General features: G+C 64.6%; 105 protein-coding genes (1 of these 105 running past the window's edge). 64 read left to right on the plus strand and 41 right to left on the minus strand.

Annotated features, from left to right (window positions below; translation table 11 throughout):
- Positions 1 to 148: 148 nt before the first annotated feature.
- From bfr to ACVJNE_RS16890, 3 genes are read right to left on the minus strand one after another with little or no spacing between them, the layout of a single operon-like run.
- Positions 149 to 634, minus strand: a complete 486-nt coding sequence (bfr, locus tag ACVJNE_RS16880; RefSeq protein ID WP_173187764.1) for a bacterioferritin — start codon at positions 632 to 634, stop codon at positions 149 to 151.
- Positions 600 to 911, minus strand: coding sequence for a (2Fe-2S)-binding protein (locus ACVJNE_RS16885; RefSeq protein WP_173187762.1), 312 nt, complete (start codon positions 909 to 911; stop codon positions 600 to 602). The genes bfr and ACVJNE_RS16885 overlap by 35 nt, the downstream gene beginning before the upstream one ends.
- Before the next feature lie 49 nt (positions 912 to 960).
- Positions 961 to 1,242 carry a hypothetical protein gene (locus tag ACVJNE_RS16890; RefSeq protein ID WP_499567424.1) on the minus strand — a complete coding sequence of 94 codons (282 nt, stop codon included), beginning with the start codon at positions 1,240 to 1,242 and terminating at the stop codon, positions 961 to 963.
- A gap of 330 nt (positions 1,243 to 1,572) precedes the next feature.
- Here ACVJNE_RS16890 and ACVJNE_RS16895 point away from each other — a divergent pair, with 330 nt between their 5' ends.
- The 4 genes from ACVJNE_RS16895 to ACVJNE_RS16910 all read left to right on the plus strand — a co-directional run bounded on the left by ACVJNE_RS16895 (position 1,573) and on the right by ACVJNE_RS16910 (position 7,276).
- Complete coding sequence (locus tag ACVJNE_RS16895) at positions 1,573 to 2,778, plus strand: OpgC family protein (RefSeq protein ID WP_499567426.1); 1,206 nt, start codon at positions 1,573 to 1,575, stop codon at positions 2,776 to 2,778.
- Positions 2,779 to 2,822: 44 nt separating this feature from the next.
- Positions 2,823 to 5,285, plus strand: a complete 2,463-nt coding sequence (hrpB, locus tag ACVJNE_RS16900) for an ATP-dependent helicase HrpB (protein ID WP_499567428.1) — start codon at positions 2,823 to 2,825, stop codon at positions 5,283 to 5,285.
- Positions 5,286 to 5,325: 40 nt separating this feature from the next.
- Complete coding sequence (locus ACVJNE_RS16905; RefSeq protein ID WP_499567430.1) at positions 5,326 to 6,642, plus strand: ActS/PrrB/RegB family redox-sensitive histidine kinase; 1,317 nt, start codon at positions 5,326 to 5,328, stop codon at positions 6,640 to 6,642.
- Positions 6,643 to 6,709: 67 nt separating this feature from the next.
- Positions 6,710 to 7,276, plus strand: coding sequence for an ActR/PrrA/RegA family redox response regulator transcription factor (locus ACVJNE_RS16910; protein WP_368801876.1), 567 nt, complete (start codon positions 6,710 to 6,712; stop codon positions 7,274 to 7,276).
- 272 nt (positions 7,277 to 7,548) lie between these two features.
- Here ACVJNE_RS16910 and ACVJNE_RS16915 read toward each other — a convergent pair whose 3' ends face one another.
- Positions 7,549 to 8,490 (minus strand): nucleoside hydrolase, encoded by a 942-nt coding sequence (locus ACVJNE_RS16915; RefSeq protein ID WP_499567432.1) that lies wholly within the window; start codon positions 8,488 to 8,490, stop codon positions 7,549 to 7,551.
- A gap of 119 nt (positions 8,491 to 8,609) precedes the next feature.
- Between ACVJNE_RS16915 and ACVJNE_RS16920 the strand changes: the two genes are divergently transcribed.
- Both ACVJNE_RS16920 and ACVJNE_RS16925 read left to right on the plus strand, forming a co-directional pair.
- Entirely contained in the window at positions 8,610 to 9,029 is a 420-nt protein-coding gene (locus ACVJNE_RS16920) for an Hsp20 family protein (RefSeq protein ID WP_499567434.1), read from the plus strand.
- A 78-nt stretch (positions 9,030 to 9,107) separates the two neighbouring features.
- The gene (locus ACVJNE_RS16925; protein ID WP_173187752.1) at positions 9,108 to 9,368 is read left to right on the plus strand and encodes a BQ00720 family protein; all 261 of its coding nucleotides are present in this window, start codon (positions 9,108 to 9,110) and stop codon (positions 9,366 to 9,368) included.
- A gap of 74 nt (positions 9,369 to 9,442) precedes the next feature.
- Here the strand turns inward: ACVJNE_RS16925 and ptsN are convergent, their stop codons facing one another.
- From ptsN to lptC, 6 genes are all read right to left on the minus strand, one after another.
- Positions 9,443 to 9,907: a PTS IIA-like nitrogen regulatory protein PtsN gene (ptsN, locus tag ACVJNE_RS16930; protein WP_173187750.1), complete on the minus strand. Its 465-nt coding sequence runs from the start codon at positions 9,905 to 9,907 to the stop codon at positions 9,443 to 9,445.
- Positions 9,908 to 9,982: 75 nt separating this feature from the next.
- Positions 9,983 to 10,564 (minus strand): ribosome hibernation-promoting factor, HPF/YfiA family, encoded by a 582-nt coding sequence (gene hpf, locus ACVJNE_RS16935; RefSeq protein WP_444728205.1) that lies wholly within the window; start codon positions 10,562 to 10,564, stop codon positions 9,983 to 9,985.
- Between the two features lie 239 nt (positions 10,565 to 10,803).
- A complete protein-coding gene (gene rpoN, locus ACVJNE_RS16940; RefSeq protein WP_499567435.1) occupies positions 10,804 to 12,333 on the minus strand; it encodes an RNA polymerase factor sigma-54 in 1,530 nt (509 codons plus the stop codon).
- 203 nt (positions 12,334 to 12,536) lie between these two features.
- Entirely contained in the window at positions 12,537 to 13,250 is a 714-nt protein-coding gene (gene lptB, locus ACVJNE_RS16945) for an LPS export ABC transporter ATP-binding protein (protein ID WP_244648782.1), read from the minus strand.
- Positions 13,251 to 13,375: 125 nt separating this feature from the next.
- Positions 13,376 to 13,930 (minus strand): LptA/OstA family protein, encoded by a 555-nt coding sequence (locus ACVJNE_RS16950; RefSeq protein ID WP_499567437.1) that lies wholly within the window; start codon positions 13,928 to 13,930, stop codon positions 13,376 to 13,378.
- Positions 13,920 to 14,654: an LPS export ABC transporter periplasmic protein LptC gene (lptC, locus tag ACVJNE_RS16955; RefSeq protein WP_499567439.1), complete on the minus strand. Its 735-nt coding sequence runs from the start codon at positions 14,652 to 14,654 to the stop codon at positions 13,920 to 13,922. The genes ACVJNE_RS16950 and lptC overlap by 11 nt, the downstream gene beginning before the upstream one ends.
- Before the next feature lie 326 nt (positions 14,655 to 14,980).
- Here lptC and sppA point away from each other — a divergent pair, with 326 nt between their 5' ends.
- The 4 genes from sppA (at position 14,981) to lhpI (ending at position 17,665) form a co-directional block, all read left to right on the plus strand.
- Entirely contained in the window at positions 14,981 to 15,955 is a 975-nt protein-coding gene (sppA, locus tag ACVJNE_RS16960; protein WP_499567441.1) for a signal peptide peptidase SppA, read from the plus strand.
- Positions 15,956 to 16,016: 61 nt separating this feature from the next.
- Positions 16,017 to 16,298, plus strand: coding sequence for an integration host factor subunit beta (locus tag ACVJNE_RS16965; RefSeq protein ID WP_173187741.1), 282 nt, complete (start codon positions 16,017 to 16,019; stop codon positions 16,296 to 16,298).
- A gap of 37 nt (positions 16,299 to 16,335) precedes the next feature.
- Positions 16,336 to 16,662 (plus strand): LapA family protein, encoded by a 327-nt coding sequence (locus ACVJNE_RS16970; RefSeq protein WP_499567778.1) that lies wholly within the window; start codon positions 16,336 to 16,338, stop codon positions 16,660 to 16,662.
- A gap of 37 nt (positions 16,663 to 16,699) precedes the next feature.
- Complete coding sequence (gene lhpI / locus ACVJNE_RS16975) at positions 16,700 to 17,665, plus strand: bifunctional Delta(1)-pyrroline-2-carboxylate/Delta(1)-piperideine-2-carboxylate reductase (protein ID WP_499567443.1); 966 nt, start codon at positions 16,700 to 16,702, stop codon at positions 17,663 to 17,665.
- Here lhpI and ACVJNE_RS16980 read toward each other — a convergent pair.
- Entirely contained in the window at positions 17,662 to 18,009 is a 348-nt protein-coding gene (locus ACVJNE_RS16980; protein ID WP_499567445.1) for a VOC family protein, read from the minus strand. The two genes, lhpI and ACVJNE_RS16980, sit on opposite strands and share 4 nt — an antisense overlap.
- A 138-nt stretch (positions 18,010 to 18,147) precedes the next feature.
- Between ACVJNE_RS16980 and ACVJNE_RS16985 the strand changes: the two genes are divergently transcribed.
- The 6 genes from ACVJNE_RS16985 (at position 18,148) to olsB (ending at position 24,922) form a co-directional block, all read left to right on the plus strand.
- On the plus strand, positions 18,148 to 19,173 hold the full coding sequence (locus ACVJNE_RS16985; RefSeq protein WP_499567447.1) for an RsmD family RNA methyltransferase: 1,026 nt from the start codon (positions 18,148 to 18,150) through the stop codon (positions 19,171 to 19,173).
- A complete protein-coding gene (locus tag ACVJNE_RS16990) occupies positions 19,170 to 20,018 on the plus strand; it encodes a TrmH family RNA methyltransferase (protein ID WP_499567449.1) in 849 nt (282 codons plus the stop codon). Before ACVJNE_RS16985 ends, ACVJNE_RS16990 begins: the two co-directional genes overlap by 4 nt.
- Complete coding sequence (lspA, locus tag ACVJNE_RS16995; RefSeq protein WP_499567451.1) at positions 20,015 to 20,503, plus strand: signal peptidase II; 489 nt, start codon at positions 20,015 to 20,017, stop codon at positions 20,501 to 20,503. The genes ACVJNE_RS16990 and lspA overlap by 4 nt, the downstream gene beginning before the upstream one ends.
- 69 nt (positions 20,504 to 20,572) lie before the next feature.
- Entirely contained in the window at positions 20,573 to 21,562 is a 990-nt protein-coding gene (gene acuI / locus ACVJNE_RS17000) for an acrylyl-CoA reductase (NADPH) (protein WP_499567453.1), read from the plus strand.
- A gap of 74 nt (positions 21,563 to 21,636) precedes the next feature.
- Positions 21,637 to 23,928 carry a response regulator gene (locus ACVJNE_RS17005; protein WP_499567455.1) on the plus strand — a complete coding sequence of 764 codons (2,292 nt, stop codon included), beginning with the start codon at positions 21,637 to 21,639 and terminating at the stop codon, positions 23,926 to 23,928.
- 115 nt (positions 23,929 to 24,043) lie between these two features.
- Positions 24,044 to 24,922: a l-ornithine N(alpha)-acyltransferase gene (olsB, locus tag ACVJNE_RS17010; RefSeq protein WP_499567457.1), complete on the plus strand. Its 879-nt coding sequence runs from the start codon at positions 24,044 to 24,046 to the stop codon at positions 24,920 to 24,922.
- A gap of 12 nt (positions 24,923 to 24,934) precedes the next feature.
- Here olsB and ACVJNE_RS17015 read toward each other — a convergent pair whose 3' ends face one another.
- Positions 24,935 to 26,017, minus strand: a complete 1,083-nt coding sequence (locus ACVJNE_RS17015) for an endonuclease/exonuclease/phosphatase family protein (RefSeq protein WP_499567459.1) — start codon at positions 26,015 to 26,017, stop codon at positions 24,935 to 24,937.
- Between the two features lie 78 nt (positions 26,018 to 26,095).
- On the minus strand, positions 26,096 to 28,381 hold the full coding sequence (locus tag ACVJNE_RS17020) for an NADP-dependent malic enzyme (protein ID WP_368801889.1): 2,286 nt from the start codon (positions 28,379 to 28,381) through the stop codon (positions 26,096 to 26,098).
- A 209-nt stretch (positions 28,382 to 28,590) separates the two neighbouring features.
- Here ACVJNE_RS17020 and mutS point away from each other — a divergent pair, with 209 nt between their 5' ends.
- From mutS to ACVJNE_RS17055, 7 genes are all read left to right on the plus strand, one after another.
- Entirely contained in the window at positions 28,591 to 31,260 is a 2,670-nt protein-coding gene (gene mutS / locus ACVJNE_RS17025; protein ID WP_499567780.1) for a DNA mismatch repair protein MutS, read from the plus strand.
- A gap of 107 nt (positions 31,261 to 31,367) precedes the next feature.
- Positions 31,368 to 32,987 carry an EAL domain-containing protein gene (locus ACVJNE_RS17030; RefSeq protein WP_499567461.1) on the plus strand — a complete coding sequence of 540 codons (1,620 nt, stop codon included), beginning with the start codon at positions 31,368 to 31,370 and terminating at the stop codon, positions 32,985 to 32,987.
- Positions 32,988 to 33,058: 71 nt separating this feature from the next.
- Positions 33,059 to 35,866: a [protein-PII] uridylyltransferase gene (locus ACVJNE_RS17035; RefSeq protein ID WP_499567463.1), complete on the plus strand. Its 2,808-nt coding sequence runs from the start codon at positions 33,059 to 33,061 to the stop codon at positions 35,864 to 35,866.
- A 58-nt stretch (positions 35,867 to 35,924) separates the two neighbouring features.
- Positions 35,925 to 37,523, plus strand: coding sequence for a murein biosynthesis integral membrane protein MurJ (gene murJ, locus ACVJNE_RS17040; protein ID WP_499567465.1), 1,599 nt, complete (start codon positions 35,925 to 35,927; stop codon positions 37,521 to 37,523).
- 78 nt (positions 37,524 to 37,601) lie between these two features.
- A complete protein-coding gene (gene trpS, locus ACVJNE_RS17045) occupies positions 37,602 to 38,669 on the plus strand; it encodes a tryptophan--tRNA ligase (RefSeq protein ID WP_499567467.1) in 1,068 nt (355 codons plus the stop codon).
- A 97-nt stretch (positions 38,670 to 38,766) separates the two neighbouring features.
- A complete protein-coding gene (locus ACVJNE_RS17050; RefSeq protein WP_379013604.1) occupies positions 38,767 to 39,258 on the plus strand; it encodes a universal stress protein in 492 nt (163 codons plus the stop codon).
- A 121-nt stretch (positions 39,259 to 39,379) separates the two neighbouring features.
- Positions 39,380 to 39,961, plus strand: a complete 582-nt coding sequence (locus ACVJNE_RS17055) for a NifU family protein (RefSeq protein ID WP_368801895.1) — start codon at positions 39,380 to 39,382, stop codon at positions 39,959 to 39,961.
- Between the two features lie 110 nt (positions 39,962 to 40,071).
- Here ACVJNE_RS17055 and ACVJNE_RS17060 read toward each other — a convergent pair whose 3' ends face one another.
- Positions 40,072 to 40,686: a L,D-transpeptidase gene (locus ACVJNE_RS17060; protein WP_173187718.1), complete on the minus strand. Its 615-nt coding sequence runs from the start codon at positions 40,684 to 40,686 to the stop codon at positions 40,072 to 40,074.
- A 236-nt stretch (positions 40,687 to 40,922) separates the two neighbouring features.
- On the opposite strand from ACVJNE_RS17060, the gene cueR reads away from it, so the two are divergent.
- Together cueR and ACVJNE_RS17070 are read left to right on the plus strand one after the other, a co-directional pair.
- The gene (gene cueR / locus ACVJNE_RS17065) at positions 40,923 to 41,327 is read left to right on the plus strand and encodes a Cu(I)-responsive transcriptional regulator (protein ID WP_499567470.1); all 405 of its coding nucleotides are present in this window, start codon (positions 40,923 to 40,925) and stop codon (positions 41,325 to 41,327) included.
- Positions 41,328 to 41,365: 38 nt separating this feature from the next.
- Positions 41,366 to 41,866 (plus strand): MmcB family DNA repair protein, encoded by a 501-nt coding sequence (locus tag ACVJNE_RS17070; RefSeq protein WP_499567472.1) that lies wholly within the window; start codon positions 41,366 to 41,368, stop codon positions 41,864 to 41,866.
- Positions 41,867 to 41,870: 4 nt separating this feature from the next.
- Here the strand turns inward: ACVJNE_RS17070 and ACVJNE_RS17075 are convergent, their stop codons facing one another.
- The 5 genes from ACVJNE_RS17075 to ACVJNE_RS17095 form a co-directional block, all read right to left on the minus strand.
- Positions 41,871 to 42,212 (minus strand): winged helix-turn-helix domain-containing protein, encoded by a 342-nt coding sequence (locus ACVJNE_RS17075; RefSeq protein ID WP_368801897.1) that lies wholly within the window; start codon positions 42,210 to 42,212, stop codon positions 41,871 to 41,873.
- Between the two features lie 20 nt (positions 42,213 to 42,232).
- On the minus strand, positions 42,233 to 42,847 hold the full coding sequence (locus ACVJNE_RS17080) for a LysE family translocator (protein WP_499567474.1): 615 nt from the start codon (positions 42,845 to 42,847) through the stop codon (positions 42,233 to 42,235).
- Between the two features lie 45 nt (positions 42,848 to 42,892).
- Positions 42,893 to 43,795 carry a ribokinase gene (locus ACVJNE_RS17085; RefSeq protein ID WP_499567476.1) on the minus strand — a complete coding sequence of 301 codons (903 nt, stop codon included), beginning with the start codon at positions 43,793 to 43,795 and terminating at the stop codon, positions 42,893 to 42,895.
- A 66-nt stretch (positions 43,796 to 43,861) separates the two neighbouring features.
- Positions 43,862 to 44,740: a methylated-DNA--[protein]-cysteine S-methyltransferase gene (locus tag ACVJNE_RS17090; protein WP_499567478.1), complete on the minus strand. Its 879-nt coding sequence runs from the start codon at positions 44,738 to 44,740 to the stop codon at positions 43,862 to 43,864.
- Between the two features lie 63 nt (positions 44,741 to 44,803).
- The gene (locus ACVJNE_RS17095) at positions 44,804 to 45,289 is read right to left on the minus strand and encodes a DUF2244 domain-containing protein (RefSeq protein WP_499567480.1); all 486 of its coding nucleotides are present in this window, start codon (positions 45,287 to 45,289) and stop codon (positions 44,804 to 44,806) included.
- A 21-nt stretch (positions 45,290 to 45,310) separates the two neighbouring features.
- Here ACVJNE_RS17095 and nth point away from each other — a divergent pair, with 21 nt between their 5' ends.
- On the plus strand, positions 45,311 to 46,078 hold the full coding sequence (nth, locus tag ACVJNE_RS17100) for an endonuclease III (RefSeq protein ID WP_499567482.1): 768 nt from the start codon (positions 45,311 to 45,313) through the stop codon (positions 46,076 to 46,078).
- Here the strand turns inward: nth and ACVJNE_RS17105 are convergent.
- On the minus strand, positions 46,072 to 46,521 hold the full coding sequence (locus ACVJNE_RS17105; protein ID WP_499567483.1) for a DUF2214 family protein: 450 nt from the start codon (positions 46,519 to 46,521) through the stop codon (positions 46,072 to 46,074). The two genes, nth and ACVJNE_RS17105, sit on opposite strands and share 7 nt — an antisense overlap.
- Before the next feature lie 152 nt (positions 46,522 to 46,673).
- Here ACVJNE_RS17105 and ACVJNE_RS17110 point away from each other — a divergent pair, with 152 nt between their 5' ends.
- Positions 46,674 to 46,910, plus strand: a complete 237-nt coding sequence (locus ACVJNE_RS17110) for a YdeI/OmpD-associated family protein (protein WP_499567485.1) — start codon at positions 46,674 to 46,676, stop codon at positions 46,908 to 46,910.
- A gap of 4 nt (positions 46,911 to 46,914) precedes the next feature.
- Here ACVJNE_RS17110 and ACVJNE_RS17115 read toward each other — a convergent pair whose 3' ends face one another.
- From ACVJNE_RS17115 to ACVJNE_RS17130, 4 genes are all read right to left on the minus strand, one after another.
- On the minus strand, positions 46,915 to 47,646 hold the full coding sequence (locus ACVJNE_RS17115) for a sulfate transporter family protein (RefSeq protein ID WP_499567487.1): 732 nt from the start codon (positions 47,644 to 47,646) through the stop codon (positions 46,915 to 46,917).
- A gap of 119 nt (positions 47,647 to 47,765) precedes the next feature.
- Complete coding sequence (locus tag ACVJNE_RS17120; RefSeq protein ID WP_499567489.1) at positions 47,766 to 48,251, minus strand: HAD family hydrolase; 486 nt, start codon at positions 48,249 to 48,251, stop codon at positions 47,766 to 47,768.
- 11 nt (positions 48,252 to 48,262) lie between these two features.
- Positions 48,263 to 48,622, minus strand: coding sequence for a hypothetical protein (locus ACVJNE_RS17125; protein WP_499567491.1), 360 nt, complete (start codon positions 48,620 to 48,622; stop codon positions 48,263 to 48,265).
- 392 nt (positions 48,623 to 49,014) lie between these two features.
- The gene (locus ACVJNE_RS17130; RefSeq protein ID WP_499567493.1) at positions 49,015 to 49,980 is read right to left on the minus strand and encodes a helix-turn-helix domain-containing protein; all 966 of its coding nucleotides are present in this window, start codon (positions 49,978 to 49,980) and stop codon (positions 49,015 to 49,017) included.
- Between the two features lie 161 nt (positions 49,981 to 50,141).
- Here ACVJNE_RS17130 and ACVJNE_RS17135 point away from each other — a divergent pair, with 161 nt between their 5' ends.
- Positions 50,142 to 51,134: an adenosine kinase gene (locus ACVJNE_RS17135; protein WP_499567495.1), complete on the plus strand. Its 993-nt coding sequence runs from the start codon at positions 50,142 to 50,144 to the stop codon at positions 51,132 to 51,134.
- 3 nt (positions 51,135 to 51,137) lie between these two features.
- Here ACVJNE_RS17135 and ACVJNE_RS17140 read toward each other — a convergent pair whose 3' ends face one another.
- The 4 genes from ACVJNE_RS17140 to hrcA form a co-directional block, all read right to left on the minus strand.
- The gene (locus ACVJNE_RS17140) at positions 51,138 to 51,770 is read right to left on the minus strand and encodes a trimeric intracellular cation channel family protein (RefSeq protein WP_499567499.1); all 633 of its coding nucleotides are present in this window, start codon (positions 51,768 to 51,770) and stop codon (positions 51,138 to 51,140) included.
- 127 nt (positions 51,771 to 51,897) lie between these two features.
- Entirely contained in the window at positions 51,898 to 52,575 is a 678-nt protein-coding gene (grpE, locus tag ACVJNE_RS17145) for a nucleotide exchange factor GrpE (RefSeq protein ID WP_368801908.1), read from the minus strand.
- A 102-nt stretch (positions 52,576 to 52,677) separates the two neighbouring features.
- Positions 52,678 to 52,974, minus strand: coding sequence for a putative quinol monooxygenase (locus tag ACVJNE_RS17150; RefSeq protein WP_499567501.1), 297 nt, complete (start codon positions 52,972 to 52,974; stop codon positions 52,678 to 52,680).
- Positions 52,975 to 52,987: 13 nt separating this feature from the next.
- The gene (gene hrcA / locus ACVJNE_RS17155) at positions 52,988 to 54,058 is read right to left on the minus strand and encodes a heat-inducible transcriptional repressor HrcA (RefSeq protein ID WP_499567503.1); all 1,071 of its coding nucleotides are present in this window, start codon (positions 54,056 to 54,058) and stop codon (positions 52,988 to 52,990) included.
- Positions 54,059 to 54,208: 150 nt separating this feature from the next.
- Between hrcA and rph the strand changes: the two genes are divergently transcribed.
- The 8 genes from rph to ACVJNE_RS17195 all read left to right on the plus strand — a co-directional run bounded on the left by rph (position 54,209) and on the right by ACVJNE_RS17195 (position 61,178).
- On the plus strand, positions 54,209 to 54,925 hold the full coding sequence (gene rph, locus ACVJNE_RS17160) for a ribonuclease PH (protein WP_499567505.1): 717 nt from the start codon (positions 54,209 to 54,211) through the stop codon (positions 54,923 to 54,925).
- 156 nt (positions 54,926 to 55,081) lie between these two features.
- Positions 55,082 to 55,492 carry a VOC family protein gene (locus ACVJNE_RS17165; RefSeq protein ID WP_499567507.1) on the plus strand — a complete coding sequence of 137 codons (411 nt, stop codon included), beginning with the start codon at positions 55,082 to 55,084 and terminating at the stop codon, positions 55,490 to 55,492.
- A complete protein-coding gene (locus ACVJNE_RS17170; RefSeq protein WP_499567509.1) occupies positions 55,493 to 56,140 on the plus strand; it encodes a non-canonical purine NTP pyrophosphatase in 648 nt (215 codons plus the stop codon).
- Positions 56,137 to 57,297, plus strand: coding sequence for a radical SAM family heme chaperone HemW (gene hemW / locus ACVJNE_RS17175; RefSeq protein WP_499567511.1), 1,161 nt, complete (start codon positions 56,137 to 56,139; stop codon positions 57,295 to 57,297). The genes ACVJNE_RS17170 and hemW overlap by 4 nt, the downstream gene beginning before the upstream one ends.
- Positions 57,298 to 57,301: 4 nt before the next feature.
- The gene (gene rsmI / locus ACVJNE_RS17180) at positions 57,302 to 58,198 is read left to right on the plus strand and encodes a 16S rRNA (cytidine(1402)-2'-O)-methyltransferase (protein ID WP_499567513.1); all 897 of its coding nucleotides are present in this window, start codon (positions 57,302 to 57,304) and stop codon (positions 58,196 to 58,198) included.
- Positions 58,191 to 58,565 (plus strand): YraN family protein, encoded by a 375-nt coding sequence (locus ACVJNE_RS17185; protein WP_499567515.1) that lies wholly within the window; start codon positions 58,191 to 58,193, stop codon positions 58,563 to 58,565. The genes rsmI and ACVJNE_RS17185 overlap by 8 nt, the downstream gene beginning before the upstream one ends.
- Before the next feature lie 87 nt (positions 58,566 to 58,652).
- Entirely contained in the window at positions 58,653 to 59,492 is an 840-nt protein-coding gene (locus ACVJNE_RS17190; RefSeq protein ID WP_499567782.1) for a cyclase family protein, read from the plus strand.
- 78 nt (positions 59,493 to 59,570) lie between these two features.
- Positions 59,571 to 61,178, plus strand: coding sequence for a GMC family oxidoreductase (locus tag ACVJNE_RS17195; protein WP_499567517.1), 1,608 nt, complete (start codon positions 59,571 to 59,573; stop codon positions 61,176 to 61,178).
- Positions 61,179 to 61,476: 298 nt separating this feature from the next.
- On the opposite strand, the gene ACVJNE_RS17200 is transcribed toward ACVJNE_RS17195, so the two are convergent.
- Positions 61,477 to 62,844 carry a cytochrome P450 gene (locus ACVJNE_RS17200; RefSeq protein WP_499567519.1) on the minus strand — a complete coding sequence of 456 codons (1,368 nt, stop codon included), beginning with the start codon at positions 62,842 to 62,844 and terminating at the stop codon, positions 61,477 to 61,479.
- Positions 62,845 to 63,165: 321 nt separating this feature from the next.
- On the opposite strand from ACVJNE_RS17200, the gene gyrB reads away from it, so the two are divergent.
- Positions 63,166 to 65,637, plus strand: a complete 2,472-nt coding sequence (gene gyrB, locus ACVJNE_RS17205; RefSeq protein ID WP_499567521.1) for a DNA topoisomerase (ATP-hydrolyzing) subunit B — start codon at positions 63,166 to 63,168, stop codon at positions 65,635 to 65,637.
- A gap of 683 nt (positions 65,638 to 66,320) precedes the next feature.
- On the opposite strand, the gene ACVJNE_RS17210 is transcribed toward gyrB, so the two are convergent.
- Positions 66,321 to 67,103 carry an IclR family transcriptional regulator gene (locus ACVJNE_RS17210; protein ID WP_499567523.1) on the minus strand — a complete coding sequence of 261 codons (783 nt, stop codon included), beginning with the start codon at positions 67,101 to 67,103 and terminating at the stop codon, positions 66,321 to 66,323.
- A 169-nt stretch (positions 67,104 to 67,272) separates the two neighbouring features.
- On the opposite strand from ACVJNE_RS17210, the gene ACVJNE_RS17215 reads away from it, so the two are divergent.
- From ACVJNE_RS17215 to ACVJNE_RS17245, 7 genes are all read left to right on the plus strand, one after another.
- Positions 67,273 to 68,784 carry a sugar ABC transporter ATP-binding protein gene (locus ACVJNE_RS17215; protein WP_499567525.1) on the plus strand — a complete coding sequence of 504 codons (1,512 nt, stop codon included), beginning with the start codon at positions 67,273 to 67,275 and terminating at the stop codon, positions 68,782 to 68,784.
- 243 nt (positions 68,785 to 69,027) lie between these two features.
- A complete protein-coding gene (locus tag ACVJNE_RS17220) occupies positions 69,028 to 70,029 on the plus strand; it encodes an ABC transporter permease (protein WP_499567527.1) in 1,002 nt (333 codons plus the stop codon).
- A 61-nt stretch (positions 70,030 to 70,090) separates the two neighbouring features.
- The gene (locus ACVJNE_RS17225) at positions 70,091 to 71,035 is read left to right on the plus strand and encodes an ABC transporter substrate-binding protein (RefSeq protein ID WP_499567529.1); all 945 of its coding nucleotides are present in this window, start codon (positions 70,091 to 70,093) and stop codon (positions 71,033 to 71,035) included.
- Positions 71,036 to 71,103: 68 nt separating this feature from the next.
- Entirely contained in the window at positions 71,104 to 72,378 is a 1,275-nt protein-coding gene (locus ACVJNE_RS17230; protein ID WP_499567530.1) for an L-fuconate dehydratase, read from the plus strand.
- Positions 72,379 to 72,757: 379 nt separating this feature from the next.
- The gene (locus ACVJNE_RS17235; protein ID WP_499567532.1) at positions 72,758 to 76,171 is read left to right on the plus strand and encodes a S8 family peptidase; all 3,414 of its coding nucleotides are present in this window, start codon (positions 72,758 to 72,760) and stop codon (positions 76,169 to 76,171) included.
- Positions 76,172 to 76,340: 169 nt separating this feature from the next.
- Positions 76,341 to 78,503 (plus strand): transglycosylase domain-containing protein, encoded by a 2,163-nt coding sequence (locus ACVJNE_RS17240; protein ID WP_499567534.1) that lies wholly within the window; start codon positions 76,341 to 76,343, stop codon positions 78,501 to 78,503.
- Between the two features lie 64 nt (positions 78,504 to 78,567).
- Positions 78,568 to 79,317 carry an SDR family NAD(P)-dependent oxidoreductase gene (locus ACVJNE_RS17245; protein WP_499567536.1) on the plus strand — a complete coding sequence of 250 codons (750 nt, stop codon included), beginning with the start codon at positions 78,568 to 78,570 and terminating at the stop codon, positions 79,315 to 79,317.
- A gap of 223 nt (positions 79,318 to 79,540) precedes the next feature.
- Here the strand turns inward: ACVJNE_RS17245 and ACVJNE_RS17250 are convergent, their stop codons facing one another.
- Complete coding sequence (locus ACVJNE_RS17250) at positions 79,541 to 80,098, minus strand: LuxR C-terminal-related transcriptional regulator (RefSeq protein ID WP_499567538.1); 558 nt, start codon at positions 80,096 to 80,098, stop codon at positions 79,541 to 79,543.
- Between the two features lie 124 nt (positions 80,099 to 80,222).
- Here ACVJNE_RS17250 and ACVJNE_RS17255 point away from each other — a divergent pair, with 124 nt between their 5' ends.
- The 6 genes from ACVJNE_RS17255 to ACVJNE_RS17280 all read left to right on the plus strand — a co-directional run bounded on the left by ACVJNE_RS17255 (position 80,223) and on the right by ACVJNE_RS17280 (position 86,017).
- On the plus strand, positions 80,223 to 81,419 hold the full coding sequence (locus ACVJNE_RS17255) for a substrate-binding domain-containing protein (protein ID WP_499567540.1): 1,197 nt from the start codon (positions 80,223 to 80,225) through the stop codon (positions 81,417 to 81,419).
- A gap of 169 nt (positions 81,420 to 81,588) precedes the next feature.
- The gene (locus ACVJNE_RS17260) at positions 81,589 to 82,353 is read left to right on the plus strand and encodes an ABC transporter ATP-binding protein (protein WP_499567542.1); all 765 of its coding nucleotides are present in this window, start codon (positions 81,589 to 81,591) and stop codon (positions 82,351 to 82,353) included.
- Positions 82,350 to 83,069, plus strand: coding sequence for an ABC transporter ATP-binding protein (locus ACVJNE_RS17265; RefSeq protein WP_499567544.1), 720 nt, complete (start codon positions 82,350 to 82,352; stop codon positions 83,067 to 83,069). The genes ACVJNE_RS17260 and ACVJNE_RS17265 overlap by 4 nt, the downstream gene beginning before the upstream one ends.
- Position 83,070: 1 nt before the next feature.
- Positions 83,071 to 84,069 (plus strand): branched-chain amino acid ABC transporter permease, encoded by a 999-nt coding sequence (locus tag ACVJNE_RS17270; protein WP_499567546.1) that lies wholly within the window; start codon positions 83,071 to 83,073, stop codon positions 84,067 to 84,069.
- 5 nt (positions 84,070 to 84,074) lie between these two features.
- Positions 84,075 to 85,184 carry a branched-chain amino acid ABC transporter permease gene (locus ACVJNE_RS17275; protein WP_499567548.1) on the plus strand — a complete coding sequence of 370 codons (1,110 nt, stop codon included), beginning with the start codon at positions 84,075 to 84,077 and terminating at the stop codon, positions 85,182 to 85,184.
- Complete coding sequence (locus tag ACVJNE_RS17280) at positions 85,181 to 86,017, plus strand: alpha/beta fold hydrolase (RefSeq protein ID WP_499567550.1); 837 nt, start codon at positions 85,181 to 85,183, stop codon at positions 86,015 to 86,017. Before ACVJNE_RS17275 ends, ACVJNE_RS17280 begins: the two co-directional genes overlap by 4 nt.
- A 217-nt stretch (positions 86,018 to 86,234) precedes the next feature.
- Here the strand turns inward: ACVJNE_RS17280 and ACVJNE_RS17285 are convergent, their stop codons facing one another.
- Complete coding sequence (locus ACVJNE_RS17285) at positions 86,235 to 86,684, minus strand: baeRF12 domain-containing protein (protein WP_368801929.1); 450 nt, start codon at positions 86,682 to 86,684, stop codon at positions 86,235 to 86,237.
- A 203-nt stretch (positions 86,685 to 86,887) separates the two neighbouring features.
- Between ACVJNE_RS17285 and cysG the strand changes: the two genes are divergently transcribed.
- From cysG to rpsU, 6 genes are all read left to right on the plus strand, one after another.
- Entirely contained in the window at positions 86,888 to 88,330 is a 1,443-nt protein-coding gene (gene cysG, locus ACVJNE_RS17290; protein WP_499567784.1) for a siroheme synthase CysG, read from the plus strand.
- Positions 88,331 to 88,351: 21 nt separating this feature from the next.
- Positions 88,352 to 88,660 carry a DUF2849 domain-containing protein gene (locus ACVJNE_RS17295; RefSeq protein ID WP_499567553.1) on the plus strand — a complete coding sequence of 103 codons (309 nt, stop codon included), beginning with the start codon at positions 88,352 to 88,354 and terminating at the stop codon, positions 88,658 to 88,660.
- Between the two features lie 38 nt (positions 88,661 to 88,698).
- Positions 88,699 to 90,369 carry a nitrite/sulfite reductase gene (locus tag ACVJNE_RS17300; RefSeq protein ID WP_499567554.1) on the plus strand — a complete coding sequence of 557 codons (1,671 nt, stop codon included), beginning with the start codon at positions 88,699 to 88,701 and terminating at the stop codon, positions 90,367 to 90,369.
- Entirely contained in the window at positions 90,344 to 91,096 is a 753-nt protein-coding gene (locus tag ACVJNE_RS17305) for a phosphoadenylyl-sulfate reductase (protein ID WP_499567556.1), read from the plus strand. The genes ACVJNE_RS17300 and ACVJNE_RS17305 overlap by 26 nt, the downstream gene beginning before the upstream one ends.
- Before the next feature lie 8 nt (positions 91,097 to 91,104).
- On the plus strand, positions 91,105 to 91,635 hold the full coding sequence (locus ACVJNE_RS17310) for a DUF934 domain-containing protein (RefSeq protein ID WP_499567557.1): 531 nt from the start codon (positions 91,105 to 91,107) through the stop codon (positions 91,633 to 91,635).
- 201 nt (positions 91,636 to 91,836) lie between these two features.
- Positions 91,837 to 92,130, plus strand: coding sequence for a 30S ribosomal protein S21 (rpsU, locus tag ACVJNE_RS17315; RefSeq protein ID WP_173187630.1), 294 nt, complete (start codon positions 91,837 to 91,839; stop codon positions 92,128 to 92,130).
- A gap of 49 nt (positions 92,131 to 92,179) precedes the next feature.
- Here the strand turns inward: rpsU and ACVJNE_RS17320 are convergent, their stop codons facing one another.
- Positions 92,180 to 92,380 (minus strand): hypothetical protein, encoded by a 201-nt coding sequence (locus ACVJNE_RS17320; RefSeq protein WP_244648528.1) that lies wholly within the window; start codon positions 92,378 to 92,380, stop codon positions 92,180 to 92,182.
- 181 nt (positions 92,381 to 92,561) lie between these two features.
- Between ACVJNE_RS17320 and ACVJNE_RS17325 the strand changes: the two genes are divergently transcribed.
- On the plus strand, positions 92,562 to 93,683 hold the full coding sequence (locus ACVJNE_RS17325; RefSeq protein ID WP_499567560.1) for a metallophosphoesterase family protein: 1,122 nt from the start codon (positions 92,562 to 92,564) through the stop codon (positions 93,681 to 93,683).
- The gene (locus tag ACVJNE_RS17330; RefSeq protein ID WP_499567562.1) at positions 93,680 to 96,316 is read left to right on the plus strand and encodes an AAA family ATPase; all 2,637 of its coding nucleotides are present in this window, start codon (positions 93,680 to 93,682) and stop codon (positions 96,314 to 96,316) included. Before ACVJNE_RS17325 ends, ACVJNE_RS17330 begins: the two co-directional genes overlap by 4 nt.
- Positions 96,317 to 96,334: 18 nt before the next feature.
- On the opposite strand, the gene ACVJNE_RS17335 is transcribed toward ACVJNE_RS17330, so the two are convergent.
- Positions 96,335 to 98,845, minus strand: coding sequence for a heavy metal translocating P-type ATPase (locus ACVJNE_RS17335; protein WP_499567564.1), 2,511 nt, complete (start codon positions 98,843 to 98,845; stop codon positions 96,335 to 96,337).
- Between the two features lie 84 nt (positions 98,846 to 98,929).
- A complete protein-coding gene (locus ACVJNE_RS17340) occupies positions 98,930 to 100,069 on the minus strand; it encodes an acyl-CoA dehydrogenase family protein (RefSeq protein WP_499567566.1) in 1,140 nt (379 codons plus the stop codon).
- Between the two features lie 155 nt (positions 100,070 to 100,224).
- Here ACVJNE_RS17340 and ACVJNE_RS17345 point away from each other — a divergent pair, with 155 nt between their 5' ends.
- Entirely contained in the window at positions 100,225 to 101,016 is a 792-nt protein-coding gene (locus ACVJNE_RS17345; protein WP_499567568.1) for an enoyl-CoA hydratase/isomerase family protein, read from the plus strand.
- Positions 101,017 to 101,028: 12 nt separating this feature from the next.
- Here the strand turns inward: ACVJNE_RS17345 and ACVJNE_RS17350 are convergent, their stop codons facing one another.
- From ACVJNE_RS17350 to purU, 6 genes are all read right to left on the minus strand, one after another.
- Entirely contained in the window at positions 101,029 to 101,739 is a 711-nt protein-coding gene (locus tag ACVJNE_RS17350) for an ABC transporter ATP-binding protein (protein WP_499567570.1), read from the minus strand.
- Positions 101,732 to 102,484: an ABC transporter ATP-binding protein gene (locus ACVJNE_RS17355; RefSeq protein WP_499567572.1), complete on the minus strand. Its 753-nt coding sequence runs from the start codon at positions 102,482 to 102,484 to the stop codon at positions 101,732 to 101,734. Before ACVJNE_RS17355 ends, ACVJNE_RS17350 begins: the two co-directional genes overlap by 8 nt.
- Positions 102,481 to 103,473 (minus strand): branched-chain amino acid ABC transporter permease, encoded by a 993-nt coding sequence (locus ACVJNE_RS17360; RefSeq protein WP_499567574.1) that lies wholly within the window; start codon positions 103,471 to 103,473, stop codon positions 102,481 to 102,483. Before ACVJNE_RS17360 ends, ACVJNE_RS17355 begins: the two co-directional genes overlap by 4 nt.
- Before the next feature lie 259 nt (positions 103,474 to 103,732).
- The gene (locus tag ACVJNE_RS17365) at positions 103,733 to 104,584 is read right to left on the minus strand and encodes a branched-chain amino acid ABC transporter permease (RefSeq protein WP_499567786.1); all 852 of its coding nucleotides are present in this window, start codon (positions 104,582 to 104,584) and stop codon (positions 103,733 to 103,735) included.
- Between the two features lie 49 nt (positions 104,585 to 104,633).
- A complete protein-coding gene (locus ACVJNE_RS17370; protein WP_499567576.1) occupies positions 104,634 to 105,812 on the minus strand; it encodes an ABC transporter substrate-binding protein in 1,179 nt (392 codons plus the stop codon).
- A gap of 289 nt (positions 105,813 to 106,101) precedes the next feature.
- Entirely contained in the window at positions 106,102 to 106,971 is an 870-nt protein-coding gene (purU, locus tag ACVJNE_RS17375; RefSeq protein ID WP_499567578.1) for a formyltetrahydrofolate deformylase, read from the minus strand.
- 262 nt (positions 106,972 to 107,233) lie between these two features.
- Between purU and ligM the strand changes: the two genes are divergently transcribed.
- The 5 genes from ligM to ACVJNE_RS17400 all read left to right on the plus strand — a co-directional run.
- The gene (ligM, locus tag ACVJNE_RS17380) at positions 107,234 to 108,649 is read left to right on the plus strand and encodes a vanillate/3-O-methylgallate O-demethylase (RefSeq protein WP_499567580.1); all 1,416 of its coding nucleotides are present in this window, start codon (positions 107,234 to 107,236) and stop codon (positions 108,647 to 108,649) included.
- Between the two features lie 104 nt (positions 108,650 to 108,753).
- Complete coding sequence (locus ACVJNE_RS17385; protein ID WP_499567582.1) at positions 108,754 to 109,680, plus strand: methylenetetrahydrofolate reductase; 927 nt, start codon at positions 108,754 to 108,756, stop codon at positions 109,678 to 109,680.
- 109 nt (positions 109,681 to 109,789) lie between these two features.
- A complete protein-coding gene (locus tag ACVJNE_RS17390) occupies positions 109,790 to 110,521 on the plus strand; it encodes a PIG-L deacetylase family protein (RefSeq protein ID WP_499567584.1) in 732 nt (243 codons plus the stop codon).
- Positions 110,521 to 111,195, plus strand: a complete 675-nt coding sequence (locus tag ACVJNE_RS17395; protein ID WP_499567586.1) for a 4-carboxy-4-hydroxy-2-oxoadipate aldolase/oxaloacetate decarboxylase — start codon at positions 110,521 to 110,523, stop codon at positions 111,193 to 111,195. The genes ACVJNE_RS17390 and ACVJNE_RS17395 overlap by 1 nt, the downstream gene beginning before the upstream one ends.
- Positions 111,188 to 112,115 carry the 5' portion of a 4-oxalomesaconate tautomerase gene (locus ACVJNE_RS17400; protein WP_499567588.1) on the plus strand. Its footprint extends 134 nt past the window's final position, so the window shows 928 of its 1,062 coding nt (coding positions 1-928); it begins with the start codon at positions 111,188 to 111,190; the stop codon falls past the right edge of the window. Before ACVJNE_RS17395 ends, ACVJNE_RS17400 begins: the two co-directional genes overlap by 8 nt.

Genomic DNA, 112,115 nt, shown 5'->3' on the forward strand with positions numbered 1-112,115 from the left:
CAAGCACGTCAGGAACGGGATGCTGTCACCCGTTGAGTTCGAACGGCAGCAGGAAATGTAACCCGAGGGTGTCCACGAAACTCGGGGCTATTCACATGAAAAAGGGCTTCCGGCCGCGCCGGAAGCCCTTTTTTGTCTGTCGAAGATGTTATTCCGCTTCGTCGGCGGAGGCCGCGTTGAGCTGGCCGTATTTCTGCTCGCCGATCTGTTCGTAGAGTTCGAGCTGGGTTTCGAGGAAGTCGATGTGGCCTTCCTCGTCCTGAAGCAGTTCCTCGAACAGCTTCATGGTGACGTAGTCGCCGAGTTCCTGACAGATCTCACGCGACTTCTTGTAGGAGGTGCGGGCGTCGTATTCGCCGGCAAGGTCGGCTTCCAGCACTTCCTTGACGTTCTGGCCGATCCTGAGCGCGCCGACTTTCTGCAGGTTCGGATGTCCCTCGAGAAAGATGATGCGCTCGATGATCTTGTCGGCGTGATGCATCTCCTCGATGGATTCTTCACGCTCCTTCTTGGCGAGCTTCGCGTATCCCCAGTCCTCGAGAAGACGGTAGTGCAGCCAGTACTGGTTGACTGCTCCAAGCTCCAGGAACAAGGCTTCGTTAAGCCGCTCGATGATCCGTTTTTCGCCCTTCATGGCTGCTGCTCCCGTACTGGCCGCGCAATCCACGCACGCGGTCCAGGAATGGTACGATCTCTGTTTCACCGGCGCCGAGGCGGCGATGGTACTCTTCGGTTACCCGAATGATCGTTTCCACCACATTTGGGAAGCAGCCGCAACAGCGACCGCGCTTCTTGAGCGTATGATAGACCTTCGCAGGCACGATGAGCTGCCAGGGGTCGGCATCGAGAAGCCCGACGATGACCTGCTCGATTTCCTTCTGGGTAATCAGGTTGCAATGGCAGACCAGCATTTACCTACTCATGGCTTGACCGCCGACGAGGGCGGTCGGGCTAGATGCACTACTTCTTCACCGTCGGTACAACCGCGGCTGAATCGTACTGGATATGGGTTGCATATGCGTTGATGTCATCGACGGATGCGCGCGCCTGCCGCCTGTCGCCCGTTGCCGGCAGCAGGAAGATCGCAGCCGTGAGCAGCGCCGTGGCAAACAATGGCGATATCGATGCAAGACGCCGTTTCGCGTCGGTCGCGGGGAAGCCGCCGCGCCAGCCATAGGAGTTGTTGCGTGCCCGCACCCGCAGGCTCGCGGCGCCCTCGCGCCGTATCGGCAGAAAAACCATCCTTGCCTCCAATCGAAAGGGTTCAAGGCCCAGACATCAAAGGGTGTGCCTTCAGGCACGCCCCCTTAAACACCTATGGTGGCCGGCTTGTCAATTCAAACATGACAAAAGCACTCATAGATCAATAGGTTAGAAGAATTCTAAGGTAAGGGCTGAGGCCGCCTGCCGCCCCGCGTAACAGGCTGCCACCGAATGTGATGGGAGAAGGTGCCACCATTGCGCCGCTACTGCGTTATGGCCACAGCTTCGCCCGGTTGTGCGTCTTTCAGCGTTCGTTGAAGGGCTCATGTGATCGGTCGGGACCCGGTTCACATCTCGCGGCATGGACGTATGACTATTCCTTTTTCACAGGTACGCAGTAGCAGGGACACCAGGATCGACGTGATCCGGGCGACTGCCCTGATCACAATCTTCGTCAATCACGTTCCCGGAAACCCGTTCGAAGTGCTGACATCGAAGAATTTCGGGTTCTCCGATGCCGCAGAGGCATTCGTGCTGATTTCCGGTGTGTCGGCCGGGCTGGCCTACGGTCTGAAATTCCGCCCTGGCGCGCGGCTAGCAACCGCGCTGAAGATGTGGCGGCGCGTTGGCGTCCTTTATCTGGCGCAGCTTGGCACCACGATGGCCACGCTGGGCATATTCTCGTTCTGCGCGCTGCATTACGGCGCGCCCGAACTGCTGGAGAAGATCAATATCGGCCCGGTGATGGAAGACACCGCCGCGGCTTTGGTCGGCATCGTCACCTTCGGGCACCAACTCGGCTACAACAACATTCTGTCGATGTATGCGGGCGTGCTTCTGTTGCTGCCGGCGCTTCTGCTGATCGGCAGCCGGGCGGGCCTGCTGCACATGGTTGCAGCATCGGGCGCGTTATGGCTTGCAGCCGGCCTCTTCCGTCTCGGCCCTCCGAACTTTCCCAACGAAGGCGTCTGGTTCCTCAATCCGCTTTCGTGGCAGTTCCTGTTCGTCATCGGCCTCGCTGCAACCATGCATGTGAAGCGCGGCGGCAAGCTGCCGGTGCATCCTTGGATGATCGGTACTGCGGCCGCCTATCTCGTGCTGTCGCTCGCCTGGGTTCAGGTGCCGCTATGGGGCATCGACACGTCGATGGGGCTGCCGTCGGTGCTGACCGGCTTCGACAAGACCTACCTTTCGGCGCCCCGCCTGCTGCACGTGCTGGCGGCCGCCTACCTGATCGCGGTCCTGCCGCAGATTTCGGGTCTTGCGCGCCGGGCGGCCGACAACCCGCTCGCCGTGATGGGGCGCCACGCCCTGCCTGTGTTCGTTACCGGTACGATCCTGTCGATGGTGGCGCAGGCCTGGCGTCTGGTACACGAGCCGTCGATTGCGACCGACATCGCGATCGTGGCCGCAGGCATCGGGGCGCATTTCGCCCTTGCCTACTACATCGAATGGTATCGGGGGCTGGTGCGCGGCAGCAAGTCCGTGCCGGCTGGCCCCGAGGTCTTCGTGGGCCCGCCGCTGGGGCCTGCCCACCATTCGCTGCCGCATCGGGCGAAGCCTGAAATGGCCTGACCGGAAGGCTGGCCGTCGCGCCCGCGATCGTGCATATCGCGGGGATGACGCGCCAGCTTCCCGATCTTCCCGTAACAGCCGCTCTGCCGCGCCTGCTGGAGGCGCTGGACAGGGGCAGCAGCGCTGTTCTCGTCGCGCCGCCGGGCGCCGGCAAGACCACGCTCGCGCCGCTGGCCATGCTGGACGCCAGATGGCGGGGTGACGGGCTCATCCTGCTGCTGGAGCCGCGCCGGCTTGCGGCACGGGCCGCTGCGCGCCGCATGGCGGCCCTGCTCGGCGAGGAGCCGGGTGAAACGGTCGGCTATGCCATGCGCATGGAAAGCCGCGTTTCGGCGCGTACCTGTATCCTCGTCGTGACCGAGGGCGTGCTGGCTCGGATGATCCTCGACGATCCCGGAATGGACGGCATCGCCGCCGTCATCTTCGACGAGTTCCACGAACGTTCACTGGACGGCGATTTCGGTCTGGCGCTGGCATTGGACGTGCAGGCAGCGCTGCGGCCCGATCTGCGCCTGCTTGTGATGTCCGCCACCATCGACGGCGCCCGCGTCGGCACGCTGCTGGGCGACGCGCCTGTGGTGACCAGCGAAGGGCGGTCCTACCCGGTCGACATACGCTACCGCGACCGATCGGCCGACATGCGCATCGAGGATGCGATGGCCTCGGCCTGCCGCGACATGCTGGCGGAAGAGACAGGCAGTATGCTCGCCTTCCTGCCGGGGCAGGGGGAAATCGAGCGGACCGCGGAGCGCGTCGCAGGCCGATTGCCGGCCGACGTCGACCTCGCGCCGCTCTATGGCGGGCTGGACGGCAGGGCGCAGGACGCCGCGATCCGGCCCGCGCCGCAGGGACGGCGCAAGCTCGTGCTCGCCACTTCGATCGCCGAGACCTCCATCACCATCGACGGCGTACGCGTCGTGATCGATTCCGGCCTCTCGCGTGTGCCGAAATACGAACCGGCCACGGGCCTGACCCGGCTGGAAACGGTGCGTGCCAGCCGCGCCTCGGCAGACCAGCGTGCCGGCCGGGCCGGGCGTACGCAGCCCGGCGTCGCCTTGCGGCTGTGGCGCGCCGAGCAGACGGCGGCGCTGCCGGCCTTCACGCCGCCTGAAATTCTCGAAGCGGACCTCTCCGGCCTGCTCCTCGATTGTGCCGCCTTCGGCGTGACCGACCCGACGACGCTGTCCTTCCTCGACAAGCCGCCGGATCCCGCACTGGCCGAGGCGCGCGCGCTGCTGGTCGAACTCGGCGCGCTTGACGGCGACGGCCGGCTTACCGATGCGGGCGAAGCCATGCGGCGGCTGGCCCTGCCGGTACGCCTTGCCCACATGGTTGCGGAAGCCGGCGACCGCCGGGCCGCAAGCGAGCTGGCGGTGCTGCTCACGGAACGCGGACTGGGCGGCACCGCGGTCGATCTGGACCGGCGGCTGGCCGGCTTTCGCCGTGACAAGGGCCCGCGCGCGCAGGCGGGGAGGAAAATGGCGGAGAGGCTCAGCCGCACAGCCGCTCAGGGACGGCCGGCCGGGGCGTCATCAGCCATGACCTCCGCCGGCGCGCTTTTGCTCCTTGCCTATCCCGACAGGGTAGCGAAAGCGCGGGGCGAGTACGGTCGTTTCGTGCTCGCCAATGGCAGGGGGGCTATACTCGATCCGGCCGAGCCGCTGGCAAGGGAGGGTTTTCTGGTCGTCGCCGACCTCCAGGGCAGGGCCCAGAATGCGCGGATCGCGTCCGCGGCAGCGATCACCGAGGAAGAGGTCCGCCAGCATCTTTCGGGGCGGCTGGAGACCGCGACCGAGACGAGTTTCGATGCCGAGCGCCGCGCCCTGCGGGCGCGTGAGACGCTGCGGCTCGGCGCCATCAGGCTCGCCGAACGCCAATTGCCGGCACCCGCAGGCGCGGAGGCGGATCGCGGGCTGATAGCGGCCCTGCGCGAGCACGGCCTTGCCTTGCTCGACTGGAGCAAGGGGGCCGCAACGCTGCGTCGTCGCCTGGCGTGGCTACACAGCGGTCTTGGCGCGCCCTGGCCCGACATGTCCGACGAGGCGCTGACGCAGGCGCTGGACGACTGGCTTTTGCCGTTCCTCCCCGGCGAAGCCTCGCTGGCGCGCATCGATCCCCAGGTGGTTTCCAACGGATTGATGTCGCTCGTGCCGCACGAGCTGCAGCGCAGGATCAACGACCTCGCGCCGACGCATTTCTCGGCACCCTCCGGCAGCTCGGTACCGATCCGCTACGACGAAGACCAGCCGGTTCTCGCGATCCGGGTGCAGGAACTGTTCGGGCTCGACCGGCATCCGTCGATTGCCGGTGGCAGTATACCGCTGACGCTCGAACTGCTCTCGCCGGCACACCGGCCGATCCAGACGACGCGCGACCTGCCGGGCTTCTGGCGCGGTTCCTGGGCCGACGTGCGCGCCGATATGCGCGGTCGCTACCCAAAGCACGTCTGGCCTGAAGACCCTTTGCAGGCGGCTGCGACAAACCGGGCGAAGCCGCGCGCCAGATAGGGCTTGGCGCGGACTGCGAGGCAGCGCATAAGGAGCCACCATGCTTGCGAAACTGGGCAGACCCGACCCGCTCGAAATCCACCACCTGCGGCTCAACACGCTGATCCGCCTGCGTTGGCTGGCGATCATCGGCCAGAGCGCGGCGGTGCTGATCGTCGCCTACTGGCTGGAATTTCCGCTGCCGGTGAGCCTCTGCTTCGCGCTGATTGCGCTGTCGGCGTGGCTCAATCTGTTCCTCGCATTCCGCTATCCGGCGACGCACCGCCTGCCGCCGCGCTTCGCGCTCGGCATCCTGTTGTTCGACGCGCTGCAGCTTGCAGGCCTCCTCTACATGACCGGGGGGCTGACCAATCCCTTCTCTCTGCTGATGACGGTGCCGGTGGTAATCTCGGCGACGTCGCTGCCCGCGCGCTGGACGATGCTGCTGGGCCTTGCCGTGGTGGCGATGGCGACGCTGCTCGCCTTCTTCCATCTGCCGTTGCCGTGGTTTCCCGGTATGACGCTGACGATGCCGTTCATCTACGTGGCCGGCATGTGGATGGCGGTGGTGTCGTCGATCGCGTTCACGGCCATCTATGCCTATCGCGTCGCCGAAGAGGCGCGGCTTCTGGCCAACGCGCTTTCCGCGACCGAACTGATCCTGCAGCGCGAGCAGCATCTGTCTGCTCTGGACGGCCTGGCGGCCGCAGCCGCGCACGAGCTTGGCACGCCGCTGGCCACGATCGCGCTCGTCGCCAAGGAAATGGAACGCGCGCTGGGTTCGGATTCGCGCTTCAAGGAAGATGTCGTGCTGCTGCGCTCCCAGTCGGAACGCTGCCGCGAAATCCTCAAGCGCCTGACCAGCCTTTCGTCTGAGGACGAGGCGCATATGGCACGGCTGCCCTTCACCTCGCTGATCGAGGAGGTGATTGCGCCACATCGCGATTTCGGCATCGCGATCACCCTGGAGCCGGGCGAGCGGCAAGGGCCAGAGCCTGTCGGCCGCCGCAATCCCGGCGTGATCTACGGTCTCGGAAACCTCGTCGAGAACGCCGTCGATTTCGCCCGCGAAAGCGTAGTTCTGCGTTGGAAATGGGACGACGCGCGCGTGGAGCTGACTCTGGTGGATGATGGGCCGGGCTTTCCGCCGGAAATCATCGACCGCATCGGCGAGCCCTATATGTCCAAGCGCTCTCCGGTTGATGGCGGGCGCGGGCTGGGCCTCGGCCTGTTCATCGCCAAGACCCTGCTCGAGCGCTCCGGCGCGTCGGTGACTTTCGGCAACGCGGCTCAGCCCGGCAAGGGCGCGATCGTGCGGGTCTCGTGGCCGCGACAGGCCTTCCTGTCGACCGCGGGTAGAGCGGAACTCGCTTATTGACGCTTCGGAAGTTTGAAAACCGGGCGATATTGCCTATTAAGAGAATGAAACAGCAGGAAAACGCCCAATGAACGACGAAACAGCAATCGATGCAGCCGAAATCCTCGGTGCGGACCGCTCGCTGCTGATCGTCGAGGACGACAAGCCGTTCCTGACCCGCCTCGCGCGCGCCATGGAAGGGCGCGGCTTCGTCGTCGATACGGCCGAAAGCGTCGAGGAGGCAGTCGGCAAGGTCAAGGCGTCCGCGCCGGCCTATGCTGTGGTGGACATGCGGCTGGGCGATGGCAACGGCCTCGACGTGGTCGTCGCGATCCGCGAGAAGCGCGACGATGCGCGCACCATCATCCTCACCGGCTACGGCAACATCGCTACCGCCGTGACGGCCGTGAAGCTTGGCGCGATCGATTACCTCTCCAAGCCCGCCGACGCGGACGACGTGTTTGCCGCGCTGACGCGCACGGCGGGCGAGAAGGCCGCGCCGCCGGAAAACCCGATGTCGGCCGACCGCGTGCGCTGGGAGCATATCCAGCGCGTCTACGAGATGTGCGACCGCAACGTGTCGGAAACCGCGCGGCGGCTCAACATGCACCGCCGCACGCTCCAGCGCATCCTGGCCAAGCGCGCGCCCAGGTAGGGCGCTGCAACGGCTTCATATTGGCGGCAGCGAGGGTTGATCGGCCAATTGGCCGCAGCACCGCCGTCATCCCGGGCAACCGAGCGTAGCGAGGACAGACCCGGGACCTATTGAGCAGCGCGGCCGGGTGGCGGGCTCGCTCGGCAGCGCCAACATGCGCTATCACTTGAACCGGGCCGCGCTTCAAGATGTTCGGACCAATGGGCCCCGGCTCTGGGGTCGCTTTGCTCCCTTGGCCGGGATGACGGTGGAGAAGCTAAGGCCAACGCCCACTACAGCCGCGCGATCCTTTCCGTCAGCAGAGCGAAGAAGCCGTCGGCGTCGATGTCGCGCATGACGAGCGCGTTGCGCGGGCCGTCGGTGATGTTCCACCAGTCGACCACCGTGGCGCCCATCGTCAGTTCCGAAACGGTTTCGATCTGCACGTTGCACTGCCGGCCTGAGAAGAGCTCCGGCTTCAGCAGGTAGGCGATGACGCAGGGGTCGTGCAGCGGGCCGCCGTCGGTGCCGTATTTCTCCTCGTCGAAACGTTCGAAGAAATCGAGAAGCTGCGCGGTGGCTGTGCCGACGCGCGTGCCCATCGCGCGGAAGCGGTCGACACGGGCCTTGGTGGTCAGCGCCTTGTGGGTCACGTCGAGCGGCATCATCACTATGGGCGCGCCGGAGCGGTAGACGACATCGGCCGCCTGCGGATCGACATAGATATTGAATTCCGCCGACGGTGTGACGTTGCCCTGCTCGAAATAGCCGCCGCCCATCAGTACGATTTCGCGAATGCGCGGCACGATCGCAGGCTCGCGGATCATCGCCAGGGCGATGTTGGTCAGCGGGCCAAGCGGGCATAGCGTGACCGTGCCCTCGGGCTCGGCCATCAGCGTCTCGACGATGAAGTCGACCGCATGCTGCGTTTCCAGCTTCATCGTGGGCTCGGGCAACTCTGGCCCGTCAAGACCCGTGCGGCCATGCACATGCTCGGCGGTGACGAGTGGGCGCGTCAACGGTCGCACCGCGCCGGCGAAGACACGGGTTTCGGGCCGTCCCGCCAGTTCGCAGATCTTGCGGGCGTTCTTCTCGGTCAGCGCCAGTGGAACGTTGCCTGCCACGGCTGTGAGGCCGAGCACGTCCAGTTCGGGACTGGCCAGCGCCAGCAGGATGGCCACGGCATCGTCCTGGCCGGGATCGGTATCGATGATGATTTTACGCGCTTCCGCCACTGACAGTCCCTTCGGTCTTTGTTCTTGAACTGGAAAAGCGCGCGAACCATATCAGTGGCACGGGCGAAAATGCCATCCGGGTTTCCGCCTTTCCACGTCGCTCTTTGAGGACATGATTGATGACGCGCATGACGCCCTTTTCGAGCCCGCTGCTGCTGGGGTTCGATACGATCGAGAAGACCCTCGAACGAGTTGCCAAGAACGGCGACGGCTACCCACCCTACAATATCGAGCGCCTGCGCGGTGACACCGGTGATCGGTTGCGGATCACGCTCGCGGTCGCGGGCTTCTGCGAAGCCGACCTGGAAGTGGTGGTCGAAGACAACGAACTGACCGTACGCGGCCGCCAGGCCGACGATGCGGAACGCGAATTCCTTCACCGCGGCATCGCCGCAAGGCAGTTCCAGCGCGTGTTCGTGCTGGCCGACGGAATGAAGGTTGCCGGCGCCGAATTGAAGAACGGACTGCTGGCAATCGACCTCGACAGGCCCGAACCGGAACGACTGGTACGGAAAATAAACATTTCTGTGAAAGACTGAGTTCCGGCCGCACCGGAACCCAATGGCTCTGCTGCGGGTTGGTCAAGGAGACGCCCCGCTGAACCGTAGGAGGCTGACATGACTGTGAATGAAGAAGAAAAGACCGTGCTGACCCAGGCCGAACTGGCGCATCTGGGCGAAGGCACGGTGGCCTATCTCAAGGAAATCGACAGCGACGAGCTGCGCGGCAAGTTTCCGGGCATGCCCGAAATCGCGCCGGGAACCAAGCTGTGGGCGGTGTTCGCCGCCAACGGCCAGCCGATTCTCTTGACCGACGCGCGCGCTTCCGCGCTCGCCGGGGCGATCCAGAACGACCTGACCCCCGTCAGCATCCACTGACGCGGGCAAATCCCGAAACGGAAAAAGGCGGCCGCCTGGGGCCGCCTTCGACGGAAATTTGATCGCGGGAGCCGTCAGGCGGCGTGAGACGCCGGCGTCTGCGACAGGAAAGTGTGAATCGCGGCGGCATCCTTGGTGCCGCGAATCTTGCCGACAATGTCGCTGTCGCGCAGAACGCGCGCAATCCGCGACAGGGCCTTGAGATGGTCCGCACCGGCCCCTTCGGGCGCCAGCAGCAGGAAGACGAGATCGACCGGCTGGTCGTCGAGCGCCTCGAAATCGACCGGATTTTCCAGCCGCGCGAAAATGCCGGTGATGCGCGAGATGCCGGGCAGCTTGCCGTGGGGAATGGCAATGCCGTTGCCGACGCCGGTGGAGCCGAGCCGTTCGCGCTGCAGGATCGTGTCGAACACTTCGCGCTCAGGCAGGCCGGTGACGGATGCGGCCTTTTCGGCCAGCAATTGCAGAAGCTGCTTCTTGGAATTGGCCTTCAAGGCCGGCATTACTGCCGAAACCTCGATCAGATCGCTGAGATCCATTTCCGATTATCCTTTTGCTCTGCCTTTTAACCGCGACGCAAGCCCCCGCCTGCGGTCCGGCTGAGTTGTTGGCGGCTAGGCCCTTGCGACCACGGCTGACGAGGTGTCTATCCAGCCAATGTTCCCGTCGGGGCGGCGATAGACGACATTGACGTGCTCGTTCCCGGCGTTGCGGAATACGAAAACGGGACTGTCCTTGGTGTCGAGTTCGATGACGGCGGATGCGACCGACATGATACGCAGTGCGACCGTGGACTCCGCGACGATCGCCGGCGCGTAGTCTTCCGGCACTTCTTCGTCGTCTTCGGCAACGGGCGCCATCACACGGTAGTCGATATCGATGCCGTCAGCGACCACGCCAGACTGGTGCGACTTGAGACGGCGCTTGTAGCGGCGCAGGCGCTTCTCGATGCGCTCGGCGGCGGCATCGAACGCAAACTGCGGGTCCTGTGCCTGCCCGGTCGCCTGCAGCACCATGCCGGTGTCGAGATGGACCATGCAATCGGCGGTAAAACGCGATCCGGACTTCTCAACCGTGACGTGTCCGGCAAATCCGCCGTCGAAATACTTCCCCACAGCCTCCCCGACACGTCCCTCGATTTTCGATCGGAAAGCGTCGCCGATTTCCATGTGCTTACCAGAGATACGCAGGCTCATATGAAACTGACCTTCTCTTGTGCCGGTTCTAGAGGGCTTGGAGTTTATACCTGTGGTCGTCGCGCACAAGGTTTTTGGCGGCATTTCGGATGGTTAGGACTTCTTCCTTCAAGCGCGGAACGCCGTCCCGACGTGCTGTCGCATCGCCTCCGAAGCGGTCCGCCGTATGCGGGCGGGCTTCTAGTCACTTCGGCTCGCAATGTCAAACCGGGCAAGGTTACCTAACGAGAAGACTTGGGTCAGCCGCCCGCCGAGGCAAGGGCCCGTTTTTCGCGCCGACGCTGCACCGACGACGGAATACTCATTCCTTCCCGGTACTTGGCAACGGTGCGGCGCGCGATGTCGACGCCGCCACGCTTGAGGATATCCACAATGGCGTCGTCGGAAAGCACATCCAGCGGCTTTTCGGCGTCGATGAGCTCGCGGATGCGATCCCGGACGGCTTCTGAGGAGTGTGCGTCGCCGCCTGCCGCCGACGAAGCGATCGCCACCGAGAAGAAATAGCGCAGCTCGAACACGCCACGCGGCGTCATCATGTATTTGTTCGCCGTCACGCGGCTGACCGTTGATTCGTGCATGCCGATCGCGTCGGCGACGGTGCGCAGGTTCAGCGGCCTTAGATGCCGGATGCCGTGGAGCAGGAACGCATCCTGTTGTCGTACGATCTCGCTTGCAACCTTGAGGATCGTACGCGCGCGCTGGTCGAGGCTGCGCGTCAGCCAGTTGGCGTTCTGCAGGCACTCGGCCAGGAACTCCTTTTCGGCGTTGTTGGCTGCCTGCTTCGAAACGCTGGTGAAATAGTCCTGGTTGACGAGGACGCGTGGCAGCGTGTCGGCATTCAGCTCCACCGACCAGCTTCCGTCGCGCGCGGCGCTGACGATCACATCCGGCACGATCGTGTCCGCCGTGCCGCGTGTGAAGGCCAGGCCCGGGCGTGGGTCGAGGCTGCGAATCTCGGCCAACATATCGAGCAGATCGTCGTCCTCGACCCCGCAAAGCTTGCGTAGCTGGGCGAAATCGCGTCGCGCGAGCAGGTCGAGATGAGCGACCAGCGCCTGCATGGCCGGGTCGAAACGGTCATTTGCGCGCAATTGCAGCGCGAGGCACTCGGCAAGGTCCTGTGCAAAAAGGCCTGCAGGGTCGAACGTCTGGCAGATGGCCAGGACGCGCCCCACGGAGCCTTCGTCCGTGCCGAGCCGCTCTGCAATCTCCGCCATATCGCCGCGCATATATCCGGCTTCATCGAGGGAATCGGCGAGTTCCCGAGCAATCAGGCGGTCGGAGGGCGCCCGAAAGGCAAAGGCGATCTGCTCGCCGACATGATCGGCGAGGCTGACGCGGGCGGCAGCCATGTCCTCGATGTCGAAACCTTCGCCGCCACCCGTCGCGGACGGCGCCGACTTCCACTGTGCGGCAAGGTCCGGCGATAGCCGCTCGGCAGTGCCCGGATCGTCTGGAAAGACGTTTTCCATCGACGTGTCGAGCCGTTCCGACATCGCGGCGGCGTTCGCATCGTCAGCATCGAACATGCGGTCGAGCTCGGAGCCGTCGGAGGCCCCTTCGGCCCGCCGGTCTTGCTCATCGTCGCGCCGCGGGTCGTCGTCGCGCTGCTCCGTGCGTTCCAGCAGCGGATTCTTCTCGATCTCGTCCTCGATGAAACGTTCCAGCTCGATATGGGTAAGCTGCAGCAGCTTGATCGACTGCATGAGCTGCGGGGTCATCACCAGCGACTGCGACTGACGCAACTGCAGTTTGGCGCTGAGTGCCATGGCGACCGCTACCTACCCCTTACCCCGAACCTGCATTGACCGCGCGGCGTCTGTCGCCCACAGGCCATTTCGGGCCGAATGAAACTGGCCCGTCTTTTGCCTGTCAAGCGCATCGGGGTTTAGATTCGCTTACGCGAGGGCATTCTCGATGCCAAAACCCGCCTCGAGAGCGCGAAATCGCGGAAAAACGGCTTGGAAGGTGTCTAAAGCGTAAAGGCTTCGCCGAGATAGAGCCGGCGCACGTCGGGGTTCTCGACGATTTCCGAGGGCAGGCCGTGGGTCAGCACCTGTCCTGCGTGGATGATATAGGCGCGCTCAACCAGCCCCAGCGTTTCACGCACATTGTGATCGGTGACCAGCACACCGATGCCGCGCGCGGTCAGGTGCCGCACGAGCTGCTGGATGTCGGAGACCGCGATCGGGTCGACGCCCGCGAAAGGTTCGTCCAGCAGCATGAAATTGGGGTTGGAGGCCAGCGCGCGGGCGATCTCCAGACGCCGGCGCTCGCCGCCCGAAAGCGCGATTGAAGGCGCCTTGCGCAGGTGCGCGATATGGAATTCCTCCAGCAGCTCGTCGAGCCGGTGCTCGCGGGCCTTGCGCCCCTTCTCGGTCACTTCGAGAATGGCGCGGATATTGTTTTCAACCGAAAGGCCACGAAAGATCGACGCTTCCTGCGGCAGGTAGCCGATGCCCAGCCGCGCGCGCCGGTACATTGGCATCGAGGTCACGTCGTAACCGTCGATCTCGATCGTGCCCTGATCGACCGGCACCAGCCCCGTCACCATGTAGAAACAGGTGGTCTTGCCGGCGCCGTTCGGTCCGAGCAGGCCGACCGCCTCGCCGGCGCGCACCCCGAAGGACACGCCGCTGACGACCTGGCGGCCCTTGTAGCTCTTGGTCAGGCCACGCGCGATCATGGTGCCCTTGAAGCGCTCGCGATCGGCGCGCACCTGCACCGCCGGAGCGCCTTTGGAGGCGAATCGGTCTGTCAGCGACTGGATGAAAGAAGACGCAGGTTTGGCCATGAAATGGTCTGGCCGCCCTACCGGTTCTGCGAACCGGGCTTGAGCAGCATCTTGACCCGACCGCCGCTGCCCCCCTGCTGCTTGCCGCAGCCGTCCAGGGTCGCGAGGCCGGACGACATCTGCACTGTCAATTTGCAGCCGACGACGACGTTGTCGCCCTCTGTCAGCACGACTTCCTTGCCGGAAAGGACCAGTACCTCGGAGCGCATGTCGAAGCTGCCGCTGTCACCGGTGGCAACCTGGGTCTCGGACTTGACGTAAACCTTGCCCTCGACCTCGAGGCGGTCGATGTCGGCCGAGCCCGTCGTCGCGGAGCCGCCTTCGGTGTTGTAATGCACGGTCATCTTGCCCGAGCGCAGCAGCGTCGGCCCCTGCACGACCGAAACATTGCCGGTGAAGATGGCAACGCCGTCGTTCTCGCGCACTTCCAGATGGTCGCTTTCGATCTGGATCGGCTTGTCGCCGTCGAGCTTCAGGCCCGTCAGGCGGCCAGCTTCCTGCGCAAGTGCATTGCCGGCGGGCAGCAATGCAAGGCATGCGGCCACGACCAGGGAACGGCCGTCAATTCTCATTCGTCCCTCCATTGGCCGTCTCCCCCTCGGCATTCGCCGCTGTCTGCAGACGCTTGGCGTCAATTTCCATACGCACGCGGTTCTCGAAGATCATCACCGCGCCTTTTTCGCTGATGCGCATGGAATCGGCTTCGATGCGCGCGCCGTCAAGCGTAATATCGACCGGATCGCTGGTTTCAAGCTTGCCGGCGGCCATGTCGACGACCGCCGAGCGCAGCAATGCGTGAATTCCGGTGTCGGTGGTAAAGGTGATGTCGCTGTTGAGCCCCAACGTGTTCGAATCGCGGTCGAGGACGCCGCTCTTGGCTGCGACCGTCACCCAGTTCTCGTCATCGAACGGCAGCTTTGCTGCGATGCCTTCGAGGTCGATCTTGCTGGCGTTGCCGATGTCCTGGATCGCGCGTTCCGCCGTCATGTTGTACGGGCGATTGTCGCGCGTGAAGCCGTCGAGCTTGGGATCCGACATCACCAGCCTGCCGCCTTCGATGGCGGTCGAGCCGAGCTCGACCGAAACGCCCTCGGGTGTCGCCAGCCAGGATTTGGCCACGAACGCAGCGACCATCAGCACGGCAACCACCGGCAAGGTCAGCTTGAGGAATCGCACCCGCCCGGAATGCCGCCGCGCGCGCGAAAACGCCTCTTCGACGCGGCTCTCCTGCGCAGAAGGCGTGGCGGCCGTTCTACGCGCCGTGCCCGTTGGCTGTTGCGCTGACGAAATGGTCATACCCCGTTGGTCCGAAATCTGATTGCGCACCCGATATCAGGGGCGATGGTGATACTGGCCTGCCGTATCCCGCAGGCAATTAAGAGTGCTCCCGAAGTGGAGCTGACGACCTGTTCTGATCGTGCCGACGCGAGTTACATCCTAATATGGTAATTTTTGGATAAACCAGCGCACCATACAATATAGGCGCCTTGCGCCGTCCGCAAAAGGGGGTTCGCCCAGAGGCGCTCCGAGGGCGCGGCAAGCTGCCTCTTCTAACCCTTGCCGGCTTGTTCTACAAAGCTGTCCGCAGGCGGCGGATAAGTGGCAAACCCGGAGAGGACGTCATGGCAGATCGGGCAGACGACATCATCGACCGCAGACGGCTGCGTCGCAAGCTGACGTTCTGGCGGGCGGCGGCGCTTGTCATCGTGGTTCTCGCTGTCGCAGCACTTTCGTCCTGGGCAATGCGCGACCGGCTGGCCAGCACGGGCGGAAACCATATCGCCAAGGTCAAGATCGAGGGTACGATCGTCGAGGACGAGGAGCTTCTCAAGCGGCTGGAACGCATCGCGAAGGCCGACAGCGTCAAGGGCGTGATCCTGTCGATCGATTCTCCTGGCGGCACGACGGTCGGTGGCGAGGCGATCTACGAGGCGGTACGCAAGCTCGCCGAGCAGAAGCCGGTCGTTGCCCAGGTGGGCACCCTTGCCGCGTCCGCAGGCTACATGATCGCCAGCGCCACCGACCATATCGTCGCAAGGCAGTCCTCCATCGTCGGCTCGATCGGCGTGCTGGTGCAGTTTCCCGACGTTTCCGAGCTGATGGCCAAGATCGGCGTCAAGGTCGAGGGCGTGAAGTCCTCGCCGTTGAAGGCCGAGCCGTCGCCGTTTACGCCGACCACCGACGAAGAGCGCGCGATGCTGCGGGCGCTGGTGATGGACAGCTACGACTGGTTCGTGGGCCTCGTGGAAGAGCGCCGCCCGCTCAGCCGCGCCGAGGTGCTGGCCGTCGCCGACGGGTCCATTTTCACCGGCAGGCAGGCACTGGAGCGCAAGCTCGTCGACGGGCTGGGCGGCGAGGAGCAAGCCGTCGAATGGCTGGCGTCCAAGGGCGTGGACGGCGAGCTCTCCGTGATCGAATGGAAGTCATCGGAAAGCGACAGCTTCTTCTCGCCACTGGCGCTCGCACAAGCTGCCGGAACTTTGCTCGGCCTGGAGAGCCTCGGGCCGGACGTTGCCCGCAAGATCGGCGCCGACCGCTTGTTCCTTGACGGGCTGCTGTCCCTCTGGCAACCTGACCGGGATGCCTTTGGTGGCTGAAAAAACCAAGCAAAAACACTTGCATAAACGGTAACAACGCTGTCAGCGGGGAAGCTTTTCGATGATCAAGTCTGAACTCGTGCAGACCATCGCCAACCGAAATCCGCATCTGTTTCTCCGCGACGTGGAGAACATCGTGAACGCGATCTTTGACGAAATCTCCGAAGCGCTCGCCTCCGGCAATCGCGTCGAACTGCGCGGCTTCGGCGCGTTCTCGGTGAAGAATCGCCCCGCGCGCGTCGGCCGTAATCCACGCACCGGCGAATCGGTCGAGGTCGAGGAGAAGTGGGTGCCGTTCTTCAAGACCGGCAAGGAACTGCGCGAGCGGCTCAACTCCGACTAACTCTGAACGGGGGCCGCGCCGGCGCGGCAAAATGCACATGCTCAACCGCTTCATGACCGTCGTGGTCTTCATTCCGCTGGCGATCGTGCTTGTGGCGCTTGCGGTCGCCAACCGGGCACCGGTCGATTTTACGCTCGACCCGTTCAATCCCGGAAATCCGGGGCTGACTGTCACGTTGCCGCTGTTCATCTACCTTTTCGGCGCCCTTGCGCTCGGGCTGATCGTCGGCAGTGTCGCGACCTGGTTCAGGCAGGGTCACTACCGCAAGCTGGCGCGTCGGCGCGAGGCTGAACTCGCAGCCGCGCCGAAACCAGCGGCCAAGCCCGAAAGCGGCGCGGCCGCGCTGCCGGCACCGCGCGCCTGACCCGTCGCCTGTCGGCGACCTCGAAGGAGTTTCACACATGTTGACGATCTCGGCCGACGGCGTCGACCGCTCGCTTAGCTTTTCAGGTCTCGTAGAGACGCTGCGCGTGGCCTTTCGCGACGGCGCGGTGCAGCCTGTGCGCCATCACCACACGATCGAGCGGCCGGACGGTACGGCATCGACCCTGCTGCTGATGCCCGCCTGGAACGACTTCGAGAAAGCCGGCACCTCCGATGGTGGGTATATCGGTGTCAAGATCGTCACCGTTTCGCCCGACAACAACCAGATCGGAAAACCCGCCGTGATGGGGCTCTACCTCCTGGTCGACGGCAAGACCGGCGAGCCCCGCGCGCTGATAGACGGCCAACGTATCACGCAATGGCGCACGGCCTGCGCTTCCGCGCTTGCTGCCAGCTATCTCGCCCGCGAGGATGCATCAAAGCTGCTGGTTGTCGGCGCCGGCGCGTTGTGCCCGTTTCTGGCGCAGGCTCACTCGGCCGTGCGGCCGATCGACGAGATCAGGATCTGGAACCGTACATCCGAGAATGCGGCCAAGGCGGCCGCTGCTTTGCGCGAGGCGGGGCTGAACGCCAGCGTAGCCGAAAATCTCGACGAAGCCATCGGCTGGGCGGACATCGTCTCCTGCGCCACCATATCCACCGAGCCACTGGTGAGGGGCGAATTGCTGACGCCCGGCACGCATCTCGATCTGGTAGGCGCTTTCACGCCAACCATGCGTGAAAGCGACGACGAGGCGATCCGCCGCTCGCGCGTCTTTGTGGATACGCGAGCAGGCGCCACCAAGGAGGCCGGCGACATCGTGCAGGCGGTAGCCTCGGGCGCCCTCACGCATGAAGGCATAGTCGCCGACCTGTTCGAACTGACCCGCGGCGAGAAGCCGGGACGGCAAGGCGCCGACGAGATCACGCTGTTCAAGTCGGTCGGCGCCGCGCTGGAAGACCTCGCGGCGGGCATTGCCGTCTATGAGGGATCGAAGGGCTAGTCGGCCAGGCAGACCCGCAGGAGGTTGCCGTCCGGGTCCGGTGCGGTGAAGGTGCGGCCGAACTGGGCGTCGAATGGCTGCGCCGCATCGATGCCGGCGTCCCGCCAGCGCTGGTGCTCCTGGTCCACGGCTTCGGGACCGTCCGCCAGAAAGGCGAATTCGAAGCCTTTGTCGGATACCGCCGCGGGCGACGATTTCGACAGAAGTCCCAGCATGAAGCCCGAGCCAAGGTCGAACGACACATAGGTCGGCACGGCGAACACCGGCTCGCGGTCCAGAAGTTTGCCGTAAAAGGCGGCGCTGGCGGTGGGGTTTTCGACATAAAGAATGATGAGATTGGGCAAGATGTGTCTCCTTTCTATTCGCACATGATAGGAGATGGCTCCGCTCAAACGTGTCAGGAGACCGCACCCCGCCACGCTCTGTTGCGAGGCGGATGACCCTGTGCCAAAAGCGGGCGACAAGATGCGGAGACCCTTTCCTTGACAGCTTCGCGAGACAAGCGCCGCGACAAACGCCCCGGCCGGGGCTCGCAGGCTGCCGACGGCCGCAGGCAGGCTGTGCGCGAGGAAGCGCCCGCCAGGCGTCCGCTGGCGCGCAGGCCCGGTCCGTTGCCGGCCGAGACGCTGCCGCTGATCCTCGAGGTGGAGCCCGGTGCCGACTATGCGCTGCTGGATTCGGGCAGCGGCCGCAAGCTCGAGCAGTACGGCCCATATGTGATCGAGCGCCCGGAAGGTCAGGCGATCTGGCAGCCGGCGCTGCCGCCTTCCGAATGGGCCAAGGCCGATGCCGTCTTCACCGGCGATACCGACGAGGAAGGCATGGGGCGCTGGCGTTTTCCGAGGGACCCGCTCGGCGAGACCTGGCCGATGAAGCATGACGGCATCGACTATCTTGGCCGTTTCACATCCTTCCGACACGTCGGCGTGTTTCCCGAACAGGGTTCGCACTGGAGCCACATGGAGGCGCTGATCCGCAAGGCGGGCCGGCCGGTGAAAGTGCTCAATCTGTTCGGCTATACGGGTCTCGCATCGTTGGTCGCCGCGCGTGCGGGCGCGGAGGTCACCCATGTCGACGCATCCAAGAAGGCGATCGGGTGGGCGCGCGAGAACCAGCAGCTTGCAAGGCTGGCCGACAAGCCGATCCGCTGGATCTGCGAAGATGCAATGAAGTTCGTCGAGCGCGAGGAGCGCCGCGGCAACCGTTACGACATCATCCTCTTCGACCCGCCCGCCTACGGGCGCGGGCCGAAGGGCGAGGTCTGGCAGCTTTTCGACGATCTTCCGGTCATGGCTGACATCTGCCGCGAAATCCTGTCGGCGAAGCCGCTGGCGGTGGTGCTGACGGCCTATTCGATCCGCGCGTCGTTCTTCGCGATCCACGCGCTGATGCGCGATACGTTTGCGGGCATGGGCGGTGAGGTTCAGTCGGGCGAACTGGTGATCCGCGAGAAATCCGCCGGCCGCGCGCTCTCGACCTCGCTGTTTTCACGGTGGGTGGCGGGATGAGCGACAACCGGCGTGTCGGGCAGGTCAAGGAAGTCACCAGCCTTTCGAACCCCATCGTCAAGGATATCCGCGCCCTGGCGATGAAGAAGTTCCGCGACCAGCAGAACGCCTTCATGGCCGAAGGGCTGAAGCTGGTGATCGACGCGTTCGATCTCGGCTGGACGATCCGTACGCTGGTCTTCGCCAAGGCGCAGCGCGGCAACCCTACGGTGGAGAAGATCGCCGCGCGCACGGTTGCCGCCGGCGGCCTCGTGCTGGAAGCAAGCGAGAAGGTGCTGGGCGCCATCACCCGTCGCGACAACCCGCAAATGGTTGTCGGCGTGTTCCAGCAGCGCTGGGCCGCGCTCAAGGACATCCGCCCCGCTGACTGCGATGTCTGGATCGCGCTGGACCGCGTGCGCGATCCCGGCAATCTCGGCACGGTGATCCGCACGGCCGATGCGGTGGGCGCCAAAGGCGTCATTCTGGTCGGCGAGACGACCGATCCGTTCTCTGTGGAAACGGTGCGCGCCACGATGGGCTCGGTCTTCGCGGTCCCCGTCGCAAGGGCCGGCGTGGAGGCATTCCTGGCCTGGCGCAAGGGCGTCCAGGCGACCTTCGTCGGAACCCATCTGAAGGGATCGGTCGACTATCGCACGGTCGACTATGCGCAAGGGCCGGTCGTGCTGGTGATGGGCAACGAGCAGCAGGGGCTGCCGGATGAACTGGCGGCCGCGTGCGACGCGCTGATCCGTATTCCGCAGGCTGGGCGCGCGGATTCACTGAACCTTGCGGTGGCCACCGGCGTTGCGCTCTATGAAATTCGCAGGCACGCCCTGCCGGTGGTTGGAAAGGACGAGAATTGAGCTTCAACAGCCGGGGATTTTACGCCGCCGTCGTCATCCTGGCGGTGGTCATCGACCAGTGCATCAAATATCTGGTCGAGACGGAGCTGGCCATGCATGTGCAGGTCGAAGTGCTGCCGTTCCTGGCGCTGTTCCGCACGCACAATACCGGCATCGCCTTTTCGATGTTTTCCGACCTGAGCGGTGTCGCACTCATCGTGCTGACGCTGGGTGTGGTTGGCGTCGTGACGTGGATTGCACTACGCACCGACGAGGACCACCGCCTCGCCCGTCTCGGTTTCGCGCTCATTGTCGGCGGCGCGCTGGGCAACCTGATCGATCGGGTCTGGCACGGCTATGTGATCGACTACGTGCTCTTCCATCTGCCGACCTGGTCCTTTGCGATCTTCAATCTGGCCGATGCCTTCATCTCCGTGGGCGCGGCGCTGGTGATCCTCCAGGAGTTCATCGTCTGGCGGCGGTCGCGGGGCAGCAGCGCGCAATAAAAGGTGCTGTTGACCTCCGCGCGACGCCACCCCACAGTCGTCCGAAACAGCCACCGGGAGGAAGCCATCATGTCCGACACGTTCAAGGCGCTGCTCGTCTCGCGCGACGAGAACAAGACCCAGTCCGTCGACATGGTGGAACTCAGCGAGGACGAGCTGATGGACGGCGACGTGACGGTCGCCGTGGAGGCAACCACCGTCAACTACAAGGACGGGCTGGCGATCACCGGCAAGGCGCCCGTCATCCGCCGCTGGCCGCTTGTCCCCGGTATCGATTTCGCGGGAACGGTGATTGCGTCCGATAACGCGCAATGGAAGGTCGGCGATCGCGTCATTCTCAACGGCTGGGGCGTCGGCGAAACGCATCATGGCGCCTTTGCCGGGCGCGCGCGGGTCAAGGGCGAGTGGCTGGTGCCGCTGCCTGCCGCCATGACGCCGGTCGACGCGATGGCCGTCGGTACGGCAGGCTACACGGCAATGCTGTGCGTTATGGCGCTGGAGCGGCACGGCATCACGCCGGAACGTGGGCCGGTCGTCGTCACGGGTGCTGCCGGCGGCGTCGGTTCGGTGGCCGTGTCGGTGCTCTCAAAGCTCGGTTATCACGTCATCGCTTCCACGGGGCGGCCTGCGGAAGCCGGCTTCCTGAAGGAACTGGGCGCAGCCGAAGTCATCGCCCGCGAGGAACTGGAAGCGCCGGCAAAACCGCTCGGCAAGGAGCGTTGGGCGGGCGGCATCGATGCGGTGGGCAGCAATACGCTGGCCAACGTGCTGTCGATGACGGCTTATGGCGGCGCGGTGGCGGCCTGCGGCCTTGCCGGCGGGATGGACCTGCCGGGTAGCGTTGCGCCGTTCATCCTGAGGGGCGTTTCCCTGTTGGGCGTCGATTCCGTGATGGCCCCTCGCGACATCCGCCTGGAGGCCTGGCGCCGCATCGAACAGGACCTCGACCACGGCAAGCTGACGGCCCTGTCGACGCTGATGCCGTTCGACGCCCTCGTCAATGCCGCCCACGACATCGTGGCGGGCAAGGTGAGGGGCCGTCTGGTCATCGAGATGTAGGGGCGCACCGCTCGCTAAAATTGTAGCGAACGGCCAAAAGCTTCCCTAAGCCTTCTTCGCTATCGTCCACGACGATGACGGTGGAGCACAACCAGTTCGAGACGGCAGCGGAAGCGGAGCCAGAAAAGGTGTCGGCGCCTGCGCGCCTGCGCGTCAGCCCGCCGCCGCTGGCGCCGGATGCGCCTCAGGCGCCGAAGCGTCGGTCGCTGGGACGGCGGGCGCTTGTGGCGGCTTTGCTGTCGCTTGCCGGTATCGCTCATCTCACCGGTTCCTCCCTCATCGTCACCGGCGGGCTTCTCCTCATCAGCTTCGCGGCGCTGGTGATGCAGATCCTCGAGTTGCGCAAGGAGAACCGGCTGACGTCGCTGCTGGACGAGAATGTCAACCGCAGCCGCGAGGAAATCGAAAGCCTCGCCGACCGCATGTGGGAGCTTCAGGAGAGCGAGGAACACTTTCACGGGCTGATCGACGCGCTGGGTGACATCGTCGTTCATCGCGACCGCGAGGGGCGCATCCTCTACGCCAACCGCGTTCTTTCCGACGTGCTCGGCTGCAAACCCGACGCGCTCGTGGGTCGAAAGCTTCTGGAACTCGGCATCGACATCGGCGTGGTGCCGGACGGCGCCTTCGCCGACGGTGAGTGCCTGAGCTCGGCCGATGTGGCGATACGAACCGAGGCGGGCATACGCTGGTTCTCGTGGATCGAGCTTTCGGTGCGCGACAAGGAAAACAACGCGGTATCGCACCGGGCCATTGCCCGCGACATCACGGCTCGCAAGCGCGCCGAGACGGCGCTCATCAATGCGCGCGAACGCGCCGAGTCTGCGAACCAGGCGAAGTCGCGCTTCCTGGCTACCGTCAGCCACGAGATCCGCACGCCGATGAACGGCATCATGGGCATGGCCAAGCTGCTGGCCGACACGAAGCTGATACCGGAGCAGCAGACCTACGTTGCAGCGGTATCCACGTCGGCTTCCGCGCTTCTGGCGCTGATCGAGGACCTGCTCGACTATTCGAAAATCGAGGTCGGCCGTTTCGATATGGAGCCGCAGCCGGTAAGCCCGCGTGAACTGGTGGAGAACGTGGTCGAACTGTTGGCGCCCCGTGCCTATGGTAAGGGCATAGGGCTCGGCTGCCATGTCGCCCCGGCCGTTCCCGAACTCGTCTCCGCCGATCCAGGCCGTCTGCGGCAGGTGCTGCTCAATGTCGTTGGCAACGCCGTCAAGTTCACGGAAGCCGGCGGCGTGCTGGTCAGCGTGGACATTTACGACACGGAGCCTGGGCGGCGGCTACGCATTTCCGTGGCCGACACAGGCCCCGGGCTTCAGAAGAAGGACATCGACCGCATTTTCGACGAGTTCGAACAGGGGGACGGAACGTCGACCCGACAGCACGGTGGCGCGGGCCTAGGCCTGGCGATCTCACGGCGCATCGTCGAGGCGATGGGTGGCTCCATCGCCGTCGATGGCGAGCCGGGCGAGGGGTCCAAGTTCACCATCTTTCTGCCCGTCCTGGATGCCGTGGAACGGCCGATGGAATTTGAAGGCGCGCTCGCGGACTGCCGTGCGATCGTCATATCGAGCAATCTGATGGAGGCCGAAGGGATCGCGCGTACGATAACCGCGCATGGCGGGCTGGCTGAAATCGCCCGCACTGCGGAGGAGGCGGCAGCGGCTGCGCGCGCTCATGGCCAGGGCTATAATGTCGTCCTGGTGGATGCGTCGCTGGAGCGTGTCGATGGCCGGCTGCTCAGGAGATTGCAGAAGGCGGGCGTCAGCCCGGCGGAAGCCATCACGCTGATTGCACCGACGGATCGCGGCCAGCTCGCCGAATACCGGGCGAGCGGATACAACACGTTTCTGGCCCGGCCGGTGCGCGGCGAAACGCTGCTGCGCGTCCTTCTCGCATCACCGTCCAGGTCTGCCGGACCCGGTGGCGCGGTCGATGGCGGCGGCCGTCAACGCGCCCGGGCATCGCGCTCGCGCAACATCCTCATCGCCGAGGACAACGAGATCAACGCCCTGCTGGCGCGCTCCGCACTGGAAAAGGCGGGCCACCGCGTCGAGGTCGTGCGCAACGGCAAGGCGGCCGTCGAGGCGCTGACCGCGCCACGCAGCGCGCACCTCTACGACATCGTGCTGATGGACCTTCATATGCCGGTGATGGACGGGCTGGACGCCATAGCCCACATTCGCAAGCACGAGGAGGCGAAAGGGCTTCCCGCCGTGCCGATCCTCGTGCTTTCAGCCGACAGTCAGGAAAAGACGCGTCATGGCGTCATTGCACACGGGGCCACCGGTTTCCTCACAAAGCCGGTCGATCCTGTGAGCATGGCGGATGCCGTCGAGAGCCATTCCAGAGCTTGAGTGCCGGCTAATTGAAGCGGCGGTAGCCACCTCGGGGTGGAAATAGGTCACAGTCCTGTTGCAGTCTATCCCTATAGCCACGACAGATCAGTGGCTGCGGCGAGGAGAATCAGCCATGCAGGATGCAATGACCGAACGTGCTGCAAGCAATTGCCTTGTCGGGCAGGGGCCCAAGGGCCGTACCTTGCTGGCTGGTGAGCCGCTGGGGCGGATCGGCACGATGATCGTGCGCCTTGCAAGCAGTCCCGCCGAGATCGAGGCTGCCCAGGAAGTGCGCTATCGCGTTTTCCGGGAGGAACTCGGCAACCGCGCCGATGTCGCGGGCATGCAGGACCGCCGCGACGCCGACCGCTTCGACGATGTTTGCGACCATCTGCTGGTTTTCGATATGTCGCTCGATGGTCCGGACCATCGCCGGATCGTCGGTACCTACCGGCTGCTGCGCCAGGAATGCGCCTTTGCTGCCGGCGGCTTCTATTCGAGCGACGAGTTCGAGCTCGACGGCCTGGTATCGCGCCATCCGAACCTGCGCTTCCTGGAGCTCGGCCGTTCCTGCGTGCTGCCGGACTACCGCTCAAAGCGCACGATCGAACTGCTGTGGCAGGGCATCTGGGCTTATGTGAACCACTACGACATCGGCGTGATGACGGGCTGCGCCTCGTTCCATGGCACGGTGCCTGCGGCGCATGCCGAGGCGCTGTCCTTTCTCGCGCATAATTGCAGCGCGGATGGCGCCTGGCGCGTGCCGGCGGTGGCAAGACGCCACCATCCGATGGACCTGATGCCGACTGAGGCGGTGAACGCGCGCTCGGCGCTCGCCGCCATGCCGCCGCTCATCAAGGGCTATCTGCGGCTCGGCGCAAAGATCGGAGACGGTTGCGTGATCGATCACGATTTCGGGACGACGGATGTCTTCATCGTCCTGCCGGTCGAGACGATCTCGGCGCGCTACATCAACTATTACGGGGCCGAGGCGCAGCGTTTCGCCGCCTGAGGTCGGGCTGACTCACCCCTCCCAGTCCGTCCCGATCGCGTCTTCGTCGCGCTTCTTCGCTTCGCCTACCAGCTCGCGGGCGCGGGACAGATCGTCGCCATTCGCCTGTTCGGGTTCCGATTCTGCGTCTTCGTCCGGACACAGGACGAGTTCGAAAAGAACCGGGAAGTGATCCGACCCGCAGGCCGGCAGCCGGTGCATGGCCTTTAGCCGGAACTCGGCCGAGTGAAAGAGATGGTCGAGCGGCCAGCGAATGAGCGGGAAACGTGCGTCGAAAGTGGAAAACACCTTGCGGCCGATACGTGGATCGAGAAGCCGGCTTATCCGGCGGAAGCGTTCGGTCGTTCCCGACCAGGCGACGTCGTTGAGGTCGCCGGTGACGAGTACGGGCAGCGTCTCGTCCTTGACCCTCAGCGCTACCAGGGCGGTCTCGCCGTCCCGCCCCTCGGTGCCGCGATGCGGGACCGGCGGTTCCGGGTGGATCGAGTAAAGCCGAAAGCGCTGCCCTTCCGGCATAGTCACCGTGGTCACGATGGACGGGACGCCGTCGGTGAGCAGGCATTCGACGACCGTGTCGGATAGCGCGAATTTCGACGCCAGGATCATGCCGTAGGAATTGTCCTGCGTCTGGTCGACGACCGTCGGATAGCTTGAAAGAAGCTTCGAAAGGGCATCGCGCCAGCGCTGGTCGACCTCCATCAGCACGAAGATGTCGGGATCCCATTTTCGGATCTCGCTTTCCAGCTCGCCGAACCTGTCGTTCGACATCTTAACATTGCTGGCCAGAAGCTTTAGCGCCTCGCCCTTGTCGGTGGCCGGGTCGAAATCGGCGGACTGCCGGCGCCAGATCGGTGTGAAGGGCAGGATGAACCATGCCTGCACGACGGCGACGGCCAGGAGCACGATCTGGATGACGCGCCATGCCGTGCCCTCGGCGCCAAGCAGCAGGGAAGCCGCGACGACCAACAGCGCCGTCGCAAGCAATTGCTGGCGGGGAAAGTCGCCGACCCGCACGATGCCGTGCGCCAGCGGCAGAAACGGCAATATCGTCGAGACAGCGAGAAATACCGTCAAGGCCGATGCTGCGATCAGCATGTCGTCACCCTTATCCCCATCGCCCACTTGATCGCGGCAAGGTGGAAACTCGAAATCGCAGCCTCGGTTCCGTTCGCCTTACGTCCCCGCACTGTAGGCGGAGATGGCCGCCATGTTGACGATATCGGAGTCCTTGGCATTCAGCGATACGATCTGGACCGGCTTGTTGAGGCCGACCAGCATTGGGCCGATGACGGTCGAGCCGCCGAGTTCCTGAAGCATCTTGGTGGAGATGGATGCCGAGTGGAACGCGGGCATGACCAGCACGTTCGCGGGTCCGGAGAGCCGGCAGAACGGATATTGCCGCATCAGGGTCGGGTTGAGCGCCACGTCCGCGGCCATCTCGCCGTCATACTCGAAATCGACGCGCCTCTTGTCGAGGATGCGCACCGCTTCCTGAACGCGCGCCGAGCGCTCGCCTTGCGGATGGCCGAAGGTGGAATAGGCCAGAAGCGCAACACGTGGCTCGTAGCCCATGCGCCTGGCGAAGCCGGCCGCTTCCTCGGCGATGTCGGCGATCTCCAGGGAATCCGGCATGTCATGGACGGCGGTATCGGCGACGATGACGGTGCGACCACGGCACAGCGCCACCGACGCGCCGATGACGCGATGGCCCGGCTTGGCATCGATCACGCGGCGGATGTCTTCGAGCGCCGTCGAATAATTGCGCGTCACGCCGGTCACCACCGCATCGGCATCGCCCAGCGCCAGCATGCAGGCGGCGAAGTGGTTGCGGTCGTTGTTGATGAGCCGCTGGCAGTCGCGGAAGAGGAAGCCTTTCCGCTGCATCCGCTCGTAAAGGTGGTCGGCATAGACCGCGTTGCGGCGCGAGAGCCGCGCGTTGATGATCTCGATGCCCGGCCGGTCGAGGTCGACGCCTGCGTGCCGGGCCGTCTCCCGGATCTGGTCGTCGCGTCCGACGAGAATCGCGGTGCCGAGCTTCTGGTTCACGTAGGAAACTGCCGCGCGCATTACCTGCTCTTCCTCGCCCTCGGCGAAGACGACACGCTTGGGCTGGCGGCGCACGCGATCGTAGATGCGTTGCAGCGTCGAGGCGATCGGGTCGCGGCGCGCCGAAAGCTCCTGCTTGTATTTCTCGATGTCGAGGATCGGCCGCCGCGCCACGCCCGAATCCATCGCCGCGCGGGCCACGGCCGCCGGGATCGCCGAGATGAGGCGGGGATCGAACGGCACGGGGATGATGTAGTTGGCGCCGAATTTCGGCCGGTTGCCCTGGTAGGCCGCGGCCACGTCGTCGGGCACGTCCTCGCGGGCAAGCGCCGCGAGCGCCTGCGCTGCCGCGACCTTCATCTCGTCGTTGATGGTGGTTGCCCGCACATCCAGCGCGCCGCGGAAGATGTAGGGAAAGCCGAGCACGTTGTTCACCTGGTTCGGATAGTCCGAACGGCCGGTTGCCATGATGGCGTCGGTGCGGATTTCGGCGACTTCCTCCGGCGTGATCTCGGGATCGGGATTGGCCATGGCGAAGATGATCGGGTTCTTGGCCATCGACTGGATCATGGCGTTCGAGAACGCGCCCTGTGCCGACAGGCCGAAGACGATGTCGGCGCCATCCATCGCCTCGGCAAGCGTGCGCTTGTCGGTCTTGACCGCATGCGCCGACTTCCACTGGTTCATGCCTTCCTTGCGACCCTGATAGACCACGCCCTTGGTGTCGCAGAGAATGACGTTCTGCGGGGAGAAGCCCATCGACTTGACGAGTTCGACGCAGGCGATGCCGGCCGAGCCCGCCCCGTTGCACACCAGCGTCGCCGTCTTCATGTCGCGTCCGGTGATCTCCAGCGCGTTGATGAGGCCGGCGGCCGCGATGATCGCCGTGCCGTGCTGGTCATCATGGAAGACCGGGATATCCATCACTTCCCGCAGGCGCTGCTCGATGATGAAGCAGTCCGGCGCCTTGATGTCCTCCAGGTTGATGCCGCCGAAGGAGGGGCCAAGGAAGCGCACGCAGTTGATGAACTCCTCGACGTCCTGCGTATCGACCTCCAGATCGATCGAATCGACGTCGGCAAAGCGCTTGAACAGCACCGCCTTGCCTTCCATCACCGGCTTGGAGGCGAGCGCGCCGAGATTGCCGAGGCCGAGAATGGCGGTGCCGTTGGAGATCACCGCGACCATGTTGCCGCGCGTCGTGTAGTCGAACGCCCTGCTCGGGTCTTCCGCGATCGCCTTGACCGGAACCGCGACGCCCGGCGAATAGGCCAGCGACAGGTCGCGCTGGGTCGCCATCGGCTTGGTCGGGTTAATCTCGAGCTTGCCCGGTCGTCCCGAGGCATGGAAATCGAGCGCTTCCTGAGGGCTGACGGAGGGGCCGCCCTCCGTGGACTTGTCTTTCAACGGCATGATGGTGTCTGTTTCCTTCCCCGGATGGCTCGTTCTTGTGGAGTTTTGCCGAGCCGCATCGATTAAGGCTACACTTGGCCGCCGTGAATCGCCAAGCAGGAAAACCGCTTCCTCCAGAAGGCAATCCGCCGTTGAACGACGAAACGCCCATCCGCACCGCCGGCGCCGCGCCGACACCGCCCGTCCTGTCGACGGCGGGCGCGACACCGATGATGGAGCAGTTCATCGAGATCAAGGCGGCGAACCAGGATTCGCTGCTGTTCTATCGGATGGGCGACTTCTACGAGCTGTTTTTCCAGGACGCCGAGATCGCCAGCCGGGCGCTCGGCATCACGCTCACCAAGCGCGGCAAGCACCAGGGCGAGGATATCCCGATGTGCGGCGTGCCGGTGCACGCGGCGGACGATTATCTGCAGAAGCTGATCGCGCAGGGCCATCGGGTCGCGGTCTGCGAGCAGGTGGAAGACCCTGCCGAGGCGAAGAAGCGCGGTTCGAAGTCGGTGGTGCGCCGCGACGTCGTGCGCCTCGTCACACCGGGCACAATCACCGAGGAAAAGCTTCTGGCGCCCTCGGAAGCCAACTACATGATGACGCTTGGCCGCGTGAAGGGGCAGGGCGGCAGCGCATCCGGCAACGGAGACGGCTACGCGCTTGCCTGGATCGACATCTCGACAGGTTCGTTCAAGGTGGCGGAAAGCGCGGCCGACCGGCTGCTCGCGGACATATTGCGCGTAGATCCGCGCGAATTGATCGTTGCCGACCCGATCTATCACGATCCCGAACTGCGCGCGGTGTTCGATGTGCTTGGCCGTGTGGCCAATCCACAGCCGGCGGCCCTGTTCGATTCGGCCGCCGCATCGGGCCGCATCGCGCGCTTCTACGGCGTCGCGACGCCCGAGAGCTTCGGCCAGTTTTCCCGCGCCGAACTCGCGGCCATCTCCGGCGCGATAGCCTATGTCGAAAAGACGCAGATTTCGGAGCGTCCGCCGCTGGCACGGCCCGAACGCGAGGAGAGCGGATCGAGCCTCTTCATCGACGCGGCAACGCGCGCCAATCTGGAACTGACGCGCACGCTGTCCGGCAACCGCGACGGCTCTCTGCTCAAAGCTATCGACCGTACCGTCACCGGAGGCGGCGCGCGGCTTTTGGCCGAAAGGCTTACCGCGCCGCTGACCGACCCCGCAGAGATCAACCGGCGGCTGGATTGTGTTTCGTTCCTGTCTGCCGAGACGCGGCTTTGCGAGGCTCTGCGGGCAGTCCTCAAGGGTGCGCCGGACATGCCGCGCGCCCTGTCGCGGCTGGCGCTCAGGCGCGGCGGTCCGCGCGACCTCGGCGCATTGCGCGCGGGACTGGAAGCGGCACGCCAGGTGCTGGAAGCTGTGTCGGCGGCGATGCTGCCGGACGGGCTGAAGAACGCGTGCGACGCGCTCTCGACACTGCCCGCCGATCTTTCGTCCCATCTCGACCGGGCGCTTGCCGAGGAACTGCCCCTGCTGCGGCGCGACGGCGGCTTCGTGCGCGCCGGCTACAATGCCGAACTCGACGAGATGCGCGCGTTGCGCGACCAGTCGCGCCGGGTGATTGCGGGCATGGAGCGCGACCTTGCCGAGGAAACCGGCATCCGCTCGCTCAAGATCCGGCACAACAACGTGCTCGGCTACTATATCGAGGTGACGGCCAACCACGCGGAGGTGATGAACGGCACGGATGCTGCGAAGGCGCGGTTCATCCACCGCCAGACGATGGCGAACGCCATGCGTTTCACCACGACCGAACTGGCCGGGCTGGAAACCAAGATCGCCAACGCGGCCGACCGGGCGCTGCAGATCGAGCTGTCGGTCTTCGACGCGTTGCTGGAGGAAGTGGTCTCGCATGCCGAGGCAATCCGCGCCGGTGCCGCGGCACTCTCCGAAATCGACGTGGCCGCCGCAGCGGCGGTGCTGGCCGCTTCGGAAAACTACTGTCGCCCGGTCGTCGACGACGGCCTTTCGTTCCACATCGACGGTGGCCGTCACCCTGTGGTCGAACAGGCGCTCCGCCGGCAACTGGCCGATCCGTTCGTTGCCAACGATTGCGACCTGTCGCCAGAGGGCGATGCGAAGCACGGCGCGATATGGCTGCTGACCGGCCCCAACATGGGCGGTAAGTCCACATTTCTGCGTCAGAACGCGCTGATCGCGATCCTCGCGCAAATGGGCTTCTTTGTTCCCGCGGCCGCGGCGCATATCGGGATCGTGGACCGGCTGTTCAGCAGAGTCGGCGCCTCGGACGATCTGGCGCGCGGCCGTTCCACCTTCATGGTGGAGATGGTGGAGACGGCCGCGATCCTCAATCAGGCTGGTGACCGCGCGCTGGTCATTCTCGACGAGATCGGCCGTGGCACGGCCACGTTCGACGGCCTTTCCATCGCCTGGGCGGCGGTCGAATATCTGCACGAAAAGAACCGCTGCCGCGCGATCTTTGCCACCCACTTCCACGAAATGACCGCGCTGGCCGAAAAGCTCTCCCGGCTGCACAATGTGACGATGCGGGTCAAGGAGTGGGAGGGCGACGTCGTCTTCCTGCACGAAGTGGGCATGGGCGCGGCCGACCGGTCCTACGGTGTGCAGGTCGCGCGCCTTGCCGGCCTGCCGGACGCGGTGGTCGAGCGTGCGCGAGAGGTGCTTCGTCAACTGGAGGAAGGTGAAACGTCCGGCAAGGCGGCCCGCCTCGTCGACGATCTGCCGCTGTTTTCGGTTGCTGCAAAACGCGAGGCTCCAAAGCCGGCGGGTGGCGGTGCAGTGGCCGATGCGATGGAGAGCCTGCACCCCGACGAAATGACGCCGCGCGAGGCCCTGGAGGCGCTTTACAGGCTCAAGGAACTCGCCGCACGCAGTTGATGCGCCGCACCTCCTGCAACGATGCAAAGCTTACGTTGCGGCGTCGTTTCATTAACTCTCGCTTGAGCATTTCATGGCCTAGTGACGGATGAATGGGGGGCCGTTCAATGGCAAGATTTGTCAGCGTCTTCATATCGGCGGCGCACAGGCGGGTGATTTCGCTAATCGTCTGGCTCGCCGCCTTTGCGGCGGTGGTGGCTGTGATCGGCTGGTTTGCGCTGGATCAGGCCGGAAGGGCGATGACGTACGAAGCGCGTTCCACGGCGGATCATTTCGTCCGGCTGCGTACAAACCTGCTTTCCACCTTCGACACCATGCACGCCAACCTGACGGCTGAACCCTGTTCTCCGGCTTTCCAGGAACAATTGCGGCGCATCGCGTATCTGCCTGACAGTCTCAACGAGTTCCTTTATGCGCCGGGCGGTCGGGCGCGCTGTTCTGCGAATATTGCCGCGTTTGACGGTGCTGTGGATCTCGGAGAGCCGGACATTGGCCGGCAGGGCGAGCGCGGAATCGCGATGTGGGTCGATCTCGATCTGAGCTTCTTGGGACTCACCGGCGAGCGTGGAACGATTGCACTAAGTGAACCCTTCGCTGCGATCGTTCCACCGCAGGATGCCGGGTTCGATGGGCCGGACTGGATGTCGATGGAGGCGATACTGCTGGCCGACGACGGGAGCTGGTGGCACCGCAGCGGTCGACCGGGCATCTACACGCGATTGATTGCAGATGGCGGCAGCCTCGCCGACGGCACGACGCGCGTGATCTCCTGCGACGCAGGCGGCATGCATTGCGTCGTCGTCGAGGGTGACCTGCGTGCACTTCTCGCGCAATACAAGGGCCTTGTCGCGCTGGCGCTTCTGGCTGCGGCGATTGTCGCCACGCTCGCCGCCTTGCAGGTAAATGCGCTGATCGCGCGGTACTGGTCGTTCGAGGCACGTTTCCGTCGCCACCTCGATGCGAAATCCATCGTCTGCGCCTACCAGCCCGTGATGGAACTCGACACGGGCGAGATCACGGGCTGCGAGGTGCTCGCTCGCTGGCGCGATATTGATGACCGCGTCGTCTTCCCGGATCGCTTCCTCGATATCATCGAGCGTCACGACATGACGCGGCGCTTCACCGAGCTGGTTGCCCAGCGCGCCTGTGACGAGCTTTCCGAGCACCTGCCTGCGGGCAAGCGGCTGCAGGTCAACTTCAACATCTTCCCCTGCGATCTGGACAGCGACAGCCTGGCCCGCATCTTCTCTGGCTTCACGTCGCAGCCGGATCGCTTCGACGTGGTGCTGGAGATCATCGAAAGCGACGAGATCCCGCCGAACGCCCAACGGGAAATCGAGGCGCTGCGCCGGCTGGGCATCAAGACCTATATCGACGACTTCGGCACCGGCTATTCGAACATGCAGAATCTGGCCGCCCTGTCCGTCGACGGCGTCAAGCTCGACCGTGCCTTCGCAATGGCACCCGACAATACGGTAATGGCCAAGATGCTGCGCCACGCCGTGGAAATGATCGAGGCGACGGGCCGGGTGATGGTCGTCGAAGGCGTGGAGACGGCCGAAAGGCTGGCGCTGCTGCGCGGCATGCAGGCGCGTGTCGACTTCGTGCAGGGCTATTTCATTTCGCGGCCGCTCGACATCGCGGCGTTCGTGGCGTTCATGACCCCACAGCCGGTCTCGCTGGCGGAGCGCAAACGCAAGGCCGGTCTGGGTGTCGTCGCGGCCTAGCCGCAACAGCGCCATACACAAGGCGCAAATTTCGCGCTATAGACCGCGCGATTGCGGCAAGACCGGTGGGCATGGCGAAAGTTCCTCTCAAACTGGACGAGATCATCGACGGCCGCGCGCTGCTCGATGAGATGATTGCGCTGGCGAAGGCGGATGCCGCCGGCGCGCGACCGGCCTTGATCCGTCTCCTGAAGGAGCGCGTCGCCGAGGCCCGTGCGCGGGCCGAGGCGATGCTGATGGTCGACGGGGGCGGAACGGCCTGCGCGGCGCGACTGTCGCACCTGATGGACGAGGTGATCCGCGCTCTTTATGCATTCGCCGTCGATCACGTCTACCATACCCGCAACCCATCGGCGGCCGAGCGCATGGCGGTGGTGGCGGTCGGCGGATACGGGCGCGGAACGCTGGCGCCGGGCTCCGACATCGACCTGCTTTTCGTGTTGCCCTACAAGCAGACGCCCTGGGGCGAGCAGATCGTCGAATACATCCTCTACGTGCTTTGGGACCTCGGCCTCAAGGTCGGCCATGCAACCCGCAATCTTGACGAGTGCATGCGCCTGTCGCGTACCGACGTGACCATCCGCACCTCGATCCTGGAAGCACGCTTCGTCAGCGGCGACGAGGCTATCTACGAGACGCTGGTTGCCCGGTTCGATGCGGAAGTCGTCAAGGACACGGGTCCGGAATATGTGCAGGCGAAGCTCGCCGAGCGCGACGAGCGGCACGCCAAGGGCGGCGAAAGCCGCTATCTGGTCGAGCCCAATGTCAAGGAAGGCAAGGGCGGCCTGCGTGATCTGCACACCCTGTTCTGGATCGGCAAATATTATTACCGCGTGCCGACCGCCGAAGAGCTGGTCGGTAAGGGCGTGTTCACGCGCAAGGAGTTCCTGCAGTTCCGCAAGGCAGAGGATTTCCTCTGGGCTGTGCGCTGCCACATGCACTTCCTGACCGGGCGCGCCGAGGAGCGACTGCATTTCGACATTCAGCGCGAGATAGCCGAGCGCCTGGGCTATACCAGCCATCCCGGCCTTTCCGCCGTCGAGCGGTTCATGAAACACTACTTCCTCACCGCCAAGACGGTGGGCGACCTGACGCGCATCTTCTGCGCGGCGCTCGAGGAGGAGCAGGCCAAGCATGTGCCCGGCTTCAACCGCATCTTCCTGAATTTCTCCCGGCGCAAGCGCAAGCTCGCCGGCAGCAGCGACTTCATCGTCGACAATCACCGCATCAACATCGCAGACGAGCAGGTGTTCGAGCGCGACCCGGTCAATCTGCTGCGGCTGTTCTGGCTGGCCGACAAGCACGGCCTCGAATTTCACCCCGACGCGCTGAAACTTTTGACCCGCTCGCTCAAGCTTGTGGACCGCAACCTGCGGCGCAACGAGGAAGCCAACCGACTTTTCATGGATGTGCTCACCTCCGGCCGCAATCCGGAGCTCAATCTCAGGCGCATGAACGAGGCCGGCCTGCTCGGCAAGCTCATCCCCGATTTCAACAAGATCGTGGCGATGATGCAGTTCAACATGTACCACCACTACACCGTCGACGAGCATCTGATCCGCTGCGTGGGTGTTCTCGCCGAGATCGAGCATGGTGACGCCGAGGCCGTGCATCCGCTGTCGCATTCGCTGATGCCGGCGCTGCGGCCGCTGCGCGACATTCTTTACGTCGCCGTGCTGTTCCACGACATCGCCAAGGGGCGGCCGGAGGACCACTCGGAAGCCGGCGCCCGCATTGCGCGCAGGTTGTGCCCGCATATGGGCTTTTCCAAAGCCGATACCGAAACCATTGCATGGCTGATCGAGAACCATCTCGTCATGTCGATGACGGCGCAGACCCGCGACCTCAACGACCGCAAGACGATCCAGGATTTCGCCGACGTCGTGCAGTCGGTAGAGCGGCTGAAGCTTCTTCTGGTGCTGACCGTCTGCGACATCCGCGGCGTCGGGCCCGGCGTGTGGAACGGCTGGAAGGGGCAGCTCCTGCGCACGCTCTACTACGAGACCGAGCTGCAACTGACCGGCGGCTTCTCGGAGGTCACCCGCGCCAAGCGCGCGCTGGAAGCCCGCGCCGTGCTCGATGAGGCGCTTGCGGACTGGCCCGAGAAGGAGCGCAAGCGCTATCTCGGCCTGCATTACGACAACTATCTGCTGACGGTCGATCTCGAAGACCAGGTACGCCATGCCGGCTTTATCCGTGAGACCGACGCTGCGTCGCGGCGGCTGGCGACGATGGTGCGCACGCACCAGTTCGAGGCGGTGACCGAGATCACGGTGCTGTCGCCGGACCATCCGCGCCTGCTTTCGGTGATCGCGGGTGCATGCGCGGCAGCGGGCGCCAATATCGTCGACGCGCAGATTTTCACCACGGCAGACGGCCGGGCGCTCGACACCATCCTGATCTCGCGAGAGTTCGACATGGATGAGGACGAGCGCCGGCGCGCGCAGCGGGTGGGGCGGCTAATCGAGGACGTGCTGTCCGGCAAGAGCTGGCTGCCCGAGATGATCGAGAAGCGTACCAAGCCACGGCGTGGGGCAAAGACGTTCCGGGTGCAGCCGCGCGCGGAAGTGCGCAACACCCTGTCGAACCGCTTCTCGGTCGTCGAGGTCAAGGGGCTGGACCGTCCCGGCCTGCTGTCGGAAATCACCGGCGCGATCTCCGATCTGTCGCTGGACATCGCTTCCGCACACATCACCACCTTCGGCGAAAAGGTCATCGACACCTTCTATGTCACCGACCTGACAGGGCAGAAGATCGAGAATCCGACGCGCCAGGACAATATCCGCAAGCGGCTTATTGCCGTGATGGACGGCAGCGACACGGCGCGCAACGGCAACGGTCGCAGCACCGGGTCGGCATCGAAGGCGGCAGCCGAGTGAGACTGCGCGGTCGAGCGCGCATGGCGATGGCCTGCGGGCCTTTGGGGACCATTTCTCAATGAGCCTTGTGAAGAAATTCGCCACCGTCGGCGGCGCGACTTCCATCAGCCGTGTCGCCGGCTTCGTGCGCGAGGCGCTGATCGGAGCGGCACTCGGCGCCGGGCCTGTGGCCGATGCATTCTACGCGGCATTTCGCTTTCCGAACCTCTTCCGTCGGCTTTTCGCCGAGGGTGCGTTCAACACCGCCTTCATTCCGCTCTTCGCCAAGGAGCTGGAAGGCGGCGGCGAGGATGCCGCGCGGCGCTTTGCCGAACAGGTGCTCGCCGTGCTCGTCACGTGGCTTCTGCTGCTCTCGGCGCTGGCGATGCTGTTCATGCCGCTGCTGGTCGCATGGGTCATCGCGCCAGGGTTCACGGAGGATCCCGACAAGTTCGACCTGACCGTGGCGATGACTCGGATCATGTTCCCGTATCTGTTCTGCATGTCGCTGGTGGCGATGCTGTCGGGCATCCTCAATTCGATGCGACGCTATTTCGTCGCCGCCTTCGTGCCCGTCCTGCTCAACCTCATCCTGATCGGCGTTCTTGCCATCGGCCTCTATGCCGACATCGGAGCGCGCCGCACGGGTCTATGGATGTCGTGGGGCGTTTTCGCATCGGGTATCGCGCAGCTTTTCTTCCTGCTCTGGGGCGTGCGGCGGCAGGGATTTTCACTGAGCCTGCGCCTGCCTGTCTTCACGCCTGCGGTGAAGCGGCTGCTCGTGCTGATGGGGCCAGCGCTGTTGACCGGCGGCGTCACCCAGATCAATCTGCTGGTGGGCCAGATGATCGCGTCCGCGCAGGAAGGAGCGATTTCGCTGCTCAACTATGCCGACCGCATCAACCAGCTTCCGCTAGGCATCATCGGCATTGCGGTCGGCGTCGTGCTGCTGCCCGAACTGGCCCGAGCGTTGAAGGCCGGCGACCATGAGGATGCGCAGCACCTTCAGAACCGCTCGCTGGAATTCGCGCTCGGGTTGACCCTGCCGTCGGCGGTGGGCTTCGTGCTCTTCGCCGGGCCGCTGGTCAACCTCCTCTACGAACGGGGTGCCTTCACGGCCGAGACCACCGCGCTGACCGCGGCCGCACTCTCCGCGTTCGCGGTCGGGCTGCCTGCCTATGTGCTGATAAAGGTCTTCTCACCGGCCTATTTCGCACGGCTCGACATGAAGAGCCCGATGTGGTTCTCGGCAATCGCCGTCGTCGTGAACATCGCGGCGAGCCTGCTCCTGTTCCCTTTCTACGGCCATGTCGGCATCGCGGTCGCCACTTCGATCTCGGCCTGGCTGAATTTCGCGCTGCTGGCCGCCGTCCTGTGGCAACGCGGGGATTTCCGTCCGTCGGCGACGACGCTGCGGCGTGTGGCGATGATCGTGCTGGCCAGTGCTGCCATGGGTGTCGCAGTGCTCGTGCTCGATTATCTTTTTGCCGCTTGGCTGGCGGCTCCGTCGCTGCTGGTGCGCCTGGGTGCGGTGCTGGCCGTGATCGGCATTGCTGCGGTGATCTATTTCGCGATCGTCATCGCCACCGGTGCGGTGGACAAAGGCCAGCTCCTTGGCGTCCTCAGGCGGCGGCGCAAGCCAGCCGGTAAGGCTTCCGCCACGCCCCTTGATCCCTAGGCTTCCATCCGCCATAAGCGCCACGCGATCTTACGCCCTCGCCAGAAACGAGGCCCTCCACCAGCCCCGGACACCACCATGAGCAGCTTCAAGCCCCTTGTCTTCTCCGGCGTTCAACCGACCGGAAACCTGCATCTCGGCAACTATCTCGGTGCGATCCGCAAATTCGTCGCGCTGCAGGAAAGCCACGACTGCATCTATTGCGTCGTCGACCTGCATTCGATCACCGCGCAGCTCGTCCATGACGACCTGCCCGGCCAGACACGTTCGATCACCGCGGCCTTCCTGGCGGCCGGCATCGACCCGACGAAGCACATCGTCTTCAACCAGAGCCGCGTGCGTCAGCACGCCGAGCTCGCCTGGGTCTTCAACTGCGTCGCCCGCATCGGCTGGATGAACCGCATGACCCAGTTCAAGGACAAGGCCGGCAAGGACCGCGAGAACGCATCGCTCGGCCTTCTCGCCTATCCGAGCCTGATGGCCGCGGACATTCTCGTCTATCGCGCCACGCACGTGCCGGTGGGCGACGACCAGAAGCAGCATCTGGAGCTGACGCGCGACATCGCCGCCAAGTTCAACAACGACTTCTCCGCCAAGATCGGTGATCTCGGCCTTGGTGTGGAGATGGAAGTCGGCGAGGAAACCGTCAATGGCTTCTTCCCGCTGACCGAACCGCTGATCGAGGGGCCGGCCACGCGCGTGATGAGCCTGCGCGACGGCTCCAAGAAGATGTCGAAGTCCGATCCGTCGGATCTGTCGCGCATCAACCTGACCGATGACGCGGATGCCATCTCGAAGAAGATCAAGAAGGCCAAGACCGATCCCGAGCCGTTGCCGTCCGAACTCGACGGTCTGAAGGCACGCCCGGAAGCCGAAAACCTCGTCGGCATCTATGCGGCGCTGGCCGACAAGACCCGCGAGGCTGTGATCGCCGAATTCGGCGGGCAGCAGTTCTCCGCCTTCAAGCCGGCGCTTGCCGATCTGGCCGTCGACAGGCTCGCACCGATCGCAGCCGAAATGCGCCGCATCTCGGCCGACACGACCTATGTCGACGGCGTGCTGCGGGACGGTGCCGAACGCGCCGAGGTGATCGCGGAAGCCACCATGAAGGGCGTGCGCGAGATCATTGGCCTGCTCAACGACTGACAAGGCCTGTCGGTTTGGCCGGATGCGACGGCTTGCTCGCCGCCGCATCCGATGGCAGATTGCGCCGTCGGCAGCGGGTGCCGGGTCGGGAGATTAGATGGTTTCCAAACGTCTGAGCCGTGAAGCCGGTCACCGGCGGAAATTCCTTGCTGTCGCCGATGAAACGCCGGAGTCCGAGCGCGCGATCGCCTATGCCTCGCGCCGCGCGCAGGCGACCAACGGCTCTGTTGTGCTCCTCTACGTCATCGAACCCGGCGATTTCCAGCATTGGCTCGGCGTCGAGCAGATCATGCGCGAGGAATCCAATGCCGCCGCTGCTGCGGTGCTTGATGCCCAGGCGGCGAAGGTGCGCGAGCGGATCGGCATCGAACCGGAGCTTGTGATCCGCGAGGGCTCACCGACGGAAGAAATCCACAAGCTGATCGAGGACGATCAGGACATCGCAATCCTTGTGCTGGCCGCCGGTGGCGCGAAAGAGGGGCCGGGACCGCTGGTCGCCTCGGTTGCCGGCAAGGGTGCCGCGTTCCCCATCCCGGTCACGGTCGTACCGATGAACCTGTCGGACGAGGATATCGAAAGCCTCGCCTGATCCGTTTCCGGAGATTGCGCGGCGGGCCACCGCTCACCATATGAAGGCCGATTGGCGCTTGCAGTTCTGCGCTGGCAGGCCTATTTAGAACTATTCCAAACTATATGAACGGAGAACGCTGATGTTCATCCAGACCGAAGCCACGCCAAATCCCGCAACGCTGAAGTTCCTGCCGGGCAAGGTCGTGCTCGAGGAAGGCACGGCGGATTTCCGCGATGCCGATTCGGCGACCGCCGCATCCGCACTCGCAGGCCGCCTGTTCGGCGTGCCCGGTGTCGTCGGCGTCTTTTTCGGCTACGATTTCGTGACCGTCACGAAGTCCGACGAGCACGACTGGCAGCACCTCAAGCCGGCGATCCTCGGCACGATCATGGAGCATTTCATGTCCGGCCAGCCGGTCATGGCTTCGTTGAACGCGGCAGCGGAAGGTCGCGCTGCAAGCGCTGGCGAGGAGTTCTACGAAAAGGAGGACGAGGAGATCGTCCTGACGATCAAGGAGCTGCTCGACACCCGCGTTCGTCCGGCCGTGGCGCAGGACGGCGGCGATATCACCTTCCGTGGATACGAGAACGGCACGGTCTTCCTGCACATGAAGGGTGCTTGCGCCGGCTGCCCGTCTTCGACCGCCACGCTCAAGCACGGCATCCAGAACCTGTTGCGCCACTTCGTGCCCGAAGTGCAGCAGGTCGAGCAGATTTCCTGAACGCTGCCCGATAATTCGCTCAACCGAGCGACCTGCCGATGAACAACAAAAAACCGGGCTTGCGCCCGGTTTTCTGCATTGGGACGTCAGTGTTGCCTAGACGGTCCGCCTTATTTCACGATCACCTTCGCGCCCACGTCGGCGCGCTCGTAGAGGTCGATGACGTCCTGGTTGATCATTCGGATGCAGCCGGACGACATCGCCTTGCCGATCGAATTCCATTCCGGCGTGCCATGCAGCCGGTAACCGGTGTCGCCACCCTTGTTGAAGAGATACAGCGCGCGCGCGCCGAGCGGGTTGCTGAGGCCACCCGGCTGTCCGCCTCGCCACTTGGCGAGCTCGGGCTGGCGACCGATCATCGCTGCCGGCGGCGTCCAGGTCGGCCACTCGCGCTTCATCGCGATGCGCGCCGTGCCGTTCCACTCGAAGCCTTCGCGGCCAACGCCGATGCCGTAGCGCATGGCCTTGCCGTCGCCCATCACGAAATAGAGGAACTTGTCGCTGGTATCGACAATGATCGTGCCGGGCTTCTCGCTGGTGTCGTACTTGACGATCTGCCGGTGATACTGCCTCGGCACCTTGTTGATCGGAATCTGCGGAAGCTGGTAGCCGGAGTCTTTCTTGGCACCGTATTCCGAGGTGAAGATCGTGCCCCCGGTGCTACATCCCGCAAGCGCAGTTGCAGCCCCAAGCGCCGCAACGATGAAAAGCGTCTTCAGTCGCATATGATACTCAAACCCCCACAGCCAGCTTGTTGCCCGATTCGAGCCGTATTTCTGCCATGGTCTGTTTGGCTTACCCAGCGGCGTTTGCCAAGTCTCCGACGCCCATGTGCAACGACCCCGTCGCAGCTTACTGCAGGTCTATGGTAAATGCGCAACATTCTCACGGCTTCGTGAAGAAAACGCGCTCCACATTGCTCATCCTTTCGAGGGCGGGCATAGCTAAAGAGAGGTGTTAGATGAACGTTTCGGCAGCCGCCCGGCGCTCGGGTCTTCCAGCCAAGACCATCCGTTACTATGAGGACGCCGGCTTGCTGAAGCCGGACAGGTCGGCAAACGGCTATCGCGACTATTCCGGCGACGACGTGCATCGGCTGGCTTTCCTGAAGCGCGCCCGGGGCCTGGGCTTCTCGATCGATGAATGCCGGCAGCTCATGACGCTCTACAGGGACCGAAGCCGCGCCAGCCATGACGTGCGCGAGATCGCGATCGCGCATGTCGCGGCGATCGAGGAGAAGATGCGCGAACTGGAATCGATGCGCCGCACGCTGAACCGCCTGATCACGGCCTGCCACGGCGACGACCGGCCCGATTGCCCGATCCTCGACGATATGGCGGGAGCGTTGCAGGATACGCACGCCTGACGGTTCAATGCCGACGCCTTTGATGCCATTCTCGCTCCATGCCGATCATCTCTCCGATTCCCGTAAATCCCCTGGCCGACGGACGCCAGTCCGAGCGCGCCATGGTGGTGCGTCGCGGCGTCCAGCGACTGCTCATGGAAATGGGCGCCTCCGTGATCCCCGAAATATCGCTGGCCTCCGGACGGCGCGCCGATCTCGTTGCGCTGACGCGCAAGGGCGACATCTGGATCATCGAGATCAAGTCCTCGATCGAGGACTTCCGGGTCGATCGCAAATGGCCGGAATACCGGCTACATTCCGACCGCTTCTTCTTCGCCACGCATCCGGAAGTGCCGGCCGGGATTTTTCCGGACGAATGCGGCTTCATACTCTCCGACGGTTACGGCGCGGAGATCCTGCGCGATGCGCCGGAGCACCGGCTGCCGCCTGCGACCCGCAAGGCGCTCATGCTGCGGATCGCGCGCGCCAGCGCGGCCCGGCTGACCGCGGCCGAAATCGCAGGCGTGGCCATCCCTGCGCTCGACGGCGAGAGCGAATAGGGAATCAGTCCTCGCCGATTTCGGACTGAAGCGCGGCCATATGCGGCTCGGCTGCGGCGAGAGCCGCCCGTTCGATCGCGCGAAACCGGCTGACGAGCGCAAGACCGGTCGGGGTGAGTTGCGCGCCGCCGCCGCGCTGGCCGCCTTTCTGCGTGTCGAGCACCGGCTTGCCGAAGAGCTGGTTCATCTCCTCCACGAGGTCCCAGGCATGCTTGTAGGACATGTTCATCTGCCGGGCGCCGGCCGAAATCGAGCCGAAGGATGCGATATGCTCCAGGAGTTCGATCTTGCCCGGCCCGATGCGACCTTCGGGATCGAGATTGATGCGCAAGCTGAGCGACGGCACGTCTTTCCTTTCCAGCGGCCCTATTTCGCCCGCGAGAAAGCGAGCCAGAGCCCGCCGCCGATCAGCATCCCGCCGCTAACGCGGGTAATGGTCCTGACGACGCGCTCGGAAAGCGCGCGGCCGATCTGGCCGGAGGCGAGCGCATAGGCGCCGTCGCAAAGGGCGGCGAGCGAAAGCGCGGTGACGCCGAGGATCGCGATCTGCATCGCGTGGTCGGCCGCCGGATCGATGAACTGCGGCAGCAGCGCGCCGAAGAACAGGAGCTGCTTGGGATTGCCAAGGCAGACCAGCAGGCCCTGCATGAAAAAGCCGCCGCGCGGCTTGCGGGCCGTTGGTGAATTATCGATGCGGCCGCTGGCGCGGATCATCTGCCATCCGACCCAGATCAGATAGGCCGCGCCCAGCAACTTGATCCATTCGAACCAATGCCCGGCGGTCTCGACCACCGATGTCAGCCCGAAACCCGCGATGGCCAGCATCAGCGCGAGCCCGGCCTGGGTTCCGGCGACGTTGAGCAGCCCCGCCTTGGTGCCGTGGCGCATGCCGTTGGCGACGATGAGCGTGTTGGTCGGGCCTGGAACGATGATCGCGACCAGGCAGACGGCGAGATAGGCGAAATAGGCTTCAGGGTTCATGGACGTCCTCCGGAAGGCGCAAGCTTGCACGAGTCCGGATGTGGTTCAATTCGCTTTCAGCGCCTCGTCGATTTCGGCGGCAAAGGGTATGGCTGGCTGTGCGCCGGGTTTCAGGCAGGCAAGCGAGCCGGCGACTGCCGCGCGCCGCAGCGCCTCTTCAAGCGCAAGCCCCTGCTCGAGGCTGGCCGCCAGATAGCCGCAGAAGGTGTCGCCTGCGCCCACCGTATCAACCGGCGTGATGGCGAGGCCGCGCGCGCGAACCACGCCGTCCGGCGTCGCGGCCATGACGCCTTCAGCACCCAGCGTGACGACAACGATGCGGCCGGTGCGGGCGCAGAAATCCCGCATCCTGGCTTCGCGGTCGTCGCCCGCTAGGTCGAGTGCGTCCGCGTAGAGGTCAAACTCGGTTTCGTTGGCGACCACATAATCCGCTTCGGCGAGCAGCTTGCCTGCCTCGGCGCGGAAGGGCGCGGTGTTGAGCATCGACGGCGCGCCGGCCTGTCGTGCCGCGGCAAGTGCCGCCTCGACGGCATCGAGCGGGATTTCGAGCTGCATCATCAGGAAATCGTCGGCCGACAGTTTCGCCGTCGCCACATCGGCAGGCGAAACCGTGCCATTGCCGCCCGGCACGATCGCGATCACGTTCTCGCCCGCGGCTTCCACCAGGATCACGGCGATACCCGTCGCGGTCTCGGCCCGGCGCATTTGGGACAGGTCGACGCCGCCCTCCTGCAGCAGCGCCAACGCCTGGTCCGCAAAGGCGTCCTGGCCGACCGCGCCGACCATCCGCACATCGGCGCCGGCGCGCCGCGCAGCGAGAGCCTGATTGGCGCCCTTGCCGCCCGGCGCCGTGGAGAAGCCGTCGCCGGGAACCGTTTCGCCCGGTCGAGGCAGGCGATCGACGGTGGCGATCAGGTCGAGATTGGCGGAGCCGATGACGGTTATCACGAAAAAGCCTCCCTAGATGATGTCCCGGGAGGCTTTAGCCGATTTGCAGGCGTGGAGTAAGACCGGTCAGCTTGCGACCTGTCCAGCCTCCCAGCCGAGAATGGCGCGCTTGCGCGTCAGGCCCCAGTGGTAGCCGGTGAGGGCGCCTGACTTGCCCAGTGCCCGATGGCAGGGAACCACGAAGGAAACCGGATTGGCCCCGACGGCTGCGCCAACCGCCCGGCTTGCAGTCGGATTGCCGATCTCGGCCGCGATCGACGAATAGGTGCGCGCCCGGTTCATCGGGATCTTGAGCAGCGCTTCCCAGACGCGGACCTGGAAGTCGGTTCCGATCAACACCACGCGCAACGGTTCGTCGGCGCGCCAGCGCGACGGTTCGAAGACGCGCCCGGCATAGGGCGTCGTCGCCGAAAGGTCTTCGACATAGGTCGCGTTCGGCCAGCGGCCGGACATATCCTCGAAGGCCGCTCGCTCGCCACCCTGATCGCAGAAGGCAAGGCCGGCAAGCCCGCGATCGGTCACCATGACGAGCGCGATTCCGAACGGCGACAGATGATAGCCGTAGCGGATGGTCAGGCCCTTGCCGCGGCTCTTGTAGTCGCCGGGCGACATCGCCTCGTGAGTGACGAAGAGGTCATGCAGCCGCCCCGGCCCCGACATGCCGACCTCGAAGGCGGTGTCGAGAAGCGGCATGCCCTGGTCGAGCAGCCGGCGGGCATGGTCGAGCGTCACCGCCTGGAGGAAGCCCTTGGGAGAAAGTCCGGCCCAGCGGGTGAACAGCTTCTGCAGCCCGGTCGGCGTATCGCCGACATCCGCCGCTAGCTCTTCCAGCGACGGCTGGTCGCGATAGTCGAGGCTGATCTTTTCGATGGCGCGCCGGACGACCTCGTAGTCGTTGCCGACCGGCGTCACGTCGCGTTGCAGGATGGCGGTCTGTGCGTTCATGGCAATATCTCCTTGAACGCCAATATCGTTTTGCACGGTCGTCTTCGCCACCCGATTCCTGCCTTATCCGGCCTTGGCCGTGGCGAGCGCGCGGCCGAAGGCTGTTGCGAAACTCTCGCGGTCGTCCGGGTTGAGGAACGAGCCGATTCCGACCCGTTTTCCTTCGCCTTCGACGGCCATGTCGGTGATGCCGATCTCGTCGTGGCGCGCGACGCGGAACCGTGTCCAAAAGGGGTTGAAGCGGTGTGCCTCGGTGCGGCCCGAAGGTGCGATCTTGCGGATGTCGAGCGCGCTGCGCGACACCGACACCTCCTCGCGCACCCGTGCGGCGCGATAGTTCAACCGGAAGGCGACGTAGATCGCCACCATGTCGAGGCCGAAGAAGCCGAAAACCGGCCATGCGCCGATCGACATGAAGAACAGGCCGGTGCCGAGCCAGATCACGCCGAGCACGCTCATCAGCACGATGAAACCCGTCCGTCCCAATGAGCGGTAGGGGGTCAGCAGCGCGCGGAAAATCGGCTCGTCTGCGGCTTTCGTTTCGTCCATGGCACGGAGTATAGAGTGCCCATGGAAAAGCCCAATAGCAAAAAGGCGGCCGCGGCGTCGCAGCCCAAGCGGCCCGCCGCAAGCCGTCGCCGCCGGACCCTCTACACGCCGCACGAGATCGACGAGATATTCCGCCGCTTTTCGGTGCAGCGCGCCGAGCCGAAGGGCGAACTCGAGCATGTCAATGCGTTCACGCTGCTGGTCGCGGTGGTGCTGTCGGCGCAGGCGACGGATGCCGGGGTTAACCGCGCCACGCGGGCGCTGTTCGCAGTCGCAGACACACCCGAAAAGATGCTTGCGCTGGGCGAGGAGGCGGTCGGTCAACACATTCGCACCATCGGGCTCTGGCGCAACAAGGCCCGCAACGTCATCGCACTATCGCAGGCGCTGATCCGCGATTTCGGCGGCGCGGTGCCGCAGACCCGCGAGGAGCTGGTGACGTTGCCCGGCGTCGGCCGCAAGACCGCGAATGTGGTGCTCAACATGTCCTTCGGCCAGCCGACCATGGCGGTCGACACCCACATATTGCGGATCGGCAACCGTATCGGCCTGGCCCCGGGCAAGACGCCCGAACAGGTGGAAGACACGCTCGTGCGTATCATCCCCGACAAATACATGCGCCATGCGCATCACTGGCTGATCCTGCACGGCCGCTACGTCTGCAAGGCGCGCAAGCCGGATTGTCCGGCCTGCGTCATCGCCGACATCTGCAAATCGCCGGACAAGACCACTTCCACCCCCGCGCCACTGGTGCCGATCGGCGATCCCGAGCCTTTGGCGGCTCAGTAGCCGATACCGCGCGCCAGCATCGCGGCCAGGATGGGGATCAGCAGCAGGACCAGCCCTTCGCGGCCGAGCCACGTTCTAACCGCGCCGACCTCGTCGTCCGGCACGATGTAGCCTGCGTCGGCCCTGGCAGCGCCGAGCCAGCGGCGGAAGCGAAGCGTCGGCGGCACCGACAGCAGGCCGACCAGCAGAAAGGCGCCGACCTTGGCCCAGAATACCCAGTAGGTGCTATAGTAGTCCCATCCCTTGAGACCGAAGATCGCCCGCGCGAAACCGACGATGATGACCGCCATCGCAAGCGCGCCATAGGCGCCGTCCAGTCGCGCGAGGCGGCTGACAGTGGAGGCTTCCAGCCCCGGGCGCACGAGCGTCATCTGAACCGCGAAGATGGAAAACAGCGCAAAAACGAGCAGGTGATGGAGGATGGCCAGAATGAGATCGGTCATCGGGTGAGTCCCCTCGGACAAATGTTTACAACGTAAAGATTGGATAGATACGAATCTTTCCGCTGTCAAGACGCGGTGGTTGCGCAGACAGCGATGGCAGGAACGAGAGCGAGGCACCTTGCCTGCCATTCTCGCGGCGATAAAGTCCGTCCATGGTCCTGAAACGCCCCCTGCACCCGATGCCCGCCTTCGTGCGCGACGCGCTTGACGAAGACGGATTGATGGCAAGCTACGACGCGCGGCCCGCCTACCAGCGCAACGATTATATCGGGTGGATCGCACGCTCCGCGCGCGAGCAGACGCGGCGCAAACGTCTCGACCAGATGCTGGACGAGCTGAAGCGCGGCGATGTCTACATGAACATGAAGTGGAACGGCGGGACCGACTGACCGGTCAGTAAGCGCGCGCGGCTGCAGGCGTGGACCGGCTTTCGCGCACCGACACCAGCTTGTGCAGGTGCACCATCATCGCTGCGGCGAACAGCGGCGCGAGCAGGTTGACGATGGGTACGGACAGGACGGCGGCGATCAACAGCCCGGCGCCGAACACCGTGCCGGCATTGCGGCGGCGCAGGGCCTTCGCATCGGCCTCGCTGCGGAAGCGCATGGCCGCGAACTCGAAGAATTCCCGGCCGAGCAGATAGCCGTTGACGACAAAGAACGCGATCAGATTGACGCCCGGCACCAGCAGCAGAAGCAGCGCCAGAAGATTGCCGAGCAAGACGAGGCCGAGGAACTTGGCCGAGACGATTGCCGCCGTCATCAGAGGCAGAGCCTTGCCGGGCACGTCCTGCGGATAGTCCTCGCGTTCGACGATCTCGGCGACATCGTCAAGGAAGAAGCCGGCGATGATGGCGGTCACCGGCGCGATCAGCAGGCCGAGGCCCAGCGCCAGCATCAGGCCGGCAACGAATGTCGCAGCAACGCCGAACCAGGCCGCCCATCCCGGCAGGTCGGGCATCAGCTCCTGCAGCGTGGGCAGGGCCAGTACGTCGAACAGGCCGCCGATCGCGAACCACAGGCCGATGAGCGCGAGAATGGTGAGCCCCAGCGTCTTGAAGAAGACGGCGCGGAATTCGGGCGTGAACAGGCGGCCTAGAGCCGCGGATGCTGCTTGGAGGATCATGGGCGCACCTGCATCATCCGCAGATAGGCAGCCGCTCCCTCCGCTGCAAGAAGTGGGCCTCCGCACTGAGGGATGCGGAGGCCCGGCACGACGCCGCCGCCTCGGCGAACGTGCTTGAACTACTGGTCGCCGAGCGCGCGCAACCGGCTGGCCACGGGCCGCACCGCTTCGGCAAAGGTCGCACCTTCGGCCCTATAGGCCTTCACCCGCTCCGCCTCAGCCATGAAGTCGCCCGCCAGCTCGCGCTTCTGTTCGGCGGTCAGGCCCTGAAGCGCGGCGACCTTCTCCTCGACATTGCCGAACATGGCGTCGAATTCGGACTGCGGCATCAGTGCGATAAGACCTTTCATCGTCTGCTCGTAGGCGACTTGCCAGCTCTCGCGGGTAAAGCCGGCTGCCGGAATGAGCCCGTCACCGTCGGCGTCGAATTCATGCCAGTCGTCCGCGGCCTCGTCGTCGTAATAGACCGGCTCGCCGCGTTCCGCCGCCAGTGTCTCCAGCACGTCGGCGACGATCGCCGCCTGCCTGCTTTCCAGTGCGACTGCATAGGAGGCAAGGAAAAGCGATGCCAGCGCGGCCAGCAGCGCAGACTTTATCCGTTTCATGTGGGGTCCCTCTAGTAGCCCTGTCGTGCCTGGCATTCGCGCATCACATTGGCCTGGGCTTGCGCTTGCTGGGATCTGGCTATCGCACCGCCGGCGGTCGAGGCGACCTGCGCGGCAACCATGCCGCCACGTCCCCCGAAGCCACCGAGACCACCGACCATGCCAAGCGCGCCGCCCAGCATCGCCGAGTTGGCCTGGTTCCTGATTGCCGTATCGCAGGCGTTTGCAGCGGAAGCAGCCTGGCGCGCTGGGGTCCGCGATGTTGCCGCCGTTGCTGCGGTGCTGCTGGCCGAAGTGGGGCTAGCCGGCGTCGAGGTCTGGCTGCATCCAGCGAGCACGGTGCATAGCACGACGATTGCGAGCCTGTTCATGGCAACCACCGTACGGTTGGTCTGGGAATTCTGTCGGAGCGGAACGCCGGCAGCGGCGTGAAAGGAGTGATGAATGCCTTCATGAGCATGATCCGTGCATATGAGTTGAGGAGCGGGTTGCGGCGCGGCGGTTCGGCCGTTGCATCCACGCAAGAATTGCCTGTGGGCCGACCCGACGCGGTGCGGGCCGGCCCTTCGGGCAAGCAAGCCGAGTGGATGTTGACCAGCCGATCTACGTCTCGCCTGCGATTGCCTGCGAAGGGCTCGAGCAGACCGGGGAGCCCCTTCGCAGATGGCGGACGAGTAGTCGCGGCGCCGCGACATCGGCAACGGTAATTCACGCACGCATAGCTTTTGCCCCGCGCGCATAGGGTGGCAGAGGGAGATGCAGGTCAGTCTTCGGGGAAACCGTCGCGCCGGTGCCGTGCAGGCGAGATGCCGAAGCGGCGCCGATAGGCGCTGATGAAGTTCGTCGGGTGGCCGTAGCCCATTTCCCAGGCCAGCTGCTTCAGCGGCATGTCGCTGCCCTCGGCGATCAATTGCCGTGCGCGGTCGAGCCGGGCGTCACGCAGATGATCGAACACCGTTGTGCCGAAGACCATGCGAAAGCCCTGGTTGAGCCGTTTGGCGCTCAGGCCGACGGAATGCGCGAGCTCGTGCAGATCGGGCGGGTTTCGCAGATCGGCCAGCAGCCGCTCGCGAGCCTCGCGTATACGTGTCTTCTCGCGCGCCGTAAGCGCGCGCGCATCGACCGGGGTGTCGAGCATATCCAGCAGGCGCGCCAGAAACTCCATCGCCTTGGCCTGGCGATAGAGCTCTCCCATCTTGCCCTGATAGTTCATGTTGATGATATCGTCTGCAAGCTGCGCCGTTGCAGGGCCGTCAAGCGGCCGCATCATGCTGAACGGCCGGGATTTACCATCAATGGCGTTGCGCGCGAGGCCGGGCAGATCGTCGCCGGCCGTCAGTTCCGCCAGCGTCTGCGGTTCGAGTACGACACCCACTGTGCTCCATGTCTTGCCGGGCTGAATGTGATAGGAAACCGGCGTCTCGGGCGTTAGCGCGAAGAAGTTGCGGTCGTCCCGCCAGCTCTGGTCTTCAGCGTCGCCTGTTTTCACGCAGCCGGCGCCTCCGAGCATATTGCCGAGAACGAGCGAACCGCGCCGCATCACGCCTTTGGGGGCAAGCTCGTAGCGATGCGTGGAAATGCCGTTGATCCGGTAGAGATGAAACCCCGGGCGAAGCTCGGAACCCTCCATCCAGCCTTGAAACGGGCCGTCAAGATACTGCACGCGTCCGCTGCGATAGCGGCGTTCGGGATGCTTGCCGTCGAAATGAAAGGACCAGCTTTCGGCCATGGGATTGCCGTAACGTCAGAAAGGATGCGCGCCTATACTCAAGTTTGATTTGGATGAACAGCCTTGTTGCGCGCGGACTTGCATTTCGGGGCACAGCGGCTAAACCCGCCCGATGTTCAATGCTTGGCAGGCGACCGCTTGCCGGCACTTCGGAGACATTCATGAGCCAGTACGACGTGCTCTGCATCGGCAATGCGATCGTGGACATCATCGCGCGCTGCGACGAAGCCTTCCTGACCGACAACGGCATCATCAAGGGGGCGATGAACCTTATCGACGCCGAGCGTGCCGAGCTTCTGTACAGCCGCATGGGGCCGGCGATCGAGGCGTCGGGCGGCAGCGCGGGCAACACGGCTGCTGGCATTGCAAGCTTCGGCGCACGTGCTGCCTATTTCGGCAAGGTGTCCAACGATCATCTTGGCACGATCTACACGCACGACATCCGCGCGCAGGGCGTCGCTTTCGACACCAGGCCGCTGTCCGGGGAGCCACCCACGGCGCGCTCGATGATCTTCGTCACGCCGGACGGCGAGCGGTCGATGAACACCTATCTCGGCGCCTGCGTCGAGCTCGGACCGGAAGATGTGGAGGCCGAGAAGGCAAGCGGCGCCAAGGTGACCTATTTCGAGGGTTACCTGTGGGATCCGCCACGTGCCAAGGAGGCGATCCGCATGGCCGCGCGTCACGCGCATGCGGCTGGCCGCGAGGTCTCGATGACACTGTCCGATCCGTTCTGCGTCGACCGCTACCGCGAGGAGTTCCTCGAGCTGATGCGCTCCGGCATGGTGGATATCGTTTTCGCCAATGAGAGCGAACTGAAGTCGCTTTATCAGACCTCTTCCTTCGAGGCGGGGCTGGATGCGATCCGCAAGGATTGCAAGATTGCCGCCGTGACGCGCTCCGAGCGCGGCTCGGTCGTCGTGCGCGGTGAGGAGACCGTACAGGTCGATGCCATCGAGATCGCTGAACTGGTCGACACCACGGGCGCCGGCGACCTTTATGCGGCTGGTTTCCTGTACGGTTATACGGCCGAGCGCAGCCTTGCCGATTGTGGCGCTCTGGGTTCTCTTGCCGCCGGGCTGGTTATCCAGCAGATCGGCCCGCGCCCGCGCCAGAATCTGCTGGAGGAAGCCCAGCAGCACGGACTGGCCTGACGCTCACGGGATATCCTCCGGACGCCGGCCGGGTCGGCTCTTGTAGGGCGGGAACGACCAGCCGAAGCGCAATGCGCCGCCACGAATGGCGAATGCGACGAGAAAGGCAGGGACGGCGGCCAAAAGCAGCGGCAGGCCCGCGATGTCGAGGACTGTAAAGGTCACCGCGCCCGCCATGGCGGAGGTGACGTAGATTTCAGGACGCAGCAGCACCGATGGTTCGCCTGAAAGAATGTCGCGCAGGATGCCGCCGAAGGTGGCCGTCAGCATGCCCATGACGATGGCAACCATCGCTGAACCGGTTACGACCAGCCCTTTCCAGGCGCCGAACACGCAGTAGGCGGCCAGCCCCACTGCGTCGAGCCACAGCAGCAGACGGTAGCGTGACTCGATCAGGTGGGCGGAGAAGTAGACGGCCACCGCCATCACCGCGCAGACCAGCAGGTAGTCGTGGTTCTGCACCCAGAACACCGGTACGTCGAGGATGAGATCGCGGAACGTGCCGCCGCCGACGCCGGTCACGCCGGCCAGGAACAGGAAGCCGATGACATCGAGTTCCTTGCGCGATGCCGCGAGCGCGCCGGTCGCGGCAAACACCGCGACGCCGGCATAGTCGAGGAAGATGATCTGGTCCATCGCGACCTCCCGCTACGATCTCTAGCGGAAGGGCTTGGCGTGTGGAAGGTAGCAATGCCGGTTCGAGAACCACGGTGGGCCTCGAAGGACGCACTGACGAGTTTCGATCGGGCGACGATGGTCCTGTTCAGGCGTCCTTTTCCGCCTGGGGGTCCGGCGGGCCGGGTTCTGCGGGCGCCGCCTGCTCGGCAGGCTGTTTCGGGCCGCCCTTGGCCACGCCGACCATGGCCGGGCGCAGGACGCGCTCGCCGATGACGTAGCCGGTCTGCACAACCTGCACGACCGTATTGGCCGGCACTTCGGGATTGGGCACCTCGAACATCGCCTGATGGAAATGCGGATCGAACTTTTCGCCGATCGGCTCCAGCTTCTTGACGCCATGGCGCTCGAGTGCCGACAGCATCGCACGCTCTGTCATGTCGACGCCTTCGATCAGAGCGGTGAAGCCGGCATCGCCCGCAGCCTTGGCCTCGGCCGGAATGGCGTCGAGCGCGCGGCGCAGATTGTCGGACACCTGCAGCATGTCGCGCGCGAAATTGGCGATCGCATAGGACTTGGCGTCCTGCACGTCGCGCTGGGTGCGCCGGCGCAGGTTCTCCATCTCCGCCGCAAGCCGCAGTGCACGGTCCTTAAGTTCCTCGTTTTCCTTTACCAGCCGCACGACAGCTTCATAATCGGCTGCCTGCCCCTGCGCATCGGCCTCCGTTTCGGCCTGGAAGGCCTCACCGGTTGCAGCCGTTTCGGCATACTCGCTCTTTGCCGCGGTTTGCTCGGGCGCGCGTTCGTCTTTTGGCTGTTCGCTCATCGCCAGATCCCGTCTTTGGAATGGTTCTTGAAAGTTGCGCCCGATATCGATGTTCGGGGCGCGAAAATCAAGAGCCGGATGCAAAGGGAGGGGAAAAGGTTCCTATCCAGGCAGGCCAATGCCCGCCACCGGCTCGGTGACCGTATGGCTGTCGAAGCCGGCGATCAGCGGCCGTGCCTTGGTAATTGCGGCCTGAACGGCAGGCAGTGCAAGTGACGCCTTGTGGCTGGCCTCGTCGGTCCAGACCTCCGTCACCCAGATCGCATCGCCGTCGGCGGGGTCGCGGGCCACGATGTAGCTGAGGCAGCCGGGCATATCACCGCTGCCTTCGAGCAGCAGGCCGAGAAGGGCGTCGCGCTGGCCGGGCTTCGCCCGCATCCTGCCGATCAGTCGGTACATGTCGATTTCCTTCCTAGCGCAACAGGCGGCTGATGACCTGCGCGGTGTAATCCACCATCGGCACGATACGGGCATAGTTGAGCCGTGTCGGCCCGATCACGCCCAGCGCGCCGACGACGCGGGCATCCTTGTCGCGATAGGGCGCGACCACCAGCGACGAGCCCGACAGCGAGAACAGCTTGTTCTCGGAGCCGATGAAGATGCGTACGCCGGAGCCTTCCTCGGCGAGGTCGAGAAGCTGGATCAGGCCTTCCTTGGTTTCCAGATCGTCGAACAGGTGGCGCAGCAGGTCTAGGTCCGCTTCGGCCGTTATGTTTTCCAGAAGGTTGGACCGGCCGCGCACGATCAGCCGCGCAGGCAGCCCGCTTTCTGCGCCGGCCCAGATTGCGAGTCCGCGTTCCACGAGGTCCTGGGACAGCGCGTCGAGCGCGGTCTTGGTCTCTTCCTTGAGCTTGGCGATCTCCGCTCGCGCCTCCGCCAGCGTGCGGCCCCGGATATGGGCATTGAGGAAGTTCGACGCCTCGTGAAGCTGCGATGCCGTGACACCGGCCGGCAATTCGACGACACGGTTTTCCACATCCCCGTTCTGCGAGACCATCACGGCGAGCGCTCGCGTAGGCTCGAGCTGGATGAACTCGATATGCTTGAGCGGCACCTCGTTCTTGGTGGCAAGCACCAGGCCTGCGCCGCGCGACATGCCGGAAAGCATCTGGCTCGCCTCGGTCAGCATGTGCTCCAGCGTCGCGCCGCTGCCGGATGCCTTGACCTGCGCATCGATCACGCGACGTTCGTCGTCGGAAAGGTCGCCGACCTCCATGAAGGCGTCGACGAAGAAGCGCAGACCCTGCTGGGTGGGCAACCGTCCGGCCGAAACGTGTGGTGCGTAGATCAGCCCGAGCTGTTCCAGATCGCTCATCACGTTGCGAATCGTCGCCGGTGAGAGCGATTGCGGCAACAGCCGCGAAAGGTTGCGCGAACCCAACGGCTCACCGTCGCGCAGGTAGCTGTCGACAATCATCCGGAAGATGTCGCGCGAGCGTGCGTCGAGCGACTGCAACTGCTGGTCCATCACTGGCTTGGTCATTGTCTGCCTGTCTCGTTCAATGGAGGATATAATCGTCGGCTGCGCGGGCGCAACGGCTGTGAAGGTCGTGCGCTGTTTGCCTTTTCCTTTGCGTCGCGCCGTTGCTGCGGCTACAAGCCCCGGCACATTGAACAGGACCGGACAGAATCCATGCGGCCATCCAAGCGCCAGCCCGACGAGATGCGGGCAATCTCCTTCGAACGCGGCTTTTCCAAACATGCCGAGGGCTCGTGCCTCGTCAGGTTCGGTGACACTCATGTGCTTTGCACCGCCAGCCTGGAAGAACGCGTTCCCGGCTGGATGCGCAATTCCGGCAAGGGCTGGGTGACGGCCGAGTATGGGATGCTGCCACGCTCGACCGGCGATCGAATGCGCCGCGAGGCTTCGTCCGGCAAGCAGGGTGGCCGCACGCTGGAGATCCAGCGGCTGATCGGCCGTTCGCTGCGCGCTGTGATCGACCTGCAGGCGCTCGGCGAGATGCAGATCACCGTCGACTGCGACGTGCTGCAGGCCGATGGCGGCACGCGCACGGCCGCGATCACTGGCGGCTTCGTGGCGCTGCACGACTGCCTCAAATGGATGGAAGCGCGCCAGATGGTCAGCGTCGGCAAGGTGCTGAAGGACCATGTGGCCGCCATCTCCTGCGGCATCCACAATGGCGTGCCGGTGATCGATCTCGACTATGACGAGGATTCCTCGGCCGGCACCGACGCCAATTTCGTCATGACCGGCAAGGGCGGCATCGTCGAGATACAGGGCACCGCCGAGGGCGAGCCTTTCTCGGAGGAGGAATTCGCCGCGCTGATGGCGCTGGCACGCTCCGGCATCAGCCGGCTGGTCAATCTGCAGAAGATGGCGATCGCGTAAGGGCGGCCATATGGTTCTTTTTCAGACCCCCACCCCTTACCCCTCCCCACAAGGGGGAGGGGGGCATCGGCGCCTCAGAATCCCCCTCCCCCTTGTGGGGAGGGGTAAGGGGTGGGGGTATCGCTGCACCAACGCTTTGCGTTCGCGGGGTTCATCATGACCCCCTCCGGCATCCTCGAAACCGCGCTCTATGTCGATGATCTCGACGAGGCCGAGGCTTTCTATGCCGAGGTGATGGGGCTGGAGCGCATTGCGAAGGTGGACGGCCGCCACGTGTTCTTCCGCTGCGGAGACGGCGTCCTGCTGCTCTTCGATCCGGACAAGACCGTACAGCCCCCGGCATCCGATGCGCGGCTGCCTGTGCCGCCCCACGGCACCAGCGGCGCCGGGCATCTGTGCTTTCGCGGAACCGAGGATGAGATCGAGCAGTGGAAAACCCGCATCGAGGGGCGCGGGATCGTCATCGAGGCCGATTTCGAGTGGCCCCAGGGTGGACGCTCGATCTACTTTCGCGATCCGGCAGGCAATTCGATCGAAATCGCAAACCCGAAGATCTGGGGGCTTTAGATGCGGAAGCTTGAGGCAGCGAAGATCGTTGTGGCGAGCCACAACAAGGGCAAGCTGGCCGAGATTGCCGAACTGATCGCGCCGTTCGGACTGGAGGCTGGATCAGCCGCGGATTACGGACTGCCGGAACCTGCCGAGACCGGCACGACCTTCGAGGAAAACGCCTACATCAAGGCTTATGCCGCGGCTTCGGCAACCGGGCTGCCGGCGCTCTCCGACGACAGCGGGCTTGTCGTCGACGCGCTCGACGGCGCGCCGGGCGTCTACACGGCCGACTGGGCCGAAACCGCTGACGGCCGCGATTTCGGCATGGCAATGCGCAAGGTGGAAGACCTCCTGCGGGAAAAAGGTGCGGTGACCCCGGACGCCCGCACCGGGCGCTTCGTGGCGGTGCTCTGTCTGTGCTGGCCCGATGGCCATGCCGAATATTTCCGCGGCGAGGTCGAGGGCACGCTGGTCTGGCCGCCACGCGGCGAGCGCGGCTTCGGCTACGACCCGGTCTTCAAGCCGGACGGTTACGACGAGACGTTCGGCGAGATGCCGGCCTCGCAGAAGCATTCCTGGGAAGCCGGCCGCGGCGACCTCGGCCTGTCGCACCGCGCCCGCGCCTTCGCCCGCTTCGCCAACGCCATGCTGGTTGACGCATGATCCCTGACGACCGGCAGCCCGGCTTCGGTGTCTATGTTCATTGGCCTTTCTGCGCGGCCAAGTGCCCTTATTGCGACTTCAACAGCCATGTCCGCCACCAGAAGGTCGACGAGGAGCGTTTCGCTGCCGCATTCGCGGCCGAGATGGCATCGATGCGGGAGCGCACCGGTCCGCGCGAGGTGACCTCGATCTTCCTCGGGGGCGGCACGCCTTCGCTGATGAAGCCGCAGACCGTTGGAGCCGTGCTGGAGGCGATCGCCGCCAACTGGACCGTGCCGGCCGACATCGAGGTGACGCTGGAGGCAAACCCGTCCTCGGTCGAGGCGACGCGCTTTCGCGGCTATCGCGACGCGGGGGTCAACCGCGTGTCGCTCGGCGTGCAGGCGCTGAACGATGGCGACCTGCGTTTCCTCGGCCGCCTGCATGACGTGGAGCAGGCGCTGGGCGCGATCCGGCTTGCGCGCGAGACCTTCCCGCGCCTGTCCTTCGACCTGATCTACGCGCGACCCGGCCAGTCGATGGACGCGTGGGAGAAGGAGCTCGACGAAGCCATCGGCTATGCGGCCGATCATCTGTCGCTCTACCAGCTCACCATCGAGGAAGGCACGCGCTTCCATGCCCTGCATGCGGCCGGCAAATTCGCGATGCCCGATCCCGACCATTCGGCCGATCTTTACCGGCTGACGCAGGAGGTGACTGCAGCACGCGGTCTTCCGGCCTACGAAATCTCGAACCATGCAAGGCCGGGGGCCGAGAGCCGTCACAACCTCGTCTACTGGCGCTACGGCGAATATGTCGGCGTTGGGCCGGGTGCACATGGCCGTTTTCTGGAAGACGGGCACCGCATCGTCACCTTCACCGAGAAGATGCCGGAGACGTGGCTTAATCTTGTCGAAGCGAAGGGGCACGGCGTGATCGGCGGCGAGGTGCTGACGCGTTCGGAAGAGGCCGACGAATTCCTCCTGATGGGATTGCGGCTTGCCGAAGGCATCGACCTTGCGCGCTACGAGCAGCTTTCGGGCCGGCCGCTGTCGTCGCGCCGCATCGCCACGCTCCAGGAGGAGGCGCTGGTGGCGCCCGTCGGCAACTCGCGCCTGCGCGCAACCTCGGCCGGCATGATCGTGCTCGACGCGGTGGTCGCCGATCTGGCACGATAGGCCGATGGACCGGGCGGACACGGACGGCAAGCGCAGCTATCTGATCGGGCAGGCGGAATTTTCCGCGCGCCGGCTGGAGCCCGCGCTCTATCTGGTGGCGACCCCGATCGGCAATCTCGGCGACATCACCATCCGCGCGCTGGAGACGCTGGCGGCTGCAGACATAGTCGCCTGCGAGGACACCCGCGTCACGCGCGTGTTGCTCGACCGTTACGGCATCAGGCGCCGAACCACCGCCTACCACGAGCACAACGCAGCCGAGGCAGGGCCGAAGCTGGTCGAGGCAGTGCTGGCGGGCAAGAGCGTTGCCCTGGTTTCGGACGCAGGCACGCCGCTGGTTTCCGATCCGGGTTTCCGGCTGGTCGGCGAGGTCGTGGAAGCTGGCGGCCGCGTGGTGCCGATACCCGGCGCGTCGGCCCTGCTGGCGGCACTCACGGCGTCGGGACTGCCGTCCGATACGTTCCTCTTTGCCGGGTTCCTGCCCGTAAAGTCCGGACAGCGAAAGACGAGGCTCGACGAACTGCGCGCGGTGCCGGCAACGCTGATCTTCTACGAATCGCCGCGCCGGCTCGCCGATTGCCTTGCCGGCATGGCCGAGGTGCTGGGCGACCGGGAAGCCGCCATCGGCCGTGAACTCACCAAGACCTTCGAGGAGATGCGTAGGGGGTCTCTGGCAGCGCTGGCGCAGGCTTATGCCGGGGAAGACACGCCCAAGGGCGAGGTCGTCATCTGCGTGGCGCCTCCGCAGGAAGCCTCCACGGTCGAGGATGTCGATGCGCTGTTGCTTTCGCTGGCCGGCGAGATGGGGGCATCGCGGGCTGCCAGCGAGGCGGCTAAAATGACCGGCGCGCGCAAGGCCGACCTCTACCGCCGGCTGATGGAGCTCAAGAGCGATGGCTGACGGTGTGCGGGCGAGGCGGCAACGCGCCCTGCGCCGCGGCAGCCGGGGTGAGTGGCTGGCGTCGCTGGCATTAATGCTCAAGGGCTATCGCATCGTCGAACGGCGCTACCGCACAAAACTCGGCGAGATCGACCTGATCGTGCGGCGGGGCGACCTCGTGCTCATCGTCGAGGTCAAGGTGCGCTCCACGCTGGTGCAGGCCATGGAGGCCATCGGGCACCTGAGCGAGCGCCGTATCGCGGACGCTGCGGATCTCTGGCTGATGCGCCAGCCCGACCATGCCCGTCTCTCGATCCGTTTCGACATGGTGGCGGTGCTGCCGCGCCGCTGGCCCGTGCATGTGGAGAACATCTTCCAGCGCGTCTGACCAGCGCAAATCCTTACCTTGCGTAACCCGTGATGGGGGATCATTCTGTCTGGCATCGTTGAAACGATGACCGGAGAGGGAATGAAGATGTGCCATCATTGCGTCATTGAAAACGTTAAGCAGAACATGCTGTCGCGCCGTAGCCTGTTCAAGGGTGGTGCGGCCGTGGCAGGGGCCGCAGCACTCGGCGCACTGCCGGTTTCAGCCGCCGCCCAGAGCCCGGCCGCGTCCATGCCCGCCGCAGCCGGCTGGAGCGGCCTCACGCATGAGCTATGGGATACGTTCCCGACCTATTTCGGTGGCCAGCAACTCTTCTTCGAGAAGCAGTACGATTTCGCGAAGGACACCTTCAACCTCTACGAACTGCGCCTGAGCGAACATACTGGCACCCATATCGACGCGCCGCTGCATTTCACCGCCGATGGCAAGTCGGTCGCCGAACTACCTGTAGAAGATCTGATCTGCCCCCTCGTGGTGATCGACATTGCCGCCGAAGCCGAGGAGAACCCCGACGTGCAGGTGACGCCGGATCACATCGCCGCCTGGGTTTCGGCGAACGGCGACATACCTGAGGGCGCATGCATTGCGATGAATTCGGGTTGGGACCGGCACGTGGCCACCGACAAGTTCCGCAATGTCGGAGACGACGGCAAGACGATGCATTTCCCCGGCTTCCATGTCGAAGCGGTGCAAATGCTGATGGACGAGACCTCCGCCAAGGCGATCGCGGTCGATACGCTGTCGCTCGATTTCGGGCCTTCGCCGGACTTCATCGTCCACAACACGTGGCTGCCTTCCGGGCGCTACGGCATCGAGGGCATTGCCAATCTTGCAGCGTTGCCGGCCTCGGGCGCAACCATCGTGGTGGGCGCGCCAAAGGTGCGCGGTGGCACCGGCGGTCCGGCCCGTATCTTCGCTTTCGCCTGACTGCTTGACTGGACAGATATCGGCGGCCGGTTCTACCTTTCTGCGTCGGGATGGCCGTCTTACCTGGGAGGGGAAGCGATGTCTTACGATTATGTCATCGCCGGCGGTGGTTCCGCTGGCGCGACGCTGGCTGCGCGCTTGTCGGAAGATCCGTCCGTCGAGGTGTGCCTGATAGAGGCAGGCGGCGAGGGCCGTGACTTCCTCATCCGCACGCCGATGGGCACCGTGGCTATGCTGCCGGGACGGCCGAAGATCAACAACTGGGCCTTCACCACCGAGCCGCAGGAGGGTCTCAACGGACGTCGGGGCTATCAGCCGCGCGGCCGCACGCTCGGCGGCTCAAGCGCCATCAACGCTATGCTCTACGTGCGCGGCCATCGCTCCGACTATGACGGCTGGGCCGATCTCGGCTGCGACGGCTGGTCGTGGGACGAGGTGCTTCCCTATTTCCGTCGTGCCGAGGGCAACCAGCGCGGCGCCGACGATCTTCACGGCAACGACGGACCGCTCCAGGTGCGCGACCAGCCGCACCCGCGATCGATCAGCCGGGCCTTCATCGAAGCCTGCGCGCAGTCCCAGCTACGCACGACCACCGACTTCAACGGCCCGGAGCAGGAAGGTGCCGGCTACTATCAGGTGACGCAGTTCTGGGACGGTGCGCATCGCGGAGAGCGCTGCTCGGCTGCCGCTGCCTACCTGCATCCGCATATGGGCAAGCGGCCCAACCTGACCGTCATCACCGGCGCCCACGCCACCGGCATCGAATTCGACGGGAAGCGCGCCGTTGGACTGCGTTATCGCAGGGGCCGGCAGGACATGCTCGCTTCGGCGCGTCGGGAAGTGGTGCTGTCGGGCGGGGCGTTCGGCTCCCCGCAACTCCTGCTTCTGTCCGGCATCGGGCCGGCTGACGAGCTGAAGCGCCACGGCATCGCAGTGCGACACGAACTGCCCGGCGTCGGCCGCAATCTGCAGGATCATCTCGACTTCATCGCCTCGTGGAAATCGAAGGAGACCGATCTTGTCGGCGTCGGTCTTCGCGGAACGATGAATGTTCTCAAGCAGATCGGTATCTGGCGACGCGAGGGCGGCGGCATGATCGCCACGCCCTCGGCCGAGGCAGGCGCCTTCTTCAAGTCGCGGCCGGACCTCGACCGGCCCGACCTGCAACTGCATTTCGTGATCGGCATCGTCGACGACCACGCCAGAAAGCTGCACCTCGGCTACGGCTATTCGTGCCATGTCTGCGTGCTGCGGCCGTTCTCGCGCGGCGAGGTCGGGCTTGGCGATGCCAACCCCTTGTCGCCGCCGCGCATCGATCCGCGCTATCTCTCCGACGATCGCGACGCGGCGCTTATGGTCAAAGGCGCGCGCAAAATGCGCGAAATTCTCGCCGCACCGGCGATGGCGCCTTACCGACACAAGGAGCTTTACATGCAGGGCGACGTCTCGGACGACGACCTGCTCGGCCACATCCGCGCCCGCGCCGACACGATCTACCATCCGGTCGGCACCTGCAGCATGGGCAAAGGCGACGACGCCGTCGTCGACCCGGAGTTGCGGGTGCGGGGGCTGGAGGGTCTGCGGGTCGTGGACGCCTCCATCATGCCAACGCTGATCGGCGGCAACACCAACGCGCCGACCATCATGATCGCCGAGAAGGCGGCGGACATGATCAGGGCGGCGTAGCTATGGCTACTTCTCCACCGTCATCCCGGCCGAGTGAGCGAAGCGAGGGAGAGCCGGGACCTATTGAGCAGCGCGGTCGGGTTGAGGGTTCGCGCGACGGTGGTGAAGCGCGCCTGGATGAGAGCTGGGCCTGGCCTATGTTCTTCGGACCAATGGGTCCCGGCTCGGCGGTCGCTGACGCTCCCTTGGCCGGGATAACGCCGTTGCATGGCCGCATGTCGTCAAACCACCACGCCTGGTTACCGGCCTGCTCATCGCCTTCGACTGGCTCAGGATGAGGGACGGCGCCGCCGCCAGCCTACCTCCGCGTCACCCGCATCGGCAGGCCGCCCTGGGGCTGCGTGGTGAGCTTCTGTACAGGCCATGGCTTCGTCTCGGGCACGCTGTCGAAGCGGAAGCGCGACATCAGGACGCCGAGCGCGATCACGGCTTCCTGCATGGCGAAGCTTGCGCCGATGCAGATGCGGGGGCCGGCGCCGAAGGGCAGGTACTGGAAGCGGTCGATGGCGTCGCGGTTGTCCGGATGGAACCGCTCCGGCATGAACGCTTCCGGCTCGTGCCAGAGCTTGCGGTGGCGGTGAATCGTCCACGGCATGATCTGGATCTGCGCGCCGCGCACGATGTCGAGGTCGCGCCAGCGCTCGGGCGTGATCGCCTCGCGGCTGATCGAGGCCGCCGGCGGATAGAGCCGCATCGCCTCCTCGAAGGCGGCGCGGGTGAAAGGCATCTTGCCGAGCCATTCATAGGGATCGGGCGTGCTTGCCACGACCGCGTCGATCTCCGCCTCCACCCGGTCACGCTCGCCGGGCGCTTCGGCAAGGCAGAACAGCGTCCAGCCGAGCGCGCGGGCGGTGGTTTCGTGCCCGGCGCCGATGAAGGTGATGATGTTGTCCTCGATTTCGGATGCCGAAATCCCCTCCGGACCCTCGGCCTTGAGCAGCAGCGTCAGGAAATCACTGCGCGAACCTTCCGGGTCCTGCAAGAGTTTTGCCTTGCGCATCCTCATCGTCTCGGCGACCAGCCCGCGGAAGAAGGCGAGCGCCTTGCGGCCGCGCAGCCGCGTGATGCGGGGCAGCCAGTCTGGCGCGCCGATCAGGTCGAGGGGGTCGACCCGCCCCATCGTTTCGAACAGATGGTCGACCTGGTGCGCGAAATCGTCCGGATTGCCGGCAATCTCACCGGAAAACAGGGTCTCGGCCAGGATCTCGTAGGTCAGCATCGTCATGTCGCGGGCGACATCGACGATTGTGCCGTCCTCGTAGCGTCCGGCGAAATCCTCCGACACCCGCAGCATCGGCCCGGCGAAGCCGGCGATGTGGCGCGGCGTGAAGACGGGCGCCATCGCCTTGCGCGACCGTTTCCAGACCTCGCCCTCGGCCGTCAGCAGGCCATCGTGCAGGATCGGGCGCAGGATTTTCTGGCGCACGCGCGCCATCCGGTAGTTTTTCGCGTTGTCGACGAGGATGTGACGGATCAGCGCCGGGTCGTTGGCGATCACCAGCGGGCCGCCGATCCCGGTGGAGATGGAAATCCACGGCTCGTTGTAGGAAGGCTCCCCCCACAATTCGAGCGGATTGCGATAGACGATCCGTATCATCTCAAGCGTCGACGGCGGCTTGGTGCGCGGCTTGGGCGCCGGCGGTACGAAGAGCGTGGCCTGGGTCATCGGCTGATCCTTGGTTCCAGCCACATGTAGGGACCCGCCCGCTGGCAGTCCACGCAGCCCGCAGCAGTGCGTCGAATTACAGCAGGCGGGTGTGGTGCGGTTCAGACCATCATGGCCATTGAATTGCGAAGTTTGGCCCGATTATCGGGCCGGACAGGAATTTTGCCGGTTTTTGTCCCCGAAACGGCTCCATTCCTCTGCAAAACAGCGCGCATTTGTTGGAAATCGGGCCGCAAAACACCTATATCTGGGTATCTTTCTGGAGCATGATTCGGCACCGGTCCGGTGCTCCATTTCCGGGCTTTGCAAGATTGGAATTTCATGAGCGACGAGACCGAAAACGGCAACGGCGGCAACGAGTACGGCGCGGACTCCATCAAGGTCCTCAAGGGCCTCGACGCGGTGCGCAAGCGGCCGGGCATGTATATCGGCGACACCGATGACGGCTCCGGCCTGCATCACATGGTCTACGAGGTGGTCGACAACGCCATCGACGAATCGCTCGCCGGCCATGCGGACCTCGTGTCGGTGACGCTCAATCCGGACGGTTCGTGCACGGTGATCGACAACGGGCGCGGCATTCCGACCGCGATCCACTCGGGCGAGGGCGTTTCGGCCGCCGAGGTGATCATGACGCAGCTCCATGCCGGCGGAAAGTTCGACCAGAATTCCTACAAGGTTTCGGGCGGCCTCCACGGCGTCGGCGTGTCGGTCGTCAACGCCTTGTCGACCCAGCTTCGGCTGAAGATCCGCCGCGACGGCGAGATCAACGAGATGACTTTCACCCATGGCAACGCGGATGCGCCGCTGGCCGTGACAGGCTCCTACGTCGAGAACCGGCAGCCCGGCACCTATGAAGGCCGTTCGGGCACCGAGATCACCTTCCTGCCGTCGCCGCAGACCTTCACGAAGACGGAATTCGACTACGGCACGCTGGAGCACCGGCTGCGCGAACTCGCCTTCCTAAACTCAGGCGTGCGCATCATCCTGACCGACATGCGCCATGCCGACGTCAAGCAGGTCGAGCTGCATTATGACGGCGGGCTGGAAGAGTTCGTCAAATATCTCGACCGCGCGAAGAAGCCGCTCATTACCGCGCCGATCGGGATCAGGGCCGAGCGCGACGGGATCACCGTCGAGGTGGCGATGTGGTGGAACGATTCCTACCACGAGAACGTGCTGGCCTTTACCAACAACATCCCGCAGCGCGACGGCGGCACCCATCTTGCCGGCTTCCGCGGCGCGCTGACGCGCCAGGTGACGGGTTATGCGGAGTCTTCCGGCATCTCCAAGAAGGAGAAGGTCTCGCTCACCGGCGACGACTGCCGGGAGGGCCTGACGGCGGTGCTGTCGGTGAAGGTGCCGGACCCGAAATTCTCCTCGCAGACCAAGGACAAGCTGGTCTCGTCGGAGGTGCGCCCGGTGGTCGAAAGCCTCGTCAACGAGGCGCTCAACACCTGGCTCGAAGAGCACCCCGCCGAGGCGAAGGTGCTGATCGGCAAGGTGGTCGAGGCGGCAGCGGCCCGCGAGGCAGCGCGCAAGGCGCGCGACCTGACACGGCGCAAGGGCGCGCTCGATATCACGTCGCTGCCCGGCAAGCTCGCGGACTGCCAGGAACGCGACCCCGCCAAGTCCGAAATATTCATCGTCGAGGGTGACTCGGCAGGCGGCTCGGCCAAATCCGGACGCTCGCGCCAGAACCAGGCGATCCTGCCGCTGCGCGGCAAGATCCTCAACGTCGAGCGCGCGCGCTTCGACCGGATGCTGGGCTCGGACATGATCGGCACGCTGATCACGGCGCTGGGTACAGGCATCGGGAAGGACGAGTTCAACCCCGAAAAGCTGCGCTACCACAAGATCATCATCATGACCGACGCCGACGTCGACGGCGCCCATATTCGCACCCTGCTTCTGACCTTCTTCTTCCGGCAGATGCCGGAGCTCATCGAGCGCGGGCACCTCTATATCGCGCAGCCACCACTCTATAAGGTCAGCCGCGGCAAGTCGGCTCAGTACATCAAGGACGAGCGTTCCTTCGAGGAATTCCTGATCGAGTCCGGCCTGGACGAAGCGTCGCTGGAACTGGATGGCGGAGAGGTACGCGCCGGACAGGATCTGCGCGCGGTCATCGACGACGCGATTGCCGTGCGCACGCTCATCAACGGCCTGCATACGCGCTATTCGCGATCCATCGTCGAGCAGGCCGCGATCGCGGGGGCGCTCAACGCCGAAGTGCTGTCGAGCCCGGCACGAGCCGCAGAAGCCGCCGCCTATGTCGCCCGCCGCCTCGACATGATCGCGGAGGAGACCGAGCGGGGCTGGGAAGGTCGCGTGAATCCGTCCAACGAGGGCGCGGGCGGCTTGGTCTTCGAACGCACCGTACGCGGTGTGCGTGAGGTGGTGACGCTGGATGCCGGGCTGATCGGCTCGGCCGACGCGCGCGCCATCGACCGCTATGCGGGTCGGATGCAGGAAATCTACGCCAAGCAGCCCGTGCTGCGCCGCCGCGACACCTCGGAGCCGATTTCGGGGCCGATGGCGCTGCTGGACGCCGTGTTTGCGACCGGCCGCAAGGGGCTGACGATGCAGCGCTACAAGGGCCTTGGCGAGATGAATGCCGAGCAGCTCTGGGAAACGACGCTCGATCCGAACGTGCGCTCGCTGCTGCAGGTCAAGGTGACGGACGCGACCGACGCGGACTCGCTCTTCGCCCGCCTGATGGGCGACGAGGTCGAGCCGCGGCGCGACTTCATCCAGGAAAACGCGCTGTCTGTCGCCAACCTCGACGTGTAGGCGACCGGGCGAAACAGGAACGCCGAGAGGGCGGAGAGGGCATTGCAGACCTCTCCGCCCTTTTCTGTTTCAGGGGCGGTCCTTCGGGCAAAATGCTCGTATGTCACCCGCCAGGGATGGTTGTCGGATACGCGCTCCTCGCCAATCCAGTGGAAGCTGTCGGCCGCGATTTCGGTAAAGCGCCATTGAGCCTTCAGGCCGCGCGAATCCTCGCCGACCTGGACGATGTCGTTACCGTCGGCCCGGCCGATCTGACGCGAATAGTCCTGGTTGAGCGGATCGCTCCATATGATGTGCCAGCCGTCGATCCCCGGATCGAAAACACGCAGCGTCGTGCCGTACATGGTCGACGGCGCCGGGCGCCTGGGTCTGATCCATATGTCCTGGATGGCACGGCCTTCGAGCACCCAGCCGAAATGGATTTCTCCGGTCGATTTCTCCGCTGTACCGTCATCGCGGTGATGCACGGTGTCCATCTCCCAGCTTCCGATCAGCCATCCGTAGAGGTTCATGTCACCAGCAAGCCCGGCGGCGGGGCCGTCCGACCCGAGAGCCGCGAGAAATGGAGAAATTGTCATGGCGTCGCTGTCCCTTGTCCTTGGCAGACTCGATGCCGAACGTCGCACAGCCTTGCTGCCACCCTGACGTCAGCAGGTTTTGCCAAGGCTTGGCATGTCAGATGACTAGGACAGCGACAGGTCCTGCGCCACGCCTTTGAGCAGCGCCAGCACCTCGTCGATCTCCGGTTGCGCTTTGCCGTCCAGTCGCTGGATATAGGGGCAGGTCAGTACGGCGATGGCATGGCCCTCCGGTGACAGGATCGGCACGGAGATGTCGTCCACGCCCCTGATCTGCTGGCTGGGTCCGATGCGGTGCCCGGCACTGCGGCAGGCCTCCAGTTCGGTACGCATTGCCTCCATGTCGTGATCTTTGCCGTCGCGCTGCCAGCGGTCTAGCGCTTCATCCGTGAGGTGCGGGTCCTGGAAGGCAAGCAGCGTGTGCCCCGAGCCAGTGCCCAGCAGGGCGATCTGCGTGCCCACCCGGATGCCGAATTCCCAGTTGCCGGGGCATGTCGCCTGCGCGACGACGATGGCCTGTTCGGTATCGGGCACCACGAGATGCGACGATTGCAGGGCCGCGCGCGCAAAGGCGTCCATCAGCGGCAGCGCGCGCGCCACCAGCCGACGCACGGGGGGGTGCCGGTGCGCGAGCACGAACAGCTTCATCGTCAGTGCATAGCGATCGCCCTCCGGCGAGCGGCTGACATAGTCGCGCGCGACCAGCCGTTCGAGCATGCGGTAGATCTCGCTGGCGCTGCGGCCCATCGCCTTGACGATCTCGGCCCGGGTCATGCCCCGCGGCTGCTCCGAAAGCAGCTCCAAAATGTCGAGGCCCTTGTCCAGCGCAGGCGCGCGATAGCGGTCGTCCGTCTGCCTGTCCCTTTGCTCGACCACCGCAGATTCCATCACCCGACCTCATGCCCCAACGTCAGCGATTTCAGTTTACATATGAACGATCTGTTTGTATATAGAATGAGACGCTGCCAATTGACTGGGAGGACAATCGGCGAATGCGATCGTTTGGGAGCACATATCCGCTCGTTCCAGGCCGGCATGTTGACCGTGGGGTCGACTTTTGACGCCCCTCGTCGCCATGGCCGGGATCGACAAGAGTTTCCCGGGCGTACGTGCTCTGAATGGCGCGCGCTTCGAGTTGCTGGCAGGTGAGGTTCACGCCCTGATGGGCGAGAACGGTGCCGGCAAGTCCACCCTCATGAAAATCCTCGCGGGCATCTATCAGAAGGACCGCGGCGCGATCCTGATTGATGGCAACCCAGCCGAGATCGCGTCACCGCGCGCTGCCCAGGCGCTGGGCATCGGCATAATCCATCAGGAACTGAGCCTGATGCCGGACCTGACGGCGGCGCAGAATATCCTGATCGGGCGTGAGCCGCGCCGCGCCGGCGGGCTGCTGCTCGACGAAGCCGCGCTCAACGCACGCGCCGCCGCGATCCTGCAGGGCATGAACCTGTCGCTCGACCCGCGCACACCGGTGCACGGGCTCTCCATCGCGCGGCAGCAGATGGTCGAGATCGCCAAGGCGCTATCCTACAAGTCACGCGTGCTGATCATGGACGAGCCGACGGCCGCCTTGAACGATACAGAGATTGCCGAACTGTTCACGATCATCCGCAAGCTGCGCGGCGAGGGTGTCGGCATCGTCTACATCTCGCACAAGATGGACGAGCTGAAGCGTATCGCCGACCGCGTGACGGTGATGCGCGACAGCGAGACCGTCGACACCGTGCCGGCGGCCGAAACACCGGTGGAGACCATCATTTCGATGATGGTCGGGCGCAAGCTTTCCGATGAAGCGGTGAAAGTGCCTGATCTGAGCGCCGCCGAGGTTGCGCTTGAAGTGCGCGGCCTGCGCCGGGGCGCCGAAATTCGCGACGTCAGCTTTTCGGTGCGCAAAGGCGAGATCCTCGGCTTCGCGGGCCTGATGGGTGCGGGCCGCACGGAGGTCGCGCGTGCGATCTTCGGGGCCGATCCGCTCGACGCCGGCGAGATCCATGTTCACGGCCGCAAGGTGGCGATCGCGCAGCCCAAGGATGCCGTGCGCGCCGGCATCGGCTATCTCTCGGAGGATCGCAAGCAGTTCGGCCTCGCCACCGGCATGGATGTCCGCAACAACATCGCGCTAGCGAGCCTGTCGCGCTTCACCGGCGCGGGCGGGATTCTTCGCGACGGGGCGATGCGGGAAGCCGCAGTCGGCTACATCGACATGCTCTCGATCAAGACGCCTTCGGATCTGCAGGAAGCGCGGCTGCTTTCGGGCGGTAATCAGCAGAAGGTCGTCATCGCCAAGTGGCTCCTGCGCGATTGCGACATCCTGATCTTCGACGAGCCGACGCGTGGCATCGACGTTGGGGCGAAGAGCGAAATTTACAAGCTTCTGAATTCGCTGGCCGCGCAGGGGCGCGCGGTGATCGTGATTTCCTCCGAATTGCCCGAAATCCTGCGGCTTTCGCATCGCATCGCGGTGATGTGCGAGGGGCGCCTGACCGGCATCCTGCCCGCCGGAGCCTCGCAGGAAGACATCATGAAGCTGGCAACGCAGCGCAACGGCGCAGCGGAAGCGGCGTAGTTGATAGGAGCGGCTTATGTTTGCACCCTACGTTGCCCCCCTCTGTCCTGCCGGACATCTCCCCCACGAGGGGGGAGATCGGCTTGCATCGTTGCCGGCACTTCTCTTGCAACCTTGGAGGTTGGCGAAGGGTGATACTAGAGTTGATCTCCCCCCTGGTGGGGGAGATGTCCGGCAGGACAGAGGGGGGCGCGAAGAAACGCTACACGGGCACAATCTTGCTCCAACAGCAGGGGGCATCGCATGAGCGCCGAGGCGACGACGCAACCACAAGCCATGGCCGGCTCACGCCTTTCCGGTGCGCATCACCGGCTGCTCGCCTTCGCCAGTCTGATCGTTCTCGTCGTCGGCTTCAGTCTGGCCTCGCCCAACTTCATGCAGACCAGCAACATCATCGCCATCCTGCAGGCGACTTCGGTTAACGGCGTACTCGCCATTGCCGCGACGCTTGTCATCATCACCGGCGGCATCGACCTGTCTGTCGGCACGCTGATGACCTTCTGCGCGGTGATCTGCGGCGTTGTGTTGACCTACTGGGGCCTGCCGCTGCCGCTCGGCGTGCTGGGCGCGATCCTGGCTGGTGCCGCGGCTGGCTTCTGTTCCGGCACGTTCGTCGCCAAGCTCAAGGTGCCGCCATTCATCGCAACGCTCGGCATGATGCTGATTCTCAAGGGCCTTTCGCTGGTGATTTCGGGCACGCGACCGATCTACTTCAACGACACGCCCGGCTTCACCGAGATCGCGCAGGGATCGATCGTCGGCGTGCTGATACCGTCGGTGCCGTTGCCCAATGGCGTGTTGATCCTGTTCCTCGTCGCCATCGCCGTTTCCTTCATCCTGTCGAAGACGGCGCTTGGGCGCTACACCTTCGCGCTCGGCTCCAACGAGGAAGCGGTGCGCCTGTCGGGCGTCAACACGGACCGGTGGAAGATCGCCGTCTATACGCTCGCCGGCTCCATCTGCGGCATCGCCGGGCTGCTGATCGCCTCGCGCCTCAATTCCGCCCAGCCGGCACTCGGCCAGGGCTACGAGCTCGACGCCATCGCGGCGGTGGTCATCGGCGGCACGTCGCTTTCCGGCGGGCGCGGCACGGTGCTCGGCACGCTGATCGGCGCCCTCATCATGAGCGTTCTGCTCAACGGCCTGCGCATCCTGTCGGTGGCGCAGGAGTGGCAGACCGTCGTCACCGGCTCGATCATCATCCTCGCCGTCTACATCGACATGCTGCGGCGGCGGAAGCTTTAGCAAGAGAGGGCGGTTAGCGCTCCGGAAACGTACCAATACGTGTAACCAAGGAGGAAATGCCATGCTCAACAGACGCACTATCCTGGGCGCGATCGGCGCGCTCGCCATGCTTGGCGCGGCAGTGCCCGCCAGCGCGCAGGAGACCTACATTCCGCTGATCTCGAAGGGCTTCCAGCACCAGTTCTGGCAGGCTGTGAAGGCCGGCGCCGACAAGGCCGCGGCCGAACTCGGCGTCACCGTCACGTTCGAAGGTCCGGACACGGAGGCTCAGGTCGACCGCCAGATGGACATGCTGGCGGCCGCACTTGCCAAGAACCCGCAGGCCATCGGCTTCGCCGCGCTCGACAGCCAGGCGGCGATCCCGCTGCTGCGCAAGGCGCAGGAGGCCGGCATTCCGGTGATCGCCTTCGACTCCGGCGTCGACTCCGACATTCCCGTCGCCACCGCCTCGACCGACAATCTCGCCGCCGCCGCCCTTGCGGCCGACAAGATGGCCGAGCTGATCGGTGGCGAAGGCAAGGTGGCGTTGGTCGTGCACGACCAGACCAGCCGGACCGGCATCGACCGCCGCGACGGCTTCGTCAACCGGGTCGGGGAAGCCTATCCGAATATCGAGATCGTCACCGTGCAGTATGGCGGCGGCGATCATCTGCAGTCGACGGAGATTACCAAGTCGATCCTGCAGGCCAATCCCGACCTGAAGGGCATCTTCGGCGCGAATGAAGGCTCGGCGATCGGTGTCGTCAACGGCGCGCGCGAACTCGGCAAGACCGACCTCATCATCATCGGTTATGATTCCGGTGCGCAGCAGAAACAGGCCATCCGCGACGGGTTGATGGCCGGAGCCATCACACAGAACCCGGTCGGCATCGGCTACGAAACCGTCGCGGCCGCTGTGAAGGCGATCAAGGGCGAGGAAGTTCCGGCCGCGATCGACACCGGCTTCTACTGGTACGACAAGTCGAACATCGACGATCCCGAGATCGCCGCCGTACTGTACGACTAGAACGCGCATGGGCCGGAGGCGCGCTTGCGTCTCCGGCCACTTCTTCCTTCCTTACCTGCCGGACGCCCATGACACGCATCGTCGACATGCAGGTGCTGGACCTGCGCTTCCCGACATCGCTCCATCTCGACGGATCGGATGCGATGAACCCCGACCCCGACTATTCGGCTGCCTATGTCATCCTCAAGACCGACGGTGAGCATGAAGGCCACGGACTGACCTTCACCATCGGGCGCGGCAACGAGATCTGTTGTGCGGCGATCGAGGCCATGCGCCATCTCGTGGTCGGGCTCGACATGGCCAGGGTCGCGGAGAACATGGGCGCCTTCTGGCGGCACATGACGTCCGACAGCCAGCTCCGCTGGATCGGTCCCGACAAGGGCGCGATCCACCTGGCGACCGGCGCCGTCGTCAATGCCGTTTGGGATCTGTGGGCAAGGCTTGAAGGCAAACCAGTCTGGCGGCTTGTGGCCGAGATGAGCCCCGAGGAGATCGTGCGTTGCATCGATTTCCGCTACATCACTGATTGCATCACGCCGGCAGAGGCCGTCGATCTGCTGCGCGTGCGGGGCGAAGGCAAGGACGAACGCATCGCGACACTGCTTCGCGAGGGCTACCCCTGTTACACCACCTCGGCAGGCTGGCTCGGTTATGATGACGACAAGCTGCGCCGTCTATGCCGGGAAGCCGTGGACGCGGGCTTCAACCACATCAAGATGAAGGTGGGGCGCGACAAGGCCGACGACATTCGCCGGTTGACCATTGCGCGCGAAACCGTCGGGCCTGACGTCAACCTGATGATCGACGCCAATCAGGTGTGGGAGGTGAACGAGGCGATAGACTGGGTGAAGGACCTGGCCTTCGCAGGGCCGTGGTTCATCGAGGAGCCGACCAGCCCGGACGACATCGAGGGCCACCGCCGCATCCGCGAGGACATCGCGCCGGTGAAGGTCGCGACCGGTGAGATGTGCCAGAACCGGGTGATCTTCAAGCAGCTCATCATGCGCGGCGCCATCGATGTGGTGCAGATCGATGCTTGCCGGCTCGGCGGCGTCAACGAGGTGCTGGCCGTGCTTTTGATGGCCGCGAAATACGGGCTGCCGGTCTGTCCGCATGCCGGCGGCGTGGGTCTGTGCGAATATGTGCAGCACCTGGCCATGATCGACTATGTCTGCATTGCCGGCACACACGAGGGCAGGGTGGTTGAATATGTCGACCACCTGCACGAGCATTTCGTCGAGCCATGTGTGATCGAGGGTGCAGCCTACATGCCACCGTCCGCGCCGGGCTTTTCCATCGAGATCAAGCCGAAATCGCGCGAAACTTACCGCTTTGGCGCGTAACTCGTAGCTAATCCCTCAGGCGTCTGAAACAAAAGAACCCCGCCGCTCTCGAAAGAATCGACGAGGTTCCGTTGCCTGAGAAGCGTTGCATAGCACTGTTGTCGAAACGGTCAACAGTCTGTCAACGGATAGCGAACGCAACCTTTGGGCTTAACCCCCCTTTAAATAGCCGCATTTACTCTCCACCCGACCCGATGCACGTGCATTGGTCGACCGTCGAGGGGCGCGCGAGACGATGACGCTTCGGTGTTCTTTTGCCGCCATGGAGAAGGGTCGCCGGCCCGTTGGAGTGTTCGGCCGTGCTGCGAACCTCGTCCGTTTTGATTGACATCGGTAGGCTGCCCGATATGTTGCATCGAGTGGCGGATAAAATCTGGGGTTGAGGCTCGGTGCTGCCGTCGGCTGCTACATTCCGGTCTCGTCGACAGACTTTCCGGTTTCCATCAGGAAGTTGTCGGGGGATATTATGCGCGGTACTGCTGGTTCACGGAGTAGATATTTGCTGGGAGCGATTGCTGCTGGCATGTTGATCGGTGTCGGCGTGTCGGCTGCGACATCGTCGCCGGCTTTGGATGCCGCTCCTGCAGCTTTTGTCCGTAAAGTGGAAGATCATGACGCGCTCTGGGCGAAGCTGGCTGCCAATCCGGGCACGAAGCTGCCCGTCATCGTGCAGTTTGAAATGCCGGCGTTGCCAAACGCTGCCGGCTTCGAGCTTCCGGAGGCTGCCGACGGAGCGCGCATGAAGGCGATACACGCTTCGCAAGACAAGATACTGAATGCGGCATTCTCAGCCGGTGCGCCATCCCTCGTCGCCGGTGGCGAACGCAATCTGAAGCGGTTGAATTTTTCGCCAGCGTTTGCGATTCTGGCTGACGCAGTTGAGATATCGCGGTTGGCGAGCGATCCCCATGTCACCAGGATTGTCGAGGATAGGCTCGATCCGCCTCTGCTTAGCGACACCCTGCCCCTGATACAGATGCCAGCCATGTATGCCGGTCGTGCCTCGGGGCATGGCTACAGCGTTGCCGTTCTCGATAGCGGAACCTGGAACAGCCACGAGTTCCTCAGGGCCAGCGTCTCCGCCGAGGCCTGCTTCAACACCAGCGGCGTTCAAGGTTCGATAAGCCGGTGTCCCGGTGGCTACGACTATTCGACGGCTCTAGGCTCGGCCGAGGACTGCATCGCCGCCAACACCTACGGTTGTGGCCATGGTACCCATGTCGCGGGCATAGCGGCAGGCTACCACGTATACGCGGACGAGCCGATAGGCGGCGTAGCCAAGAACGCCCAGATCATATCCGTCAACGTCTTCTCTCTGCTTCCAGCTAGCGCGTGTGGCACGTTGGTTCCCGGATACAACAGTTGCTTGCGAGCCTTCGCCAGCGATCAGTTGAGAGCGCTCGATTATGTTTACGGTCAGCGCAACACATACAATATCGCCGCAGTGAGCATGAGCGTTGGCGAAGGTCAGAACGCGGGGCACTGCGACGGCGACGCCCGCAAACCGATCATCGACCAGCTCAAGGCCGCGTACGTGGCAACGGTGATCCCCGCGGGAAATAATGGGTTTGACAATGAAGTGGCGGCGCCCGCCTGCATTTCAAGCGCGATTACCGTCGGTTCTTCTACAAAGGCCGATGTCCGCTCGACGTTCTCCAATTGGGGCAGCCTGATAGATCTGGTGGCGCCTGGCTCTTCGATCATATCCTCTTATATCGACGGCACAGACAACTCGCGCTTCGCGGCTTTGAGCGGTACGTCCATGGCTGCGGCTCATGTGGCCGGCGCTTTCGCGGCATTGCGTCAGGCCTACCCCGGCGCAACGGTTGACATGATCGAAGATGCCCTGAAGTCGACAGGTCAGGGCATCTCATCAGCAGGCGTCACGAAGCCCCGCATCCGTGTGAACGATGCCCGTCTGGTGCTTGAAGACAACGACGTGCCCGCCCCGCCGGCGCCTCCTAATGACGATTTCGAGAACCGCATCGCCATTGCGTTGCCTACGGAGCTTTATGGGGTCCGGGTAGTTACCGGAACCAATGCGGGAGCCACCACGCAAGCAGGTGAGCCCGTGCACGCCAGAACGGCCAGCGCCCGCAATAGCGTGTGGTGGAGCTACACTCCAAGAAGCTCCGGGCAGATATCAGTCAGTACGACAGGCAGTCCCAATACAGCGCTGGTGCTGGCCGTATACTCAGGAAATACGATCGAGACGCTGACGGAGGAGGTAACTTACTCTTCTGGCAGCTCTCGCTTTTTCGATGGGGTAGCTGGCGTCGAGTATAAAATCGCCGTGGCGGGCAGAAACAATCACGAGGGAAGCATCAGACTCTCGGTATATGGTGGCGCGGGCACAGATCACTATCCGCCCCCCAACGACAACTTCGCCAGCCGCATCGCGATCTCGCCGCACGGCGCGATCTTCGGCCCGCGCACCGTCACCGCCAACAACACCTACGCCACAGCCGAATATGGCGAACCGCAACATGCGAACCGGCCGGTCGCAACCAACAGCGTGTGGTGGCGCTACACGCCCGCCACCTCCGGTCCAATTACCATCGATACCAGAGGTAGCAACTTCAACACCGTGCTGGCGGTCTACACCGGCGGGTCGCGTTCCCTCCGCGTCGTTGCAATGAACGACGATGCTCCGGACCTCGGCCGGCGCTCGCGCGTGGTGTTCGACGGCATTGCCGGCACCCAGTACCAGGTCGCGGTCGCCGGCGGTTACGGCAACAATTCTGGCCATATACGTATGACAATCCGCGGCGGCGGCAGATATGCGGTGAATCCGCCGGCGATAAACGACACCTTCGCCAACCGCATTGTGATCTCGCCGCACGGCGCTCTCTTCGGGCCGCGTACCGTGACCGGGCACAACATCAACGCGACCAACGAATTCCGCGAACCGCGACATGCCAACCATCCGGCCGCGACCAACAGCGTGTGGTGGCGTTACACGCCCGCCACTTCCGGCCAGATCACCATCGACACAAGAGGCAGCAACTTCAACACCGTACTGGCGGTCTATACAGGTCGCTCGGCCGGCGGCCTGCGTGTCGTCACGCACAACGACGATGCACCCGATCTGGGCCGGCGTTCACGCGTGACTTTCAATGGTATCGCCGGCACCCAGTACCAGATCGCAGTCGCGGGCGGGTACGGCAACAATTCAGGTCAGATAAGGATGACCGTGCGCGGCGGCGGAAGACATGCCTCAAGCTCGGTATCGGAGCTGGCAGGGCGGTCACTGCCCGGCCGGCAGACCGCGCCTTTCGCCGGCCTCTCGGTGGATGGTGTCGCTGGCGCGCGCGCGACGGCTGCCGCACAGGTCGATCTCGTCAGCGTGGTGGTGACTTCCAACAACGATGGTGTCCTCCGCATCCCGACCGATGGCGACGGCGTGGCGGCCGTGGCGGTCAAGAATGTCGGCGCCCGTGCGATGCTGGCCGCCCACCTCGCTCTGTCGTCGGCAGAGGGGTTACCGAAGGCACTGCCAGCCGGACTTTCGATCTGTCGCACGGATGCAGGTACCGGCGCATGCATCGGCGCGAAGGGATCGTCTGTTGCCTTCGCGGCCGAAGCGGGTGAATTCGTCACCTTGGCAGCGTATGTCGGCCCTCAAGGAACGGCGATCCCGTTCGATCCGGAGGCAAACCGGCTTTACATCCATTTCCGACAGGATGGCAGGACGGTAGGCGCGGCAAGCGTTCCAGTTTGCTCTGTCGATGCGGCAGGTTGCGGTGGCGAGGGAATGAGCGAACAGTCTGCGCAAATGAAGACAGCACAATAGAGCGGTCTGGGCTCCGACATCGGCGGCGTCCTCCCGGCGCATAAGAATCCTCGCAAGCGATTGAAATCCCTGACTATCGCGATCTGTCGTCTTAACCCCCCTTTAAATGGCCGCATTTACTCTCCACCCGACCCGGTGCCCACAGACTGAGATCGGACCCGCGGACGGGATGGCCAGCCGAAATCGAAACACGCGCATAGAACCGACCTTCGGTGGAGGATCGCGAGACGACGACGCTTCGGTGTTTTTCGTCGGCGAAGACGATCGCGTGGTGCCTGCAGCGCGAAAGGGCAAGGCAGCCCCGACCCGCAAGAAGGCGGCGAGCGGATCGACCCGCAGGCAACCGTCCGGAAACCGTTCGCGCTCCGGAAGACAGAAGAAGCGGCGCGGCGTCTTCGGCCTCGTGCGCGGTGGCGTCTACTGGATGATGGTTATGGGTATCTGGGGTGGCATCGCCGCCGCGGGCCTCGTTGCCTTCTACGGCGCCCAGATGCCGGCAGCGACCACATGGGCAATACCCGACCGGCCGCCGAACGTGCGCATTGTCGCCGTCAACGGCCAGCTCGTCGCCAATCGCGGCATGACCGGCGGCGAGGCAGTCGGCCTGCACGAGATGTCGCCCTTCATCCCGCAGGCGGTGATGGCGATCGAGGATCGCAGGTTTCACTCCCATTTCGGCGTCGACCCGATAGGCCTGGCACGCGCGGTCTTTGTTAATGTCGCTGGCGGACGGTTCAGCCAGGGCGGCTCGACGCTTACCCAGCAGCTTGCCAAGAACCTGTTCCTCAAGCCGGAGCGAACCATCGAGCGCAAGGTACAGGAAGTGCTGCTGGCGCTGTGGCTGGAGCAGAAATACACCAAGGACCAGATCCTCGAGATGTATCTGAACCGGGTCTATTTCGGCTCGGGCGCCTATGGAGTGGAGGCGGCCTCGCGCCGTTATTTCGGCAAGTCCGCCCGCGACGTCTCGCTGTCGGAAGCTGCCTTGCTGGCGGGGTTGCTCAAGGCGCCGTCGCGGCTTTCGCCGGCCCGCGACCCGCAGGCGGCCGAGCAGCGCGCCCAGCTCGTGCTTGCCGCCATGCGCGACCAGGACATGATCGGCGACAGCCAGCTTGCGACCGCGATGAGCACGCCGGCCGTCCGTGCCACCGCCTACTGGACAGGTTCGGAGCATTATTTCGCCGACCGTATCATGGAAGAGCTGCCGCAGCTCATAGGCGAGGTGCGGCAGGACATCGTCGTGGAGACGACCGTCGACCTCGTCCTGCAGACCTATGCCGAGGGCTCGATACGCCGCCTGATCGACGAGGAAGGCAAGGAGCATAATGTCAGCCAGGGCGCGCTGGTGTCGATCGACGCCTCGGGCGCGGTGCGTGCGATGGTCGGCGGCTACGACTACGCCACGAGCCAGTTCGACCGCGCCTCGGAAGCGCGCCGGCAGCCGGGCTCCGCCTTCAAGCCGTTCGTCTTCATGGCCGCGCTCGAAAAGGGGCTGTTCCCCGACACCATGCGCAACGATGCGCCGATCCGCATCGGCAAGTGGGCGCCGCGCAACTACAACGAAAAATACTACGGTCAGGTCTCGCTGAGCACGGCGTTGTCCAAGTCGCTCAATTCCGTGGCGGTGCAGCTTGCGCAGGAAGTGGGAGCCTCGGCGATCGTCGAGGCCGCGTGGCGCATGGGCATCGAATCCGATCTCACCCCGAACCTGTCGATCGCGCTCGGCACGTCGGAGGTCACGCCGCTGGAGCTGACGGCCGCCTATGTGCCATTTGCAAATGGCGGTTTCAGACCGGACATCCACTTCGTCAAGCGGATCACCACCGCCGGCGGCGAAGTGCTTTACCAGCACAGGTCGACCAGCGGGCCGCGCGTGGTGCGCCCGGAAATCGTCGGCATGATGAACGCCATGATGACCGAGACCGTGTCACAGGGCACGGCGCGGCGCGCGGCCTTCGGCTGGCCGGCGGCCGGCAAGACCGGCACGACGCAGAACTCGCGCGACGCCTGGTTCGTCGGCTACACCGCGAACCTCACAACGGGCGTATGGTTCGGCAACGACGACGGGACCGCGACCAAGAACATCACCGGCGGCTCGCTGCCCGCTGCGGCCTGGAACGACTTCATGGCTGCCGCGCATGAAGGCGTGCCGGTCGCCAACCTGCCTGGCAACTGGAACGGGCGGGTGCTCTCGCAGGTCGAGGACATTTTGCGCGCGCAGCCGGAAGCGGAGCATACGGCGTCGATCGGAGCACCGACACCGCCGGCCGAAGTGGGCGGGCAGGCGCCAAAGCCCGTCGGTTCGATTATGGACATCATCCTCGGCAATTGATGTGCGTCTTTGCGCACTCGCTTTGGGTAACGGCTTCCGCTAGATAGCGGCGAGGAGATTTGCCATGGCCGACGCCGACCCCCGCAAGACACTGGTGTTGACCGGCGCAAGCCGGGGTATCGGCCACGCGACGGTCAAGCGCTTTTCGGGCGAAGGGTGGCGCGTCATCACCTGTTCCAGGCAGGCATTCGCCGACAACTGTCCCTGGCCGTCAGGCCCGGAGGATCACATCAAGGTCGACCTTTCCGACCCGGAGGACGTGGGGCAGGCCGTGGCCGAGATACGCCACCGGCTGGAGGCCGAGGGCGGCCAGCTCGACGCGCTCGTCAATAATGCCGCGATTTCGCCGAAGCTGGAGGGCGGCGCGCGCATGAACTCGATCGAGACGCCGATGCATGTCTGGCGCGACGTGTTCCAGGTCAATTTCTTCGCCCCCATCATGCTGGCTCGCGGCCTGTTCAAGGAGCTGGCAAAGGCCAAGGGGTCCGTCGTCAACGTCTCGTCGATCGCGGGCGGCAGGGTGCATCCCTTCGCAGGCACCGCCTACGCGACGTCGAAGGCCGCGCTCGGTTCGCTGACCCGCGAGATGGCGGCCGATTTCGGCCCGCACGGCATCCGCGTCAACGCGATCGCACCGGGCGAGATCGACACCGCGATCCTGTCGCCGGGAACGGAAAAGATTGTCGAGACGATCCCGCTGCGTCGGCTGGGTTCGACGGCGGAAGTCGCCGACATCATCTTTTTCCTGTGTTCCGGCCAGGCTTCCTACGTGACGGGATCGGAAATCCACATCAACGGTGGACAGCACGTCTGACGCTGCCGCGCCGTCGTGCGTCTTTCGAGGCTCCCCTTCGACAGGTTCAGGGTCGCACCTCAGGATGAGGGATGTGGGTTGCTCAGCCCGCTCGCGGCAGTCTCGGTATACTTCAACAGAACGCCCCTCGCATCCCGAGCTTGTCGGAGCGATGAACACAGTCCTCATCCTGAGGTGTGAGCGGAGCGAGCCTCGAAGGACGCACTAAATTGAAGCTGCCGCTTTATTGCGGCATCGTCGACAGGTGCGACAGCAGCTCGGCGACATTGGCCGCGCCGCATTTCTTCAACAATCGCGCGCGATAGGCCTCGACCGTGCGCGGCGAGATGGCGAGCATGCGCGCTATTTCCTTGGACGTGCGGCCTTCGCCCAGATGCATGACGATCTGGCGCTCACGGGTGGTGAGGTCGAGTACCGGGCGGGTCTCCGACAGATCGGCGAAGCTCCAGACCGCGCGGCGCAGCGGGTCGTCGTCCGGCGTCAGCGAGTGGCCGCGCACCCGGCACCAGAACAGCGTGCCGTCCTTGCGCGCCATGATGCGCTCGTCGGAATAGCGGTTGTTCTTCTTGAGCGGCGCGACGCCGACATCGCGAATGCGCACGAACTCCTCGAAGGACGGGTAGAGAATAGCGAAAGACCGGTCCGTCAGTTCGTCCCGCCCATAGCCGAACATCTCCGCGAAGCGCGGATTGCAGGTGCGGATGACGCGGCTTTCCGTGACCACGAGCCCGACCGGCGCATGTTCGAACGCCAGCTCGCGAATGTTTTCGGCCCAACTCATGATGCGTATTTCTACCGTTCGTATTCCTACGATATTGCGGGTTCCGGTTTCCCGAAACGATAATAGCCGCCAGACCGAACCGCGCCAGTCGCAGCGTTCCGTCATACTCTGGGAGGAGACCATCATGAAGAAGCTTTTTGCCGCGCTGGCCGTGGCGACCGCGCTTACGGGCACGCCGGGCCTCGCGCAGGACGACACGGTTCGCATCGCGTTGCTTCACGGCCTGTCGGGTTCGCCGCTGGAAGCCTATTCCAAGCAGACCCATACCGGCTTTGAACTCGGCCTCGAATACGCCACCGACGGCACGATGGAGGTCAAGGGCCGCAAGATCGAGCTGATCGTCAAGGACACACAGTTCAAGCCCGATGTCGCCCGCGCCCTGCTGGCCGAAGCCTATGGCGACGACGATGCGCTGATCGCCGTCGGGGATACGTCTTCGGGCGTGGCGCTGGCCATGCTGCCGGTCGCGGAGGAATACGAGAAGATCCTGCTCGTCGAGCCGGCAGTGGCAGACGGCCTCACCGGACCGGATTCCAACCGCTACGTATTCAAGACCTCGCGCAACTCGTCCATGGACATGCAGGCGCAGGCGCTGGCCCTCAATCCGGACGAGAACCTCTACGTAGCGACGCTGGCGCAGGATTATGCCTTCGGCCGTGACGGCGTGTCGGCCTTCAAGGCGGCGCTAGACGGCACCGGCGCGCACCTCGTTGCAGAGGAATATGTGCCGCAGCAGACGACGGACTTCACCGCCACGATCGAGCGGCTGACGGCGGCGCTGAAGGATCAGCCCGGCCGCAAGGTCATCATGATCTACGTCGCCGGCATCGACGCGATGACGCCACTGGCCGGTGCAGGCCTCGACCGCTACGACATCGAGCTTTCCACCGGTGGCAACATCCTGCCGGCGCTCGTCGCCTACAAGCAGGTGCCGGGCATGGAAGGCGCGATCTATTATTATTACGAGGCGCCGGACAATCCGGTAAACGACTGGCTCGTCGAGCAGCATCAGGAACGCTTCGGCTCACCGCCCGACTTCTTCACCGCCGGCGGCATGGCGTCTGCCATGGCCATCGTCACCGCCCTCGAAAAGGCCGAGGAGTGGGACACCGAAACCCTGATCGCCACCATGGAAGGCATGACCTTCGACACGCCGAAAGGTCAGATGACCTTCAGGCCCGAGGACCACCAGGCCCTGCAGTCCATGTACCACTTCAAGATCAAGGTCGAGGACGGTGTCGACTGGGCGGTGCCGGAACTGGTCCGCGAGATCAAGGCCGAAGAGATGGATATTCCGGTCGGCCGGAACAATCAGGAGTAGGCCTCATAACACCCCCTCCACCATGCTTCGCATGGTCCCCCTCCCCCGCTTCGCAGGGGAGGAACCGAGGTCGCGGACATCCGCGACGCTGGATCCTCCTCCGTTTACGGGGGAGGGGGACCGCCGAAGGCGGTGGAGGGGGCGTTGGCCCCGACACGAAGACTTTGCGATGAACCCCTCACTCCGCACCGAAAACCTGACGATCCGTTTTGGCGGCCATGCGGCGGTCAACGGCGTTACCTGCGCGTTCCAGCCGGGCGAGCTGACGGTGATCGTGGGACCGAACGGGGCCGGCAAGACGACGTGGTTCAACCTCGTCTCGGGACAATTGAAGCCGACCGAGGGTCGTATTTTCAAGGGCGAGGACGACATCTCCGCGCTCTCCCCGTCGGCGCGCGCGAAGGGTGGCATAGGGCGCGCGTTCCAGCTCACTAACCTGTTTCCAAAACTCACCGTGCTGGAGAATGTGAGGCTTGCCGTGCAGGCCCGCGCGGGGCAGGGCGCGCGCATCTTCACGCGTGCCGCCGGACTTATCCACATACGCGAAAAGGCCTATGGCTTCGTCGAAGCGACCAGGCTGGCCGCCGTCGCGCATCTGCCCGCTGCGGCCCTGCCGCACGGCGACCAGCGTAAGCTGGAGGTCGCGCTTCTGATGGCGATGGAACCGGACATCTTCATGTTCGACGAGCCGACGGCGGGCATGTCGGTCGACGAGGCGCCCGCCATCCTTGAGCTGGTCGCCGAACTCAGGAAGGACCGTTCCAAGACCATTCTGCTGGTGGAGCACAAGATGGACGTGGTGCGCGCGCTCGCAGACCGCATCGTAGTGCTGCACAATGGCGAACTCGTTGCCGACGGCAGGCCCGACGAAGTGATGGCGCTGCCGATTGTGCGCGAGATCTATCTCGGCGTCGGGGCGGAGGAGGTGGCATGAGCGCGCCGATCCTGCGCATCGAGGATGTTTATACCGACATCGCGCAATATCACATTCTGCATGGTGTTTCGCTCGACGTGCCGGAGGGCGGCGTGCACGTGCTACTCGGCCGCAACGGGGCCGGCAAAACCACGACGCTGCGGACGATCATGGGGCTCTGGCGGGCGCGGTCCGGCAGGATCGTATTCCGCGGTCAGGACATCACCGCCATGCGGACGCCCGACATCGCCAGGCTGGGCGTGGCGTTCGTGCCCGAGAACATGGGTATCTTCGGCGGCCTCACGGTCGAGGAAAACATGCGCCTCGCCGCGACCGGGGGGCGGTTCGACGACGAGCGGCTGCAACGCGTCTTCACACTCTTTCCTGCGATGGAGAAGTTCTGGGATCGGCAGGCTTATGCGCTTTCCGGCGGACAGAAACAGATGCTCGCCATTTCCCGCGCGATCATCGAGAGGCGCGACCTGATACTCATCGACGAGCCGACCAAGGGGCTGGCGCCTGCGATCATCCGCGCGATGATCGATGCGTTCCGCGACATCGCGCGCGAGACGACCATCCTGCTGGTCGAGCAGAATTTCCTCTTTGCCCGCGCGCTCGGCGAAACCGTCGCCGTGATCGACGACGGCCGCATCGTCCATCGCGGCTCCATGGCCGAGCTCGCGGCCGACGAGGCGCTCCAGAACCGTTTCCTCAGCCTGTCGATGGAAGCGCATTGAGATGATGAAAACGCTTTCCACCACCTTCGAACGGTTCGGCGGCGTCATGCTGTTGCCGGTCGTGCTCGGCCTTATCGCCTTCGTGCTGATCGGCCGGCCGTCGACATGGATGACGCTGACCGTCGCCGGTCTCGCCATGGGCATGATGATCTTCCTGATGGCGTCCGGTCTGTCGCTGATCTTCGGCCTCATGGACGTGCTCAACTTCGGCCATTCGGCCTTCGTCTCATTCGGAGCGTTTATTGCAGCGAGCGTGCTTGCATGGTTCGGCGTCTGGGTGTCGGGCGGCAGCGCGGCCATGAACATCGTCGCACTGATGGCGGCCATCGCGGCTGCCACCGCATTCGGTGCGCTTGCAGGCTGGGCTTTCGAGCGCGTCATCGTCAAGCCGGTCTACAAGGACCATTTGCGCCAGATCCTCATCACCATGGGCGCGCTGATCGTGGCGGAGGAACTCATTTTGATGATCTGGGGCGGCGCGCCGATCCCGGTGCCGCGCCCGGCTGCGCTGACCGGCTCGATCGTCATCGGCGACGTGGCCATCGAGCTCTACCGCATCTTCGCTTTCGCCCTCGGGCTCGTCGTCTATATCGCCATGCATTTCGCGCTCAATCGAACCCGCATCGGCCTTCTGATCCGCGCCGGCGTCGAGAACCGGGAAATGGTCGAGGCACTCGGCTTCCGGATCGACCGGCTGTTCATCGCCGTCTTCATGGCAGGCTCCGCGCTGGCCGCGATGGGCGGCGCCATGTGGGCCGGGTATCAGGGACTGATCACGACCGCCATCGGCTCGGAGATGATGATCCTCGTCTTCATCGTCGTCATCATCGGCGGGCTTGGCTCCATCGAGGGTTCGCTCCTCGGCGCGATCCTCGTCGGACTGATGGCGAATTACGTGGCCTTCCTGTTTCCGAAGATGTCGCTGGCGTCGAACATGATCCTGATGATGGCGATCCTGCTGTGGCGACCCTTCGGACTGAAGCCGGCGGTGAAGGGGTGAGCGACATGACAGCAACGACGCCAGCCATCACCGGTCACAGGATTGATCGCCGCGTTCCGGTAGGCAGGCTCATCGTCTATGGCGTCGTGCTTGCGGTCGGGCTTTGCCTGATGTTCGCGCCGTTCCTGTTTCCCGACGTGCGGGCGCAGGAGGTTGCGGCGCGCATCTGCGTGTTCATCGTTCTGGTGGCGAGCTACGACCTGCTGATCGGCTATACGGGCATCGTGTCCTTCGCCCACACGATGTTTTTCGGGCTCGGTGCATACGGGGTGGCGATTGCGCTGAAAACCATGGGCGCGGGCTTCGACGCGATCCTGCTTGGCGGGTCGCTCGGCGTGATTGCGGCACTCGTGCTCGCGGTGCTGATCGGTCTGCTGTCGCTGCGGGTCAAGGCGATCTTTTTTGCCATGATCACGCTTGCCGCCGCTTCGGTGATGATGGTGTTGGCGAGCCAGCTTTCGGACTTTACCGGCGGCGAGGACGGAATGACCTACTCCATCCCGCGATTCTTCTCGCCGGCGAATACGCTGATCGAGGGCAGCGACGGCAAGGCAATGCGCATTTTCGGGGTAGCCTTGAACGGCCGCGTCGCGCTCTATTATTTCGTCTTCCTGTCCTCGCTGTTTCTGTTCCTGGCGATGTTGCGCATCGTCGCCTCACCGCTGGGCACGGTGCTGGAGGCGATCCGCGAAAACGAGATGCGCGCGGAGGCGATCGGTTATCGTGTCGTGGCCTATCGCACCGCCATCTTCTGCATAGCGGCGGTCGTCGCCGCCCTTGCCGGCGTCGTGCGGGCGACCTGGCTGCGCTATACCGGCCCTGACGTCGCGCTTTCCTTCGACATCATGCTCGACATACTGCTGATGGTGGTCATCGGCGGCATGGGCACCATGTTCGGCGCGGTGATCGGCGTCGTCATCATGACGCTGGCACAATTCTACCTGAAGGACCTCATGGCGGCCGGCGCGGCGGCGACCGCAGACGTGCCGCTGATACCGGACCTGCTGAACCCTGACCGCTGGCTGCTGTGGCTCGGCGTGGTCTTCATCCTGCTCGTCTACTTCTTTCCGGCTGGCATTGCCGGCACCCTCATGGGCAAGGGAGGCACCAAATGACCCCGCGTTCGACCTATGTGAACTGCGACGGCTTTGAGGTGCACGTCACCGAATGGGGCGATCCGCAAAAGTCTGCTTTGGTGATGTGGCACGGACTTGCTCGCACCGGCCGTGATTTCGACGAAGCCGCCGAGGCGCTCAGCGACGCCTATTTCGTGATCTGCCCCGACACGCTCGGGCGCGGCCTGTCGAGCTGGGCGCGCGACTACACGGTCGATTATTCCTATCGGGTGTTCGGCGAGACGGCGCTGGCGGTCCTCGACCATTACCGCATCGGCGACCTGCGCTGGGTCGGCACCTCGATGGGCGGCCTGATCGGCGTCACGCTTGCGGCGGGCCCGCTCGCGCAGCGTATTACCCATCTCGTGATCAACGACATCGGACCCGACATACCAGAGGCCGGCACGGGACGGATCGCCTCCTATGTTGGCAACCCGCCCGTCTACGACACGATCGGCGAACTGGAAGCGTGGCTGCGCGAGAACTATGCGCCGTTCGGCCGCAACACCGATGCCTTCTGGCGCCGGATGGCGGACACCTCCTCGCGCAGGACCGACGATGGGCGCGTTACGGTCCACTACGATCCCAACATCGTCTCGCAATTCACGCACCACAAGTCGGATCTCGACGTGTGGGACTCCTATGACGCGATCACCGCGAAAACGCTGCTGATACGGGGCGAAAGCTCCGACGTGCTGCCTGCCGGCATTGCCGAGGACATGGTGCGGCGCGGGCCGCGGCCGCGTCTCGAGATCATGCCTGACTGCGGCCACGCCCCGACGCTTGCCAGCGACTTCGAGATCGCCATGCTGCGCGACTTCCTCGCGGAGTAGCTGATCCTTGGCTTAGTGCGTCCTTCGAGGCTCGCTGCGCTCGCACCTCAGGATGAGGACCGTTGTGCATCGCTCCGGCGAGCCGGTGGGTTCGAGGGCCGTTCTTCAGAAATCCATCGAGCCCACGACGTCGTAGACGATCAGACTACATCCCTCATCCTGAGGTGCGAGCGCAGCGAGCCTCGAAGGACGCACCCCTGAGAATGCGAGCAGCCACTCAGTCGGCCGTCAAGATTTTCTCGATTTCGTCGATCGTGTGATTCGTCAGTGTTTTCGACACTTCGGCAACGAGGCGGTCCTCGACCTCCTTGTGGAGCTCCTTGCGGACCTCGCCCATAACCATCGGCGGGGCGACGATCACCAACCGCTTGTAATCGCCACGGTGCGCGGACTTGTAGAGTCGCTCGGCGACCTCCTTCGCGAAACGTTCCTTCTCGATCCGGTGCCAGTCGGTCTCCTGCACAGCGCTGCGGTGAACATTGGGTCCGTCGTTGAAGCGCCCAGGCCTGTCGGTGCCCTGTTCGTGGGTTGGCGGATTGTCGTCATGCATCTCGCGAAACACTTCGAGATTCGGAAATTTCGCATCGCCTTCATTGCGAAGGAACAGCGCCTTCTCACCATCTGCGACGACCACCCATGCATCGTGCTCCAGCTTGATTCCAGACATGTCCTGCTCCTTTCAACCTCGTTTCTGGTTGATCTTTCAACGCTTGCGGATGGTTGGCCGTTCCGTGCGTTGTCCGGTTTGATCGGCATCAGGAGCAAAACTTTGCGTGGCGATGCTGCATGGCGCAAAAGCGATTGCCAGCCGCGATCCGCCAAGCGAGGCTGTTTCTTCTGAAAACCGGCCGAGGCAGCGACAATCCGGCCATGGTCGAGAAGCTGCCACACACCCGCGAAACGCGCCTGAGCGCCTTCCCCGTGTTTATGCGGGTTGAAGGCCGCACGGTCGTCATCGTCGGCGATGGCGAGGAGGCGCTTGCCAAGGCACGGCTGCTCGGGCAGTCGGCGGCCGAGATCCGCATCGTGGCCGAGGCCGCGGAACCGGCCCTCGCAGACTGGGCCGACGCCAATGGCGCGGAGCTGATCCAGAAGGCGTGGGCACCCGCTTATCTGGACAATGCCGTTCTGGTCTTTGCTGCAACCGGCGACGAACAGCGCGATGCTGCCATCGTCGCCGATGCGCGCCGCGCAGGTGTCGCAGCCAATGCGGTCGACCGTCCCGAACTCTGCGATTTCTACACCCCCGCGCTCGTCAACCGCGCGCCCGTCGCGGTTGCGATCGGCACCGAGGGCGCCGGTCCCGTCCTCGCCCAGATGATCCGCAGCCGCATCGACCGGATGCTGTCGCCGTCGCTGGGTGCGCTGGCATCGCTGGCGACCCTTTATCGCGAGGCTGCCGAGCGGCATGTACCCAAAGGCGCGCCGCGCCGCGCCTTCTGGAAGTCCTTCTTCACCGGCGCGACGGCTCGCGCGCTTGATGTCGGTGACGAGATTGGTGCCAACCGCGCCGCGCGGTCTCTGTTGCAGGCCAGGGGCAAGGTTGACGGTCACGTTGCGCTGGTCGGTGCGGGGCCAGGCTCCGAGGACCTGATTACCCTGCGTGCCCATCGGCTTCTGATGGAAGCCGACGTCATCGTCCACGACGCGCTGGTGCCGGAGGCGATCGTCGCTCTCGGACGCCGCGATGCCGAACGGATCGCGGCCGGCAAGCGCAAGGGCTGCCATTCGAAGTCGCAGGCCGAGATCAACAAGCTGCTCGTCGAACTCGCCAAGGCTGGCAAGCGGGTGGTGCGGCTCAAGTCGGGCGACCCGCTGGTGTTCGGGCGCGCCGGCGAGGAGATGGCGGCCTTGCGCGCGGCGGACCTTTCCTACGAGGTCGTGCCCGGCGTCACCTCGGCTTTCGCGGCCGCCGCCGATTTCGAACTGCCGTTGACGCTGCGCGGCGTCTCATCATCCCTCGTCTTCACGACGGGCCATGACCTGAAAGGCAAGTCGCTGCCGGACTGGGCGCGGCTCGCGATCGATGGCGCAACCGTTGCCGTCTACATGGGCCGCAGCAATGCCGCCGACGTGGCCGGACGGTTGGCCGATGCCGGACTTTCGCCCGACACGGCGGTCGCAGTCGTGGAAAACGCCAGCTTGGGGCATCGCCGCCTGTTCCACGGTACGCTGGCCGACCTGCCCGCGCTGCAGGAGCGCACGGATCTTGCGGGTCCCGTCATGACAATCATCGGCGACGCGGTCGCCGGCGCGAATTTCGACAGATCAGAACCGCTCGGCGCGCGTGTTGTCGCTGCGGCGACCGCTTGAGACGCAGAAAGGACCGACCCGATGAAGATACTGACCGCGAACAGGCTTTCCGACGGTGAAGCAGTGTGGCTTGCCGCAGACCATTCCTGGTCGGAAGCAATCGACGCCGCCGAACTCGCCCAGGACGCGGCCACCGAAGAGCGGCTCGAGCGCACCGGCAAGGCGGCGTTCCTCAAGAACGAGGTCGTGGACGTGAATCTGATCGATGTCGAGATCGTGGACGGCGCGATCCGGCCGCTTCGCCTGCGCGAGCGCATCCGTGCCGCCGGCCCCACCAACCGCATCGACCTGGGCAAGCAGGCCCGCCCCGAAATCGCAGTCGCCGCCTGATCGAGCCGGCGGCTGTCCCGCTTTAAGGACAGTCCAGCATGTATCGCTACGACGAATTCGACCATGGCTTCGTGAAGGCCCGCGTCTCCGAGTTTCGCGACCAGGTCGACCGGCGGCTCGCCGGCGAGATCACGGAAGACCAGTTCAAGCCGTTGCGGTTGATGAACGGGGTCTATCTTCAGCTCCACGCCTACATGCTGCGCGTTGCGATTCCCTATGGCACGCTGAATGCCCGCCAGATGCGCGTGCTGGCGCATATCGCGCGCAAATACGACAAGGGCTACGGCCATTTCACCACGCGCCAGAACGTCCAGTACAACTGGCCGGCGCTGGCCGACATTCCCGCGATCCTCGACGATCTGGCGTCGGTGGAGATGCACGCGCTTCAGACCAGCGGCAACTGCATCCGCAATGTCACCGCAGACCACTTTGCCGGTGCCGCCGCCGACGAGGTCGCCGATCCGCGCCCCTATGCCGAAATCCTGCGGCAATGGTCGTCGGTGCACCCCGAATTTTCCTACCTGCCGCGCAAGTTCAAGATCGCGGTCACCGGCGCGGAACGCGACCGGGCCGCGATCCAGGTTCACGACATCGGCCTGCACCTGAAGCGCAATGCGCAGGGTGAGCTGGGGTTCGCGGTGTATGTCGGCGGCGGTCAGGGGCGCACGCCGATGATCGCGAAGAAGATCAGGGACTTCCTGCCCGAGGCGGACCTGCTCGCCTACACGACAGCGATCCTGCGCGTCTACAACCTGCACGGCCGCCGGGACAACAAGTACAAGGCGCGCATCAAGATTCTCGTCCACGAGACCGGCACCGAGGAACTGACTGGCTGGGTGGAGAAGGAATTCGAGGCGCTGAAGGACAGCGAACTCAAGCTGCCTGAGGCGGACATCCGCGCGATCGAGACCTATTTCGCGCCGCCCGCCTTGAATGTGCGTCCCGATGGCGAGGCCGCCGTTAAGGAGGCGCAGCTCGACGATCGCGGTTTCGCCGCCTGGCTGCGCCGCAACGTGACCACGCACCGCCACCCGGATTATGCGGCGGTTACCATTTCGCTGAAGGCGATCGGCGAGGCGCCGGGCGATGCGACCGACGCGCAAATGGACGCGGTTGCCGACATCGCCGAGGAACTGGCATTCGATGAAATCCGCGTCAGCCACGAACAGAACCTGATCCTGCCGCATGTCGCGCGCGCCGACCTGAAGACGGTTTACGACCGGCTCGTCGCGATCGGTCTTGAGACCGCGAATTCCGGCCTCGTCACCGACATCATCGCGTGCCCCGGCCTCGACTATTGCGCGCTCGCCAATGCCCGCTCGATCTCGGTTGCGCAGGACATCTCGCGCCGTTTCGCGTCGCAGGAGAAGCAGGAGGAAATCGGCGAGCTGAAGCTGAAGATTTCCGGCTGCATCAATGCCTGCGGTCATCACCATGTCGGCCACATCGGCATTCTGGGTGTCGAGAAGAAGGGCGCCGAACTCTACCAGGTGACACTCGGCGGTTCGGGCGACGAGCACACCTCCATCGGCGAAATCGTCGGTCGCGGCTTCGGTCCGGAAGAGATCGGTGGGGCCATCGAGACGGTCGTCGAGACCTATCTCGCCTGCCGCGCGGGCCGCGAAGAGACGTTTCTCGACACCTACCGGCGGCTGGGGGTCGCCCCGTTCAAGGAGGCCCTTTATGGAAGCGAAGCAAAGGCTGCCTGAAGCCGGCGTCGACCCGGCCGGTGAGGCGGCGGCGTTGGAAGCCCGCTTCAGCCATCTCGAACCGCAGGAAATCATAGCGCTGGCGCGCGAGCGCTTCGGTCTCGGCGAACTCGCGGCCGTGTCGTCTTTCGGCGCGGATTCGGCTGTGCTGTTGCACATGATCGCACGTGCCGATCCGGATTTGCCCGTCGTCTTCCTGGATACGGGCAAGCATTTCGGCGAGACGCTCGAATATCGCGACCAGTTGGCCGCGGATCTGGGCCTGTCCGATATTCGCATCGTCACGCCGGATGACGCCGCACTGGCGCGCGTCGACCCGACCGGACATCTGCACAAGACGGACGTCGACGGATGCTGCGCCGTGCGTAAGGTGGAGCCAATGGCTCGTGGCGTTGCACCTTTCCGCGCGTGGTTCACGGGCCGCAAGCGTTTTCAGGCTTCGACGCGGGGCGCCATGCCGGTCTTCGAGGCGGTCGGGCCGCGCATCCGCATCAATCCGCTGGCGCGCTGGGATACGGCGAAGCTGGCAGATTACATGCGCCGCCACGATCTGCGAGAAAATCCGCTGGTTGCCTACGGCTACCTGTCGATCGGCTGCTTTCCGTGCACGGAGCCGGCGAAGCCGGGTGAAGACCCGCGTTCGGGCCGCTGGGCAGGGCAGGCGAAGACCGAATGCGGCATTCATCTGCCAGGGCTCGGCGAGCAACTGGCTACTCCAACCTATTAGGGCATGCAATGAGCGAGACCGAAACCGTCACCCAGCTGTGGACACCGGACGGCTTCCGCGAGGAAGAATGGAGCCATGCGGAGGACGCTCAGGCGCTCGCTGGTAACCAGCGCGTTATCCTGCCGCTGGCCGTCTTCCTGGAGCTCGACGATGCCACGCGGGAGGCAGCCGCCGGCCGTGTCGGCGTTCATGTGCTGCCCGGCGAGGCGCTGGATGCCTTGCTGCCCTTGCTGTCACAGGTGCCGTTGATTTCCCTGGCTTTTCCGGCCTTCAACGATGGCCGCAGCTATTCTAAGGCAGAGCTGTTGCGCTCGCGGCACGGATACGGCGGCACCATCCGCGCCTCGGGCGACGTGCTGATCGATCAGATCCCTCTGATGATCCGCACCGGCTTCAGCGAGTTCGAGGTAACCAACGAAACAGCGCTCTCGCGGCTCGGTGAAGGGCGCATTGGCGGTATTCCGTTCCACTATCAGCCGGCGGCCAAAGCAGGCGATTCTGGAGCCGGATATTCCTGGCGCAGGCGTCCCGCAGCCTGAGCTTTCTGCCCCACGGGGTTGCATTAAACTGTCAGCGGTCTATATCGGGTGCATCTTCAGGCGCCCGCAGGATTCGCGGCACGCATCGTCCGCTCTCATTTCGTGACTTGGCGCCGCTTCGCCGGATCGCACTGCGATCCGCTTCCATGTCCTCCATGTCCAGAACATGCCGGGCGAACCCGTGAGAAGTCAGGAAAGCAATTGCAGGTTATTGTACGCGACAACAACGTCGATCAGGCCCTCAGGGTCCTCAAGAAGAAATTGCAGCGCGAAGGCGTCTTCCGCGAGATGAAGGCGCGCCGTTCCTACGAGAAGCCGTCCGAGAAGCGCGCCCGCGAAAAGGCCGAGGCAGTGCGCAGGGCGCGCAAGCTGGCCCGCAAGCAGGCGCAGCGGGAAGGCCTGCTGCCTTCGCCGAAGAAGAAGCCGATGCGCCCGGCGCGTCCGCGTCCTGCTGCTGTTGAAGCGACACCGTCGACCAGCTCAAACGCTGCGTGATGGTAACGAAATTCAGGGGGACGGCTGCCAGGCAGCCGTCCCCTTTTTGCTAGCTGCGCGCTCGCGACCGTCCGTTTTCGGCTCGGTCGAGTTCCGCAAGTAGATCGTTGAACTGATCGGGCATGTCCGCATCCACTTTGAAGGCAGGCATGCGGCCGAGAAGTCGGCGATTGTTCGCCGAACCGATCTCCTTGCGGATCAGTTGGTCGAGCGCGTCCTCCCGCATCGTATTTGCCTTCATTCCAGACATGTTTCCGTCCTTTCGTGAATAGAAACAATGGTGTGGGTGGAATGGTTCCGGAATAGGCCCCGTTCGCGCAACGGAAACCGAGCAACACGGTAAAATTTTACTTAAGTTGTAGCGATGTGCTGCTCTGGTGGTGGAGCGTTTTTCGCTCTTGCGCCGCGCCGAATCCTGCTAGTCGGGGTGCATGTTTCGTTTCGTTCACAGCTCCGATCTGCACATAGGCAAGCGTTTCGGCAACCTGCCGGAGGACTTGCGGGGGCGGCTGCGCGAGGCGCGCCATCAGGCGATCGGACACCTGGCTGGCCTTGCTCGTGCACAGGGCGCGTCCGTGGTCCTGCTTGCGGGCGACACCTTCGATACCGAAACGCCTACACCGGCGATGTTGCGACAGTCGCTTGCGGCGATGGCCGAAGATCCCGCGTTGCGCTGGATAGTTCTGCCGGGAAACCACGATTCCCGGGTGGCCGACGAGCTGTGGCGAACCGCCCTGCAGCACACTCCAGCCAACGTCACGCTGGCTCTCGAGCCAGAGCCGGTGGACGTGGCACCGGGCGTGGTCGTGCTGCCGGCACCTTGTACCACGAGGCGGCCCGGGCGCGATCTCAGCGAATGGATGGGTGGGGTAAAGACCGGCGACGGCACGCTCCGCATAGGCCTTGCGCACGGCGCGATCCGCGATTTCTCCGAAGAAGGCAGTTCATCCGACGTGCTGGCGCCCGACAGGGCGTCGCGCGCAGGTCTCGATTATCTGGCGCTGGGCGACTGGCATGGGCTGACCCGTATCGATGCCCGCACATGGTACAGCGGCACGCCTGAGCCGGATCGGTTCAAGCACCGTGAGCCCGGCCGCGCGCTCGTCGTGTCCATCGAGGGGGCAGGCTCCGAACCGACCGTCACGCCAGCCGAAACCGGTGCGTTCCAGTGGCGCACGCTCGATCTTCGCCTGTTCGGCGATGAGAACGTGAACGAGGCGCTGGCACAGGTGCTACCGACAGAGATGCGGCGGCAGACGTTATTGCGGATCGCCGCCCAAGGGCGCACGCGGCTGCCGGCAAAAGCGGAACTTGAGGCCGCCGTCGACCATACCGCACCGGATTTCGCCCATGTGATTTATGAAGACGATGCGTTGGCAACCGTCTGCGAGAGCGGTGATCTTGACCGCATAGACCATGCCGGAGCCTTGCGACAGGCGGCCGAAACGCTTCTGGCCGAAAGCGACGATCCGCAGCGCGCGGAGGCCGAGCGCGACATCGCGCGTGGGGCGCTGGCGCGGCTGTTCTCCTATTGCGAGGAAGCGCCGTCGTGAAGCTGCGCGCGGTCCGCTTGCACAACGTTCGCCGCTTTGCCGGGCGCGGTGTCGCGATCGAGGGCATGGGCGATGGCGTCAATGTGCTGTCGGCGGCCAACGAGCATGGCAAGTCGACCTCGTTCGATGCACTCCACGCGCTGTTCTTCCAGCCGCATTCCGGCACACCCAAGGCGGTGCAGTCGCTGCGCCCCTACAGCGGCGGAAGCCCGCTCGTCGAGGTCGACATCGAAACGGATGCGGGGCGCTTCCGGCTGACGAAACAGTTCTATGCGGGCAAGCGCGCCGGCGTTGTCGATCTCGCAAGCGGCCGCATCGTGGCGCAGGCGGACGAGGCCGAGCGGTTCATCGCCGAGCTTGTCCATGGCGGCAGCGGCGGCCCGGCGGGCCTGTTGTGGGTGAGGCAGGGCATCACCGGCATCGAGAATCGGTCGCCGAGCGAAAAGGAAGAAGAGCGCAAGGCGCGCGAGGGCGTGCTGGCCTCCGTGCAGGGAGAGGTCGAGGCGCTGACCGGCGGTCGCCGGATGGCACAGATTCTGGATGCCTGCGCCGCCGAACTCGGTGAACTGGCAACGGCGACGGGCCGACCCAAGGCCGGCGGTCCGTATGCCGAGGCGCTGGAGGAGCGCGAAAGGCTGGCTTCGGAGGAAGCGCGTCTGGAAGCCGAGGTCCGCGATTTGCGCAACGCGCTCGATGCACGGCGCAGGGCGCGCGCGCGGCTGGCGGAGCTCGAGGATCCGGCCGAAACAGCCGCGCGACAGCAGGCAAGGGCGCAGGCCGAACAGGCGCTCGCTCAGGCTCGCGCGCATGGCGAGAAACTGCACGCCGCCGAAGCGCGGGAGAGCCTCGCGCGGCATAACGCGGAAGCCGCCCGCTCGGCGCTCGACAAATTTCGCTTCACGTCGCAACGCGCGCTCGACTTGAAAGTGCTTGAAGCAGCGGCGATCGCACGGCGTGATGAGGCCCTTGCGGCGCGAACCGAAGCCGTCACTGTCAGCGACAACGCCCTGGCGGCGGCAGAGCAGGCGGAGATGGAGGAGCAGCAGGCGCGCGAGCTTCTTGCGCGTCTGGACCGCGCTCTGCGTGCAAAGGAGGCCGCCGAACGGCTCAAGGAACTGCGCGAGCGTCTCGCGAAGGCCGATACGGTGAACAAGCAGGTCGAGGATGGGCAAGCCGCCCTGCGTGTTGCCGCCGTTCCCGCCGACGCTGTGCGCGAGTTGGAAGGCCTCGAAACGGAACTGGCCGGGTTGCATGCAGCCGAAGCAGCGCGCGCAACGACGCTGCGGATAGATTATGACGATGGTGCCGGGGGACGGCTGACCGATGGCGGTGCGCCGCTGCGGCACGGCGTGGAGCGACCCATCCACGGCACCGAACAGTTCCGGATCGAAGGCATCGGCACACTGACGATCCGTTCCACGCGTGAAGGCGAGGCATCCGACGGCAGGCTTGCAAAGGCAGTGGAAAGGCACCGGACGTTGCTTCGCCAGCTTGGCGTCGAAAGCCTGCGCGAGGTGCGCGAGCGGCAGGCGGCGGCATCGGCAAAGGCGATCGAACTCGAAACGGCGCGTCGGCATCTCGCGCTGCTGGCTCCACAGGGCGTGGCCGAGTTGCGCGCGGAGATCGCGCGCCTGCAGGATTTGCCTGTGCCGGAAGACCAAACGGAAGCGAATCCGGAGGCGGCAAGGCAGGCGCATGCCGCCGCAGGCGAGAAGCTTGCCGCTGCGCGGCTTGCTGCACGCGAGGCCCGCCCTGCCCGGGATAAAGCGGAAGCCGCAGTGATCGATGCCGAAAAGGCGCTCTCCTCGATTGCAGCGGAGCGTGCGGTCGCTGAAGCGGCACTCGGCGCCGAGGAAGGCCGCGCTGACCGCGCTGGCGAGCTTCAGCGTGTTTTTGAGGCGGCGGAAGCCGCGTTCGCCGAAGCGAAGACTGCGGCCGAGACATTGCGAGCGGGCGCTCCCGATATCGACACTGTCGAGGCGACGCTGCGCCGTACGGCATCGGCGGTCGACGCGACGGCCAAGGAAGCTGCATCCTTGCGAGAACAGTTGGCCGACCTAAACGGCAGCATCCGTACCCGGACGGACGGCGCGGTCGAGGAAATCTGGCGGGAGACGGCCGAACGGCGCGCTGCCGCCGATACGCTGGTGCGGCGGTTTGAGATGGAAGTCGCTGCGCTGACGAGGCTGCGCCGCGCGCTGGAAGATGCGCGCACGGCCGCGCGCGATCTCTATTTCGAGCCGGTGATGAACGCGCTGCGGCCGTTGATGGGGCTGCTGTTCGACGATGTCTCGGTCTCGTTCAACGATGCCACGCTGCTGCCGGAACTGCTGCGCCGCAACGGGCAGGACGAGCCGGTGGACGTGCTGAGCGGCGGCATGCGCGAGCAGCTTGCCATTCTCACGCGCCTGGCCTTTGCCAGGCTTCTCGCCCGCGACGGACGCCCCGCGCCGGTTATCCTCGATGACGCACTCGTCTATTCCGACGACGACCGCATTGAGAAGATGTTCGATGCGCTGCATCGCCAGTCTCGCGACCAGCAGATCATCGTCTTTTCCTGCCGGCAGCGCGCCTTCGAGCGGCTGGGCGGCAACCGCTTGCAGATGACGGAGTGGCGGCCGGACCAGGGCTGATCCGGCCGCCCTCGCGGTTCAGCCGTCGAGATTGACCCGGCGCAGCCGCAGCGCATTGCTGATGACCGACACGGATGACAGGCTCATCGCCGCTGCCGCCAGCATCGGCGACAACAAGGTGCCGAAGATCGGATAGAGGACACCTGCGGCGATGGGTACGCCGGCCGCGTTGTAGATGAAGGCGAAGAACAGGTTCTGTTTGATGTTACGGATCGTCGCCCGGGCCAGAAGCCGTGCGCGCACGATGCCGTTGAGGTCGCCCTTGACCAGCGTGATGCCCGCGCTCTCTACCGCCACGTCGGCGCCGGTGCCCATCGCGATGCCGACATCGGCGGCCGCAAGCGCCGGTGCGTCGTTGACGCCGTCACCCGCCATGGCGACCGAGGCGCCGGCCGCGCGCAGTTCGTCGACAAGCGCCTTCTTGCTTTCGGGAAGCATGTCGGCGCGGACAGCGTCGATGCCGAGCCGGTCGGCCACCGCTTTCGCCGTCAGCGCGTTGTCGCCTGTCGCCATGATGATCTTGAGCCCGCTTTCATGCAGGGCACGGATCGCCTCGGCCGTCGTTGCCTTGACCGGATCGGCAACGGCAACGATGCCTGCCAGCTTGCCGTCGACGGCGACGAACATTGCGGTCTTGCCGTCCTTGCGCAACGCATCGGCCTGCTGGCGCAGCGGCTGCGTGTCGAGACCCATCACTTCCATCATCGCCCGGTTGCCAAGCGACACGGATGCTTCGCCGACCTTACCCTTAACGCCCTTGCCGGTGACGGCCTCGAAGTCGGCGGCGTTTTCGATCTTTGCGCCGCGCTCGCTCGCGCCCTCGACGATCGCCTCGGCAAGCGGATGCTCCGACCCCTTTTCGAGACTTGCGGCGAGACCAAGCAGCCGCTTCTCGTCGAAACCTTCGGCGGTAACGACGTCGGTCAGCTTCGGCCGGCCTTCGGTCAGCGTGCCGGTCTTGTCGACGATCAGCGTGTCCACCTTGGCGAAGCGTTCCAGCGCCTCGGCGTCCTTTATCAGCACGCCGGCCTGCGCGCCGCGCCCGGTCGCGGTCATGATCGACATGGGCGTGGCAAGCCCCAGCGCACAGGGACAGGCGATGATGAGCACCGACACTGCCGAGACGATGGCGAAGACCATGCTGGGCTCGGGGCCGAAGACGGCCCAGACGATGAAGGCCAGGATCGCGACAAGCACCACGGTCGGCACGAAATAGAACGAGACGCGGTCGGCCAGGCCTTGGATCGGAGCCCGGCTGCGCTGCGCCTTGGCCACCATCTCCACGATCTGCGAAAGCACGGTTTCCGAGCCCACGCGCTCGGCGCGGACGACGAGCGAGCCGTTCTTGTTGAGCGTGCCGCCGGTCACGCTGTCGCCTTCGGTCTTTTCGACGGGAACCGGCTCGCCTGTGATCATGGATTCGTCGACGGACGAACGGCCTTCGACCACGGTGCCGTCCACCGGCACGCTGTCGCCGGGGCGGACGCGCAGGCGGTCGCCGCTCGCGACCTCGTCGAGCGGCACGTCGGTCTCCGAACCGTCGTCGGCGATGCGCCGCGCCGTCTTCGGCGCGAGGTTGAGCAGCGCGCGGATGGCCGAGCCGGTTCGCTCACGCGCCCGCAACTCCAGAACCTGGCCGAGGAAGACCAGCGCGGTGATGACGGCGGCCGCCTCGAAGTAGACCGGAACGGAGCCGCCATGGCCGCGGAACTGGTGCGGGAAGATGCCGGGGAACAGGGTCGCGACGACGCTGTAGATGTAGGCGGCACCGACGCCGATCGAGATCAGCGTCCACATGTTGGGGCTGCGGTTGACGATCGATTCCCAGCCGCGATGGAAGAACGGGATCGCAGCCCACAACACGACCGGCGTCGCCAGCGCGAATTCCAGCCAAATCGCGGTGCGCTCGCCGAGCCATCCGCGCACCGGCAGACCCAGCATCGGGCCCATCGTGATGACCAGCAGCGGCAGCGACAGCATGGCGCTGACCCAGAACCGTCGAGTGAAGTCGATCAGCTCCGGATTAGGCCCTTCCTCGCCGGTCGGCACGCCCATCGGCTCGAGCGCCATGCCGCAGAGCGGGCACGAACCCGGCTTGTCGCGCACGATCTCCGGATGCATCGGGCAGGTCCATTCGGTTCCCGCCGGCATCGGCTCGGGCGCCGGCCGGTCACCCAGATATTTGGCTGGCTCTGCCTCGAATTTCTTCAGGCAGCGCTCCGAGCAGAAATAGAAGGCCTGACCTTCATGGCGGGCGAAATGTTCCGCGCTGGCGCGGTCGACATCCATGCCGCAAACCGGGTCGGTCGCCGTCAGATATTGATCTGGCGCGGCGGTGAATTTCTTGTGGCAGCCGGCCGAGCAGAAATGAAAGGTTCTGTCGTCATGCGTCGCCGTCGGCTTGCCGGCGTTCGGATCGACCGTCATACCGCAGACGGGATCGCGTGTTATGCCATGTGCCTTGCCGCCATGGGCCGAGCAGCAGGAACCACCGCTCGAATCGTGGGAATGTGTGTGGTTGTGCGCCATGGGCAGTCTCCGGATTTCCTGATGAGACCACGGGTAATCCTTCCAGTCACTGGAGGGTCAAGCGCTTTTTTCCGACATTTCCGTTCAGCTCTCCTGAGACAGCGCACGTGCGATCACGAGCTTCTGGATGTCGCTGGTGCCTTCGTAGATCTGGCACACGCGCACGTCGCGATAGATGCGCTCGACCGGGAAGTCGGCGACGTAGCCGTAGCCGCCGTGGATCTGGATCGCGTCCGAGCAGACACGTTCGGCCATCTCGGATGCGAACAGCTTGGCCATTGAGGCTTCCTTGAGCGCAGGCTGGCCCGCCTCGCGCAAGGCGGCCGCATGCAGCACCATCTGCCGCGCGACTTCGATCTTCGTGGCCATATCGGCAAGGCGGAACGCGACCGCCTGATGCTCGATGATTTTTGCGCCGAAGCTCGTCCGCTCCTGTGCGTAGGCGAGGGCGGCTTCCAGCGCGGCGCGCGCCATGCCGACCGACTGCGCGGCGATGCCGACGCGTCCGCCTTCCAGATTGGAGAGCGCGATGCGATAGCCCTGGCCCTCCTCGCCGAGCAGAAGGTCGGGCGTCAGCTCCATGTCGTCGAACGCGATCTGGGCGGTGTCGGAAAGATGCTGGCCGAGCTTCTCCTCCAGCCTCGCCACGCGATAGCCGGGCGTGGATGTCGGCACGATGAACGCGCTGATGCCGCGCTTGCCGGCGTCGGGATCGGTCACGGCGAAGACGATGGCGACATCGGCATTCTTGCCGGAGGTGATGAACTGCTTGGTGCCGTTGAGCACGTAGCGGTTGCCGACCTTGCGCGCACGGGTCCTGATCGCGGAGGCGTCGGAACCGGCCTGCGGTTCGGTCAGGCAGAACGCGCCCAGCCATTCGCCGCGCGCCATCGGTTTGAGGAAGCGTTCCTTCTGTTCCTCGCTGCCGAAGGCGAGTATGGGCGCGCAGCCGACCGAATTGTGCACGCTCATGACGGTCGAAAGCGCGCCGTCGCCGGCCGCGATCTCCTCGATGGCGAGCGCGTAGGAGACATAGTCGGTCTTCGAGCCGTCATAGGCTTCAGGCACCAGCATGCCCATCAGGCCCAGTTCGCCCATTTCTGTGACGCGGTCGCGCGGGAAGGTCTTGCTGCGATCCCACTCGGCCGAAAACGGCTTGAGCCGCTCCTGCGCGAAGCGGCGGGCCACGTCGCGGATCATCGTCTGGTCTTCGTTCAGCAGCATCGATAGGCCTCTCTCTCCCCGTGCGGAAAAGCATCCCGCAGGCTTGTCGCATGCAGGCTGTTTGGCGACTATTCACTCGCCAGTAAAGTCGTTACCTGCAAGAAAAGGGGCAGGCGACGCGCGGCGCCGATGTGGACACCGGGGGAGAATGACGAATGCAGACAAATGACGGGCCGGTGCTCTATTCCAGCGCCGGCGGCATAGCAGAGATAAGGTTCAATCGACCCGATCGGCTCAACGTGCTCGATCTCGAAATGGCGCAGGCGTTTGCCGCCGCCGTCGAACGCGTGGCGGCGGACAAAACCTTGAGGGTCGTCGTCATTTCCGCGGAAGGGCGCGCATTCGTCGCCGGCGGCGACCTTGCGCATTTCCGGACGTCGCAGGACAGGCGGGCGGCGGCGGCCGAGCTGATCGGTCCGCTGCATGACGCGCTGAAGATGCTTGCCGCAGCTCCCGTGATCTCGCTGGGCAGCGTGAAGGGAGCCGTCGCGGGCGCCGGCATGTCGCTGGCACTCAATTTCGACCTGCTGGTGGCGGCCGACGACGCGACATTCAACCTCGCTTATGCCCGCATCGGTGCGCCGCCCGATTGCGGCGGCTCGTGGGCGCTGCCGCGCCTGGTCGGCGTGCGCCGGGCTCTGGAGATCGCGCTGCTGTCCGATACCGTCGGCGCGGATGAAGCGCTGCGGCTTGGACTGGCCAACAGGGTCGTGCCGCTCGACCAACTGGAAGCGGAGACGGCGAAACTTGCGGCCCGCCTTGCCGCCGGCGCGCCGATGGCGCAGGCGCGGATCAAGGAACTCATGCGTACATCGCTCGAAAACGCCTACGCTGAGCAGCTCGATGCCGAAGCGCAGGCATTCGGTGATTGCGCCCTGACGGACGATTTCGGCGAAGCTGTCGAGGCGTTCTTCGCCCGGCGCAAACCGGTCTTCAAAGGCGCATGACGCAGCAACGCCTCAGCCGAGTTTGAGGCCGAGATAGCGCTCGAGCGTGGCGTGGTCGTGGAGCAATTCCTGCGACGGCGCGCGATGCGCGATCATCCCGCGTTCCAGGATCACCGCATCGCGCGTCAGGCGCAGGGCCACTTCGGCATGCTGCTCCACCAGAATGATCGCGACACCCTCGTCGTCGATCATCTTGCGCACCGCGCCGGTCAGTTCCTCGATGATGATCGGGGCGAGCCCTTCGAATGGCTCGTCGAGCAGCAGCACGGATGGATTTGTCATCAGCGTGCGGGCGAGCGCGAGCATCTGCTGTTCGCCGCCCGAAAGCTGGTTTCCCATATTGCCGCGTCGCTCCCGCAGGCGCGGGAAGAGCGCGTAGATCGAAGAAGTATCCCAGCGCCCCGGCCGCGCGGCGACCGTCAGGTTTTCCTCGACGCTGAGCGAGGGGAAGATGTCGCGTTCCTGCGACACCCAGCCGAGGCCAGCCTGCGCGCGCCTGTGTGGGGCGAGGCGCGAGATGTCGCGGACGCCGAGCCGCACGGACCCGCGCATGATGCCGACGAAACCCATGGCGGCCAGCAGCAATGTCGTCTTGCCGACGCCATTGCGGCCGAGCAGCGCTAGGCTGCCGTTGGCCGGCAGCGACAGCGAAACCCCGTCGAGCACCACGGCCTCGCCATAGCCGGCGCGCACGTCTTCCAGTTCGAGCAGGAAATCAGCCATGGCCGGCCCCCAGATAGACTTCGCGCACACGCGGATCGTCGCGCACTGTCTGCGGGTCCGCCTCCAGCAGAACTCCGCCGGAAACCATCACGACGATCTGTGTGGCGAAGCGGAAGACGATGTCCATGTCGTGCTCGATGAAAAGCACCGAGATGTCGTCCGGCAGTGCCGCGATCACGTCGAACAGCATTGCGCTCTCGTCCTTGGGCACGCCGGCCGCCGGCTCGTCGAGCAGCAGCACCTTCGGGCGCGTCGCCAGCGCCAGCGCAATCTCGAGCAGCCGCTGCTGGCCATAGGGCAGGGTGCGCGTCACGCGGGTCGCTGCATCTCCAAGGCCGAGCCGCTCGAGAATGGCGATGCTCTCGTCGACGATCGCACCTTGTGAGGCAAGGCCGCGCCAGAATTGCGCGGCCACGCGTTCGCGCTCGCAGATTGCAAGGGCGACCGCCTCCAGCGGCGTCAGGTCCGGAAACAGGGTGTTGATCTGGAACGTGCGGGTCAGGCCCTTGCGCACCCGCGTCGCGGCAGGGGCTGCGGTGATGTCCTCGCCTTCCAGCGTGATCGTGCCGGCGTCGGGCTTCAGCTGCCCCGTTATGAGGTTGATGAGCGTCGTCTTGCCGGCGCCGTTGGGGCCGATCAGCGCGTGCCGGCAGCCGCGCGGCAGCGCCAGCGAGATGTCGCGCGCGACTTCCAGCGAGCCGAAATTCTTGCGCAGCGCCCTGGTCTGCAACACGGCTTCGCTCATCCGCGGCCTCTCCGGCGCGCCGCGAGGCTGGCCAGCCCGCCGAGAATGCCCTTCGGCATCACCAGAACCACGAACATCAACAACAGGCCGATCCAGAAATACCAGTATTGCGGATTGATGCCCGCAAGCTGGTCGCGCGCCACCAGGAAGATGACCGCACCCACGATGGCCCCGTAGAGCCTGCCGGTGCCGCCCAGGATCAGCATGACGACCACGTCGGCGGAGCGCTGGAAGCTGAGCGCGTCGAGCGCCACCACGTTGGTCGTCTGCGCGAGCAGCCCGCCGGCCGTGCCGGCGATGGCCGCCGAGATGACGTAGATCTTCTGCAGGTGGCGGCGATAATCGGAGCCGATGGCGGGCATGCGCCTCACATTTTCGCGCACGCCGCGCAGCGCCAGGCCGAAAGAGGAATTCACGATCCGCCGGCTGAGCAGAAACCCCAGGAACAACGCCGCCAGCGAATAGGAATAGGCGGTGTAGCCCCAAAGGTCGAACCGGAAATAATTGAAGATCGGCCATGTGCGGATGCCGCGCAGCCCGTCGGTGCCGCCGGTCAGCCATGTCATCGCGTTCGCGAGTTCGTAGGTCAGGAAGCCGAGCCCGAGCGTGATCATGATGAGCGCGAGGTGTTGCACGCGCACGATGACGAAGCTCGCCATCCAGCCAGCAAGACCCGCGATGGCGGCCGCGAACAGCAGGCCGGAAATCGGCTCGCCCCAGCCATAAACGCTGAGCAGGCCGGCGGCATAGGCGCCGAGGCCGAAGAACATGGCATGGCCCAGCGTAACGATGCCGGCATAGCCGAGGATGAGGTCGACCGAGATCGCGAACAGCGCGGTGATGGCGATCTGGCTCGCCAGCGTCAGATAGGTTGGAAAGAAGTAGAACGGCAGCAGCGTCGCCAGCCAGAAGGCGATTTCGAGCGGCGACCAGCGGCTCTGCCGGGCAAGCCAGGCGTGGGGCTGCTGGTTGACGTCGGCGTCCGTCATGGCCGGGCGCTCTGGTTGAAGTTGGTATGGTCGGGGCTGTCGTGACCCCCACCCCTTACCCCTCCCCACAAGGGGGAGGGGGACTCTGAGGCGCTGGTGACCCCCTCCCCCTTGTGGGGAGGGGTAAGGGGTGGGGGTGCGAAGCGCACCCAGCGCATCAGGGTTTCCGCGGTCAATTGCTTTGCCTCCGCAACGGGTCGTAGCGACGCGGCAGGACAGAGGGGGGCAACGGAGGGCGCGGGTCTGTCCATGAACTCGCTCACCGCTTTCCGAAAAGGCCGAGCGGTTTGACGAACAGGATCGCCACCAACAGCAGGTAGATCAGGAAAGAGCCGATCTCCGGCACGAAATATTTGCCGGCGACATCGCCGATGCCGAGCAGCGCTGCGCCTACGAAAGAGCCGGTGATCGAGCCAAGCCCGCCGACCGCGACCACGATCAGAACGTAGACGAGGTAGTGGAAGCCGAACGATGGATCGAGGCCGACGATCTCGATCGCCAGCGCGCCCCCCAGCCCCGCAAGCCCGCTGCCGAGTGCGAAGGTGATGGCGAAGATGCGCTCCACGTCGAGGCCCAGCCCCTGCGCCATGCGCTGGTTGTCGACGGCCGCGCGGATCTGTGCGCCGAGGCGTGTGCGCTCAAGGCCGAATACCAGCAGTGCGGTAACGGCAAGCGCGATCGCGATCAGGAAGATGCGGTAGACGCCGAGGCGCAGGCCGAAGACCTCGATCGAACCGCGCAGCCAGGACGGCAGGACGATGACCTGCTGCACCGTTCCGAACGCATAGGTCGCGACTGCCGCCGCGACGAACACCACGCCGATGGTGAAGAGAACCTGGTTCAGCTCGCCCGCCTTGTAGAGCCGGCGGAAAAGCGTGCGCTCGAAGACCACGCTGACCAGCGCCGCCGCCAGGAAGGCGGCCGGCAGGGCAAGCAGGAAAGGCAGGCCGAGCTGGCGCATTGCCAGCACGGTGACATAGCCGCCCAGCATGCCGAAGGCACCGTGGGCGAGGTTGATGAAGTTCATCAGCCCCAGCGTGACCGACAGGCCCACCGACAGGACGAACAAAAGCATCCCGAAGGCGAACCCGTCGAACAGCACGATGGCGATCTGCCCGATCACGATCTCAAACGCATGCCAGCCTGAACCGAACCTGCCGTCAGTTGGCCCCGTGCAGCGGGTCCTTCACCTCCGGAATTTCGTGGATGATGACGTTCTGCAGCTTGCCGTCAACCTCCTGCACCTCGCGGATATAGACGGTCTGCACGACGTCGCGCGTTTCGGGGTCGATGCTCATCGGGCCACGCGGGCTCTGCCACGACATCCCCTTGGCGGCCTCGACCAGCGCGTCGCCGGACGCGTCGCCTTCGGTTGCCTTCAGCGCCTCGTAGATCAGGTGCATGCCGTCATAGCCGCCGATCGAAAACAGGTCGGGGCTGCGGCCGTTGTTGGCAGCGTGATAGCTGTCGACATATTCCTTGTTGAGCGGGTCGTCGCGTTCGAGCGTGTAATGGAAGGTCGTGATGATGCCGCGCGCATTTTCGCCCATGCTTTCCAGCGCCTCGGGATGGGTCAGCTCGCCCTGCGCGAAGATTTTCGTGTCCGGCGGAGCCAGCCCGCGATCTGCCAGCGCCTTGCCGATCGCCGCCGGCTGCGCGCCGCCCGGCACGAAGATGTAGACGGCTTCCGGATTGGCGTCGCGGACGCGCTGTACATAGGCCGAGAAATCGGGATTGGCGACCGGGGTGCGGTCAGAGCCGACGATCTCGCCGCCAGCCTCGGTGAAGCCCTTGGAGAACGAGCTCTCGGCATCATGGCCGGGGCCGTAGTCGGAAACCAGCGTATAGGCCTGCTTGATACCGGCCTCGTTGAACGCCCACTGGCCGAAGGCATAGTTGAGCTGCGGAATCGTGACCGACGTGCGCACGATGTAGGGCGACTGCTCGGTGACGATGGACGTGGCGGCGTTCATCACCACCATCAGCTTCTGCGCCTCGTCGGCGATCGGGGCCGCACCCAGCGCTTCAGGCGTCAGCGCGAAGCCCGCCAGAATGTCGACGCCGTCGCGCACGACCAGTTCCTGTGCCATGCGCTGCGCGACGTCGGGCGCCGGGCCGCCGGTATCGCGCTTGATGATTTCGATCTTCTTGCCGGCAACCTCGTCGCCATGCTTGGAAATGTAGAGGTCGATGCCGGCCTGGAGTTGGTTGGCGGCGTCCGCGAATGGCCCGGAATAGGGCAGGATGACACCGATCTTGACGGTTTCCTGAGCCAGTGCCGTGCTCGACCAGGCAAGGCCGAGCCCGAGCAATGTCGCCGCTGCTGCTTTGTTCAACATGCGCATTTCCTCCCTTTTTGTTGCCTTGCAACGCGCTCGTTCGCGCGCGGCAGCGGCTCCTCCGAGAATGAAGTGTATACATCGTTCGCGCGTTCGCAATAGGCATTCCGGCCAGCGACGGTTTCCATCCCACCGTATGCGGTGCGCTTCGCTGTCGTTCAGCCGAATGCACGAAAGGAGTTTTTGCAGATCGGTCGCCAGCGCTCACCGGTATGCGCGCTGGCGGAGTATGGACGAAAGCAACTGGATCTGTGCTTGCATGTATACACTGAAATCCAGTGCGGCGCCTTTATTCGGGGAAGACGATGGTCTTCGAGCCGTTGAGAAGCACCCGGTCCTCCAGGTGCGACCGGACGGCCCGCGCCAGCACGCGTCGCTCGATGTCGCGTCCCTTGCGCACCAGTTCCTCGGGGCTGTCGCGATGGCTGATGCGTTCGATGTCCTGTTCGATGATCGGCCCCTCGTCGAGATCGCCGGTGACGTAGTGCGCGGTGGCGCCGATCAGCTTCACGCCGCGCTCGTGTGCCTGGTGGTAGGGCTTTGCACCCTTGAAACCGGGCAGGAACGAGTGGTGGATGTTGATGCAGCGGCCCGCAAGCCTGGCCGAAAGCTCGCTCGACAGAACCTGCATGTAGCGGGCAAGCACCACGAGGTCGATCTGCTCGCTATCGATGATCTCGATCAGTTTCGCTTCCTGCCCGGGCTTGGTCTCTTTCGTCACCGGCAGGAAGTGGAACGGCACGCCTTCGAAAGACAGGTCTGCATAGGTCTCGCGCGGATAGTTGGAAACGATCCCGCGCACGTCCATCGCCAGTTCGCCGATGCGCCAGCGGTACAGCAAGTCGGCCAGACAATGATCGAAGCGCGAAGCCATCAGCAGCACGCGCCGGCGAGCGCCCTGTACGCTCAGCGACCACTTCATGCCGAACTGTTCCAGAACCGGCCCGAGCGCCTGCCACGCCGCATCCTCGGCGATCGGGTCCGAGGCGCCCCGGAAGACGACCCGCGAAAAGAACTGCGCGGTTCCCGCATCATCGAATTGCTGCAGGTCAACGATGTCGCCGCCGAGTTCGAAGATCGCCTTGGATAGCGCGGCGACGATGCCGGCCCGGTTGGCGCAGTAGGCCGTAAGCACAAGGGCGGGGTTTTGCGCGGTCATTCTCATACTCCGGTTCAGTCTCGTTGGTTCGGCGGGTGTATACAGCGCCGGTCCTGCGCCGATCCGGATCGCGGCCGTCTTTTATCGCCATAGCCGACGCCGAGGACGTTGGCGTGACCCTTATGTCCTTTGAGGCGAGGGCTGAAAAGCCCCGGCGGGCAGCGTGCGGGAATTTGGCGCGGTTGGTCGCCGAAGATCCTCTTGCAATCGGTCGGGGCATGCGCAATGTATACAACTACGCTAACCGATGGGAGGATCGATCATGGCGGAATCCAGCCTTGAAGCCGTATTGCGCAAGAATGGCAGCGCCGTTGACCTACTGCGCAACTCGAAAATCGGCATGTATGTATACCCTGTCGTGGCGCCGGAGTTTTCCAACTGGCGTGACGAGCAGCGGGCATGGCGCGAATCGGCGGTGCTTTTCGATCAGTCGCACCACATGGATGAGCTGATCGTCGAGGGGCCGGATGCGGAGAAATTCCTCGCACACCACGGCATCAACTCGTTCTCCAATTTCGGCCTGAACCGTGCCAAGCATTTCGTCCCGGTAACGCCGAACGGTCATGTGATCGGCGACCAGATCATTTTCAGGGAGCGCGAGGACAAGTTCATCCTCGTCGGCCGTGCGCCAACCGCCAACTGGCTGCAGTTCTGCGCAGCCTATGGCGAGTGGAACGTGCGGCTCAGGCACGATCCGCGCTCCAATTCGCGGCCCGAGGGCGAGCGCGTGCTGCGCACCCACTACCGCTACCAGATCCAGGGTCCGGAAGCGCCGAAGATCTTCGAGAAACTGAACCGCGGGCCGATCCCGGAGATAAAGTTCTTCCACGTCGACTGGATCAATGTCGGCTCCAAGCGCGTGCAGGCGTTGCGCCACGGCATGTCCGGCGCGCCGGGGTTGGAAATCTGGGGTCCTTACGAGGACAAGAGCTATGTCCTGTCCTGCATCCTCGAGGCGGCGAAGGAGGCCGGCGTCGACCTTGTGCGCTGCGGCAGCCGCGCCTACTCGACCAACACGCTGGAATCCGGCTGGATTCCGTCGCCGCTGCCGGGCATCTACACCGGCGACGGCATGCTCAAGGCCTATCGCGAATGGCTCGGCGCCGACAGTTACGAGGCGATCGGCTCGATCGGCGGCAGCTTCGTCTCGGACAAGATCGAGGACTACTACGTCAATCCGTTCGAGCTCGGCTACGACTTCTATATCGGCTGGAAGAAGGATGACTTCATCGGCAAGGCCGCTCTGGAAAAGATGAAGGGTGCGAAGAACCGCAAGAAGGTGACATTCGAATGGAATGCGGAAGATGTGGTCGAGGTGATCGCGTCAGCGTTCCGTCCGGGCGAGGACCACTACAAGTGGATCGATTTCCCGCAGCCGAACTATGCGTCGTCGAGCGCCGATATGGTCATGCGCGACGGCAAAATGGTCGGCATGTCGATGTTCAATGGCTACAGCTACAACGAGCGCTGCCTGCTGTCGCTGGGCGTCGTCGACCAGGATGTCCAGGAAGGCGATGTGCTGACGATGATCTGGGGAGAGCCCGACGGGGCCAGCGGCAAGACTTCCACCGAGCGCCACAAGCAGGCCGAAATTCGCGTCCGCGTTTCGCCGACACCTTATGCGCGCGAGGCGCGCGAGAACTACGCGGATAGCTGGCGCACACGCAAGGCGGGCTGACGGGCTCGCCTTCAATAACTGATGAGAGGTGGGCCCGTGATTTCGCCCCCCTCGCATCATTCCGAAAGGTGCATGACGCAAGCAATCAAGGGCAGGAGAAGCTTATGGCGTGGTTGGAGCGTTTCGGGGCCGGGCGTGGCGGGTCGGAGACTTCGAATGTGCCCCTGGCAAAGATGCTCGCGAACCATTCGATCGAGGTCATGCCGCGCACGGCCGCCAAGATCGATGACTTCCGCGCACTTCTGCCTGCGGGCACCCGAATCTACATCGCCCATATCGAAGGTACGCCGCTCGACGACATGGTTGCCACCGCGCGGCGGCTTCGGGGCGATGGCTTTGCCGTCATGCCGCATCTGCCGGCGCGCGCGATCCGCGATGCGGCGGAACTGGAGGAATGGCTAAGGCGCTACCGCGACGAGGCTGGCGTGGAGGAAGCGCTTCTCCTCGCAGGCGGGATGACGAGACCAGTCGGCGATCTTCATAGCTCCATCGATATGCTCAAGACCGGCTTGTTTGATCGTCTTGGCTTTCGACGCCTGCATGTGGCGGGCCATCCCGAAGGCAATGCCGACATCGATCCGGATGGCTCCAGCGCCGAGGCCGACAAGGCACTGCTGTGGAAGCAGGCATACAGCGAACGCACGGATGCCGAGATGGCAATCGTGACCCAGTTCGCGTTTGACGCAAAGCCGGTCATCGCCTGGGCGGAGCGGCTTCGCGGCGCCGGCGTCACCATGCCCATTCATGTCGGGGTCGCGGGGCCGGCCAAGCTGCAGACGCTCATCAAATATGCGGTCGCGTGCGGCGTCGGCCCATCGCTGAAGGTTCTGCAGCGGCGCGCGCTGGATGTGTCGAGGCTGATGCTGCCCTACGAGCCGGACGAGGTCGTGACCGCACTGGCGGCCTATGGCGCCGCAAGCCCGGATAGACTGATCGAGCGTATCCATATCTTCCCGCTGGGAGGCATCAAGGCAGCGGCGGATTGGGCGCGCGAAAGGCGCGATGCGATCCAGCCAGCACTGGCCGGATAGAGCGACTCTGTCCGGGCAGGCGACAGAGGCCGCACCGACCTCTATCATGAGCATCGCACGCCGGGGGAGGTAGGTATGCCCGGTAAGCTGGCATCGAGGGAGGACTGGAATGACTGCAAGGACTGCGCTGGTCGCCAGCGCTCATTCTGCCGATTTTGTCTGGCGCTGCGGCGGCGCGATCGCGCTGCATGCACAGAAGGGCGTCGCGGTGACGGTCGTCTGCCTCTCCTATGGCGAGCGCGGCGAAAGCGCCAAGCTGTGGAAGCAGGACGGCATGACGCTGGAAAAGGTCAAGGCCGGGCGGCGGCTGGAGGCCGAGAACGCGGCAAAGGCCCTCGGCGTTCATGACATCCAGTTTTTCGATTGCGGAGACTATCCGCTGGAACTCGACCGCGAGCAGCGGTTCCGTCTTGTCGACGTGATCCGCAAGGTGCAGCCGGATTTCATGCTCTCGCACTCGCTGGAAGACCCCTACAACACCGACCACCCCTACGCGACGCGCGTAGCGCTCGAATGCCGGATGGTTGCGCAGGCCTGGGGGCATAACCCTGGCGAAAAGGTGCTGGGCGCTCCGCAGCTTTATCTGTTCGAGCCGCACCAGACCGAGCAGTGCAACTGGAAGCCCGACACCATTCTCGACATCACCGGTGTGTGGGACAGGAAGAAGGCCGCCATCGAGTGCATGGAAGGCCAGCAGCATCTCTGGGACTATTACACCAACGTGGCGCAGAACCGCGCCAACCAGTTCCGGCGCAATTCCGGCGGGCAGGCAGGCGGGCGCGAGGCAAAGTATGCCGAGGCCTTCCAGTCGATCTTCCCGCGAACCGTGGATGAGCTGTGATGAGCGGAGTGGTGGTCAGGAACATCGAGCGTACCGACGCGGATCTCGTCGGCGGGCTCGGCAAGTGCGGCGTTGCGACGGTTCACGAGGCGATGGGCCGAAAGGGCCTGATGCGGCCGTTCATGCGGCCGATCTATGCCGGCGCGCGGATCTCGGGTTGCGCTGTCACGGTCTCGGTAGCGCCGGGCGACAACTGGATGATCCATGTCGCCGTGGAGGAGTGCCAGGAGGGCGACATCCTCGTCGTCGCGCCGACCAGTCCCTGTGAAGACGGCTATTTCGGCGAATTGCTGGCGCGCTCGCTGATGGCGCGAGGCGTGCGCGGGCTCGTGATCGAGGCCGGTGTGCGCGACGTGCGCGAACTGACCGAGATCGGCTTTCCGGTCTGGTCCCGGGCGGTCTCGGCGCAGGGCACGGTCAAGGAAACCCTGGGATCGGTCAATGCGCCGATCGTCTGCGCCGGCGCACTGGTCAATCCCGGAGACGTGATTGTCGCCGACGATGACGGTGTCTGCGTGGTGCCGCGCGGCGAGGCAAAAGAAGCCCTCGATGCCAGCCTTGCGCGCGAGGCGAAGGAAGCAGAGGTGCGCGAGCGGCTGATGGCCGGCGAACTCGGCCTCGACATCTACGGCATGCGCGAGAAGCTCGCCGCCAAGGGCCTGAAATATGTCTGACAACGGTGTCCGCTGCATGTGGATGCGCGGCGGCACGTCGAAGGGTGGATACTTTCTGGCGTCGGACCTGCCGGCCGACCCGCCGGCGCGCGATGCGTTTCTCCTGCGCGTGATGGGCTCGCCCGATCCGCGCCAGATCGACGGCATGGGTGGGGCCGATCCGCTGACCTCGAAGGTCGCGGTGGTCAGAAAGTCGGCGCGTCCGGGCGTCGATGTCGACTATCTGTTCCTGCAGGTCTTCGTCGACAGGCCTGTTGTCACGGACGCGCAGAATTGCGGCAACATCCTTGCCGGGGTCGCTCCCTTCGCCATCGAGCGTGGGCTTGTGGCGGCCCGAGAGGGCGGGACGGACGTGCGCATCTTCATGGAAAACACCGGCCAGGTGGCGGTGGCGTCCGTCGCCACGCTTGGAGGTGCGGTGACCTATGAAGGCGACGCGTGCATCGACGGTGTGCCGGGCACGTCGGCTGCCGTGCCCATCCTGTTTGAGGACACGGCCGGTTCGTCCTGCGGCACGCTGCTGCCGACCGGCAACGCTGTGGACGAGATCGACGGCATCCCCGTCACGCTTATCGACAACGGCATGCCATGTATCGTGCTGCGCGCGCAGGATTTAGGCATCACCGGTTATGAGGAGCCGGCCGAGCTGGAGGCGAACGCGGCACTGCGCGAAAGGCTGGAAACGACCCGCCTCAAGGCTGGGCCGATGATGAACCTTGGCGATGTCGCGCAGAAATCGGTGCCGAAGCTGACGCTTGTCGCACCGCCGCGCAACGGCGGCGCGATCTCGACGCGCACCTTCATTCCCCACCGCTGCCACTCGTCCATCGGCGTGCTCGGCGCCGTCAGCGTTGCCACCGCATGCCTGTTGCCGGGGAGCCCTGCTGCGGCCCTTGCCGATGTCGGCGAGGGCGGCCACC

Source organism: Mesorhizobium sp. DxT (assembly GCF_058448885.1).

Bases quoted from the DNA above. Each gene is read 5' to 3' on its own strand.
- murJ (WP_499567465.1), top strand. From the start codon at position 35,925: ATGAGCCTTGTGAAGAAATTCGCCACCGTCGGCGGCGCGACTTCCATC.
- ACVJNE_RS17110 (WP_499567485.1), top strand. From the start codon at position 46,674: ATGGTCCTGAAACGCCCCCTGCACCCGATGCCCGCCTTCGTGCGCGAC.
- lptB (WP_244648782.1), bottom strand. From the start codon at position 13,250: ATGATCGCGCGTGGCCTGACCAAGAGCTACAAGGGCCGCCAGGTCGTC.
- rpoN (WP_499567435.1), bottom strand. From the start codon at position 12,333: ATGGCACTCAGCGCCAAACTGCAGTTGCGTCAGTCGCAGTCGCTGGTG.
- ACVJNE_RS17185 (WP_499567515.1), top strand. From the start codon at position 58,191: ATGGCTGACGGTGTGCGGGCGAGGCGGCAACGCGCCCTGCGCCGCGGC.
- ACVJNE_RS17245 (WP_499567536.1), top strand. From the start codon at position 78,568: ATGGCCGACGCCGACCCCCGCAAGACACTGGTGTTGACCGGCGCAAGC.
- ACVJNE_RS17340 (WP_499567566.1), bottom strand. From the start codon at position 100,069: ATGCTGCTGAACGAAGACCAGACGATGATCCGCGACGTGGCCCGCCGC.
- ACVJNE_RS17355 (WP_499567572.1), bottom strand. From the start codon at position 102,484: ATGAGCGAAGCCGTGTTGCAGACCAGGGCGCTGCGCAAGAATTTCGGC.
- ACVJNE_RS16890 (WP_499567424.1), bottom strand. From the start codon at position 1,242: ATGGTTTTTCTGCCGATACGGCGCGAGGGCGCCGCGAGCCTGCGGGTG.
- ACVJNE_RS17385 (WP_499567582.1), top strand. From the start codon at position 108,754: ATGGCGTGGTTGGAGCGTTTCGGGGCCGGGCGTGGCGGGTCGGAGACT.
- ptsN (WP_173187750.1), bottom strand. From the start codon at position 9,907: ATGGATCTCAGCGATCTGATCGAGGTTTCGGCAGTAATGCCGGCCTTG.
- ACVJNE_RS16885 (WP_173187762.1), bottom strand. From the start codon at position 911: ATGCTGGTCTGCCATTGCAACCTGATTACCCAGAAGGAAATCGAGCAG.
- ACVJNE_RS17295 (WP_499567553.1), top strand. From the start codon at position 88,352: ATGAAGATACTGACCGCGAACAGGCTTTCCGACGGTGAAGCAGTGTGG.
- ACVJNE_RS17005 (WP_499567455.1), top strand. From the start codon at position 21,637: ATGACGGTGGAGCACAACCAGTTCGAGACGGCAGCGGAAGCGGAGCCA.
- ACVJNE_RS17230 (WP_499567530.1), top strand. From the start codon at position 71,104: ATGACACGCATCGTCGACATGCAGGTGCTGGACCTGCGCTTCCCGACA.
- ACVJNE_RS17190 (WP_499567782.1), top strand. From the start codon at position 58,653: ATGTGCCATCATTGCGTCATTGAAAACGTTAAGCAGAACATGCTGTCG.
- ACVJNE_RS16965 (WP_173187741.1), top strand. From the start codon at position 16,017: ATGATCAAGTCTGAACTCGTGCAGACCATCGCCAACCGAAATCCGCAT.
- purU (WP_499567578.1), bottom strand. From the start codon at position 106,971: ATGACCGCGCAAAACCCCGCCCTTGTGCTTACGGCCTACTGCGCCAAC.
- lptC (WP_499567439.1), bottom strand. From the start codon at position 14,654: ATGACCATTTCGTCAGCGCAACAGCCAACGGGCACGGCGCGTAGAACG.
- ACVJNE_RS17125 (WP_499567491.1), bottom strand. From the start codon at position 48,622: ATGAACAGGCTCGCAATCGTCGTGCTATGCACCGTGCTCGCTGGATGC.
- ACVJNE_RS17130 (WP_499567493.1), bottom strand. From the start codon at position 49,980: ATGGCCGAAAGCTGGTCCTTTCATTTCGACGGCAAGCATCCCGAACGC.
- ACVJNE_RS17105 (WP_499567483.1), bottom strand. From the start codon at position 46,521: ATGACCGATCTCATTCTGGCCATCCTCCATCACCTGCTCGTTTTTGCG.
- ACVJNE_RS17395 (WP_499567586.1), top strand. From the start codon at position 110,521: ATGAGCGGAGTGGTGGTCAGGAACATCGAGCGTACCGACGCGGATCTC.
- ACVJNE_RS17350 (WP_499567570.1), bottom strand. From the start codon at position 101,739: ATGGCTGATTTCCTGCTCGAACTGGAAGACGTGCGCGCCGGCTATGGC.
- ACVJNE_RS17055 (WP_368801895.1), top strand. From the start codon at position 39,380: ATGTTCATCCAGACCGAAGCCACGCCAAATCCCGCAACGCTGAAGTTC.
- cueR (WP_499567470.1), top strand. From the start codon at position 40,923: ATGAACGTTTCGGCAGCCGCCCGGCGCTCGGGTCTTCCAGCCAAGACC.
- ACVJNE_RS17020 (WP_368801889.1), bottom strand. From the start codon at position 28,381: ATGCCGTTGAAAGACAAGTCCACGGAGGGCGGCCCCTCCGTCAGCCCT.
- ACVJNE_RS17030 (WP_499567461.1), top strand. From the start codon at position 31,368: ATGGCAAGATTTGTCAGCGTCTTCATATCGGCGGCGCACAGGCGGGTG.
- ACVJNE_RS17015 (WP_499567459.1), bottom strand. From the start codon at position 26,017: ATGCTGATCGCAGCATCGGCCTTGACGGTATTTCTCGCTGTCTCGACG.
- ACVJNE_RS17360 (WP_499567574.1), bottom strand. From the start codon at position 103,473: ATGACGGACGCCGACGTCAACCAGCAGCCCCACGCCTGGCTTGCCCGG.
- ACVJNE_RS17310 (WP_499567557.1), top strand. From the start codon at position 91,105: ATGAGCGAGACCGAAACCGTCACCCAGCTGTGGACACCGGACGGCTTC.
- ACVJNE_RS17135 (WP_499567495.1), top strand. From the start codon at position 50,142: ATGAGCCAGTACGACGTGCTCTGCATCGGCAATGCGATCGTGGACATC.
- ACVJNE_RS17265 (WP_499567544.1), top strand. From the start codon at position 82,350: ATGAGCGCGCCGATCCTGCGCATCGAGGATGTTTATACCGACATCGCG.
- ACVJNE_RS17140 (WP_499567499.1), bottom strand. From the start codon at position 51,770: ATGGACCAGATCATCTTCCTCGACTATGCCGGCGTCGCGGTGTTTGCC.
- ACVJNE_RS17285 (WP_368801929.1), bottom strand. From the start codon at position 86,684: ATGTCTGGAATCAAGCTGGAGCACGATGCATGGGTGGTCGTCGCAGAT.
- olsB (WP_499567457.1), top strand. From the start codon at position 24,044: ATGCAGGATGCAATGACCGAACGTGCTGCAAGCAATTGCCTTGTCGGG.
- ACVJNE_RS16925 (WP_173187752.1), top strand. From the start codon at position 9,108: ATGACTGTGAATGAAGAAGAAAAGACCGTGCTGACCCAGGCCGAACTG.
- ACVJNE_RS17240 (WP_499567534.1), top strand. From the start codon at position 76,341: ATGGCCAGCCGAAATCGAAACACGCGCATAGAACCGACCTTCGGTGGA.
- lhpI (WP_499567443.1), top strand. From the start codon at position 16,700: ATGTTGACGATCTCGGCCGACGGCGTCGACCGCTCGCTTAGCTTTTCA.
- ACVJNE_RS17255 (WP_499567540.1), top strand. From the start codon at position 80,223: ATGAAGAAGCTTTTTGCCGCGCTGGCCGTGGCGACCGCGCTTACGGGC.
- ACVJNE_RS17300 (WP_499567554.1), top strand. From the start codon at position 88,699: ATGTATCGCTACGACGAATTCGACCATGGCTTCGTGAAGGCCCGCGTC.
- ACVJNE_RS17090 (WP_499567478.1), bottom strand. From the start codon at position 44,740: ATGAACGCACAGACCGCCATCCTGCAACGCGACGTGACGCCGGTCGGC.
- ACVJNE_RS17095 (WP_499567480.1), bottom strand. From the start codon at position 45,289: ATGGACGAAACGAAAGCCGCAGACGAGCCGATTTTCCGCGCGCTGCTG.
- hrcA (WP_499567503.1), bottom strand. From the start codon at position 54,058: ATGACCAAGCCAGTGATGGACCAGCAGTTGCAGTCGCTCGACGCACGC.
- ACVJNE_RS17345 (WP_499567568.1), top strand. From the start codon at position 100,225: ATGCAGACAAATGACGGGCCGGTGCTCTATTCCAGCGCCGGCGGCATA.
- ACVJNE_RS17165 (WP_499567507.1), top strand. From the start codon at position 55,082: ATGACCCCCTCCGGCATCCTCGAAACCGCGCTCTATGTCGATGATCTC.
- ACVJNE_RS17210 (WP_499567523.1), bottom strand. From the start codon at position 67,103: ATGGAATCTGCGGTGGTCGAGCAAAGGGACAGGCAGACGGACGACCGC.
- ACVJNE_RS17275 (WP_499567548.1), top strand. From the start codon at position 84,075: ATGACAGCAACGACGCCAGCCATCACCGGTCACAGGATTGATCGCCGC.
- ACVJNE_RS17325 (WP_499567560.1), top strand. From the start codon at position 92,562: ATGTTTCGTTTCGTTCACAGCTCCGATCTGCACATAGGCAAGCGTTTC.
- ACVJNE_RS17250 (WP_499567538.1), bottom strand. From the start codon at position 80,098: ATGAGTTGGGCCGAAAACATTCGCGAGCTGGCGTTCGAACATGCGCCG.
- ACVJNE_RS17280 (WP_499567550.1), top strand. From the start codon at position 85,181: ATGACCCCGCGTTCGACCTATGTGAACTGCGACGGCTTTGAGGTGCAC.
- ACVJNE_RS17270 (WP_499567546.1), top strand. From the start codon at position 83,071: ATGATGAAAACGCTTTCCACCACCTTCGAACGGTTCGGCGGCGTCATG.
- acuI (WP_499567453.1), top strand. From the start codon at position 20,573: ATGTCCGACACGTTCAAGGCGCTGCTCGTCTCGCGCGACGAGAACAAG.
- ACVJNE_RS16895 (WP_499567426.1), top strand. From the start codon at position 1,573: ATGACTATTCCTTTTTCACAGGTACGCAGTAGCAGGGACACCAGGATC.
- ACVJNE_RS16950 (WP_499567437.1), bottom strand. From the start codon at position 13,930: ATGAGAATTGACGGCCGTTCCCTGGTCGTGGCCGCATGCCTTGCATTG.
- ACVJNE_RS17260 (WP_499567542.1), top strand. From the start codon at position 81,589: ATGAACCCCTCACTCCGCACCGAAAACCTGACGATCCGTTTTGGCGGC.
- rsmI (WP_499567513.1), top strand. From the start codon at position 57,302: ATGGACCGGGCGGACACGGACGGCAAGCGCAGCTATCTGATCGGGCAG.
- ACVJNE_RS17305 (WP_499567556.1), top strand. From the start codon at position 90,344: ATGGAAGCGAAGCAAAGGCTGCCTGAAGCCGGCGTCGACCCGGCCGGT.
- ACVJNE_RS17370 (WP_499567576.1), bottom strand. From the start codon at position 105,812: ATGTTGAACAAAGCAGCAGCGGCGACATTGCTCGGGCTCGGCCTTGCC.
- sppA (WP_499567441.1), top strand. From the start codon at position 14,981: ATGGCAGATCGGGCAGACGACATCATCGACCGCAGACGGCTGCGTCGC.
- cysG (WP_499567784.1), top strand. From the start codon at position 86,888: ATGGTCGAGAAGCTGCCACACACCCGCGAAACGCGCCTGAGCGCCTTC.
- ACVJNE_RS17070 (WP_499567472.1), top strand. From the start codon at position 41,366: ATGCCGATCATCTCTCCGATTCCCGTAAATCCCCTGGCCGACGGACGC.
- ACVJNE_RS17115 (WP_499567487.1), bottom strand. From the start codon at position 47,646: ATGATCCTCCAAGCAGCATCCGCGGCTCTAGGCCGCCTGTTCACGCCC.
- ACVJNE_RS17200 (WP_499567519.1), bottom strand. From the start codon at position 62,844: ATGACCCAGGCCACGCTCTTCGTACCGCCGGCGCCCAAGCCGCGCACC.
- grpE (WP_368801908.1), bottom strand. From the start codon at position 52,575: ATGAGCGAACAGCCAAAAGACGAACGCGCGCCCGAGCAAACCGCGGCA.
- ACVJNE_RS17080 (WP_499567474.1), bottom strand. From the start codon at position 42,847: ATGAACCCTGAAGCCTATTTCGCCTATCTCGCCGTCTGCCTGGTCGCG.
- ACVJNE_RS16910 (WP_368801876.1), top strand. From the start codon at position 6,710: ATGAACGACGAAACAGCAATCGATGCAGCCGAAATCCTCGGTGCGGAC.
- nth (WP_499567482.1), top strand. From the start codon at position 45,311: ATGGAAAAGCCCAATAGCAAAAAGGCGGCCGCGGCGTCGCAGCCCAAG.
- ACVJNE_RS16920 (WP_499567434.1), top strand. From the start codon at position 8,610: ATGACGCGCATGACGCCCTTTTCGAGCCCGCTGCTGCTGGGGTTCGAT.
- ACVJNE_RS17390 (WP_499567584.1), top strand. From the start codon at position 109,790: ATGACTGCAAGGACTGCGCTGGTCGCCAGCGCTCATTCTGCCGATTTT.
- hpf (WP_444728205.1), bottom strand. From the start codon at position 10,564: ATGAGCCTGCGTATCTCTGGTAAGCACATGGAAATCGGCGACGCTTTC.
- ACVJNE_RS16905 (WP_499567430.1), top strand. From the start codon at position 5,326: ATGCTTGCGAAACTGGGCAGACCCGACCCGCTCGAAATCCACCACCTG.
- hemW (WP_499567511.1), top strand. From the start codon at position 56,137: ATGATCCCTGACGACCGGCAGCCCGGCTTCGGTGTCTATGTTCATTGG.
- gyrB (WP_499567521.1), top strand. From the start codon at position 63,166: ATGAGCGACGAGACCGAAAACGGCAACGGCGGCAACGAGTACGGCGCG.
- ACVJNE_RS17195 (WP_499567517.1), top strand. From the start codon at position 59,571: ATGTCTTACGATTATGTCATCGCCGGCGGTGGTTCCGCTGGCGCGACG.
- rph (WP_499567505.1), top strand. From the start codon at position 54,209: ATGCGGCCATCCAAGCGCCAGCCCGACGAGATGCGGGCAATCTCCTTC.
- hrpB (WP_499567428.1), top strand. From the start codon at position 2,823: ATGACGCGCCAGCTTCCCGATCTTCCCGTAACAGCCGCTCTGCCGCGC.
- trpS (WP_499567467.1), top strand. From the start codon at position 37,602: ATGAGCAGCTTCAAGCCCCTTGTCTTCTCCGGCGTTCAACCGACCGGA.
- ligM (WP_499567580.1), top strand. From the start codon at position 107,234: ATGGCGGAATCCAGCCTTGAAGCCGTATTGCGCAAGAATGGCAGCGCC.
- ACVJNE_RS17050 (WP_379013604.1), top strand. From the start codon at position 38,767: ATGGTTTCCAAACGTCTGAGCCGTGAAGCCGGTCACCGGCGGAAATTC.
- ACVJNE_RS17150 (WP_499567501.1), bottom strand. From the start codon at position 52,974: ATGTACCGACTGATCGGCAGGATGCGGGCGAAGCCCGGCCAGCGCGAC.
- ACVJNE_RS17220 (WP_499567527.1), top strand. From the start codon at position 69,028: ATGAGCGCCGAGGCGACGACGCAACCACAAGCCATGGCCGGCTCACGC.
- ACVJNE_RS17320 (WP_244648528.1), bottom strand. From the start codon at position 92,380: ATGTCTGGAATGAAGGCAAATACGATGCGGGAGGACGCGCTCGACCAA.
- ACVJNE_RS16970 (WP_499567778.1), top strand. From the start codon at position 16,336: ATGCTCAACCGCTTCATGACCGTCGTGGTCTTCATTCCGCTGGCGATC.
- ACVJNE_RS17060 (WP_173187718.1), bottom strand. From the start codon at position 40,686: ATGCGACTGAAGACGCTTTTCATCGTTGCGGCGCTTGGGGCTGCAACT.
- ACVJNE_RS17120 (WP_499567489.1), bottom strand. From the start codon at position 48,251: ATGAAACGGATAAAGTCTGCGCTGCTGGCCGCGCTGGCATCGCTTTTC.
- bfr (WP_173187764.1), bottom strand. From the start codon at position 634: ATGAAGGGCGAAAAACGGATCATCGAGCGGCTTAACGAAGCCTTGTTC.
- ACVJNE_RS17335 (WP_499567564.1), bottom strand. From the start codon at position 98,845: ATGGCGCACAACCACACACATTCCCACGATTCGAGCGGTGGTTCCTGC.
- ACVJNE_RS17035 (WP_499567463.1), top strand. From the start codon at position 33,059: ATGGCGAAAGTTCCTCTCAAACTGGACGAGATCATCGACGGCCGCGCG.
- mutS (WP_499567780.1), top strand. From the start codon at position 28,591: ATGATGGAGCAGTTCATCGAGATCAAGGCGGCGAACCAGGATTCGCTG.
- ACVJNE_RS16990 (WP_499567449.1), top strand. From the start codon at position 19,170: ATGAGCGACAACCGGCGTGTCGGGCAGGTCAAGGAAGTCACCAGCCTT.
- ACVJNE_RS17170 (WP_499567509.1), top strand. From the start codon at position 55,493: ATGCGGAAGCTTGAGGCAGCGAAGATCGTTGTGGCGAGCCACAACAAG.
- ACVJNE_RS17225 (WP_499567529.1), top strand. From the start codon at position 70,091: ATGCTCAACAGACGCACTATCCTGGGCGCGATCGGCGCGCTCGCCATG.